The following is a 115,343-nucleotide window of genomic DNA, read 5'->3' as shown; positions in this document are numbered from 1 at the left end:
ATTGCGGACGCCTTGCTGGCCAAAGGCTGGCGCGTGGATGTCATTAGCTCAACCGCCGGGCAGAAGTTAGCGAGTGAAATCGCACGCCTGAGCGCGACAGGGCGTTTTACTGTCATCACCGAAAAGCAGGGGGCGCTGGAAACCTATTACAACGCCATCTGGATCTATCGCGGCTTCTTTAGCGAAAAGTTACTTGATGCCATCGAAGCCGGGAAACTCGACGGCGCGATGATTTTCCGCCATTTCAGCGATTACAACGATCTCTACTTGCCGTGGGGCGTGGCGCTGGAAAACCAGTTTGCCGCGCTGACGCTGGATCTCTCCGCCCGCACTTCGGCCATCTTGCTACAAACTGGTGTGGAGAGCGCGCAGCTCAAACATCTGCCGTGGTCAGTACCGGCCAGTTTTGGCGCATTTACCCGCACGCGCGACGCGCAAACCTTGTCCCGCGTACTTTATATGGCGGGCAAAATGTCGGCGGAAATGTATGAAGTTCAGCAGCAGGCGAGGGAGGCGGGCATCCAGATCGAGTGGTTCGATCTTAGCCAGCAGGTACAACGCCTCGAACCCGCATGGCTGGAACAGTATGACGTGATCATCGGTAATGACGAAAGCGTGGCGAAGGCGCTGACGCTTGGGATCCCGCTGTTCCTGGTTAACGAAGGTTACGTTGAAGGTTATCTGAATGCCGATAACCTGGCGCGTCATGAAGCCGATCATTTCTGCGCGGTGACGCTGCACAACTGCCCGGACGCCAATGAATGGGTGGAGCTGCTGCAAAGCGGTTATGCCAGCGCACGCGAGTGGGCGCTGGCGCAGCGTGCGACTTTTGTCAGTAAATGGACGCTGGATACCGCGCTGGAGGCAATTTTTTCGCTGCCGTTGGTGGAAAAATCCCGCCAGCTGGATAACAAAGCACGCTATACGCTGAACTTCCACAGTAAAGCGGTGCTGGCGCAGCAGCAGACCAGCGAGTACTCCTTCAGCCGCTGGCTCGAAGATCGCCAGATTAGCGATGCGCGCCGCGAAGCGCTGCTCTCTTTCGCTGGCGCAAACCCTGACAAAGCCAGTATCGGCGTGGTTATCCTTGGCGATAACGACCGCAGCGCGCAGACCAGAAGCTCCGTGGAAAGCCAGTCGCTGGCTGCCGCCAGCATTGATGTCATTGCCGACGATAACGCCTGGCCTGCGGCAGTAAATGCGCTGCTGAGCACGCGAGATGCCGATGCGCTGTTACTGATCCCCGCTGGTTTTACATTGCGGGATGATGCGTTGTTACGCTTTGCCGAACAACGGATGCAGCAACAAAATGCATGGCTGTTTTATTGCGATGAAATGACGCGCGCGGAAAACGGCGAACCACTCCTGACGCTGCGTCCTGATGTCAATATTGACCTGCTGCGCGGCGTGCAGTATGTCGGGCGCGTTCTGCTTTTTTCGCGTGATATTGCCCGCGAGCTCGGTGGCCTGAACAGCCACTATCCGCAGGCGGCAATGATCGACTTGCTGTGGCGCTTTGTTGAAGGGCAGGGAACACCGGCGTTGGGCCGCGTTGCCGAAGTGCTGGTAGAGAGCCCGGAAGCGGCGTCGTGCTGGAGCGAAAATCCGGCGGTGGTGGCCGAATGCGAACAGATTTTACTGGCGCACCTGCAACGGCTTGGCATTCAGGCCTCGCTGGAAGAGGGGTTAGCGGCGAACATCAAACGCCTGCGCTACCACTGGGACGCAAAGCCGCTGGTGTCGGTCATTATTCCAACCCGCGATCGCGTTGCCCTGCTCAAACGCTGTATTGAAAGTTTGATGGAGAAAACGCGTTATCAGCACTATGAGCTGTTAATTGTTGATAACCAGTCGGTGGAAGAGGATGCCTGCCGTTTTCTCAATGATCTGGCGGCGCTGGGTATCGATCAGGTGCGCATTTTGCGCTACGACGCGCCGTTTAATTTTGCTGAAATCAACAACGCTGCGGCGCAACAGGCGCGCGGTGAGGTGCTGGTTTTTCTCAATAATGATTGTGAAATTATTGATGGCGGCTGGCTGGATGCCTTGCTGGAGCAGACGCTACGCCCGGAAGTGGGGCTGGTTGGCGCGCGTCTGGAATATCAGGATGGTCGTATTCAGCACGGCGGCTTTTTGCTCGGCGTGCAGCATGGTGTTGAGGTGGCGTTTGACGGTGTCGACGGCGAAAGCAACGGTTTCCAGCACTATCTGAAAACGCCGCGTAACCTGGCGGCGGTAAGCGCTTCCTGCATGATGGTGCGCAAAGAGGTCTTTTTCGCCCTCAACGGTTTTAACCAGGAAACCTATCCGCTCTATTTTGCCGATGTCGATCTTGGGTTACGCGCGCAGCAGCAAGGCTATCTCAATGTCTGGACACCATATGCCCGCGTGAAACATATGGGCGGTGCCACTCGTTTACTGGGCGATAAGTTCCATGTGCAGGAGCGCCCGTTACTGACGGATTTTGCCACGCTGCGTAATGAATGGCGGCAAGGGCTGCTGGCAGAACCGTCATACCATCCGTTAATGCAAAAAGCAGGGCAGGCGTTCACGCTCAGCGCGAGCCTGGCGCGCCTGCATCAGCCGTTGCCGGGTCGGCCGCTGCCGGTGGTGCTGGCGCACCATGTTAACTGGGTCGGCGGCGGACACCACCGGGTGATGCAACCCTTCAAAGCGCTGGAACGTCACTTGATGATTGAAGGCGGCCTGACCAATACCATACCTGGCGTGATGGAAGCTGCCGCGCAGCAGCCGGATGTGATTTTGCTGGAGCTGATTACCGGCAGCCGTTTTCCGCAGATTATTGAGCAGTTACGCAGCACCAGTAATGCCAAAATCGTGCTCGAATATGATGACTACCTGCTTAATGTGCCGATCAAAAATGGTTCTCGTCAGCACTTCCCGCAGCAAATGGTGAAGAATTTTCGCAAAGTCGTCGACAGCGCCGACTGGCTGGTGGTTTCCACCGCGCCGCTGGCGGACGCCTACAGCCGTTTCCATAGCGACATCCGTATTGCGCAAAACCGTCTTGCGCCGAACCAGTGGGAACATCTGTTGAGCGAGCGTGGCACGGGCAAAAAAGTGCGCGTTGGCTGGGCTGGCGGCAGTTCTCATACCGGTGATCTGGAGATCTTATTGCCGCTGATTAAAGCGCTGGAAGGGAAGGTGGAATGGGTCTTTATGGGCATGAAACCACGCAATGTCCGCTGTGAATTCCACCCTGGGGTGCCGTTTGAAATGTACCCGGAAAAACTGGCCAGCCTCAATCTCGACCTGGCATTAGTGCCGCTGGAAATTAATCAGTTCAACGAATGTAAGAGCAACCTGCGTCTGCTGGAGATCGGCACCTGCGGTGTACCGATCATTGCCACCGACATCGTGCCTTACCGTTGCGATCTGCCGGTGACGCTGGTGGAAAACCGCTTCAAAGACTGGATGAATGCGGTTCAGGCCTATATCAACGATGCCGATTTACGTCACCGGCAGGGCGATGCGCTGCGTGAAGCGGTACTGAATAACTGGTATTTGCGCGGCGCAGGCCTGGATGACTGGCAGCAGGGCTGGTTACCGAAAGCATAATTTTCTCTGCCAGGCCGGCGGGCCTGGCAAACGTTCAAGGAATATCGATGAATAACCTCGCTCAGTACCCCTATCTGATTGTGGCACCCGATTACTCGGAGGCGTCGGCCGGAATACAAGTGCTGCACTATTTTTGCCAGACAATCAATAATTCAGGCGGAAAAGCGTGGATTGTGGGCGGGACGGTTAACCCAAAATGGAATACGCCGCGTCTTACGGAAGACGATTATGCGCAATTACAGAGCTCAGGTGAGCCGTGGATTGCGGTTTACCCGGAAGTGACGAGCGGCAACCCGCTGCGCGCGCCGGTGGTAGTGCGCTATATGCTCAACAGAGAAGGGGTGATGAATGGCAATCGCCTCGATTTTTCGCCTGACGATCTGTTTTTCTGGTATCGCGACGAATTCGCCGACAAAGAGTATCAACCAGCGCTGTTAAATATTGATAATTACGACCTTGAGCTGTTCCAGGATGATAATCCTCATAAAGATCTGGACTTACTCTATATTAACCGCCTACCTCCCAGCGTTATCGAATATGACAAACTGCCGAAAAATCTGACGGTATTGAGTATGCAAAACCCGCTGCCGCTCGAAGACCTGGCAAAAGTTCTCAAACGCGGGCGCGTATTATATAGCTATGAATCTTCCGGGACCTGTCTGCTGGCTAACTTATGTGGTTGCCCGGTCGTTGGGCTGATTGCCCCAGGTTACGAAAACTACGCAATAAGTGAACAAACGATACGCGACAACGGCAATGCCGGTTTTACGCTGGTGAATACCCCGGAAGCTATCGAACACGCGCGCGAAAACCTGCACAGGCCGCGCGAGCAATTATTGCTGAGACGCGAAATATCGCTGGTGCAATTCAGAAACTTCATAGAAAAAACACAACGTAAAGCACAAGAAAAAGCACAACAACTTTACCGCAATACGTTTCAGGGTTGGCTTGAAAATAGCGTGACGGGAAAACGCAGTGATACGCGCTCTTCACTGGCGTTGCTGTTCGTTATTCTCAATCCGCACGGCGACAGCGCCGCTGTCAATCTCACCGTGGATTCTTTACGTGGACAATTAGGCAATTTGCCGAATGCCCGCATTCTGCTCGTGCAGGATGGCGCGCATCACGACGCAACGGATAACACCCTCTCGGTTGTCGATTTTCAGCATTACCAGCACAATTTTGCCAGCCTGGTTCAGACCACTTCTGTCGACTGGTTACAGGTGGTTCCTGCCGGTGTGGCCTACAGGCATGACAGCGTGTATCGTTTAGCCCGAACACTGCAACAGCGCTCCGCTGCACAGGCTATTTATGCTGATGAAGCCGTGAAGCATGCGGATTCGGTGATGCATTTTTTCAAGCCAGAATTTAATCTTGATCTCTTTGTCAGTGCGCCATCCCGTTATTTGCAACGGGTTTTCTTTCGCGCATCGGCATGGCTGGAATGCGGTGGCTGGGACCCTCACGCCGGGCTGGCTTTTGAATTCGATCTCATCACAAAATTAATTGCCCGTTATGACACCGCCGCGATTGGTCATTATGCGGATATCGTCAATATTGTTGACGAGAAAATGCTCACTCCGGCAAGCATTGAGACAGAGGGCGGCATTGTCGGGACTTTCGCCGCGCAGCGTAATTTGCCGGTAGATCATGTGGAGTATTGCGACGGTGTCGCGTGGCGGATCCATTACCCACTGAATAATACGGGGCGGGTGAGTGTTGTCTTAACCCATAATCATGATGCTAATTTAATGACGCGCTGTATCGCGTCGCTGGTGGATAACACCGACTGGCATGATTACGACGTTATTATCCCCGTGATAAACACCACCGACCCAATTGTTTTGCAGACCGCGCGGGAAGTTGAAAAACTATTACCCGGCAAGGTTCAGGTGTTTGAGCTGAATAACTGCAGTGAGGTGCAGGCGGTAAATATTGCTGCGTCACACGCGGCGGGCGCGTCTTTATTGTTATTAGACGTAAGATCGGTTTTCGTCTTAAAAAGCTGGTTAAACACCTTACTCAATCCGATAGTGCGTCCGGAAGTGGCGTGTAGCGGGCCGAAGATCATTAGCTTTGATAAAAAGCTCATCAGCGCAGGGATGATTGTTGGCGCGGATAATGGCATCGCGAATGTCGGCGCTGGAGAAGACTGGCAATCTTTCGGTTATCAGGCTCGCTATCAGTGTGAACAAAATTACTCCGTGCTCAATAGCCTGTGTTTGCTTGTCAAAAAAGAGTGTTTCACGCAGGCAGGCGGGCTGGATGAAAAATACACGTCGCTTGAAGTGAGTTCGGCGGCGTTTTGTCTGGCTGTGCAAAAAATGGGTTACGTCTCTGTCTGGACGCCGTACAGCATCATTGCCTCGGACAATTATCACTTTATGCAGAGTGAGTACCGACAATCACTGCTACCGCAAATGACCGTGCTGATGGAAGACTTCAGCGCGGTATTTGCAGGCGATCCCGCGTATAGCAACTCTTTGTCGCTGAGTTCGCCACTCTTTACGCTGGACGCCAGCGTTATACAAAACCGCTGTTGTGCAAGCCTGGCGCACACGCCGGTGGTATTGCTGGTTTTGCGTTCGCAGACCATTTATACAAAACGCTTAACGCACTATTTCCGCGTGATGGAAGAAGCCGGCGAGATCGCGCTTGTTATCAACGATGCGTTGCCTGCGCTACCCGCGTTACTCAGAACGCGTCCCGCCATCACCATTTTGGATGCTCAGTTTAGTGAAAGTGATATCAGCACCGTTACGCAGTTTCGCGCGATGACGGGGCAGGTTGTGCATTGTCTTTTCGATGAAAATGCCGAGCCGCTGATTGCACGCCAGAATAGCCAACCTCTGCCATTTGATCGCTGGCTGGTATTAAATTCCGCGCTGGAAAAATGGGGGCGCGGCAAAGGGCTGGACGTTTTGCGAATCCCTGATTACCTCCCGCAGGAATGGTTTTCACAGGGGAATGCCGTTGCGGTGAATGCTCCGCGGCGCGTGTTATGCCCTGTCTTTTCTCTCACCGGGAAAGAGCGGGACTTTATCTTTCAGCTGATAGAAAAAACGCATCACATTGTTGACTGGTATATTTTTGGCGAGTGTCCAGCCAGCTGGTACCCGCTGGTGAAGGGCACCTTCAGATACCATGCTAATCCTGTCTCGGTGGAGACGCTGGATGCGCTGAGCCCGGATGCGGTGATTTTGTTCCGCGATAATAACCATGAGCATCGGTTTGCGGATAGTTATGCCGTGTTGCAGTACGCCGCACGAAATATCACCGTTATTTGCAGTGATTTCCCTTGTTTCAGCGAGTATGACTTCGTGACGAAACTGAAACCTAAAATGGCGCTGTGGACGCAGGCCATCGACGATTTTGCCGCCAAAGGCAATCCGCTCTGCGAGAATCAAGAGCAAATCAACAACTTGCTAACAGATCGCTATCTCTTTGATGAACCGCGCCAACAAGCGCTGCTCGCCATGCTGAAACAATAGGTAATTTTGCGGCAATGAAACCCGGTAGTGCGGCATTACCGGGTTTTTTGCTGACAGGGGATTACGTAAGCCCTGCCATTTTCCCGCCGCCTGCGCAGACCCGGCCAGTTTACCTTTAGCACCGGGGGGAAAAGCATAACAAAATGCCCCCTGTTTCACCGATAGCTCGCCAGGCGCGTCGTTATGATGAACAGATAATTCCTACGCGCGCAGGTTTGTCTATGGACAATAATATCTTTGTTACCAGCCCTCTTTTGCCACCGCTGGAAGAGTTTATTCCTTACCTTGAGAAGATCTGGAACAACCGGATCCTTACTAATGGCGGTGTTTTTCATCAGGAACTTGAAGAGGCGCTGGCAAGTTACCTGGGCGTGAAACATGTCTGCCTGTTCGCAAACGGCACGCTGGCGCTGCTCACCGCACTGCAGGCGCTCCGCGTTACCGGCGAGGTCATCACCACGCCTTACTCCTTTGTTGCCACCTCCCATACCCTGTTATGGAATGGTCTGACGCCGGTTTTCGCCGACATCGATCCGCAAACTTACAATATCAATCCTGAGCGTGTCGAAGAGCTGATCACCCCGCAGACCACGGCGATTATGCCGGTTCACTGCTACGGCATTCCCTGCGATGTGGACAAAATCCAGCAGGTCGCGGATATCTACGGCCTGAAAGTGATTTATGACGCGGCGCACGCGTTTGGCGTGAAGAAAAATGGCGTCAGTATTTTGAATCACGGGGATTTGTCGGTGCTGAGTTTCCACGCAACGAAAGTGTTTAACACCTTCGAAGGCGGCGCGATTATTTGCCACGATGCGCGGACCAAGCAGCGTATCGATTATTTGAAAAATTTCGGTTTTGCCGGGGAAACGCGCGTTGTTGCGCCTGGTATCAATGCCAAAATGAACGAAGTTGAAGCGGCATTTGGCTTGTTACAGCTTAAACATATCGATCAGGCGCTGGCCGATCGCCAGGCGCTTTACCAGCATTATGTGGAATTATTGCAGGGGATCGACGGCGTTCGTCTGCTGGATGTGCCTGCTGATGTGACCTGGAACCATGCTTACTTCCCGGTTTTGATTGAACCGGAGTTCGGCATCGATCGCGATTCGCTTTATGACGTGCTGAAAAATGCCGGCATTTTAACGCGTCGCTATTTCTACCCGCTGATTAGCTCTTTCAGTATGTATCGCGGGTTTGCTTCCTCGCAGAAAGAGAATTTGCCGTGCGCAAATGCTATCGCTGACAAAGTGCTGTGCTTACCGATTTATCCGGGGCTGACGCGCGAAGATCAACAGCGTATCACTGACATCATTCGCGGTGTCGCCGCAACCGTGACACCCGGTGCGGCGGTGATTTCGCTGGAGGGCGCATGACGGCTATGCGCACTGCGATGATCCTCGATGCGGGATTTGCCTCGTTGCCTTTACAACGGGCAATCAAAACGGCGGGCTTCACCACGCTGGTGTGTAGCGGTAAGCCGCACGATGCGGGAATGAAATCGGCGGATATTGCCAAAGTCCAGAATTACGCCGATTGCGATGCGGTGTTAGCGATTGCCCGCGAACACAATATTGCGGCCATTACGCCTGGTGTGACCGATGTCTCGTACCTGACGGGGAGCCGCGTTGCCGCCGAACTGGGCTTGCCTGGTTTTGACACGCCGGATGTCAGCGACACGCTTTTTCTTAAAGATCGCTTCCGCGCCTGGGCAGAGCAACAGGGCTATCCAATACCGCGTGCGGTAAGACGTGCTGAAGATGCGCGCCATCTCCCGTTTCCGTTGCTGGTAAAACCGATTGATGCCTATAGCGGCATCGGCATTACCCTGGTGCAGCAGGCCGCAGAACTCAACGATGCCGTGGCAAAAGCACGTAGCGCTTCGCAAAACGGCGAGTGCGTGATTGAAACCTTTTGCCAGGGCGCGCTGTACAGCCACTCTGCGTTTATCCGTGGCGGGGAGATTGTCTGCGAATTTTTCGTCGATGAGTTCTGCACCGTCTACCCCTGGCAGGTCAACAGTAGCAGCTTGAGTCTTTCCCTGACGGAAAGCATGCGAGACCGCGTTAGCGAATGTATGCAAACCCTGGTGCGCCAGCTTCAACTGGTCGACGGTTTGCTGCACACCCAGTTTATAGCCAATGACGATGATTTCTGGCTTATCGAACTTACCCGGCGCTGCCCGGGCGATCTCTATTCCCGTTTGATTGAGCTTTCAACCGGCGTTGATTACTCCAGCGAGTTTGTTGCCCCGTTCCTGGGTTACCAGCACGCCACGGCGTTTTCAGCGCGGCGACCTGCGCATCTTCGCGCTATTGCGCGGCACACTATTTCCAGCGATGTCGATACCCATTTTACCGGCTACCTTTTTGCGCCGCTGGCAGCACGCATTATCGAAACTATTCCGCTGAAATTGCCAGGCGATCGGCTGGAGCCCGCGCCGCGTGACAGGGCAGGGTTGGTATTCGCCGAATTTGATGATGTTGCTGAACTGGCGCGTCTGACGCCGCAGCTTAAAAACTATTTTTCTTTTAAAACGACGTAAGGACCGGATTATGGCTAAGCCCTTATCCCTGGCATTTATCGGCGGCGGCCTTAATTCCGCCATCGGTATGACCCATAAAATCGCCAGCCAGATGGATGGACATTTCCAGTTATCCGCCGGCTGTTTCAGCCGGGATGACGCCCTGAATCGGCAAACCGGCATGGCCTGGGGGCTTGATGAGAGCAAGATTTACCAGGATGCGTTGACACTGCTTGAGAAAGAGCACGCGCATCTGGATGCGGTGGTGGTGCTAACGCCCACGCCCGCGCACCGCGAAATTCTGATGGCGTGTCTGGAATATCCGCTGCCGATCATTTGCGAAAAAGCGTTAGTGGCGAGCGTCAAGGATGCTGAAGACATTCAGCAGCGCGTTGACGAGGTGAATAGCCAGCTCTACGTGACGTTCAACTATACCGGTTATCCGATGGTGCGCGAATTACGCCAGCGTTTGCAAAGCGGCGCGCTGGGCCGAATTCAGCACGTGATGGTTGAGATGCCGCAAGAGGGTTTCAGCCGCTGTCGCAGCGACGGTAGCATCGCGTTGCCGCAAACCTGGCGGCGCACGGATAACGCGATCCCGACGGTATCGCTGGATCTTGGCGTACATGTCCATCAGCTGGTGGAATTCCTCACCGAGAAACATGCGCTGGATGTCTATGCCGTTAACAGTACCTTTGCCCGTGTGCCGGGCGTCGTGGACACGGTCAATATCGTCTCACGTTATAGCGATGATGTGGTGTGCAACTACTGGTATGGCAAGGCAGCGCTGGGTTATCGCAACGGTTTGCGGATCAGGGTGTACGGCACAGAAGGCAGCGCGGAATGGCTGCAAATGGAGCCCGAGTATTTACGTATCGCGGATATCCACGGCAACGTTAGCATTATTGACCGCACGGCGAGTGACAACACGGTGGCGAACCAGGAGCGGTACTGCCGCTTTAAAGCAGGCCATCCCGCCGGGTTTATTGAAGCCTTCGCGAACTATTATTGTGATATTGCGGCAGCATTACGCGGCGAAGCGAATAGTTATGCTATTGGCTCGCAGGTGGCTTTAAAAGGATTAGCTTTCCTTGAAAACGCCAACAAAAGCGCATTAGCGCAACAAAAAATCATACTGTGATCGCCACTTAGTGTTCTGAATGAGTCTCGAGGTAGATATGTCTATCCTTGAAAAATTAGCGAGTCCAGAAACCATTTTCTCGATACGATCGACGAAATGCAGAACAATGGTCGTCCGTTGGTATTATGCGGTGCTGGTTATTTAGGGCAAACAACATGGATGTTTTTGACCAGCCAGAATGTGAAGGTGGGTATGTCGCGGTCAATGAGAAATATTTTACCGAAGGTTCAATCTTTTACGGTTACGATATCATCAATTTAGACCAACTGGCCCGACAAGACAGCACCTAAAATTACATTCTGGCTATCCAGTATGCGGGCGCTGAATTAGAAGCGATGCTCGTAAACAACGCCGAAAGCATATTGCTCTTCGGGCATGCTTTTATTGGCGTGAATACCGATACGCGCTATGTAGCCAAATTTTTGTCAGGAAAATGAAACCGTTTTGATCGAATTTTATAACTCCTTAGGCGATGAGCGCACAAAAGAAACGCTGGTGGCGTTTATTAATCAACGTATTTGCGCGCGCAGCTTGTACTACGGTAAATATTTCGATCTTAGCCACTATCTGGCATAAGATCTGGTGCGTTTACAGGATAACGAAGTGTATATCGATTGCGACGCTTACGACGGTGACAGCGTGGTAGCATTCCAGAAAGCTGCGCAGAAGCAGGGTGTGAACAAACCGGCAACAATCCTCGCTTTTGAAGCGGAAGAGAAACACTTCGCTTTATTACGGCGTGGTGATATTGAACTGAAAACCATCAACAAAGGTGCCTGGTTGGAAAATACCACTTCACGCTTTGATTCCGGAATGGATACCCCGTCTCGTTTAAGCGAAGGGGAAGATAACACCGCCATTGATGTGGTCAGCATTGATAATGCCCTTGAAGACTCGAATTACGCTACATTTATTAAAAGGAATATTGAGGGGGCGGAACTGGAAGTGCTAAAAGGTGAGCAACATACCATTTGTGCATCTTTGCCTGTTCTGACTATTAGCTTGTATCACAAGCCGGAAGATTTGCTGTCGATGCCGCAATACTTTCGTGAACTGTCAGATAATTATCGCTTTTATTTGTGCGGGTATCATCCGGCGCAGGCTTTTGAGCTCATGTTATATGCATTACCAGCCGGAAGAATGGTTCAATAAAGTCAAATAACCCCCATTTCACCCACTATTCATCCGATTAAAATCACTCCAGAATCGGATAATCGTGCCGATAACTCAATTAACGCAGGGCTGTTTATCGTGAATTCACTCTATACCGCTGAAGGTGTAATGGATAAACACTCGCTGTGGCAGCGTTATGTACCTCTTGTGCGTCACGAAGCATTGCGCCTGCAGGTGCGTTTGCCGGCGAGTGTGGAACTGGACGACCTGCTACAGGCGGGCGGTATCGGTTTACTGAATGCAGTAGACCGATATGACGCTCTGCAAGGAACGGCATTTACCACTTACGCAGTACAGCGTATTCGTGGGGCGATGCTGGACGAATTGCGCAGCCGCGATTGGGTGCCGCGCAGCGTTCGGCGTAATGCCCGCGAAGTGGCGCAGGCAATGGGGCAACTTGAGCAAGAACTGGGACGTAACGCGACGGAAACAGAAGTGTCGCAGCGTCTTGGAATTCCTGTAGAGGAATACCGTCAGATGCTGCTCGATACCAATAACAGCCAGCTTTTCTCCTATGATGAATGGCGGGAAGAGCATGGCGACAGTATCGAGCTGGTCACTGACGATCATCAACAGGAAAACCCGTTATTCCAGTTAATGGAAAGTAATTTACGTCACCGGGTCATGGAAGCGATTGAATCGCTGCCGGAACGTGAACAACTTGTCCTGACACTGTACTACCAGGAAGAACTCAATCTGAAAGAGATTGGCGCCGTTCTGGAAGTCGGGGAATCGCGAGTCAGCCAGCTCCATAGCCAGGCCATTAAGCGCTTACGTACCAAGCTGGGTAAGTTATAGGTCAGTGATTCTGCATCACTCCTGGTAAATGCCGTACAACGCATTGACAACCAGGAGTTATCATGACGGTGCAGCAACCTAAAAGACGGCCTCTAAGCCGCTACCTTAAAGACTTTAAACACAGCCAGACGCATTGCGCACACTGCCACAAGCTGCTTGATCGCATCACGCTGGTACGCCGGGGCGAAATCGTGAATAAAATCGCGATTTCGCGTCTGGATATGCTGTTGGATGAAGCGGCCTGGCAACAAGAGCAAAAAGAGTGGGTCGCACTCTGTCGTTTTTGCGGCGATCTGCACTGCAAAGAGCAGAGCGATTTCTTCGATATCATCGGTTTTAAACAATATCTCTTCGAACAAACCGAAATGAGCCACGGTACGGTGCGCGAGTATGTCGTGCGTTTGCGCCGCCTCGGCAACCATCTCACTGAACTTAATATTTCCCGACAGCTGCTTGAAGAAGGGTTCCTCGACGAAAATCTGGAACCGTGGTTACCTGCGACCAGCACCAATAATTATCGGATTGCCTTGCGCAAATATGCGCAGTTTAAAACCCAGATGCGTTTTGCCTCCGTGCAAAAAATCGCTGTAGGTGCAACATCTGATTTATATTAAAAAGGAATAAGATGTAGCCGAGTTGTGCTTGTACTTAGCGTCAGGCACCTTACACTACAGCCAATTTCTTTATCGGGGTAACTATGAAACTAGCACTTTTGGGACGTCAGGCGCTGATGGGTGTGATGGCCGTCGCGCTGGTAGCAGGTATGAGCGTGAAAACATTCGCGGCGGAAAACCTGCTCAATAAAGTCAAAGAGCGTGGCACGCTGTTGGTGGGTCTGGAAGGCACGTATCCGCCGTTTAGTTTCCAGGGCGACGACGGCAAGCTTACTGGTTTTGAAGTGGAGTTCGCCGAAGCGTTGGCGCAGCATCTTGGCGTAAAAGCATCCCTGAAACCCACCAAATGGGACGGCATGCTGGCATCGCTGGATTCTAAACGCATCGACGTGGTGATTAACCAGGTCACCATCTCCGATGAGCGCAAGAAAAAGTATGATTTCTCCACGCCCTATACCGTTTCTGGTATCCAGGCGCTGGTGAAAAAAGGGAACGAAGCGGGCATCAAATCCGCCGCGGACCTGAAAGGCAAGAAAGTGGGCGTGGGTCTCGGCACTAACTATGAAGAGTGGCTGCGTAAGAACGTGCAGGGCGTTGATATTCGCACCTATGATGATGACCCGACAAAATATCAGGATCTGCGCGTTGGCCGTATTGATGCCATCCTGGTCGATCGTCTGGCCGCGCTTGATCTGGTGAAGAAAACCAAAGATACGCTGGCGGTAGCGGGGGATGCGTTTTCACGTCAGGAATCCGGCGTTGCGCTGCGTAAAGGTAATGACGATTTGCTGAAAGCTATCGACGCAGCCATTGCCGAAATGCAAAAAGACGGCACCATGAAAACGCTGTCGGAAAAATGGTTTGGCGCGGATGTGACGAAGTAATCGTTGCCCGCTAAAAAAAGGCGCTTAATCAAGCGCCTTTTTTATTTGATCGCTTTTAGTGTGCATAATAAAAAGCAGTTGCTAACGTTACCCGGTCTTCGGAGGTTTTATGCCCTTGCACAATGTGACCCGCTTTCCGCGCCTGGAGTTGATTGGTGCGCCCACCCCGCTGGAATATTTGCCGCGGCTTTCCGATTACCTGGGGCGAGAAATTTTTATTAAACGCGATGATGTCACGCCGGTGGCGATGGGCGGCAATAAGCTGCGCAAACTCGAGTTTCTGGCAGCGGATGCGCTGCGCGAGGGCGCTGATACGCTGATTACCGCCGGGGCGATTCAGTCCAATCACGTTCGTCAGACGGCGGCCGTGGCGGCCAAATTAGGCCTGCACTGTGTTGCGCTATTAGAAAACCCTATTGGCACCACAGCAGAAAACTACCTCACCAATGGCAACCGCTTGCTGCTGGATCTGTTTAATGCGCAGATCGAAATGTGCGATGCGCTGACGGATCCCACTGCGCAACTGGAGGAACTGGCGACGCGTGTTGAAGCACAGGGTTTTCGCCCTTATGTGATCCCGGTTGGTGGCTCAAACGCGCTGGGCGCAATGGGGTATGTGGAAAGTGCGCTGGAAATCGCCCGGCAATGCGAAGGTGCGGTGGCCCTTTCGTCGGTGGTGGTGGCTTCCGGCAGTGCCGGTACGCACGCCGGGCTGGCGGTCGGGCTTGAGCAACTGATGCCGGAGGTGGAGCTGATTGGCGTGACGGTTTCGCGTAGCGTTGCGGATCAGAAACCGAAAGTGGTGACGCTGCAACAGGCGATTGCGCGAGAACTCGAATTGCAGGCCAATGCCGATATTCTGTTGTGGGATGATTACTTCGCGCCAGGCTACGGCACGCCGAATGATGAAGGAATGGAAGCGGTCAAATTGCTTGCCCGTCTGGAAGGCATTTTGCTCGATCCGGTTTATACCGGCAAAGCGATGGCCGGGTTACTGGATGGTATTGAACAGAATCGCTTTAAAGATAACGGGCCAATCCTGTTTATCCATACGGGCGGCGCACCGGCGCTGTTTGCCTATCATCCCCATATTTAATTCCCAGACAGAGCAAAAATAATGCAAGAGAGTCTACAACTGGTTATCGACTCCGCGCCTTACCTGTTAAAGGGCGCGGTATTTACACTACAACTCAGTATTGGCGGGATGTTTTTTGGTTTACTGCTGGGCTTTCTGCTGGCGCTGATGCGCATGTCGTCGTTCTTACCTGTGCGCTGGCTGGCGCGTTTTTACATTTCGATTTTTCGCGGTACGCCGCTTATCGCCCAGTTATTTATGATCTACTACGGTCTGCCGCAGTTTGGTATTGAGCTGGATCCTATTCCGTCGGCGATGATTGGTCTGTCACTTAATACGGCGGCCTACGCAGCGGAGACGTTGCGCGCGGCGATTTCGTCTATCGATAAAGGGCAGTGGGAGGCGGCGGCCAGTATAGGCATGACGCCGTGGCAAACGCTGCGTCGCGCGATTCTGCCGCAGGCCGCGCGTGTCGCGCTGCCACCGTTGAGCAACAGTTTTATTAGCCTGGTGAAAGATACGTCACTGGCAGCCACTATCCAGGTGCCGGAACTGTTCCGTCAGGCGCAGTTAATCACCTCCCGTACGCTGGAAGTATTCACTATGTACCTTGCGGCGTCGCTGATTTACTGGGTAATGGCGACGGTGCTTTCTTCGCTGCAAAACTATTTCGAAAACCAGCTTAATCGTCAGGAGCGTGATCCGAAATGAGTGCTATCGACGTGAAAAATCTGGTGAAAAAATTCCACGGCCAGACGGTGTTGCACGGCATCGATCTTGAGGTGCAACAGGGCGAAGTGGTGGCGATTATTGGCCCGAGCGGCTCCGGTAAAACCACCTTGTTGCGCAGTATTAACCTGCTTGAACAGCCGGAGAACGGCACAATCCGCGTGGGCGATATCACCATTGATACTGCGCGATCGCTGAGCCAGCAGAAAAGTGCTATCCGCCAGTTACGCCAGCATGTCGGGTTTGTCTTTCAGAACTTCAATCTGTTCCCGCACCGGACAGTGCTGGAGAACATTATTGAAGGGCCGGTGATCGTGAAAGGCGAGCCCAAAGACGAGGCGGTCGCGCTGGCGCGCGAACTGCTGGTAAAAGTGGGGCTGAGTGGCAAAGAGAATCGCTACCCGCGGCGCTTGTCGGGCGGGCAGCAGCAGCGTGTGGCGATAGCTCGCGCGCTGGCGATGCGTCCGGATGTGATCCTCTTCGACGAGCCGACGTCCGCGCTCGATCCTGAGCTGGTGGGTGAAGTGCTTAATGCCATTCGCCAGCTGGCGCAGGAAAAACGCACGATGGTGATTGTCACGCATGAGATGAGCTTTGCGCGTGACGTGGCGGACAGGGCAATATTTATGGATCAGGGGCGCATTGTGGAACAAGGACCCGCGAAAGCGCTGTTTGCCAACCCGCAGCAACCGCGTACGCGCCAGTTTCTGGAAAAATTCCTCATGCAGTAATGCCTTCGCGGTTCAGCGCCCATTGCGGCTGAATCGCGTTAATTTCACTTAAGTTAAAGTTCGCTGGTTTTATTACATACAAATTTTGCAGGGATATTTCCTGGCTTTCTGTTGTGCGCCTGAAACGCCAGGCCGTTATTCCCTCCTGAAGATACCGTTAACGTTGGCGTTAAACGCAACTTATTTCCGGCGGTATCGATATTTTATATTTATAATTAAGTTTTATGTGTTAGTTTATTGTATACAAAATAATGATTATTAAAACCAGGGGTATTACCGGTCGGTATGCAGGATACAGAATTCTTTACCTGGCGTCGTGACATGATGTCGCGGTTCCAGGAGATGACAACATCCCAGGATGTTTATTCCGAATTACAGCGGCAGACACAGCTGCTGGAATTTGATTATTTTTCGCTTTGCGTTCGTCACCCGGTGCCTTTTACCCGGCCGAAGTTGAGCGTTGAAACCTCTTATCCACAAGCGTGGATGCAGCATTATCAGGCAGAGAATTACTTTGCTATTGACCCGGTGCTGAAGGCTGAAAACTTCATTCAGGGACATCTTCCCTGGAATGACAAACTCTTTCGCGATGCCACGGTATTGTGGGATGCCGCACGGGATCACGGATTGCGTAAAGGTATTTCGCAGTGCCTGATGTTGCCCAATCATGCGATGGGTTTTTTGTCCGTGTCGCGTACCAGTCTGTTTGGCAAAATGATGTCGGATGATGAAATTGAATTGCGCCTGCAGACGTTGGTGCAGTTAAGCCTGCTGGCATTAACGCGTCTGGAAGATCAGATGGTGCTGGCGCCTGAAATGAAATTCAGTAAGCGTGAACGTGAAATTCTCAAGTGGACGGCGGAAGGTAAAACATCTGCAGAGATCGCGATGATTTTATCCATCTCCGAAAACACCGTTAATTTTCATCAAAAAAATATGCAGAAGAAATTTAACGCGCCGAACAAAACACAGATCGCATGCTACGCAGCGGCGACAGGGATGATTTAAATATCCCTTATGTTTTGCCCGGCAAAGATAGCCAGCTGACAAACTTATTTTGGCAGCCGGTTATTATTTACTGGCGATAGGCTTGTTTAATTTGCTTAACAGTACCGGAAAATACCGTCGCCTGAGCTTCGTCTTCCATTTGTTCGATTTGCTTTTCCATTTTAAGGATAACGCGTCCGGCGTCTGCCTGGCCCATGGCCTGCAGCATCAGCGTAATCATTGATTTCAGGCAGGAGACTTCCAGCGCCAGTTCCTTTGCATTATCAGCAGTGGAAAAATCAGGTGTGCTCAATTTATTTTCCTCGTTACGGTGTCGCGCAGGTGCGCGACGGACACTGTCAAAGCGGCGGAGTATACCATAATGATGGCAAAAGAAAGCAGTGGTTGTTTTTTGATCATTGTTTTCAGTTTATTAAATTAAACCTGACGGTAATTAACGGTACTGCGTTTAATTGTCGAAGAATATATGTTTAAGCAAGGTTTAGAGGCAGTTAATTGTTGTTACATGCAAAGCGTGCTAATAATCATACATGCAAAGACAATTTTCGAGTAACTTTTTGAAAAGCAGGGCTAAAACTTTTTTAGCACTGCGCTTTAAAAGATCGCGGGACTTTCCACACGCTGTATAACTTAATTTCCAAAAACGCGAACAAAATCGAAAGTTACTGGTTTTTTAACCTTTCACTGTTAGATGAAAAAAAGTTAATATACCTTGAATTAGGCTTTTGTCGCGTTATCCCTATTCCGGAGATACTCCATTGATCAACGTACTACTTGTTGATGACCATGAACTGGTGCGCGCAGGGATACGACGCATTCTTGAAGACATTAAGGGCATAAAAGTTATCGGTGAGGTCAACTGTGGGGAAGATGCCATTAAATGGTGTCGCGCCAATACGGTTGATGTCGTTCTGATGGATATGAACATGCCCGGTATCGGTGGCCTTGAAGCGACGCGGAAAATCGCGCGTGGTAATGCTGATACCAAAGTGATTATGCTTACTGTCCACACTGAAAACCCACTGCCCGCGAAAGTGATGCAGGCAGGCGCAGCGGGCTACCTCAGCAAAGGCGCTGCGCCGCAGGAAATGGTGAACGCTATCCGCTCTGTGCAGTCTGGTCAGCGCTATATCGCTTCCGACATTGCTCAGCAAATGGCGCTTAGCCAAATCGAACCCGAAAAAACGGACTCGCCGTTCGACAGTTTGTCTGAACGTGAATTGCAGATTATGCTGATGATCACCAAAGGCCAGAAGGTCAATGAGATCTCAGAACAGCTACATCTGAGCCCAAAAACGGTGAATAGCTACCGCTATCGTATGTTCAGCAAATTGAACATTCACGGCGACGTCGAACTGACGCACCTCGCTATTCGCCACGGGTTGTGCAATGCGGAGACGTTAATAAGTCAGTGACTGAAGTTTTTGATTCGAAAGCATTTCTCAAAACGGTTACCAGTAAACCCGGCGTCTATCGTATGTATGATGCCGGCGGCACTGTTATCTATGTCGGTAAAGCGAAAGACCTGAAAAAACGGCTTTCCAGCTATTTTCGCAGCAACCTTGCCTCGCGCAAAACGGAAGCGCTGGTTGCACAGATCAAACAGATTGATGTCACCGTTACCCATACGGAAACCGAAGCGCTGTTGCTTGAGCATAACTACATCAAGCTCTACCAGCCCCGGTATAACGTGCTGCTGCGTGACGATAAATCCTACCCGTTTATTTTTCTCAGCGGTGATACGCATCCTCGTCTTTCCATGCATCGCGGTGCGAAGCATGCCAAAGGGGAGTACTTTGGGCCTTTCCCGAACGGTTATGCTGTGCGCGAGACGCTGGCGTTGCTGCAGAAAATTTTCCCTGTTCGCCAGTGTGAGAACAGCGTTTATCGCAACCGCTCACGCCCCTGCCTGCAATACCAGATTGGTCGCTGCCTTGGGCCGTGTGTCGCCGGGTTGGTCAGCGAAGAGGAGTATGCGCAGCAGGTTGACTATGTGCGCCTCTTTCTTGCCGGTAAAGATGATCAGGTACTGACTCAGCTTATCGCACGTATGGAAAAAGCCAGCCAGGCGCTGGAGTTTGAAGAAGCGGCACGTATCCGCGATCAGATTCAAGCCGTACGCCGCGTGACGGAAAAACAGTTTGTTTCTAATACTGGCGATGATTTAGACGTTATTGGCGTGGCTTTTGATGCCGGAATGGCCTGCGTGCATGTGCTGTTTATCCGGCAGGGAAAAGTGCTCGGCAGTCGCAGTTATTTCCCGAAAGTGCCTGGCGGGACCGAGCTTGGCGAAGTAGTGGAGACCTTTGTTGGCCAGTTCTACTTGCAGGGTAGCCAGATGCGTACCTTGCCGGGTGAAATTTTGCTCGATTTCAATTTGAGCGATAAAACGCTGCTGAGCGACTCGCTTTCCGAACTCGCTGGCCGGCGGGTGAATGTGCAAACCAAACCGCGCGGTGACCGTGCGCGTTACCTTAAGTTGGCGCGTACCAACGCCGCCACGGCGCTGACAACCAAACTTTCTCAGCAATCCACGGTTCACCAGCGGCTTGCTGCGCTGGCCAGCGTGCTTAAGCTGCCGGAAGTGAAGCGCATGGAGTGTTTCGACATCAGCCATACGATGGGGGAGCAAACCGTGGCCTCATGCGTCGTATTTGATGCCAATGGGCCGTTGCGTGCGGAGTATCGACGCTACAACATCAGTGGTATCACGCCGGGTGATGACTACGCGGCGATGAATCAGGTGCTGCGTCGCCGCTATGGTAAAGCGATCGAGGAGAGCAAAATCCCCGATGTGATCCTCATCGATGGTGGTAAAGGGCAATTAGGGCAGGCGAAAGCCGTTTTTGCCGAACTGGATGTGGCGTGGAATAAAAATAAACCGTTGCTGCTGGGTGTGGCGAAAGGGGCCGATCGTAAAGCGGGTCTGGAAACGTTGTTCTTCGAGCCGGAAGGGGAGGGTTTTAGTCTGCCGCCTGACTCGCCAGCGTTGCACGTTATCCAGCATATTCGCGATGAGTCGCACGATCACGCGATCAGCGGACACCGCAAAAAACGCGCAAAGGTGAAAAACACAAGTTCACTGGAAACCATTGAAGGTGTCGGACCGAAGCGACGTCAGATGTTGTTAAAATATATGGGCGGTTTACAAGGTTTACTCAATGCAAGTATTGATGAAATCTCAAAAGTGCCGGGGATCTCGCAAGGACTGGCAGAAAAGATCTACTACTCGTTGAAACATTAAGGGCTCTGTAGCACCATAGAGCGAATATTTACGGACAACAGACAGTTAACGCCACTATGCGATTTAATATCCCTACGTTGCTTACCCTATTTCGCGTCATCCTGATCCCGTTTTTCGTGCTGGCGTTTTATCTTCCCTTTCCGTGGGCGCCGTTTGTTTGTGCGCTAATTTTCTGTTGTGCTGCGGTAACCGACTGGTTTGACGGTTTTCTGGCGCGTCGCTGGAATCAAAGTACCCGTTTTGGTGCCTTCCTCGATCCTGTTGCTGACAAAGTGCTGGTTGCGATTGCGATGGTGCTGGTCGCAGAACACTACCACAGCTGGTGGGTAACGCTGCCGGCGGCAACGATGATCGCGCGTGAGATCATTATCTCTGCGTTGCGTGAATGGATGGCGGAAATGGGTAAGCGCAGCCGTGTGGCCGTTTCGTGGATTGGTAAAGTCAAAACCACGTCGCAGATGGTCGCGCTGGTATGGCTCCTCTGGCGTCCGAATATCTGGGTTGAATATGCCGGCATTGCGCTGTTTTTCGTTGCCGCAGTATTAACGCTGTGGTCAATGCTGCAATACCTCAATGCTGCGCGTGGCGATCTGCTTGAACCGTGATCGTTTCGTCGCAATTTTCAGCAAACGATCCGGGTTTTGAAAAATATCGTTGACTCAGTGCGTCAGGTAAGTAGAATGCAACGCATCGGAAGGCAGCGTAGCTCGCCAGATGATTGTAAAATCAAGAGATTACAAGAAATCTTGATAATGCGGGAATAGCTCAGTTGGTAGAGCACGACCTTGCCAAGGTCGGGGTCGCGAGTTCGAGTCTCGTTTCCCGCTCCAGTTTAACGCATCGGCTATATTAGCGGGTGTGGGTTGCAAAACCTGTAGTATTCAGGCGCGTTAGCAAAGCGGTTATGTAGCGGATTGCAAATCCGTCTAGTCCGGTTCGACTCCGGAACGCGCCTCCAATTTCCTTCCCGAGCCCGGATGGTGGAATCGGTAGACACAAGGGATTTAAAATCCCTCGGCGTTCGCGCTGTGCGGGTTCAAGTCCCGCTCCGGGTACCATGGGAAAACAAGAATAAAATCAATGATAAGCAGTGTCGTGAAACCGCCCCTAAAGGCGGTTTTTTTATGCCTGTTTTTCATGTTCCATAATATCGCTTCGTAATATTTTTACCCGTTCAACGATGGGAGCGACAGCAACCTTGCGGCCATAATGCGCAGTTTGTACAACTCTTCTATGTCCTGAAATTTCCTTCTTTCATTTCACGTTCCCTGGTTCCCTGCATAGCGGTGTCATAACTCATGCATTTGCTGACGCGTATAAGCTTACCTGTGCTAGTGCGCTGGCAATCATCTGCCTGGAACGTTGTAGAGAGTGAACAAAATGCTGACCCCTTAACGAAGGGAAGAGCGGTGTGAGTATATGCATTGAACATGCCAGCACTCACACCTGATGGCGGTGATTAACCCACTTCCGGGAGCAACCCGGCGACGATAGAGAACTGAATAACAATAATCGCGACCCCGCAGGCAAAAATCAGACACAGCGCCGGTTTGCCGCCGGGTACGCGATAACCGCTTTGCGAATGATGCTTACGGCTTTGCCATGCCAGCATTGAAGGCAACAACAGCGCCAGCACGGAAAGAGCAACGCCGGCATAGCCCAACGCCATTACAAAGCCACGCGGGTAAAACAGCGCAAACGCCAGCGGTGGCAGAAACGTGATAGCGCCTGTCTGTAAACGTCCTGCGATATTGTTGCGGCGCTGGAACAAATCGGCAAGGTAATCAAAGAGACCGAGCGATACACCAAGGAAAGAGGTTGCAAGCGCCAGGTCGGCAAACAGATGTACCGCTAACTCAACGTGTGGTGATGCCACCACTTCGCGTAATGCCTGCAACAGACCATTAAGCCCGGCCTGGCTGGCCAGCAGCCCGGTGAAGGTCTGGGAATCAATACTGCCAAGCGTCGCCAGTTGCCAGAAAATATAGGCTACCAGCGGGATGGCGCTGCCGGTAATAAACACCCCGCGCAGTTTACGAATATTGCCGCCCATATAACTGACGATGCTGGGGACGCTGCCGTGAAAACCAAATGAGGTGAAAATGACCGGTATGGCGGACAGCGCCAGACCTTTTTCCAGCGGCATGGTCAGCAAATTAGCCTTATGAATATGCGGCATCAGCAGCGCCAGCATCACTACCAGGAACAACAGCTTGGCGCTGAACAGAAAACGGTTAAACAGATCGACCAGTGAGGTTCCTGCGCACACAACGCCGCCGGCAACAAAAGTGAACAGTAACACACCAGTCGTGGGCGAAAGCGAAATGTTAAGCCACGCGCTGATGCTTGCGGCCAGCAATTCACCTGCGCCACTGATATATGCCGCCGTCAGCGCATACATCAAAAACATCATGCTAAAGCCTGTCACCCACTGACCATATTTCCCCAGATAACGCCGGGCCAGCGATCCAAGTCCGGTATCTGCCGGGACATGCTGATAAACCTCCAGCAGAAGAAGGGCGGTGTAACACATCACGGCCCATAAAGTGAAAAGTAAAACAAAAGTGGTTGCAAAACCTACGCCTGCCGCTGCCAGCGGCATTGCCAGCATTCCCGCGCCGATGGTGGTTCCGGCGACGATAAAAACACTACCCAGTGTTCGATTCTTCACGCTTTCCTCTGTAATAAAACACACTGCCAGCTCAAGATGCGGCGCAGAGTAAGGCAATTCAGTGATTTCGTCAAACAACCGTTACATGAGCTGTATTTATTTCTTTACGACAACCTTCTTTCGGACACCAGCGAAGAAAAATTGCCAGATTTGCCTACTTCATAAGGAAGTCGTTTTTACGCGGCAATCCGGCGTAACCTAAAAGATATTATTAACCCTCAACATATTGAGGGTGGGCAATGCCGGGTAATAATCCCTTCACAACGCGATGGTCGCGCAGCGGAAACCTGCTTGCTCATGGTCACTGGCAAATTCACTGGTTTGGAGGCCTGAGATAGCATTGCCAGAATCTCGCCAGCAAAGGATAGGGGGACGAGGGAAATCTGTCCGATCATTGACCCGGCCTTTGCTCAAGGCTTGCCGGAAGATGAGTGGACTATTGCCAACGTCGACTGGCTGACCGGGTTGTTTTTTGAAAATGGCGTTCCGCTCGAAACGGCAATTATCGCTACTTTAAACCTACCGTGAATAAGCAGGACTGGCGCTGCACCAGCTGTGCCGGATGCATGTAAACCTGTTTTAGCGCAACATCCACAATAAATGTTGAGTTTATGATGCGTCTTTTTCGGGGAGGAGCTATGACATCCATTCACGGTCATGAAGTGTTGAATATGATGATTGAAACAGGCGAGCGTTATTCAAACGAGAGTCTGACGGCGGCAATTAATCAGCGGTTTGGCGAAACGGCGCGTTTTCATACCTGCTCAGCGGAAGGAATGACGGCGGCTGAACTGGTCGCATTTCTGGCATCACGCGGAAAGTTTATTCCGGCGGAAGAGGGATTTTCTACTCACGAAAGTAAAATCTGCAGGCATTAATAAAAAAGGCGGTAAAGAATATTCTTTACCGCCGGTAATATTAGTTTTGTGTGTCCAACGTCGCCAGTTCTTTATCGATGAAATAAAGACCCTCGCCGCTTTTACCTGCCAGTGTTAATTTATCAATCACTGATTTAAACAGTTTTTCTTCTTCATGCTGTTCCGCCACATACCATTGCAGGAAATTAAATGTTGGATAATCCTGAGTGGTCATCGCAACATGCGCCAGCTCGTTAATTTTCTGCGTGATCAGTTGTTCATGTTCGTACGTTGCGCGAAACAGAACATCGAGTGAAGCATAATCAGCTACCGGCGATTCAATGGCATTGATACGTGGCAGGCTGCCGGTATCAGTCAGGTAATCAAACAGGCGCTGCATATGCGTCATCTCTTCCTGCGCGTGGCGGCGCAGGAACGCGGCCGCACCCTCAAAACTATGGTAGCTGCACCATGCGCTCATCTGCTGATAGAGCAGGGAAGAAAACAGTTCCAGATTCATTTGTTCATTTAATTTTTCGATCATCTCTGCTTTTAACATGGCGCGGCTCCATAAATATAATTATCAGGCGAAAGGAGCGCTCACTATAATTTGTTATTTAATTATTTGCAAAAGGTAAAATAAAAAATAAATGCATTGAGAAGATAATGAGAATAACACGCATTGCTGGCAATTAATTAAATGAATGAGAATTGTTTTTATTTTTAATAAAAGATAAGCCAGTAGAATTATACTGGCTTAAGAATTTACCAGGTCGGTTTGGTTTGCGTAAAAGCCACACCACGGCACTGGTACTGAATAGTTACTTTCGTATTCATACAGACCGAGCCGCTAATCAGGCTACAGGTTTGCACCGGCTGACCGTAAGGCACTGCGGTGGCATACCCCATCTGTTGGCATTGTTTATTAGCAGTCCCCTGCGCGGTATAGGTGTCGTATTTTGCAGTTTGCATCATCGACTGGTTATAGCTCAGGCGTACCAGACCGCTAATGGTATCCACGCTACTGACTTCCGCTTCTTTCGTCATCGTGCATCCCGCGAGCAGGAGCAGCGAGGCGGCTACAACTATTCTCTTCATGAAATCACTCTGTTTCATTTTGGCATGATCTCATCTTATCGCGTTGATTTGCAGGCAATCGACAGAATAACCCGCCGAACAGCCTCTACTAATCGCGACGGCAATGCGCGAAGAGCAAAAACTGTGAGCCTGCTTCTGATTTTTAAAACCATTTTTCATTAAATTTGAAAGTCTGTTTGTCAGGTAGTAAGGTTTACCCAACCTTTGCTATCTGAAGCATGTTACAGGAGATCAAAAATGAAAATTGCACTGATGATGGAAAACAGCCAGGCGGCGAAAAACGCCATCATCCTCAAAGAGCTGAAGACGGTTGCCGATGAGAAAGATTTCCCGGTATTTAACGTCGGGATGAGCGATGAGAACGACCACCATCTGACCTATATCCACCTTGGTATTATGGCCAGTATTTTGTTGAATGCCAAAGCAGTGGATTTCGTAGTAACCGGCTGTGGCACAGGCCAGGGCGCGCTGATGTCACTGAATATTCACCCGGGTGTGGTGTGCGGTTACTGTATCGATCCGGCGGATGCTTTCCTGTTCGCACAGATCAACAACGGTAACGCACTGGCACTGCCGTTCGCCAAAGGTTTTGGCTGGGGCGCAGAACTGAACGTGCGCTTTATCTTTGAGAAAGCCTTTACTGGTCGTAAAGGGGAAGGTTACCCGCCGGAGCGCAAAGAACCGCAGGTGCGCAACGCGGGAATTCTGAACCAGGTGAAAGCGGCGGTGGTAAAAGAGAACTATCTCGATACGCTGCGCGCTATCGACCGTGAGCTGGTGAAAACCGCCGTTTCTGGTGAACGTTTCCAGAAATGTTTCTTTGAAAACTGCCAGAATAAAGAGATTGAAGCCTTCGTTCGCGAAGTCCTCGCCTGATAATAAAAAGCCGCAACAGATGTTGCGGCTTTTATCTTTTTCCTTTCCTGCATCAGGCTTTCTGTTTACGTGACACGGCGCTACCCGCATCCTTTGTTAGCCGCAGCGTATCAATCATGCCCACCAGACAAATCAGCGCAATAAACACAAACGCCAGCCGAAAGCTGATCCCCTCAATGGCGGTTATTTGTAACCACGTACTGACATGCTCACCAATGCGAATACCAATCGCCCCCAGTGTAATGCCTAAGCCCACCGCCAATTGTGTCGCCGTGCTGAATAACGTGTTGGCATAACTCATTTGCGGCGACGGTACATCGGCAAATGCCAGCGTACTGACGCCGGTGAACTGCACCGAACGGAACACGCCGCCGAGATAGAGGATCACAAATGTCAGCCACTCCGGAGTATGCGCAGTCAGTAATGCGCAGGCCAGCAGCGCCAGCACATTGAGCGCGCCATTGATTAGCAGTAGCTTTTTGAAACCCAGCCAGCGGATAAGCGGCGTAGTGGCAGGCTTGATGGAAAGATTACCGGCAAACACCCCCAGCACTAACAACCCGGCGTGGAACGGATCCATGCCGAATCCGACCTGAAACAGCAGCGGCAACAGAAACGGCACGGCGCTAATAGAGGCGCGAAACAGTGAACCGCCGTACATGGTTACGCGAAATGTCGGCACTTTCATGGCGTCGAGGCGGATCATCGGCCATTTTGCGCGCTGAAAATGGCGCAGGGTAACAGCAAGTGTTAACGCGCCGAGTGCCAGCAAACCCAACGTTAGCGTACCTTGCGGATGTTCAGAACCTAACGCCTCCATAGCGTACACCAGGCTGACCATCGCCACAGAAGTGGCAATAAAACCCGGCAAGTCGAATGGACGGCGCTCCTCCTCGCGGATATTGGGGATAATGCGTAACGCCAGCGCAATCGCCAGCAGGCCAAGCGGCACATTAATAAAGAAGATCCAGCGCCAGTTGGCATAGTGTGTAATAAAACCACCGAGCGGCGGGCCAATAATAGGCGCGACCAGCGCGGGCCAGGTCAGCGTGGCGATAGCGGTAATGAGCTGGTGTTTCGGCGTGGTACGCAACACCGCAAGACGGCCGACCGGCACCATTAACGCACCGCCGGTGCCTTGTAAAATCCGCATCGAAACAAACATCTCAACGCTGGTCGAAAGCCCGCAAAGCACCGAGGCGAGGGTAAAGATCGCCAGTGCCAGCGAGAAAACATTGCGCGCACCAAAGCGATCAGCAATCCAGCCACTGGCGGGGATCAGCACTGCAAGTGTGATCAAATAGGCACTGATGCCAATATTGAGCGAGACGGCTTCCACCCCGAAGGTTTTCGCCATATCTGGCAACGCCGTGGCGATCACTGTGCCGTCGATAAACTCCATAAAGAAAGCGCCGGCTACCAGTAGCGCAGCGGGATAAAGACCTCCTGTCTTTCGCGAAAGGGTGCTTTCACTCATTGTTGGGATGCCATTTGCAAAAATAATTGAAGATGCTAAAAATTTTTTTAGCGTGCTAACCGCAGGATTTATAATTGAATTTTTAACAAAGTTACTGCACTTTTGATTTTTGAAACGTGATTTCCATCACATTGAACTTGCTTTTTGTGATGTAGGTCATATTATATGCGCATTGAGACGTAACACCTGCATAACACATCGCCGGAGTAACAAATGAAACTGCGTAAAATCCTGAAGCATATGTTTGAAACCTATTGCAAAACTTTCAAAGACGTACCGCCAGGCGCTATGTTCTGATGATAAAAAAACCTGCTGCGAGCAGGTTTTTTTATGCCCGCCATTCGACGGCAGAAGGGGACAAAACTACTCTTGCCAGGCATTTCCCGCTACTATGACGCCCTTTAGTAAAGGAGCCTCATATGTCGCAAAATCTTTCTGCTGACCAGGAACTGGTCTCTGATGTCGTCGCCTGCCAGCTGGTCATTAAACAAATCCTTGATGTTATTGACGTCATCGCGCCGGTTGAAGTGCGCGAGAAAATGGCGAACCAGTTAAAAAGCATCGATTTTACTACCCATCCGGCAGCCGCCGATCCGGTGACCCGCCGCGCTATCCAGAAAGCCATTGCGTTGATCGAACTGAAATTCACCCCGCAGGGCGAAGCGCACTGATTTTATTCTTGCTGTGTTACGCCTGTCGGTCTGTGACACAGCGGGGATTTTGAAACGTTGTTTTGATCAACAATACCGCCACTGAATTCAACCAACCTTGTACAAAAGGAGTCGGGAATGAAAAAAGTGGCGGTGTTGTTGGCGCCCGGTTTTGAAGAAGCGGAAGCGATTATCACCATTGATATTTTGCGCCGCTTGCAGATTGAGGTCGAAACGCTGGCCAGTGCGGGGTCCCGCGCGGTGGTCAGTTATCACAATATTCCCATGGTGGCAGACAGCACGCTGGCCGAGCGCTCGCAGACACTGTATGACGCCATCGTGCTGCCCGGCGGTCCGCAGGGCAGTGTCAACCTCGCCGCCAACCCGGCGGTGCTGCAATTTATTGAACATCATGACGCGGCGGGCAAATTTATTTGCCCAATTTGTTCGGCCGCCGCGCGCGTGCTGGGGACAAACGGCTTACTGAAAGGTCGCCGCTATGTTTGCTCCGGTGATTTATATGAAAACGTGCGCGACGGCGAATATGTTGATGCACCAGTGGTCGAAGATGGCAACCTGATCAGCGGCAAAGGTCTGGGACGGGCTTTTGATTTTGCCTTAACCATAGCCGCGCGCCTGCAAGGGAACGAAATCGCGGCGCGAGATCACGCCGAGCATATCTACTATAGCTGGTGATTTTTCCGCCCGGATGCGTCCTGTATCCGGGCACAAGGATAAGCTGGCTGATGTTATGGATTATCCTGCTTTTACCCTTCTTATTTGTCAGACAAAAACGGCTGATTTTATGTGATAAATCGCTGAATTTATGTACGGAATTACTGTAATTCAGCCGTGTGATGCCGCTCTCCTATGGAGAATCAATTTCCCGCTAAAACTATTTCCAGCACAGAGCTCCAGTGTCGTATGGACTCTAATGCCTTGTTTTATGAACTTTTAAAAGACCTGATGAGTTGTTTTCCCTACATAAAAGAATGCTAAAGCTGGAGTTTACCATGCACAAATTCACTAAAGCGTTGGCGGCCATCGGCCTGGCTGCCGTTATGTCACAATCCGCTATCGCTGAAACCATGAAGCTCGGATTTCTGGTTAAACAACCAGAAGAGCCATGGTTCCAGACGGAGTGGAGATTCGCCGACAAGGCAGGCAAAGATTTAGGTTTCGAAGTGATCAAAATCGCCGTCCCCGATGGTGAAAAAACCCTGAACGCCATTGATAGCCTGGCGGCCAGCGGCGCGAAGGGGTTTGTTATCTGTACTCCCGATCCGAAACTGGGCTCCGCAATTGTTGCCAAAGCGCGCGGTTACGACATGAAAGTCATTACCGTCGATGACCAGTTCGTCAACGCCAAAGGTGAGCCGATGAAATCGGTGCCGTTAGTGATGATGGCGGCGAGTGAAATTGGCGCACGTCAGGGCGATGAGTTGTACAAAGAGATGCAAAAACGCGGCTGGGATGTGAAACAGACCGGCGTGATGGCGATTACGGCTAACGAACTGGATACCGCTCGCCGCCGTACCACTGGCTCCATGGATGCGCTGAAAAAAGCCGGTTTCCCGGAAAAACAGATCTACCAGGTGCCGACAAAATCGAACGATATCCCCGGTGCATTTGATGCCGGTAACTCCCTGCTGGTACAGCATCCGGAAGTGAAACACTGGCTGGTGCTGGGTATGAATGACAACACCGTGCTTGGCGGCGTGCGTGCTACGGAAGGGCAGGGCTTTAAAGCGGCTGACGTTATCGGTATCGGCATTAACGGCGTGGATGCGGTGAGCGAGCTGTCCAAAGCGCAGGCGACGGGCTTCTTTGGTTCCCTGCTGCCAAGCCCGGACGTTCACGGCTACAAAACCAGTGAGCTGCTGTACAACTGGGTGACCAAAGGCGTGGAACCGCCAAAATTCACCGCCGTTACGGATGTGGTGTTGATCACCCGCGATAACTTCAAAGAAGAGCTGGCGAAAAAAGGACTGTAATTCTCTGTTGGTTGCGCTCCCCGCATACGCGGGGAGCCAGACGTACAATGAACTGTTTTGCGGAGACGTTATGCAACAGTCTACTCCTTACCTCTCGTTTCGCGGCATCGGTAAGACATTCCCCGGTGTGAAAGCGCTCAGCGAGATCAGTTTTGATTGTTATGCCGGGCAGGTTCACGCCTTGATGGGCGAGAACGGCGCCGGTAAATCAACGCTACTTAAAATCCTCAGCGGCAACTACGCGCCGACGACCGGCACGCTGGCAATAAAAGGAGAAGAGGTCTCCTTTGCCGATACCACCGCCGCGCTCAACGCCGGGGTAGCCATTATTTACCAGGAGCTGCATCTGGTACCGGAAATGACCGTCGCGGAGAACATCTATCTGGGCCAGTTGCCGCATAAAAGCGGCATTGTGAACCGCTCCCTGCTCAACTATGAAGCGGGTTTGCAGCTTCAGCATCTGGGGCTGGATATCGACCCACAAACGCCGCTGAAATACCTCTCCATCGGCCAGTGGCAGATGGTGGAAATTGCCAAGGCGCTGGCGCGTAACGCCAAAATAATCGCCTTTGATGAGCCAACCAGTTCCCTTTCTGCGCGTGAGATAGACAACCTGTTTCGCGTGATCCGCGAGCTGCGTAAAGAGGGGCGTGTCATCCTTTATGTCTCGCATCGCATGGAGGAGATATTTGCCCTGAGCGACGCCATCACTGTGTTTAAAGATGGCCGCTATGTGCGCACCTTTACCGATATGCAGCAGGTCAATCATGACCAACTGGTGCAGGCGATGGTCGGACGCGAGCTGGGCGATATTTACGGCTGGCAGCCGCGCGAATATGGCGAGCAGCGCCTGCGTCTGGAGCAGGTGAAAGCGCCGGGCGTACGCACGCCGATTAGTCTGAGTGTGCGCAGCGGAGAAATCGTCGGCCTGTTTGGGCTGGTCGGTGCCGGGCGCAGCGAATTGATGAAAGGGCTGTTTGGCGGAACGCAGATCACCGAAGGGCAGGTGTTTATTGACGGCGAGCAGGTCAATATTCACAAACCTGCTCACGCCATCCGTGCCGGCATGATGTTGTGCCCGGAGGATCGCAAAGCCGAAGGCATTATTCCGGTGCACTCGGTACAGGAGAACATCAATATCAGCGCCCGGCGCAAATACATTCGCGCAGGGTGTCTCATCAACAGTGGCTGGGAGAGTGAAAACGCCGAGCACCATATTCGCTCGCTCAATATCAAAACCCCGAGTGCGGATCAGCTGATTATGAATCTGTCTGGTGGCAACCAGCAGAAAGCCATTCTTGGCCGCTGGTTGTCGGAAGAGATGAAGGTGATCCTGCTTGATGAGCCTACGCGTGGGATTGACGTCGGGGCGAAACATGAAATTTACAACGTGATTTATGCGCTGGCGGCACGTGGCGTGGCGGTGCTGTTTGCTTCCAGTGATTTGCCGGAAGTCCTCGGCGTCGCCGACCGCATTGTGGTCATGCGTGAAGGCGAAATAGCCGGTGAGTTGTTACACGGCCAGGGCGATGAACAGCAGGCGCTGAGCCTTGCGATGCCGAAAGTGAGTCAGGCTGTCGCCTGAGTGAGGAGAATACGATGTCATCTTTAACTACGTCCCGCGCGCCGAAGTCGGCGTTCAGCTTCGGGCGCATCTGGGATCAGTTCGGCATGCTGGTGGTGTTCGCCGTACTGTTCATTGGTTGCGCTGTTTTCGTGCCGAACTTTGCCTCTTTCGTCAATATGAAAGGGCTGGGGCTGGCGATTTCCATGTCCGGCATGGTGGCCTGCGGCATGCTTTTTTGCCTGGCCTCCGGTGATTTCGACCTTTCCGTCGCGTCTGTGATTGCCTGCGCCGGGGTGACCACGGCGGTGGTGATCAACCTAAGCGAAAGCCTGTGGATTGGGGTATTTGCCGGGTTGCTGCTCGGTGTGGTGAGCGGCTTTATTAACGGCTTTGTCATCGCACGTTTGAAAATCAACGCCCTGATAACCACACTTGCGACAATGCAGATTGTGCGCGGTTTGGCCTATATCATCTCTGATGGTAAAGCGGTCGGGATCGAAGATGAGCGCTTCTTTACGCTCGGTTATGCGAACTGGCTTGGCCTGCCTGCGCCTATCTGGCTGACGGTCGGCTGCCTGATTATTTTTGGCTTCCTGCTCAATAAAACCACCTTTGGTCGCAATACGCTGGCGATTGGTGGTAACGAAGAGGCGGCGCGGCTGGCGGGTGTGCCGGTAGTCAGAACCAAGATTATTATCTTTGTGCTCTCAGGCCTTGTGTCAGCGGCGGCGGGGATTATTCTTGCTTCACGTATGACCAGCGGACAGCCAATGACCTCGATCGGTTATGAGCTGATTGTCATTTCAGCCTGCGTGCTGGGTGGCGTATCGCTGAAAGGTGGCATCGGTAAAATTTCCTACGTTGTGGCCGGGATTTTGATTCTGGGGACCGTAGAAAACGCCATGAACCTGCTGAATATCTCTCCCTTCTCGCAATACGTTGTGCGCGGCTTGATCCTGCTGGCGGCAGTGATTTTCGACCGCTACAAACAAAAGGCCAAACGCACGGTTTGATGCTTATTGCTTAAATTTTGCACACAACCTTACAGTGTAACTCCAGACCTTACCAGCCGCTAATCCGGCTGGTAAATCATGTTTAAAATGGCGAGCAGCGTCACACTGTCTATACTTACATGGCTAATGATAATGAGACGTTAATGAAAAACGGCTCTCATCTGACACTGTAAGGAGGAAACCAGGGTGGAAGACGCACTAGCTATACCGCCTCTCATTTCCGGAAATTTTGCCTTTTTTTTCGATTTGGATGGCACCCTTGCGGATATCAAACCGCACCCGGATGATGTTTTTATCCCTGAAGATGTGCTGACCAGACTTTCATTGCTTGCTGAGCTAAATGACAGGGCGTTGGCATTGATTTCAGGGCGTTCAATTGCTGAGCTGGAACAGCTCGCCAAACCGTATCGTTTCCCGCTGGCCGGGGTACATGGGGCGGAGCGCCGCGATATCAATGGTCGAACCGAACGAATGACCTTACCGGAAGCGGTTTTGCAGCCGCTGGAACGTGAATTACGGCATGGTATTGCACCGCTAACCGGCGTTGAACTTGAAACTAAAGGGATGGCATTTGCACTGCATTATCGCCAGGCACCGCAGCATGAAGAGGCGGTCTTTGCCCTGGCAAAAACACTCATCGCGCACTACCCGCAGCTGGCAATGCAGCCGGGAAAATGTGTGGTCGAGCTGAAACCCTCTGGCATTCATAAAGGCGCCGCTATTGACGCGTTTATGCAAACGCCACCCTTTCTCGGCAAGAAACCGGTGTTTCTTGGCGACGATCTGACTGACGAACACGGGTTTAAAGCCGTTAACAAACTTGGCGGCATATCGATAAAAGTCGGCCCGGGCGCAACACAGGCAATGTGGCGTCTGGCTGGCGTGAATGATGTCTATAAATGGCTTGAACAACTTGTCGACCATCAACAACAAGAACAACGGGCGCTAACAAACAGGAGAGATGGCTATGAGTCGCTTAGTCGTAGTATCTAATCGTATTGCTCCGCCTGACGATAGAAAATCCAGCGCTGGCGGGCTGGCTGTGGGGATCCTTGGGGCGCTAAAAGCGACCGGTGGGCTGTGGTTTGGCTGGAGCGGGGAGATCGGTGACGAGGATCAACCGCTAAAAAAGGTCACGAAAGGGAATATTACCTGGGCCTCTTTTAACCTCAGCGAAGATCATTACGAGCAGTATTATTCGCAATTTTCCAACGCGGTGCTGTGGCCCGCTTTCCACTATCGTCTGGATTTGGTTAAGTTCCAGCGCGAGGCGTGGGAAGGCTACCAGGATGTCAACGCGCTGCTGGCTGACAAGCTGCTGCCGCTGATTAAAGACGACGACATTCTGTGGATCCATGATTACCACCTGTTGCCGTTCGCCAGCGAGCTGCGTAAGCGTGGCGTCAACAACCAGATCGGCTTCTTCCTGCATATTCCGTTCCCGACCCCGGAAATTTTCAACGCCTTGCCACCGCATGCCGAGTTGCTTGAGCAGCTGTGTGATTATGACCTGCTGGGCTTCCAGACCGAAAGCGATCGCCTGGCTTTCCTCGACAGCTTGTCGATGCAAACAAGGCTTACCACGCGTGGTGGTAAAGAGCATGTTGCCTGGGGCAAAAACTTCCGCACCGAAGTCTACCCCATCGGTATTGAGCCGCAAGAAATCGCGCAACAAGCCGCAGGGCCGCTGCCGCCCAAACTGGCACAACTGAAAAATGAACTGAAGAATGTGAAAAACATCTTCTCGGTAGAGCGTCTGGATTATTCCAAAGGCTTGCCGGAACGCTTCCTGGCGTATGAAACACTGCTGGAGAAGTTCCCTCAGCACCACGGTAAGATCCGTTATACGCAGATAGCGCCCACCTCGCGTGGCGAAGTGCAGGCCTATCAGGATATTCGTCATCAACTGGAAACCGAAGCCGGGCGCATCAACGGGAAATACGGTCAGCTTGGCTGGACGCCGCTCTATTACCTCAACCAGCATTTTGATCGCAAAGTGTTGATGAAGGTATTCCGCTATGCGGAAGTCGGGCTGGTGACGCCGCTGCGTGACGGGATGAACCTGGTGGCGAAAGAGTATGTGGCGGCTCAGGATCCTGAAAATCCGGGGGTGTTAATTCTTTCGCAGTTTGCCGGTGCGGCGAACGAGCTGACCTCGGCGCTGATCGTTAACCCTTACGATCGTGATGATGTCGCGGCGGCGATGGACAAGGCATTAAGGATGCCGCTGGCGGAGCGTATTTCGCGTCATGCGGAGATGCTCAAAGTCATCAAGGAGAATGATATCCATCACTGGCAGCAGAGGTTTATCAGCGATTTAAAGCGCATCACGCCACGTAGCGCACAAAGCCAGCTACAAAACAAAGTGGCGACCTTTCAGAAGCTAGCCTGAGGTAACAACGCTCCCGCTTATGCGGGGGCGTTCTACGCGCTTAACGGTACTAACAGCACATCAACTTCACTGGCCTGGACAATGCTTTTCGCAGAGCAGACGGCGCGCGAGAAGAACGTCTGATTGTGATTACCACACACCACTAAATCGACATCCTGGGTGCGACAAGTATGCAGAATGTGCTTGCTCAGCTCGCCGGAGGCAATTAGCGCCTGTTCGATAGGATAATTCGCGTTGCGCACCAGCTCATCCAGAAACTGCTGCGTCTCTTCCTGCAACACCTCACGGACGTTTTCCATCATCGGCGCTGCAAGCTGGTTATACAGTTCCGGGTCAGCGGCTAAGGTAATCAGTGTGATACGGGCACCGGAAGGGCGGGCAATATCGACCGCTTTTGCCAGCAATTGTTGGCTTTCTGGCGTAACGGCTACGGCGACCAAAAGATGTGCATAAGCCATTTTTACTCCCCGATTGAATCAAATTTTTCTCACCATTACTCCGATTCTTAAACCAGCGCAACCTGTGAATATGGCAGGGATGTGAAGGTTATCATAAATATTCATTAATTATTCTTACGTAACGGTATGGTCGCGCTTTAATCACCTTAACCGATTTTAAAAGCTTAACTAAAATTAAGAGAATTTAAGATCGAATTGTTAAATTATCAATCATAAAGATTAACAAAAATGCAATGGTTACTTCGGGTGATTAATTAAGATCGCTTAAAACATAATGTATTGTTTTATATAAGTTTTTATTTTTGTTTCTTAAGTAGACACATATTGTCAAATGTAAATAGGGCAGCATCCTAATCCTCCGACCAGTTAGCGTGGGTAAGAGAGCGTTTTGCATGCCTATTCGGACAATTGGAATAGAAAAGGGGGCTGATCGCGCAAAAAAACATCAATTCACAAGCGAGACTGATAGATTTCTTGTCCATATTCACGTAAATTATGTGACGTGGATCACAAAAATTTCAAATTTCCGCACTGGTCAGATTGTATGTGGCAGCACCTACGAGTACAGTTGCGTCGAATTAGGAAAAATCTTAGTTCTTTGTAAGAAATGATTAAGAACGTTGTAAGGCAATTAACATTTGAGCGAAGCGCCTTATCGCAAGATCCTAGTCAGTTATGCATTTAGCCTTTCTTTTTTATACCGGGTTTTTTCCCGGCGACATCACGGGGTGCGGCTTAGCCGCATAAGATACAAGTTGGTTATTCGGGATGGGAAAAATGCATACATCCGAGTTGCTGAAACATGTTTATGACATTAATTTGTCGTATTTACTTCTTGCTCAGCGTTTGATCAGCCAGGACAAAGCGTCCGCCATGTTCCGTCTTGGTATTAATGAAGAGATGGCGACCACACTGGTTGAGTTAACCCTTCCACAAATGGTGAAGTTGGCTGAAACCAATCAGCTGATTTGCCAGTTCCGTTTTGACAATCATCAGACCATCACTCGTCTGACCCAAGAGTCACGTGTGGACGATTTACAGCAAGTTCACACCGGGATTTTACTTTCAACCCGCCTGCTGAATGAGTCTTCACAGACTGGCGACGCGGCCCGGAAGAAAAGGGCATAACGATGAGCGAAAAAAGCATTGTTCAGGAAGCACGCGATATTCAGTTAGCAATGGAACTGATTACGCTGGGTGCGCGTTTACAAATGTTGGAGAGTGAGACGCAGCTTAGCCGCGGTCGTCTTATCAAACTCTACAAAGAGTTGCGTGGTAGCCCGCCGCCAAAAGGTATGCTGCCATTCTCCACCGACTGGTTTATGACCTGGGAACAAAACATCCACGCGTCTATGTTCTGCAACGCATGGCAATTTTTGTTAAAAACAGGCCTTTGCAGCGGCGTTGACGCAGTCATCAAAGCATACCGACTTTACCTCGAACAATGCCCTCATGCTGAGGAAGGACCGCTGCTGGCGCTGACCCGCGCCTGGACGCTGGTTCGTTTCGTGGAAAGCGGAATGCTGGAGTTGTCTCGCTGCAATTGCTGTGGTGGTAATTTTATTACTCACGCGCATCAGCCTGTTGGTAGCTTTGCCTGCAGTTTATGCCAGCCGCCGTCCCGCGCGGTAAAAAGACGTAAACTTTCCCAGGATGCTGCCGATATTATTCCACAACTGCTGGATGAACAGATCGATCAGGCTGTTTAACCGAATACAGGTGGAAACACTCCAGCAGCGGTGCAGTTATGCCGCTGCTTTTTTTTTACCTGCTACTCGCGTTAACCCTTTGAAATGTTTATCCCGAGCCTTAGTCATTAGCAGAAGGATGATGTCGTGCTTATCGTATTAGGTTACCTGGTTGTTCTTGGTGCAGTCTTTGGCGGTTATATGATGACCGGCGGAGAACTTGGGGCACTTTATCAACCGTCTGAACTGATCATCATCGGGGGCGCGGGGGTAGGTGCATTCATCGTTGGCAACAACGGTAAAGCCATCAAAGGAACGCTGAAAGCGATGCCTTTGCTGTTTCGCCGTTCGAAGTACACCAAAAGTATGTATATGGACTTGCTGGCGCTGCTGTATCGCCTGATGGCGAAATCACGTCAGCAAGGGATGTTCTCGCTGGAACGGGATATTGAAAACCCGAAAGAGAGCGAGATTTTCGCCAGCTACCCGCGCATTCTCGCGGATGCGACGATGCTTGAATTTATCGTGGATTATCTGCGACTTATCATTAGCGGCAATATGAATACCTTCGAAATTGAAGCGCTGATGGATGAAGAGATTGAGACCCATGAAAGTGAAGCCGAAGTCCCGGCGAACGCGCTGGCGATGGTCGGTGACTCACTTCCGGCGTTCGGTATCGTGGCGGCGGTAATGGGTGTAGTACATGCGCTGGCCTCGGCGGATCGTCCGGCGGCGGAGTTGGGGGCGCTGATTGCGCATGCGATGGTGGGAACTTTCCTCGGTATTTTGTTGGCATACGGTTTTATCTCTCCGCTGGCAAGCGTACTTCGCCAGAAGAGTGCGGAAACCGCCAAAATGATGCAGTGCGTGAAGATAACCCTGCTGTCGAACCTGAACGGTTATGCGCCGCCGATCGCGGTTGAGTTTGGTCGTAAAACACTTTACTCCAGCGAGCGCCCGTCGTTTATCGAACTGGACGAACATGTTCGTGCGGTCAGAAACCCTAACCAACAGACGACGACTGAGGACGCATGAAAAACCAGTCCCATCCGATCGTCGTAGTTAGACGAAAAAAACATAAAGGCCACGGTGGCGGCGGACACGGCTCCTGGAAAATTGCCTATGCCGACTTTATGACGGCGATGATGGCGTTTTTCCTGGTGATGTGGCTTATCTCCATCTCCAGCCCGAAAGAGCTTATCCAGATTGCGGAGTATTTCCGCACGCCGCTGGCAACTGCGGTCACGGGTGGGCCGAGAATTTCGAACAGCGACAGCCCGATCCCGGGCGGTGGCGATGACTACACACAGCAACAGGGCGAAGTACAAAAACAGCCCAATATTGACGACCTGAAAAAACGCATGGAGCAGTCGCGCTTGAGTAAATTGCGCGGCGATCTGGACCAGTTAATTGAAGCCGATCCCAAACTGCGCGCATTGCGTCCGCATTTGAAAATCGACCTGGTACAGGAAGGGTTGCGTATACAGATTATCGATAGCCAGAACCGGCCGATGTTTAAAACCGGTAGCGCGGAAGTCGAACCTTATATGCGCGATATTTTACGGGCGATTGCGCCAGTACTGAATGGGATCCCGAACAAAGTGAGCCTCTCCGGTCACACCGACGATGCCCCTTACGCTAACGGCGATAAAGGGTACAGCAACTGGGAGCTTTCCGCCGATCGCGCTAACGCGTCGCGCCGTGAGCTGGTTGCCGGTGGCCTGGATGATGGCAAAGTGATGCGCGTTGTTGGCATGGCGGCAACCATGCGCCTGGTCAACCGCGGCCCGGATGAAGCAATCAACCGCCGAATTAGTCTTTTGGTGCTGAATAAACAAGCAGAAGCGGCCATTCTGCATGAGAACGCCGAAAGTCAGAGTGCGCCAATAAGCGCGATTACACAGCCAGAGCCAGCGGCAGCGGCAGCACCCGCGCCAGCAGCCTCGTCTCCGGCAGCAGTTCCTACGTCGCCACAAGCCAATCCGAGGTGATAGCGTGAGCATGGATATTAGTGATTTTTACCAAACATTCTTTGATGAGGCCGACGAACTGTTGGCCGATATGGAACAACATTTATTGGACCTGGTGCCGGAAGCGCCGGATTCAGAACAGCTCAACGCCATCTTCCGTGCTGCTCACTCTATTAAAGGCGGTGCGGGTACATTTGGCTTTACCATCTTGCAGGAAACAACTCACCTGATGGAGAACCTGCTTGATGAGGCTCGGCGTGGCGAGATGCAGCTCAACACCGACATTATCAACCTGTTTTTGGAAACCAAAGATATTATGCAGGAACAGCTCGATGCCTATAAAAGCTCGTCAGAGCCAGATGCCGCAAGCTTCGAATACATCTGCAATGCCCTGCGCCAGCTGGCGCTGGAGGCAAAAGGAGAGGTCGTTCCTGCCGCTGCGAATGGTGCAAAACTCTCGGTTGTAGAGACCGCACTGGCATCTGATGCGACAGCGCCCGCCGCTGAAAACGACGGTAAATTACGAATCGTTCTTTCTCGCCTGAAAGAGAATGAAGTTGACTTACTCGAAGAGGAGTTGGGCAACCTCGGCACGCTAAGCGATGTGGTGAAGGGGAAAGATACCCTGAGCGTGACTATCGACGGTGGTGTGGGCGAAGACGACATTATCGCGGTGCTGTGCTTTGTTATCGAAGCGGATCAAATCGCTTTCGAAAAAGCGGCACCCGCGCCCGCGGCAGCAGAAATGGCTGTTGAAGCCCCGGCTGAAGTGGCCGAAGCGCCGGCAGCGGCGGCTGTTCCGGCGGTGCCGGCGGCTCCGGCTGCGGCACCTGCGCTGAAAGCGGTAGCGAAAGAGCAACCGGCAGGCCGTGAAAAACCGGCAGCCCGCGCCAGTGAATCGACCAGTATCCGTGTTGCGGTCGAAAAAGTTGACCAGTTGATCAACCTGGTAGGCGAACTGGTTATTACCCAGTCCATGCTGGCACAGCGTTCGAACGAGCTGGACCCGGTGACGCACGGTGATTTGATCACCAGCATGAGCCAGTTGCAACGCAACGCCCGCGACCTGCAGGAATCGGTGATGTCCATCCGTATGATGCCGATGGAATACGTCTTCAGCCGCTTCCCGCGCCTGGTTCGCGATCTGGCGAGCAAGCTTGATAAACAAGTGGAACTGACGCTGCAGGGCAGCTCAACTGAACTTGATAAGAGCTTGATTGAACGCATTATTGACCCGTTAACGCACCTGGTGCGTAACAGCCTCGACCACGGTATTGAAACGCCACAAAAACGTGTGGAAGCAGGGAAATCGCCTATCGGCAACCTGATCCTTTCGGCGGAACACCAGGGCGGGAACATCTGTATTGAAGTGACCGACGATGGCGCAGGTCTGAACCGTGAACGTATCCTGGCGAAAGCGATTTCGCAGGGGATGGCCGTACACGAGAACATGACCGATGAAGAAGTGGGCATGCTGATTTTCGCGCCGGGCTTCTCCACCGCTGAACAGGTAACTGACGTTTCCGGACGCGGCGTGGGCATGGACGTGGTGAAACGTAACATCCAGGAGATGGGCGGCCACGTTGAAATCAAATCGAAACAGGGCACCGGGACGACCATTCGTATCCTGCTGCCGCTGACGCTGGCGATCCTCGACGGCATGTCAGTAAAAGTGAACAACGAAGTCTTTATCCTGCCGTTGAACGCGGTAATGGAATCGCTGCAACCGCGTGAAGAGGATCTGCATCCGCTGGCCGGTGGTGAGCGCGTGCTGGAAGTGCGCGGCGAATACCTGCCGCTGGTTGAATTGTGGAAAGTCTTTGATGTTATGGGCGCGAAAACCGAGGCTACGCAGGGGATTGTCGTTATTCTGCAAAGCGCGGGTCGTCGCTATGCATTGCTGGTTGATCAACTGATTGGTCAGCATCAAGTGGTGGTGAAAAACCTGGAAAGCAACTATCGCAAAGTGCCGGGCATTTCTGCTGCCACTATCCTTGGGGATGGTAGCGTCGCGCTGATTGTTGACGTATCAGCGTTGCAGGGATTGAATCGTGAACATCGTATGGCGCACACAGCCGCCTGATTTAGTTAAGAAGGTATAAAACATGACCGGTATGAGTAATGTAGCAAAACTGGCGGGCGAGCCATCAGGTCAGGAGTTCCTGGTTTTCACTCTGGGCGATGAAGAATACGGAATCGATATTCTCAAAGTGCAGGAAATTCGTGGCTATGATCAGGTGACCCGAATCGCCAATACCCCCGACTTTATCAAAGGCGTCACCAACCTTCGCGGTGTGATTGTGCCGATTGTCGACCTGCGCGTGAAGTTCAGCCAGGGCGATGTCGAGTATGATGACAACACGGTTGTTATCGTGCTGAATCTCGGTCAGCGCGTGGTGGGGATTGTGGTTGATGGTGTTTCCGACGTCCTGTCGCTGGCATCTGACCAGATCCGCCCGGCACCGGAATTCGCGGTCACGCTGTCGACCGAATACCTGACCGGCCTCGGCGCGCTCGGCGACCGTATGCTGATTCTGGTAAACATTGAGAAACTGCTCAACAGCGAAGAAATGGCGCTGCTGGATATCGCAGCCACGCACGTAGCGTAATAATCACGCCAGTCGCGTAATAATAAAGGTGGATGAAGCTGCTTCATCCGCCTTTATTTTGTTCTTTTTCTGCCGCTATAATATATATCCTTCATCCCCGCTTAATTTCTATTTCATAAAGTTCTCTTACTTCTCGTTACGGCTGGTCATATATTGTGATATTTATCACAATTAAAGGTATATATCTTTCGGGAAATTAATGGATTAGCCATCAATTATTGGCTAACTCAATGATTTGAAGGCATAAAATCATCACCTGCTTATTGCTCTTACGCCGTTGCGTTTAAGTGGTTGAAGCGCGCAGCGTAAACTAAATTTCTGTTATTCCTGCTTTAATTGTTTGCGTGTTTTTCTTATTTCGGTGGCTAATTAATTGCGCGGTGAAATAAACAGCACGCGGTATTTTCGGAGGTGGAAACATGAACAGAAAATTACTTTATGTGCTGGCAAGTGGTGTTCTGGTAATGGCCGCGCAAAGCGCGCGTGCTGTCACCAGTAGCGGGACGATTGGCGCGACCCTGACGTTGACTAACGGCTGCCTGATTAATGGCTCGCCAAGCCAGAACGGGATCAACTTTGGTACGCTTGATTTTGGTACGCATCCGGCAACGTTTTCACAGCTCACCACCCAACTCACCAACGCAAGCGGCGGTAACAGTTTCGGTATTCAATGTACGACAACCGATTACACCGTGCAGGTAACCGGCAACACCAACTCTACCGCGCCGGGCACCGTGGTCGGCACACCGGGAACGCCTGCCCGTTATCTGGTCAATGCGGCCAATACCACGCAAGGCGTTGCCTACAGCCTTTATAGCGATAGCGGCTTCAGCAACGTCATCACTAACAACACCAACATTCCTCGCGCTTCAACGACCGGTGGTGTCGATAACTACACGCTCTATGGGCGGATCTCCGGCGGTGGTAACAGCGTTAGCGTCGTACCGGGTACCTATACCGATACGATCAATGTGAGCGTGACGTACTAAACCTCCCCAGATGATGCCAGGCGGCATGCGCGTTTCCCTGCGGGGGAACCGGGGATCTCTGCGCGTCATTTCTGGGCTGCTCTTGTTCGCGATGATGGCCCCGCAGGGTGCCTTTGCGGTGACGACGCAAACCTTCACCGTGGGCGCAACCATCGCGCCTGGCTGTTCAGTGGTGAGCGGCAGCGGCGGGGCACTCGGCTCACTCAATTTTGGCACCCGCAGCGGCGTGCAGAGCGGGCAGGTCACCGCCAGCTTCGTGCCTGGCGCGTCGTTCTCGCTGGGCTGCACGCCCGGCGTGGCGCTGAGTATGACTATCAACGGCGGGCAGAACTACGCAAACGTGCGCAACATGCAACGCAGCGGCGGTACAGATCGCGTGCCTTATCGCCTCTATACCAGCAGCACGCTGGCGGCAAATACCGAGATCGGCGTTAACCAGGCCGTCTCTGTCGCTTACAGCAATAGCAACACTATCTCGCTGGCGATTTTCGGTGCGGCGCAGCTAACCGGGTTCAGCCCGGCGGGAACCTATACCGATCAACTCACTGTGACATTGTCATGGTAACAAGGGAGAAGGCGATGAAGGTCATTTCGACGGGTCGCGCGGCGGGCGTGCTGTGTGCCTGTGCGCTGACGCTTAGCGCGGGCAACGTTTTTGCGGCGGCCACTATTCTGCTCTGGCCCATCGATCCGTGGCTCAGCGCCACCAGCAACGCGACCGAATTATGGATCCAGAACCAGGGTGAAGCGCCCACCACCATGCAGGTGCGCATTGTCCGCTGGCAGCAGGAAAGGGGGCTTGAACGCTACCAGCAACAAAACGAGATCGTTGCCAGCCCACCGATTGTGAGAATCGAAAAAGAGAGCAAACAGCTGATTCGCCTGATCAAGCAGGCGTCAATCCCGGCGGGTGTCGAACAGGCTTATCGCATCATCGTCGATGAGATCCCGCAGCCGGAAAACAGCGACAAACCGCAGATTGGCCTCAAGCTGCAAATGCGCTACTCGATTCCGCTCTTTGTTTATGGCACCGGCATCGAAACTCACACCAGCGGCGCGCATCATGCGCTGGTAGATACCAAAGATTTACGCTGGCGGGTGAGCCGGGAAAACGGCAAACCGGCCCTGGAAGTGCGTAACAATGGTGATGTCCATGTCCGCTTAAGCAAAGTCAGCGTACGGCAAGGCGGGCAAACGCGGCAGGTTGCCGAGGGACTACTCGGTTATGTGCTGCCGCACAGTGTGCGTAGCTGGCCGCTACCCGCGGGTATCAGTAATCCAGTGGAAATGAAGGCGACGATCAATGCCAGGGAAAGCGAATGGCAGTCGTCCGCCGGCAACTGATTTTACCGGTCACTTTTATGCTGCTGGCGAGTTCAGCACGGGCACAACAGGGCGATGATATGCTCCCGCCGCCGCCCGATGCGCACGCCATCAACGAGCACGCTGTATACCATTTAAGCCTGGTGATTAACCATTACGATACCCGGCGGGTGGTGCCCGTGACCCGGCGGCAGAACGCCTTTTTTGTCTCCAGCGCCGATCTCCTGCAGGCCGGGCTGCCTGCTGAGCATCTACCGCAAGGGGAGGTCAATGTGTCGGCACTGGCGAATGTGCGCGCCGATTATGACAGCGCGGGTCAGCGTCTGCTGCTCTCGGTGCCCGGTGAGTGGGTGCCGGAGCGTGCTACGGCGTTTAACTCGGGTCTGCGGCGCACGACACCGAAATATGGTCAGGGCGCGTTACTCAATTACGATGTCTACACCAGCACCACCGAACACATCGGCGGTCAGGCGGCGCTGTGGCATGAGTTTCGCTACTTCAACGGCAACGGCGTGCTCTCCTCAACCGGTGCACTGCGTAAGACACTTTCCGGCAGCCTCAGGCAGCAGGAAGGGTATATGCGTTATGACACCACCCTCACGTTTACCGATGAAGATGACGCCACGCAGTGGAGCGTGGGCGATGTTATTTCCGATGCATTAACCTGGAGCAGCAGTGTGCGTATCGGCGGCGTCAGTTACGGGCGCGACTTCTCCCTGCGCCCGGATCTGGTCACCTGGCCACTGCCCGCGTTTTCCGGCGAAGCGGCAGTACCGACCTCGGTGGATGTGTTTATTAACGGCTATCGCGCCGGGAACACGCAGTTACAACCGGGTCCCTTCACGCTGACCAATATGCCCTATATCAACGGCGCGGGGGATGCCGTGCTGGTTACCACGGATGCGCTGGGGCGCCAGGTCAGCACCACCTTGCCTTTTTATGTCGCCAGCGATTTGCTCAAACCCGGCTTGAGCGACGGAGCGATTACCGTGGGGGCGCTGCGGCGCAATTACGGCGTTGAGAATATTGATTACGGGACGCTGGTGGCCAGCGGATCGTATCGCTATGGAGTGAGTGATTATTTAACCCTCGAAGGGCATGGCGAAGCGGCGCAGTCTCTGACGCTGGGCGGCGCGGGCGCGGTGCTGAAACTCGGGCGGCTTGGCGTAGTGAACGGAGCATGGACGCAAAGCCGCATGTCTGGCGATAACGGCAGCCAGCGTGCCTGGGGGTATCAGTACAATACCCGCCTGTTTAGCGTTAATACGCAGCACAGCCGACGCGATCGCGGCTTTGGCAATCTGGCGCTCTACGACCAGCGCAACCTCTACAACAACGAGCAAAGCAACGGGCAGCGGCCTGTCGCCAGCCTGAGCCGCAACACGGATCAATATGCGCTGACGGTTAATATGGGCGATTTCGGCAACGTGGGCGCGGCATGGATCGGTGTACGCAGCTTTGATAATAAAAAGACGGAACTGCTCAACCTCTCCTGGAGCCGCAATCTGTGGGGCGGCAGTAGCCTTTATCTGGCGGCGAGCCGTGATAACCAGCAGGGCGACTGGACATTTGCCCTGTCGCTGCAAATACCGATTGGCGACATGGATAGCGCAGCGGTGAGTATGGAGCGAACCCCCGATAACGGCTCCACCGAGCGTATCAACTATAACCACGCCATGCCGACCGATGGCGGTTTTAGCTGGAACATGGCTTTTGCGCACCAGTCGCAGGCGAAAAATTACCAGCAAGGCACGCTGGGCTGGCGCAATAACAATGTCGAGTTGCAGGGCGGCGGTTACGGCGAAAGCGACATGCTGACATGGTGGGGCGAAGCGCTGGGGTCGCTGGTGTTGATGGATGGCCAGCTATTTGCCGCCAACCGCATCAATGACGCGTTTGTGGTGATCAGCACCGGCGGTCACGGCGGTGTGCCGGTGAACTATGAAAATCAGCCGGTGGGTGAAACCAACCGTGACGGCTATCTGCTGGTGAGCGGGGTATCTGCCTATTACCCGGCCAGTTACAGCATTAATACGCTGAACTTACCGGCGGATACGCAACTGAAAGATACCGAGCGCAAAATTTCGCTGCGTCGGCGCAGTGGCTATCTGGTGGAATTTCCGATGGTGCAGGAGCGCGTCGCCAGCGTGATCCTGCATGATGAAAACGGCGAAGCCATTCCGCTTGCCAGCGAAGTTGACCGGGCGGGTAAAGCCACGGCCATTGTCGGCTATGACGGCATTGCGTGGCTGGAAAACCTGGATGAGGCCAATGCGCTGCATGTCCGTTTGCCGGATGGCAAAACCTGCGACACCCGCTTCACGCTGCTCGCCAATCCTGACCATAAATTGCAAACCTACGGGCCACTGACCTGCCGGAGGAACCCCTGATGCGTCGGCTACTTCTTCTTTTATTACTCCTGTGCAGCGGGTCAGCGTGGTCGGCCTGTACGGTTAGCACGACCAGTGGTGCGTTCGGCACGGTGACCTCGTTTGTGCTTAACGCCTCGGCGCAAAATACCACCGCCAGCCTGATTGTGCGCTGCGACGCGGCGCTCAACCTGCTCACCAACGACTCGATTACCCTGACGCTGACCGGGGCGAGCGCCACCGCCTCGAACCGGGGCGTCATGAAACGGTCTGATAATGCCGCCGTGACGGATGTGATCCCGCTCCGTGTCTGCGGCCAGGCCAACTGCGCAAATAATAGCGAAGCGACTATCAGTGGCAACAGCTACACCTGGAACGGCTCAGCCTTGCTGGCGTTATTGGGCACACGAACCTACACCTTGCCGCTCTATTTCCTCACCGTACCGGGGCAAAACGTCAGCGCCGGGCCTTATACGGTGACGCTCAATTTTAGCGTCGCGTATAACGTCTGCTCGGTGGGGATTTTAGGGTTCTGTTCGACAGCACAAACGGGCACGGTGACCACCAGCCTGCTGGTCAACGGCACCATCACCAACGACTGCACCACCATCAGCGCACCGAACGTCAATTTTGGCAGCGCGCCGCTGGTGCGCAACTTCCCGACTATTTCGCAATCTGTTGCCATCACCTGTACGAAAGGCATGGTTTACACCGTCGGCATCAACAACGGCGGCTACTACAACGGCAGCGCGCGGAATATGGCCAGCGGCAGCAACCGGCTCAGTTATGAGATTTACAAAGGGGCAACCACCAACCGCTGGGGCAGCGCCGGCGCGGAGCGCTGGTCAAGCGGCGTCTCATCGCAGGTTAGCACCGATGGCCTGCTGCGAACCTACAATTACACCGCGCAAATTTTGACGTCGCAGACCACGCCGCCGGGGGGAACATATAGTGATACCTTAACTGTGGATATCGCGTTTTAAGTCATAATTTAATTCCCTTTCGCAAATGTAAAGTTCCGTGGCCGCATGCCGATAACACCGTTAAGAACTTATCAAGAAGGTGTTGCATGTTGAACCGTATCCGCGTCGTTACTCTGCTTATGAGCGTGCTGGTGGTCTTTGCCTTGTTGCAGCTTGTCTCTGGTGGCCTGTTTTTTTCGTCGCTTAAGCAAAACCAGCAAAGTTTTGCGGTCTCCAATGACCTGCGCATGCAACAGACGGAATTAGGTAAAGCCTGGGAGTTGATGCTGCAAACGCGTATCAACCTGAGCCGTTCCTCGGCGCGGATGTTGCTGGATCCGAGCAACCAGCAGAGCAGTGCGAAAACCGATTTGCTGAACAGCGCGAAAGCCTCGCTTGCCGATGCGGCAAAACATTACGATGCCTTCCGCGCGCTGCCATCGCTGCCGGAAACTGACGCCGCGCGCCAGACGCTGGATGAGAAATACCGCACCTACAATGCCGCGCTGGCGGAACTGGTGCAGTTCCTTGAAGCCGGCAATATTAACGGCTTTATGGCGCAGCCGACGCAGGGGATGCAAAACGCCCTTGGCGATGCGATGAAGAAATACGCGGATTTGAGTGAAGGCCTGTATCGCAATGCCTGGGAACAGAGTGTCAGTGATTACAATTTTGCCAAATGGCAGATGGCGATCCTGGCGCTGGCGCTGGTGATCGTACTGGCCGGGGTCTGGTATGGCATTCGCCGTATTCTGCTGTCGCCGTTGTCGTCGGTCATTGCCCATATCCGTGAAATCGCCGGTGGCAACCTGACACATTCGCTGACCATTGCTGGTCGCAGTGAAATGACCGAACTGGCGCAGAGCGTTGACCATATGCAGAACGCGCTGATCGAAACGGTGACCAACGTCCGCCAGGGTTCAGATGCCATTTATGCCGGTACCAGTGAAATCGCCGCCGGCAACAACGATCTCTCGTCCCGTACCGAAGAGCAGGCGTCCGCGCTCGAGCAGACCGCCGCCAGTATGGAAGAGTTGACCGCCACGGTGAAACAGAACGCCGATAACGCCCGTCAGGCTGCACTGCTGGCGCAGAGTGCGTCGGAAACGGCAGAGCGCGGCGGTAAAGTGGTCAACAGCGTGGTAAAAACCATGCACGACATTGCGGGCAGTTCGCAAAAAATTGCCGATATTATTAGTGTGATTGACGGCATTGCTTTCCAGACCAATATCCTGGCGCTGAACGCCGCGGTGGAAGCCGCGCGAGCGGGCGAGCAGGGGCGCGGTTTCGCCGTGGTCGCCGGAGAAGTGCGCAATCTTGCCAGCCGCAGTGCGCAGGCGGCGAAAGAAATTAAAGGCTTAATTGAAGATTCTGTCTCCCGTGTCGATACCGGTTCTGTGCTGGTGGAGAGCGCAGGGGAGACGATGTCGGACATCGTTAACGCGGTAACCCGGGTGAACGACATTATGGGTGAGATCGCTTCGGCTTCTGATGAACAGAGCCGCGGCATCGATCAGGTTGCGCTGGCGGTATCCGAAATGGATCGCGTCACGCAGCAAAACGCGTCACTGGTACAACAATCGGCAGCCGCAGCGGCCGCTTTAGAAGAACAAGCCAGTTTGTTGACGCAGGCGGTATCTGCTTTCCGCCTTTCTTCTGTATCCGGCAAACCGGCGTCGCGTGCTACAACTCCGGCAGCAGGCAGCGCTCAGACCCCGGCGCGGAGTCGCCAACTTGTAACCGGACAAGAGGATAACTGGGAAACATTTTAGCAGTTCTTAACCGCGGACTTTTTCCGCCAGATGGGGCGTTAATGTTAAATCGTATTCGCATCTCGACAACACTTTTTTTGATTTTGATCGTGTGTGGCATTTTACAGGTTGGCAGTAACGGGTTGTCTTTCTGGGCATTTAAAGAGAGCACTTCACACTTACAGGAAGTAGAAAACAGTAATCACCAGCGCAGCGCATTAATGCAGATGCGGGCCACGCTGCTTCAGGCCAGCACCGCGTTGAACAAAGCAGGGACGTTAACGGCGCTGAGTTATCCGCCGGATGACATCAAGGCGCTGATGACCCAGGCGAAAGCCAGCCTCAAGCAGTCGGCAGAGGTAGAAAAAGAGTTTCTTGGCCTGAAGGTGATGACACCGGAAGGCAAAAAATTACAGGAAATCACGCAGGCCAGTTACACCGCCTGGCGCGGTGACCTGGAGCACCAGGCGACCTGGCTTGAAAACAACCAGCTGTCGGACTTTATGACCGCGCCGGTGCAGGAGTCGCAGGATAAGTTTGATGCCAGTTTCAGTGCGTGGGAGAAACACATTAACCACTTTACTGAACAGGCGAGAGCGGATGGTGAAAGTAATTATCATCGCTCGGCGGTGATTTTTGTCGTGGTGGTTATTCTTGCCGCGTTATTGACCAGCGCCGCGTTGTTCTGGTCGCGCAAGATGATTGTCCAGCCGCTGGCGGTGGTCAGCAGCCACTTTGACAGCATCGCTGAAGGCAATCTGGCACGACCGATTGCCGTTGAGGGGCGTAACGAGATCTCGGCGATTTTTACCAGCCTGAAAAAGATGCAAACTGCGTTACGCACCACGGTGAGCGATGTCCGCCAGGGCAGCTACGCGATGCATACCGGTATCTCGGAAATCGCGGCGGGCAACAATGATTTATCGTCGCGAACGGAGCAGCAGGCGGCGTCGCTGGCGCAAACCGCGGCCAGCATGGAGCAGTTAACGTCGACGGTAAGCCAGAACGCCGATAACGCCCGTCAGGCTTCCGTACTTGCGCAGAGCGCGGCGGAAACGGCGAGAAAAGGCGGGCAGCAGACATCGAGCGTGGCAAGTACCATGCAGCAGATTGCCGGCAGCTCGCAGAAAATTGGCGACATCATCAGTGTGATTGATGGCATCGCGTTTCAGACCAATATTCTGGCGCTGAACGCCGCCGTGGAAGCGGCCCGCGCCGGTGAACAGGGGCGGGGTTTCGCGGTGGTCGCCGGTGAGGTGCGTAACCTGGCAAGCCGCAGCGCGCAGGCGGCAAAAGAGATTAAAGGCCTGATTGAAGAGTCGGTTTCCCGCGTTCAGCAGGGATCCACCCTGGTGGATACCGCCGCGCAGACGATGACGGAAATCGTCCGCTCTGTCACTCAGGTCAACGACATCATGGGCGAGATCGCCTCCGCGTCCGATGAACAACGGCGCGGGATAGAGCAGGTGGCTCAGGCAGTAACACAGATGGATCAGGTGACACAACAGAACGCTGCGCTGGTTGAAGAGGCAGCTTCCGCCACCGACCAACTGGCTAACCAGGCAGATAACCTTACCGCGCTGGTGGCCGTATTTAAGATTGAAGAGCATGTCGCAATACCCGAAGTGGCACCGCCTAAGGCAGTGCCCGTTGCATCCTGAACCTAGTTGAGAAGGCGCTATGACATCATCCATGCCTAACGGGCAAACGTCATCAATATTGCAACAGATGACACAGCGCCTGGCGCTGTCCGACGCGCACTTCCGTCGGATATGTCAATTGATCTACCAGCGTGCGGGGATTGTCCTCGCGGATCATAAACGCGACATGGTTTACAACCGCCTTGTCCGCCGTTTACGCACGCTTGGGCTAGATGATTTTGGCCGCTATCTGAGCATGCTGGAAGCGAACCAGAACAGCGCCGAGTGGCAAGCGTTTATTAACTCGCTGACCACCAATCTCACCGCGTTTTTCCGGGAAGCTCATCACTTCCCGGTTCTCGCGGACCATGCGCGCAAACGCACGGGGGAATACCGGGTCTGGAGCGCGGCGGCGTCGACAGGCGAAGAGCCGTACTCGCTTGCCATTACCCTCGCTGATGCGCTGGGTATGGCACCGGGTCGCTGGAAAGTTTTCGCCAGCGATATTGATACAGAAGTGCTGGAAAAAGCGCGTAGCGGCATCTACCGCCAGGACGAGTTGAAAACCCTCTCGCCCCAGCAGATGCAACGCTACTTTATGCGCGGCACAGGCCCGCATGCCGGGCTGGTGCGCGTACGGCAGGAACTGGCGAACTACGTCGATTTCACCACGGTCAATCTGCTGGATAAGCAGTACAACGTTCCGGGGCCTTTCGACGCAATTTTTTGCCGTAACGTAATGATTTATTTTGATAAAACGACGCAACAGGACATTCTGCATCGTTTCGCTCCGCTGCTTAAGCCGGACGGATTATTGTTTGCCGGGCATTCGGAGAACTTCAGCAACCTCGTGCGTGAGTTTACCCTTCGTGGGCAAACAGTTTATGCGCTGAGTAAGGATAAAGCATGAGTAAAATCAGGGTGTTGTCCGTCGATGATTCCGCATTGATGCGCCAGATCATGACAGAAATTATCAATAGCCACAGCGATATGGAAATGGTGGCGACGGCGCCAGACCCATTGGTTGCCCGGGATTTAATTAAAAAATTCAACCCGGACGTGTTAACGCTGGATGTGGAAATGCCGCGCATGGACGGGCTGGATTTCCTTGAAAAATTAATGCGTTTGCGTCCAATGCCGGTGGTAATGGTCTCTTCACTGACCGGAAAAGGCTCGGAAGTGACGCTGCGGGCGCTGGAACTGGGGGCAATTGATTTTGTCACCAAACCGCAGATTGGCATTCGCGAAGGCATGCTGGCTTACAGCGAGATGATTGCCGACAAGGTACGCACCGCGTCACGCGCGCGTATCGCGGCGCATAAACCGATGGAAGCGCCGACCATGCTGAAAGCCGGGCCGTTACTCAGCTCGGAAAAACTGCTGGTAATCGGCGCGTCAACCGGAGGAACAGAGGCAATTAGGCATGTACTCCAGCCATTGCCGCTCTCAAGTCCGGGTATTCTTATCACTCAGCATATGCCACCGGGCTTTACCCGCTCATTTGCTGAGCGTTTGAATAAGCTCTGTCAGATCAGCGTCAAAGAAGCGGAAGATGGTGAGCGCGTATTACCCGGACACGCGTATATTGCACCTGGCGATCGGCATATGGAGCTGGCGCGTAGCGGGGCGAACTATCAAATTAAGATCCATGACGGCCCGCCGGTTAACCGGCACCGACCGTCGGTGGACGTGCTGTTTAATTCGGTGGCGAAACACGCGGGGCGTAACGCCGTGGGAGTGATTCTCACGGGGATGGGCAACGATGGCGCGGCCGGAATGTTAGCAATGCACCAGGCGGGCGCCTGGACGATTGCGCAAAATGAAGCAAGTTGTGTGGTGTTCGGCATGCCGCGTGAGGCCATCAATATGGGTGGCGTCAGCGAAGTGGTCGATCTTAGCCAGGTAAGCCAGCAGATGCTGGCGAAAATCAGTGCCGGACAGGCGATACGTATTTGAACCAGGAGTAATTTTTTATGGCGGATAAAGAGCTTAAGTTTTTGGTCGTGGATGACTTTTCCACCATGCGTCGAATTGTACGTAACCTGCTAAAAGAGCTGGGATTTAACAACGTTGAAGAAGCAGAAGACGGTGTTGATGCGTTAAACAAATTGCAGACGGGTGGCTTCGGTTTTGTTATCTCTGACTGGAACATGCCAAACATGGACGGTCTGGAACTGCTGAAAACGATTCGTGCCGACAGCAATATGGCTTCCATGCCGGTGCTGATGGTTACAGCAGAAGCGAAAAAAGAGAACATCATCGCGGCGGCGCAGGCCGGCGCGAGCGGCTACGTGGTGAAACCGTTTACCGCTGCAACCCTGGAAGAGAAACTCGGTAAGATCTTCGAGAAACTTGGCATGTGAGGACTGGCTAATGATTCAACCTTCAATTAAACCAGCGGACGAACATTCACCCAGCGACATCATTGCCCGGATTGGCAGCCTGACGCGTATGTTGCGTGATAGCCTGCGCGAATTAGGTCTCGACCAGGCGATTGCCGAAGCTGCGGAAGCGATTCCGGACGCGCGTGACCGTCTGGATTATGTTGTGCAGATGACCGCGCAAGCGGCAGAACGCGCGCTTAACAGCGTTGAAGCCTCTCAGCCGCACCAGGATGAGATGGAAAAAGGCTCGAAAGCGCTGAGCAAACGTTGGGACGAGTGGTTTGAAAACCCGATCGAACTGGCGGATGCGCGTGAACTGGTGACCGATACGCGCAAATTCCTTGGCGAAATTCCGGGGCACACCAGCTTCACCAACGCCCAGTTGCTGGACATCATGATGGCGCAGGATTTCCAGGACCTCACCGGTCAGGTTATCAAACGCATGATGGATGTTATCCAGGAGATCGAACGTCAGCTGTTGATGGTGCTGCTGGAGAACATCCCGGAACAGTCCGCACGGCCGAAGCGTGAAAACGACAGCCTGCTCAATGGCCCACAACTCGACGCGACCAAAGCGGGCGTGGTGGCAAGCCAGGATCAGGTCGACGACTTGCTCGACAGTCTGGGCTTCTGATGTCTCTGTACACGCGCCTTCAGCCAGCCTGAAGGCGCGTGTCTGACAAGGAAAAGGGAAGGGGAAACCTTCCCTTTTTTTATTGCAGGAAAATATCCCCCATTGAGAAGGTGTTCGCCAGCGCATGCAGTACCATCGGGACAATCAAGCCGCCCGTACCGAGCCTGACCACACATAACACCGCAGAAAAAATAAAGAGCTGAATAAAGGTGATGGGCGCGTGATATTGCATATGGATGACGGCGAATAGCAGTGAGGTCAGCACAATTCCCACTTGCTGCGGCGCTTTTCCCCATCCCAGGCTGGCATTGAGTAAAAAGCCGCGGAAGATAATCTCTTCACTTACGGGTGCCACCAGGCACGCCGTTAAAATCCACGCCCAGCGGGTCAACCCGGTGTAACCACGCAGCGAATCAAGCCAGGGTTCGGGCTGCTGAAACAATTTCTCCATCACCAGCATCACCGCCAGCGCCAGCAGTGGCACCGTTAGGTTACGCAGTGCCAGTGTGCCAACGGGTAATAGCCCCTCAAAATGGCGCGCGTAATAGCGCCAGAGTAGCAGTGAACAAGGCAATAACAGCGCGGTGCAGAGAAACGGCACGGCAAGGCCATTTCGATAAAGCGTCATAAAACCGGGGATGAAAAAAGCCAGATAAAAGAGGCTGTAATAGCTAACAAACGCCGCGATGCAAATTGCCGTATGCGAAATTCTGTCCAGATGTCGTGGCATAAAAAAACGTCCGTGCCGATAAGTACGCGAAGCTGACCATTATAAAGGAGAGCGCTGGCATTTCTGTTCTGCGGTTAATAATCAGGATATGTCGATAAAAAATGGGCTTTAGGCAGGATTTTCCCACTGGCGTTGCCGTTTGGTCTGCGTTTCAGCTGGCGGGGTTGAACATCAGGCGACACCTCAAATGGCGAAAACCCTCTGTTTTTATGCCTTACTCTGCCCATTGGACAGGCTTGACTCTGGCAATATGTCATCAAACCTGTAACCCGTGGATGTGTTGGCCGTGGCCTCTGAAGACAACGACGACAAAACAGAAGCCCCCACAGCGCACCGACTAGAGAAGGCGCGCGAAGAAGGGCAAGTCCCCCGATCCAAAGAACTGACATCGCTACTGATCATGTTGGTCGGTATCGGCATTCTGTGGTTTGGCGGTGAAGCGTTTGGTCGCAGGTTATCGATGGCGCTTTCATCCGGGCTGCGTTTTGACCACAAGATTATCAGTGACCAGAACCTGATCCTCGGGCAGATCATCGTGATGTTAAAAAACGTGCTGCTCGGTATGTTGCCGCTGTTGACGGGCGTGGTGATCATCGCGCTGGTCGCGCCGGTGATGCTGGGCGGACTGGTGTTCAGCACCAAATCGCTGGAGTTTAAGTTTTCCAAGCTCAACCCGCTCAGCGGGTTGGGGCGTTTGTTCTCTGCGCAAGTGGGTGCGGAGCTGGTGAAAGCGTTGATGAAAGCGCTGCTGATGGGCAGCGTCGCGGGCTTTTTTTTATGGCACCACTGGCCGGATATGATGCGCCTGATGAGCGAATCGCCGCTGACCGCTATGGCGAGCGCCCTCAATCTGGCCGGGCTGTGCGCGATGCTGGTGGCGCTGAGCATTATCCCGATGGTGGGGTTTGACGTTTTCTGGCAGATCTACAGCCATCTGAAAAAACTGCGCATGTCCCGCCAGGACATCCGTGACGAATTTAAACAGAGCGAAGGCGACCCGCACATTAAAGGCCGCATCCGTCAGATGCAGCGTGCAGCGGCGCGCCGTCGCATGATGGCCGATGTGCCAAAAGCAGATGTCATTGTCACCAACCCGACGCACTACTCCGTCGCACTGCAATACGACGAGAATAAGATGAGTGCGCCGAAAGTGGTGGCCAAAGGCGCGGGAATGATTGCGCTGCGTATTCGTGAGCTGGGGACGGAGAACCGTGTGCCGATCCTCGAAGCGCCACCGCTGGCGCGTGCGCTCTATCGCCATTCTGAAATTGGTCAGCAAATCCCGGGCCAGCTGTATGCGGCAGTTGCCGAAGTGCTGGCGTGGGTATGGCAGTTGAAACGCTGGCGTCTGTCCGGCGGGCAACGACCTGTTAAACCTGAGAATCTCCCGGTGCCTGAGGCGCTGGACTTTTTGAACGAGAAGGACACTGATGGCTAATCTGGTAGCAATGCTGCGTCTACCCAGCAATCTGAAATCGACCCAATGGCAGGTTCTCGCCGGGCCGGTGCTCATTTTGCTTATTTTGTCGATGATGGTGCTGCCGCTACCGGCGTTTATCCTCGACCTGTTGTTTACCTTTAACATCGCACTCTCCATCATGGTGCTGTTGGTGGCGATGTTCACCCAGCGCACGCTGGAATTCGCCGCATTCCCGACCATTCTGCTGTTTACCACCTTGTTGCGCCTGGCGCTGAACGTCGCTTCGACGCGTATTATCCTGATGGAAGGGCATACGGGATCGGCGGCGGCAGGGCGGGTAGTTGAAGCCTTCGGTCACTTCCTCGTTGGCGGTAACTTCGCCATCGGTATCGTGGTGTTCGTCATCCTCGTTATCATCAACTTTATGGTTATCACCAAAGGTGCGGGGCGTATCGCCGAAGTGGGCGCGCGTTTCGTACTTGATGGGATGCCCGGTAAACAGATGGCGATTGACGCCGATCTCAACGCCGGGATTATCGGTGAAGATGAAGCGAAACGCCGCCGTTCTGAAGTGACGCAAGAAGCGGACTTCTACGGTTCGATGGACGGTGCGAGTAAGTTCGTTCGCGGCGACGCCATTGCCGGTATTCTGATCATGGTTATTAACGTCATCGGCGGTTTGCTGGTGGGCGTTCTGCAACATGGTCTGTCGATGGGTGATGCGGCCTCAAGTTACACCCTACTGACCATCGGTGACGGTCTGGTTGCGCAGATCCCGGCGCTGGTTATCTCTACCGCGGCGGGTGTTATCGTCACCCGCGTCAGCACCGATCAGGATGTTGGCCAGCAGATGGTTGGCCAGTTGTTCAGCAATCCGCGCGTGATGATGCTCAGCGCCGGCGTACTCGGCCTGCTGGGGCTGGTGCCGGGGATGCCGAACTTTGTGTTCCTGCTGTTTACCGCCGCGCTGCTCGGTCTTGCCTGGTGGCTGCGTGGTAAAGACCAGGCCGCGCCTGCTGAAGCCGCGCCGATGAAGCTGCCGGAAAACACCCAGGCGGTGGAAGCCACCTGGAACGATGTGCAGCTTGAAGATTCCCTCGGTATGGAAGTGGGCTATCGCCTGATCCCGATGGTGGACTTCCAGCAGGATGGCGAACTGTTAGGCCGTATCCGCAGTATTCGTAAGAAATTCGCGCAGGATATGGGCTTCCTGCCGCCTGTTGTCCACATCCGCGACAATATGGATCTGCCGCCTGCCCGTTACCGCATCCTGATGAAAGGGGTGGAAATTGGTAGCGGCGAGGCTTACCCCGGTCGCTGGCTGGCGATTAACCCAGGCACGGCGGCGGGCACGCTGCCGGGTGAGCAAACCGTGGACCCGGCTTTTGGCCTGGCCGCTATCTGGATTGAGAGCGCGTTGAAAGAACAGGCGCAGATCCAGGGCTACACCGTTGTGGAAGCCAGTACCGTGGTGGCAACACACCTTAACCACCTGATTGGTCAATTCTCGGCGGAGCTGTTTGGTCGCCAGGAAGCGCAGCAACTGCTTGACCGGGTGAGCCAGGAGATGCCGAAGCTGACCGAAGATTTGGTGCCGGGCGTCGTCACGCTGACCACGCTGCACAAAGTGCTGCAAAACCTGCTGGCCGAAAAAGTGCCAATCCGCGATATGCGCACCATTCTCGAAACGCTGGCCGAGCATGCGCCGCTGCAAACCGATCCGCACGAACTCACGGCGGTAGTGCGCGTGGCATTGGGCCGCGCCATTACCCAGCAGTGGTTCCCGGGTAATGATGAAGTGCAGGTGATTGGTCTTGATACGCCGCTTGAACGTTTGCTGTTGCAGGCATTGCAGGGCGGTGGCGGTCTGGAACCGGGTCTTGCCGATCGCTTACTGGAACAAACTCAGGAGGCGTTAACGCGCCAGGAAATGTTGGGGGCGCCGCCGGTGTTGCTGGTGAACCACGCGCTGCGTCCACTGTTGGCGCGCTTCCTGCGCCGCAGCCTGCCGCAACTGGTGGTGTTGTCGAACATGGAAATGTCGGATAACCGCAGCATCCGTATGACTGCGACTATCGGAGGCAAATAATGCGTTATCTGGCCTGGTTGGTGGCTTTGCCGCTGTTTGCCCACGCGGCCGGAAACGGCATTGGCGAAGGCATGTGGCAGGCCAGCAGTATCGGTATCCGGCTGGATAACCGCGGCGTGGTCTCTTCATCACGACCGCTGGGCCCTTCGCAGCCAGTAAACGGGCTGATGACGGATGTCTCGTGGCGCTATGAATTAAATGGCCCGACGCCTGCTGGGTTAATTGTTCGGCTCTGTTCTCAGGCGCGCTGTGTCGAGCTGGATGGGCAGAGTGGCACCACGCGCGGCTTTACCGATGTTCCGGCACTCGAATTGCTGCGTTTTGTCTGGGAAGTGCCCGGCGGTGGACGGTTATGGCCGCCGCTGGACGTTCGTAGTAACAAAGTGCTGGTCAATTACCGTCAACCCACTCAGCAAAACTAACCGCTTCGCTTCAATGAGTTAGCTTGTTTTTTGCCCGAAAATCCCGCCGCACTGGCGGGATTTTGCTATCCGCCCCGCATTTTTGACCGCTCCTTTTGATGCAACAGAAACGCTGTTTTATAAATCAGTGAAGCGCGTATCGGCACTCTTTGCATTTTTGCCAGCCACGTAATTTTGATGGCAGAAACAGAAAGGTTTCCCGTTGCACATCCTCTTACTTTAGCCGTGTAAGAAATTCCTTTGGCTAAGCCGGATCGTCAAAGGTCCCCCAAAATAAACAGGGTTGACGGCAATGAAAACACGAAAAATTGGATTGGCTAATTATCTCGCCTATGGCTCGGGCGATTTTCTGGGTGCGGGCACAACCGCGTTAACCGCAGCATGGTTACTCTATTTCTATACGACCTTTTGCGGCCTGACGCCGATTGAAGCGACATTTATCTTCGCGACAGCAAGGGTGCTGGATGCGGTGGTCAGTCCGCTGATGGGCTTTTTAACCGATAATTTCGGTTCGACCTGGCTTGGTAAACGCTTCGGTCGACGTAAGTTCTTTATTTTGTTAGGTATCCCTTGCGTGTTCAGCTACTCAATAATGTGGGTAGGGGACATGAGTTTCTGGTATTACCTGCTGACGTATCTGCTGTTCGATGTGGTCTACACCATGATTCTGGTGCCGTACGAAACGCTGGTGCCGGAAATGACTGACGACTTTAAACAGAAAACCAAATTCTCCGGCGCGCGTATCTCCATGGCGCAGATGTCGGCGATTCTGGCCTCGTTCCTGCCGGGCGTCCTGCTGTCACACTTTGGTAAAGACAACCCGGTTTCCTTTTTCTACGCAAGCCTGGTGTTCTCGGTGCTCTGTGCGCTGATGCTGACGTTTGTCTGGTGCTTTACCTGGGAACGACCGCGCGAAGAGTGGACCGAAGCGGCGTTGCGCGCGGAAGAAGAGAAAAAGAGCCTCACGCTTGGGCAAAGTTTGCGCCGCCTGTTTGTTGAACTCAGCTCCACGCTGCGTATCAAGATTTTCCGCCAGCACCTGGGGATGTACCTCGGCGGTTATATCGCGCAGGACGTATTTAACGCGGTGTTCACCTATTACGTGGTGTTCGTGTTGATGCAGGAAGCATCGCTGGCCTCCAACTTGCTGGGCACGATGGCGATTTTCCAGTTCATCGCGGTGATTGCCATGATACCGCTGTGCATCCGCTTCGGACCTGCACCGTCATACCGCATGGTGGTGGTGCTGTTCGGTCTGAGCGCCGCCTCTTATGCCGTGCTCTACTACGCCGGTTTAAGCGATGTTTATTCGCTGCTGTTGCTGGTGTCCGCCGTTGCCGGTCTGGGACGCGGTGGTATCAACTACGTACCGTGGAACACCTACACCTACATTGCGGATATCGACGAAGTGGTCACCGGCCAGCGCCGTGAAGGGATCTTCGCCGGGATCATGACGCTGACCCGTAAAGCCTCGCAGGCCGGTGCGGTGATGCTGGTGGGGATTGTGATGCAAGCGTCTGGCTTTGTCTCCGGGCAGAAAACCCAGGTGCCAGAAGTGAGCCACACCATTTTGATGATCATGTGCTTTGGCACCATTGCGGTATTGTGCTGCGGCTTCCTCGTCTCCTTACGCTTCAAGCTGAACCTGAAAACCCACAGCGTGCTGCGTGAAGAAACGGCCAAAATGCGCCAGAGCGGCCGCGCGATGCCAGAAAGTATCACGCCGCAAGCGCGTGAAACCGTCGAAATGCTGGCGGGCATGCCTTACGAATCCTTGTGGGGCAACAACAACATTGGCTATCTGAATCGCAATAAACCTGCCGCGCCATCGCTGAAAGACGCGTCACTGAAATCGACTTATAACTGAGGTTAAGAATATGAAGGTTTGGCCTGTCAAACACAGCCCGTTACTGCGTCAGCCAGAGCGTTTTATCGCCCGTGATGAACTGAAAGCGTTGATCCGCAAGGTGACGCATAACCTGGTCAATATTCACGACAACACCGGTGAGTTTTTACTCCGTCTCGACGATGGGCGCGTGATTGATACTAAAGGCTGGGCTGGCTGGGAGTGGACGCACGGCGTGGGTCTGTACGGGATGTATCAGTATTACCGTCAGACCGGCGAAGAGGGCGTGCGCGAGGTGATTGACAACTGGTTCGCCGACCGTTTTGCAGAAGGCGCAACCACTAAAAACGTCAACACCATGGCGCCGTTCCTGACGCTGGCGTACCGCTATGAAGAGACCGGTAACCCGACTTATCTCCCGTGGCTGGAAAGCTGGGCCGAATGGGCGATGAACGAGATGCCGCGCACCGACTGCGGCGGCATGCAGCACATCACGCTGGCGGAGGAGAACCACCAGCAGATGTGGGACGACACGCTGATGATGACCGTGCTGCCGCTGGCGAAAATCGGCAAATTGCTCAACCGGCCAGACTATGTGGAAGAGGCGGTGTATCAGTTTCTGCTGCATGTGCAGAACCTGATGGACAGGGAAACCGGACTGTGGTTCCACGGCTGGAATTACGACGGTCACCACAATTTTGCCAACGCCCGCTGGGCGCGCGGGAATAGCTGGCTGACCATCGTTATCCCGGATTTCCTTGAGCTTGTCGATCTGCCGGAAAACAATGCGGTGCGCCGTTATCTGGTTCAGGTGCTGAATGCGCAAATCGCCGCGCTGGCGAAGTGCCAGCATGAAAGTGGGTTGTGGCATACGCTGCTCGACGATCCAGATTCTTATCTGGAAGCCTCGGCAACCGCCGGATTTGCCTATGGCATTCTGAAAGCGCTGCGTAAGCGTTATATCAGCGCCGATTACACGGATGTGGCGGAAAAAGCGGTGAAAGCGATTGTGGAAAATATTTCGCCGGAAGGAGAGTTGTTGCAGGTATCTTTTGGCACCGGGATGGGCAGTAATCTGGCGTTTTATCGCCAGATCCCGCTGACCTCAATGCCATACGGCCAGGCGATGGCGATGCTCTGTTTGACGGAGTATCTGCGCAAATATTTCTGAAAGGCGATAAATGAAAAACCCCGGCTGGCCGGGGTTTTTTTATGGCTAAAAACGGAAGGGATTACATACGCTCTACGGTTTCGATACCCAGCGTATCCAGACCGAGTTTCAGCGTTTTTGCCGTCAGCAGGGCCAGTTTCAGGCGGCTTAAACGGGTTTCTTCGTTTTCCGCGCTGAGGATCGGGCAGTGCTCGTAGAAGCCGGAGAACAGACCCGCCAGATCGTACAGATAGGCGCACATCACATGCGGCGTACCTTCACGGGCAACGACGGACAGGGTTTCTTCGAACTGCAACAGACGCGCTGCCAGTTGGGATTCACGCTCTTCGCCAATCACCACCGGTGCGTTTTCCAGTACGCTCTCTTCAATACCCGCTTTACGGAATACGGAGAGCACGCGGGTGTAAGCGTACTGCATGTACGGTGCGGTGTTGCCTTCAAAGGCCAGCATGTTGTCCCAGTCGAAAACGTAATCGGTGGTGCGGTTTTTCGACAGATCCGCATATTTCACCGCGCCGATACCGACTGCGTTGGCCAATTTTTCCAGCTCGTCGGCAGGCATATCCGGGTTCTTTTCAGCCACCAGACGGCGCGCGCGTTCCAGCGCTTCATCCAGCAGATCGGAAAGTTTCACCGTACCGCCCGCGCGGGTTTTGAACGGCTTGCCGTCTTTGCCGAGCATCATGCCGAACATGTGGTGTTCCAGCGGCACGGAATCCGGCACATAACCGGCTTTACGCACGATGGTCCAGGCCTGCATCAGGTGCTGATGCTGACGGGAATCGATGTAGTAGAGCACGCGATCGGCATGCAGCGTTTCATAACGGTATTTCGCGCAGGCGATGTCCGTGGTGGTGTACAGATAGCCGCCATCCTTTTTCTGGATGATGACGCCCATCGGTTCGCCTTCTTTGTTTTTGTACTCATCCAGGAATACCACGGTCGCGCCTTCGCTCTCGACCGCCAGACCTTTGGCTTTCAGATCCGCAACGATGCCCGGTAACATCGGGTTATACAGGCTTTCACCCATTACATCTTTACGGGTCAGCGTCACGTTCAGGCGTTCGTAGGTTTTCTGGTTCTGACTCATAGTGATATCGACCAGCTTGCGCCACATCTCGCGGCAATATTCATCGCCGCCTTGCAGTTTCACCACGTAAGCGCGTGCGCGTTCAGCGAATGCCGCGTCTTCGTCATAATGTTTTTTGGCTTCACGGTAAAAACCTTCCAGATCCGCCAGCGCCATTTCACCGGCGTTCTCCTGCTGTTGCAGCTCAAGATAGGCAATCAGCATGCCGAACTGGGTGCCCCAGTCGCCAACGTGGTTGGCGCGAATCACGTTATGGCCGAGGAATTCCAGCGTACGGACTGATGCATCGCCAATGATGGTGGAACGTAGATGGCCGACATGCATCTCTTTCGCCACGTTCGGCGCGGAGTAATCGATAACCACGGTTTGCGGCTGCGGTTTTGTTACGCCCAGGCGATCGGATTTCAGCGCCGCATCTACCTGCGAGGCGAGAAACTCAGGCGCGAGGAAAATATTGATAAAGCCAGGACCGGCGATTTCAACTTTATTGGCAATCCCGTCGAGAGAAAGGTGAGACAGAACCTGCTCGGCCAGTTGTCGCGGCGCCATGCCCAGTTTTTTCGCTACTGCCATCACGCCATTAGCCTGATAGTCGCCAAACTGAATTTTTGCTGACTGACGAACCTGCGCTTCACAATCGACTGGCGCGCCTGCTGCAATCATGGCCTGACTGACTTTTTCTGAGAGAAGAGCCTGAATATTCACCGGGATACCTTACTTTTAGGACACCGCGTCGCTGAGGCGGCGTCCGGGTGTTTAATAAAGGCGGGAGTATACTGCAAATGCCCGGTGGCGTCAGCACTGCATAACACGGTAGATTATGCGCTTTGTTATGACTTGCGAGCACTGTTATGCGTACCTGGCAAACTGTCGAAGAGTTGCAGGATATCGTGGAAGATTTGCCACGGTTTACCCAAGATTTGCAAAATTTAGCTACTCGTCTGGGGCTGGGTATCGCCCCCTTAAATGCCGATCACATCTCGTTGCGCTGCCACCAGAACACCACGGCGGAGCGCTGGCGGCGTGGTTTTGAACACTGTGGCGAACTGCTGTCGGAAAACATCATTAATGGTCGGCCGATTTGCCTGTTCAAACTGCGTGAACCCGTGTGCGTCGCCCACTGGCAGTTTACGGTGATTGAGTTGCCGTGGCCGGGTGAAAAGCGCTATCCGCGCGAAGGGTGGGAGCATGTAGAAATCGTGCTGCCGGGCGATATCGCCACGCTCAACGCGCGTGCGCTGGCGCTGCTGGCTGATGAGGGCTTAAGCCAGCCGGGTATTTCGGTGAAAACCAGTTCACCAAAAGGCGAGCGCGAACGGCTGCCCAATCCAACGCTGGCGGTGACGGATGGCAAAGTCACCGTGAAATTTCATCCGTGGACCATTGAAGAGATTGTCGCGAGCGAGCAGGGGTGAAAGCGCTTGCGAAAGCGAGCCATGCTGAACCGGGGGAGAGGAAATGACCTTACTGGAAATCTGTTGTTATGGTGTCGATGACGCGGTGATTGCTGAGCAACGTGGCGCCGATCGCATTGAATTTTGCGCCGCGCCGAAAGAGGGCGGTTTAACCCCTTCCTTTGGCGCGTTAAAAGCGATTCGACAGGCGGTGACCATTCCCGTACATCCGATCGTGCGCCCGCGCGGTGGGGATTTTTGCTACCGGGCCGATGAGTTTGCCACCATGTTGAGCGATATTGAGATGCTGCGTGAGTTGGGTTTCCCCGGGCTGGTCACCGGTGTGCTGACGGAAGAGGGAGATGTCGATATTGTGCGCATGCGGGAAATTATGCAGGCCGCACAGGGGATGGCGGTAACTTTTCATCGCGCGTTCGATATGTGTGCTAATCCGCTTCAGGTATTTGATAACTTAGCGGAATTAGGCATTGCGCGTATTCTCACGTCTGGTCAGCAGCCCTCGGCAGCAAAAGGACTTTCATTAATCAGGGAACTAAATGCCAGGTCTGGTGTTCCAATCATTATGGCCGGCGCAGGTGTGCGTCCGGATAACCTCGAAACCTTTCTCCATGCGGGTATTAAAGAGGTGCATAGCTCGGCAGGCCGCTGGACAGCATCGCCGATGCGCTATCGCAATCCAGGATTATCGATGTCGTCAGATGCCAGTGCGGATGAATATGCCCGCTACGGCGTGGATGGCGATGCGGTAGCGCTAATGAAAGAGATGATGTTGCACCATCGCCCGTAACAGTTTTTACCGCGCATCATGTCGCCCAATATGATGCTTGCTTGTACCAGGCCCCTGCCATTAACAGGGGCCTTTTTTTATCTTACGGTTTACGGGCAATCAACACCGCGCGAACCGGGGCCGGGTAGCCTTCAACGGTTTTACTGTTATCCGCCGGGTTAAGAAAATCGGCCAGTGATTCCGTAACCATCCACGGCGTGCGACGTTGCTCGTCGGTACTGGTAACGCTGGTATCCGCAATGCGTACATCAACAAAACCACACTTCTCCAGCCAGTTTTTCAGCGCCAGCGCGGAAGGGATAAAATAGACGTTTCGCATTTGCGCATAGCGGTCACCGGGCACCAGCACGGTATTTTCATCGCCTTCCACCACCAGTGTTTCCAGTACCAGCTCGCCATCTTTCACCAGTTGATCTTTCAACTGCCATAGATGTTCAAGCGGTGAACGGCGGTGATAGAGCACGCCCATGGAAAACACAGTATCGAAAGCGTTCAGCGCCGGAAGCTGCTCAATGCCAAGCGGCAAAAGATGCGCGCGACGATCGTCGCCCAACAGCTTACGCACGGCTTCAAACTGGCATAAAAACAACTGCGTTGGATCGATACCAACGGCAATCTGCACACCCGCGCCGACCATGCGCCACAGGTGGTAACCGCTGCCGCAGCCGACATCCAGAATGGTGCGGCCTTTCAGGTCAGAAAGGTGCGGCAGGACGCGCTCCCATTTCCAGTCGGAACGCCATTCGGTGTCGATATCAATGCCATACAGTGAAAATGGCCCTTTGCGCCACGGCATCAGATTACGCAGCAGCGTTTCCATACCTTTAAGCTGCCCGGCGCTGAGCGGTTCGGCGCTTTGCGCGCTGACGCTGTGCAGCAGATCCAGCTTTGCGGGGGTGATGGTCGGCAGAAATTCTACCGCGTTGTTCCACTGCTTAAACTGCCCGTGCAATGCTTCACGCTGCCAGGCGGCGATCTGGGCGGGTAACGTTTCCAGCCAGTGCGCGAGCGTACCGGTGGCTATTTGCTGATAAAAACGGCCGAACTCAATCATGCTGCAACCGCCTTCAGAGCCACCAGCGAACCAAAATTAAAACACTGGAACCACAGTTCGCTGTGCTCAAAACCGGCAGTGCGCAGGCGGGTTTTATGCGCTTCAACAGAATCCGTCAGCATGACATTTTCCAGCATGCTGCGCTTCTGGCTGATCTCCAGTTCGCTGTAGCCGTTAGCACGTTTAAAATCGTGGTGCATATTGAACAGCAATTCGCCGACGGTGTGGTCTTCAAAACTGAATTTTTCCGATAACACTAACGCGCCGCCAGGGTTCAGCCCCTGGTAAACTTTCTGCAGCAGTTTCAGGCGGTCGTCCGGCTGCAGAAATTGCAAGGTGAAGTTGAGTACCACCATCGAAGCGTTTTCAATCAGAATATCGCGAATATCGCCTTCAATCACTTCAACGGGCGTAGGCGCTTTATAGGCATCGATATGACGACGGCAGCGCTCCACCATGGCGGGTGAATTGTCGACGGCGATAATTTTGCAATCAGCATGGTGAATGTTGCGACGCACTGAGAGCGTGGCCGCGCCCAGTGAGCAGCCGAGATCGTAAACCTGCGTGGCAGGCTGGACAAAGCGCTCCGCCAGCATGCCGATCATCGAGATAATATTGGAGTAACCCGGTACGGAACGCTGGATCATGTCCGGGAAGACTTCGGCTACCCGTTCGTCAAAAGTCCAGTCGCCCAGGCTGGCGATAGGCGCAGAAAAAAGCGTGTCGCGGTGAGACATAGTGTAAATATCCGGGAAAACAAAGGGGCGTATTGTGCGCTAATGCAGGGAGAAAACCAACTCCCAGGGCATGTACCACAGATTTGCCAGCACCATCAACAGCAGCGAGCAAAAGGTTGCGCCCATGCCGGAACGACGCCAGCGGATCAGGCGGTGGTGAAAGCCGTAATAATGCATCAGGCGACCGGCGATCAGCAGCAGCCCACAAACATGCACTAACCAGGTTTGCGCGCCGTCCATCTCCATAAAAAGAAGCAGGATCAGGGCGACGGGAATGTATTCCACCGCATTGCCATGAATGCGTATCGCACTTTGCAGCTCGCTAAACCCGCCGTCGCCATAGCTAACACGGTATTGCGTGCGCAGGCGAATAACGTCAAAAGAAAATTTTATGAGTAACAATGCACCCAGCACGGCGTAAAGCGCGCTAACCATACTAACTCCCTTTAAGGCTCTGGTGACCGCTAGACAATGATAGGTGGTTCGTTCAGAAAAGAGAAGATTGCAGCGGAAGAGAAGGGGCGTCGCCAACGCTCGGGACGGCGGCCTGCAACCGCTGCCACAGGGTTTCCACCAGTTCCGGCGCTTGCGCGATATCGGGCGTATGCAAAAACAAATAGGGGGTGGTGGTCTGTTCCCACAACGGGAGTTTTTGCAGCCATACGGCAAACAGCTGGCGATTTTGCTCCATATTATCGCTGCCGATAAAACGCACCATCGGATGGCTGGCGGTTATCAGCGCATGCACCGGGACTTTCGGCTTTTTGCGCTGCGCTTCAATGATCGCTTCACTGTGCGGAATAGCGCTGTGCACCGGTCGGCTATCAAGGATCACGCGATTCACCCCGCGCGCATGTAAGCCCTGATTGAGCGCTTTTTCCTCTTCGCCTTTGGCGAAAAAGCCTGGATGACGCACTTCAACGCCATAGGTGAAATCAGCCGGCAACGCGTCCAGAAATGCCCACAACGCGGGGAGATCGCGCGGGCCAAAGGTTGCCGGAAGCTGTAACCAGTACTGGCCTATCCGGTTGGCAAGCGGCGACATTCGTTGAAAAAACTCGTCTGTCAGATCGCGGCAGTTACGCAGCGCCGCCTGGTGCGAAATGGTGGCGGGGAATTTAAAGCAAAAGCGGAAATCATCGGTGGTTTGTTCGCGCCAGCGCGCCACGATCTCAGCTTTTGGCAGCGCGTAAAGCGTGGTGTTGCCTTCGACGCAGTTAAAGTGACGGGCGTACTCTTCGAGGCTGGTGATGCCAAGGCGCACCCATTTGGGGTGCGACCATTGCGGCAGGCCGACATACATCATAACGCGCTGAGGATCTCGTCCGTGCTGCGAACACGGCTAATGCGCGGGAAGATATACTTCAGGCTGCTCTGATGTTGCTCGTTGCTGCCTGCGCTGCAAGCATCTTCAGCAATCACCAGCGAAAAACCTAATTCCCATGCGTTGCGCGCGGTGGATTCCACGCCAATATTGGTGGAAATGCCGCACAGCACAATGGTGTCGATGCCACGGCGGCGCAGTTGCAGCTCAAGATCGGTGCCGTAAAACGCGCCCCACTGGCGTTTGGTCACTTCAATATCGCTCTCTTTTTTACCCAGGGCCTGCGGGTAAACCCACCAGTTTTCCGGTAGAGTATGACCGCCTGTTGGCGCGTCAACCGGCTGTTTCAGCGCTTCGGCGAAATCCGCAGACCAGCCAACGCGCACTAATACGACCGGCGAACCGTTGGCACGGAATTTTTCCGCGAGCGTTGCGGCACGTTGAACCACGTCCTGCGCTGTGTGCGGGCCACCGGCGAAAGGTAAAATACCCTCCTGTAAATCGATCACCACCAGTGCGGTTTTCTCAGCATTGAGTTCCAGCATAATAACTCCTGAAAAATGAATGACGTCGGCGGATACCTTACGCGTTATGCAGGTGCGGACGGTTTACAAATTTTGTTAAATTTTGTGAGAATGCGCAATAAGCGCGCAGCAAACGCGCGTACAGTCGGTCGCGGGCTTATCGTCAGTCAGAATTTCCAGTATAATAGCCCCCTTTTTTCATCCAGTTGTGACATACGAAAATAGCTGCCACCAGAGTGCCTGCCCCGCAGGCGGCGGGTCGCGCGCAGCTAATTAAGGGATATCTCATGCGTACAGTATATTGCGGGCAGCTCAATCAGTCCCATGTGGGACAGCAAGTAACGCTTTGTGGGTGGGTCAATCGTCGTCGTGACCTCGGTAGCCTTATCTTTATTGATATGCGCGATCGCGAAGGCATCGTGCAGGTGTTTTTCGACCCGGACCGTCAGGATGCGTTCCAGCTCGCCTCTGAACTGCGTAATGAGTTCTGCATTCAGGTTACCGGTACCGTGCGTGCGCGCGACGGCAAAAACGTCAACAAAGATATGGCAACCGGTGAAGTGGAAGTGTTCGCCACCGGGCTGAATATTATCAACCGTTCTGACGTGCTGCCGCTGGACTCCAACCACGTTAATACCGAAGAAGCGCGTCTGAAATACCGCTACCTCGATCTGCGCCGCCCGGAAATGGCTCAGCGCCTGAAAACCCGCGCCCGGATCACCAGCTTCGTGCGTCGCTTTATGGATGACCACGGTTTCCTCGATATTGAAACCCCGATGCTGACCAAAGCGACGCCGGAAGGCGCGCGTGACTATCTCGTGCCGTCGCGCGTGCATAAAGGCAAATTCTACGCGCTGCCGCAATCCCCACAGCTGTTTAAACAACTGCTGATGATGTCCGGCTTCGACCGTTACTATCAGATCGTCAAATGTTTCCGTGATGAAGACCTGCGTGCTGACCGCCAGCCGGAATTCACCCAGATCGATGTGGAAACGTCCTTTATGACCGCGCCGCAGGTGCGTGAAGTGATGGAAGCGCTGGTTCGCGAGCTGTGGCAGGAAATTCGTGGTGTGGATCTGGGCGAGTTCCCGATTATGACCTTCGCTGAAGCCGAGCGTCGTTACGGTTCCGATAAACCCGATTTGCGTAACCCGATGGAGCTGGTGGACGTGGCCGACTTGCTGAAAGCGGTCGAGTTTAAAGTCTTCTCCGGCCCGGCAAACGATCCGAAAGGCCGTGTTGCCGCGCTGCGTGTGCCAGGTGGCGCACAACTTAGCCGTAAACAGATTGACGACTACGGCAAGTTTATCGAAATCTACGGGGCGAAAGGCCTTGCTTACATTAAGGTCAACGAAGCGGCAAAAGGACTGGAGGGGATCACCAGCCCGGTCGCGAAGTTCCTGAACGCTGAAATCGTTAGCGCGATCCTTGAGCGCACTGGCGCACAAGATGGCGACATGATTTTCTTCGGCGCGGACCACAAAAAAGTGGTGGCTGATGCGCTGGGCGCGCTGCGTCTGAAGCTGGGTAAAGACCTGAATCTGACCGACGAAACCAAATGGGCGCCGCTGTGGGTGATCGACTTCCCGATGTTTGAAGATGACGGCGAAGGCGGTCTGACCGCGATGCATCACCCGTTCACCTCGCCGAAAGATATGACCGCGGCTGAGCTGAAAGCGGCACCGGAAGAGGCCGTAGCGAATGCTTACGATATGGTTATCAACGGTTATGAAGTGGGTGGCGGTTCGGTGCGTATCCATAACGGCGAAATGCAGCAGACTGTATTCGGCATTCTGGGCATCAATGAGCAGGAACAGCGTGAGAAGTTCGGCTTCCTGCTGGATGCGCTGAAGTATGGTACGCCGCCGCACGCGGGTCTGGCGTTTGGTCTGGATCGTCTGACCATGTTACTGACCGGCACTGATAACATCCGTGACGTGATTGCGTTCCCGAAAACCACGGCGGCGGCCTGTCTGCTGACCGAAGCGCCAAGTTTCGCCAACCCGGCATCGCTGGCTGAGCTGGGTATTTCCGTCGTCAAAAAAGAGACGACGGAGAATAAATAAGATGGCCTTTAAGCACCCTGTTTCTGTGCTGGTGGTGATTTACGCCGAGGACACGAAACGGGTGCTGATGTTGCAGCGACGCGACGATCCTGATTTCTGGCAGTCGGTTACCGGCAGTCTCGAAGCAGGAGAGGTAGCGTCGCAAGCCGCCATGCGTGAAGTAAAGGAAGAGGTCGACATCGATATTGCTTGCGAGCAACTGACCTTAGTCGACTGTCAGCGCACGGTGGAATTTGAAATATTTAGTCATTTACGTCATCGCTATGCGCCGGGCGTTACGCACAATACCGAATCCTGGTTTTGTCTTGCGCTGCCCCATGAACGCCAGATCGTTTTTAGTGAACATCTGGCGTACCGCTGGCTTGATGCCCCGGCAGCGGCGGCATTAACCAAGTCGTGGAGCAACCGGCAGGCGATTGAAGAATTTGTTATTAACGCCGACTAATTTCCCCTGGAATTTCAGTTCTCAGGAAGGTGGCAATCCCCGGCGTCGCCAGGTGTTTACTGTGGTAAGCAACGGGTGCGAACGGGGGCAGCCAACGCGCCAGAGGACTGAAAGCCGCCGGGAAAAGGCTTTATTGGAGAGTTTTTTATGGCAGGTCATAGTAAATGGGCCAACACCAAACACCGCAAAGCGGCACAGGATGCTAAACGCGGTAAGATCTTTACCAAAATCATCCGTGAACTGGTAACGGCTGCGCGTCTGGGCGGCGGTGATATCGGTTCTAACCCGCGCCTGCGTGCGGCGGTTGATAAAGCGCTGTCTAACAACATGACCCGCGACACCTTAAACCGTGCTATCGCGCGTGGTGTGGGTGGTGATGATGACGCGAACATGGAAACCATCATTTATGAAGGTTATGGTCCTGGCGGTACGGCGGTGATGGTGGAGTGTCTGAGTGACAACCGCAACCGTACCGTGGCGGAAGTGCGTCATGCTTTCAGCAAATGCGGTGGTAACCTCGGTACTGACGGTTCTGTCGCCTATCTGTTCAGCAAAAAAGGGGTTATCTCCTTCGACGCAGGCGACGAAGACACCATTATGGAAGCGGCGCTGGAAGCCGGTGCTGAAGACGTAGTGACGTTTGATGATGGCGCAATTGACGTTTATACCGCGTGGGAAGAGATGGGCGCAGTGCGTGACGCACTGGAAGCCGCGGGTCTGAAAGCGGACAATGCTGAAGTCTCCATGATCCCGTCGACCAAAGCCGACATGGATGCGGAAACCGCGCCGAAACTGCTGCGTCTGATCGATATGCTCGAAGATTGCGACGACGTGCAGGAGGTTTACCACAACGGTGAGATCTCTGATGAGGTTGCGGCGACACTCTAATGTCGCTGATTAACTCGCCTGTCACCGGAGACGCATAATGGCGATCATTCTCGGTATCGATCCGGGTTCGCGCGTCACCGGTTACGGCGTGATCCGCCAGACGGGACGACAACTGACCTATCTCGGCAGCGGTTGTATCCGTACCAAAGTGGATGATTTACCGTCGCGTCTGAAGCTGATTTATGCGGGCGTGACGGAGATCATTACCCAGTTCCAACCGGATTTTTTCGCTATTGAACAAGTATTTATGGCGAAAAACGCCGATTCGGCACTCAAGCTGGGGCAGGCGCGCGGTGTGGCGATTGTCGCCGCCGTCAATCAGGACTTGCCGGTGTTTGAATATGCCGCACGGCAGGTAAAGCAGACGGTGGTGGGGATTGGCAGCGCGGAAAAAAGCCAGGTGCAACATATGGTGCGCACGCTGCTGAAACTGCCCGCTAACCCGCAGGCGGATGCGGCAGATGCGCTGGCTATCGCCATCACGCATTGCCATGTCAGCCAGAATGCGTTGCAGGTGAGCAGCACAAGGCTCAATCTGGCTCGCGGACGATTACGCTAAAAAGCGCCGGTTTACCGGCGCTTTTTTTATAACAGCGAACTTATCTTGCGTGCGTCCTCGTCGGTCGACGGGTTATAGACCACCATTGTCAGGTCCGGTTGCCCTTCCACCGAAAAACTCGAATACTCCAGCGATAACCGACCGACCGCACCATGCAGCAGGATTTTGGTGCCTTCTTCCATGACCGCAATATCGTTATTCTGCCAGAGCTCGGCGAACTCAGCAGAAGCTGCACTGAGTTCTTCCACCAGCGGACGAATTTCAACCGACGCACCCGCGCGGGTTGCATCAGCACGAAAAGCGGCCACCAGAAAGCGGGCGAGCGAGTGCCAGTCCACCTGCGCGGCGCGTGCCTGGGGATTAAGAAAAATACGCCGCAGAATGTTACGTTCATGTGCAGGCTGGCTGGCGTAATCGGATAACACCACCGTGGCGGCTTTGTTCCAGGCGAGCACATCCCAAGTTGCATTGCGGATCATCGCCGGGCTCAGGTGCATACAGTCCAGCACCTTTTGCAGCCTTTCTGTCACGGTTCCTCTGGCCGGGTAATGCATGCCCGGAGCACGGCCTAATGCCAGATGAAAAACGTGTTCGCGTTCGCGCTCAGAAAGGCGCAGCGCCTGGCAAATGCGCTCCAGCACTTCCGCCGAAGGCGTTCCCCCGCGACCTTGCTCAAGCCAGGTGTACCAGGTAGCACTAATACAGGCCAGATGCGCCACCTCTTCACGGCGTAGCCCCGGCGTACGCCGCCGTGCGGTATGAAAACCCAGCGCCACAGGGTCAAGCTGCGCCCGGCGCGACTTCAGGTAACTGCCCAGATCTTTAGGCTGAGTAACGCTTTGCATCCTGTTAGTCCTTATACCCCGATAACGTCACTACTTTTCACTACAGAGGATATTTATAAGGATAACGGCGCGAGTCAACATCAGGAGACACACACATGCATGTTTTTCTAACGGGCGCGACCGGTTGGGTCGGCGCAAAAGTGGCGGCAGAGCTGATTGCTGCCGGGCACCAGGTGAGCGGCCTGGCAAGAAATGCGGATAAAGCACAGGCGCTGCTGGCTGCGGGAGGGCAGGTTGTTTCCGGAACGCTGGATGACCATTCTCTCTTGTTTGACGCGGCTTCGCGTGCGGATGCGGTGATCCATACCGCCTTTAATCACGACTTTTCCCGTTTTGCGGAAAATAGCGAACAGGACCGTCGCGCCATTGAAGTGATGGGGGAGGCGCTGATCGGTAGTGACCGTCCGTTGCTGGTGACCTCGGGGCTGGCAAGGTTGGTTCAGGGACGGCCAGCAACTGAAAAGGATCATCCTGTCAGCGCGCCGGACTATCTGCGCCGTTCCGAACAGGCGGCACAGGCTCTGGTCGAAAAAGGTGTACGGGCTGCCAGTGTGCGTCTGGCTCCAACTGTTCATGGTGTAGGCGATCACGGTTTTATCCCGATTTTGATCGCGCTGGCGAAGAAAACCGGTGTATCCGCCTGGCCGGGCGAGGGTAATAATCGTTGGGCGGCGGTGCATCGCCTTGATGCGGCGAAGCTCTACCGGTTGGCGCTGGAAAGTGGCGTCACGGAAACGGTATACCATGCGGTAGCGGAGCAGGGGATCGCGATGCGGGAGATTGCTATCGCCATCGGCAACATGCTGGGCCTGCCCGCTGAATCACGCAGTGCTGACCATTTTGGCTGGTTTGCCACCTTTGCCGCAGCGGATATGTCAGCGTCCAGCGAGCGAACCCGCGAGGTCTTAGGCTGGCACCCTGAGCAACGCGATTTGCTCACCGATCTTGCGGATGCGGCCTATTACGCGAATTCCTGAACCGCGCTCGCGTTTTCCTGTATATTCGGCTGGATATCTATCCAGCCTTTTTTTATCATACGGCATTACACTTTCAGCCGTTAACGCAGGAGCGTCACGTGATAGGCAGACTCAGAGGCATTATTGTAGAAAAACAACCCCCGTTGGTTCTGCTGGAAGTGGGGGGCGTGGGATATGAAGTCCATATGCCGATGACCTGCTTTTATGAGCTCCCGGACGCCGGAAAAGAGGCGGTTGTTTTTACACAGTTTGTGGTTCGTGAAGACGCTCAGCTGTTGTACGGCTTTAATAACAAGCAGGAACGGACGCTGTTTCGTGAGCTCATCAAAACCAATGGCGTTGGGCCGAAGCTGGCGCTGGCGATTTTGTCCGGTATGTCGGCGCAGCAGTTTGTTAACGCCGTTGAACGCGAAGATCCTGCGGCGTTGGTCAAATTGCCGGGAATAGGGAAGAAAACCGCTGAGCGTTTGATTGTCGAGATGAAAGATCGCTTTAAAGGTCTGCATGGCGATCTCTTCACCCCAGCGGCAGATTTGGTGCTGGCCTCTCCGGCGAGCCCGGCGACGGATGATGCGGAACAAGAAGCCGTTGCTGCGCTGGTGGCGTTGGGCTATAAACCTCAGGAAGCCAGCCGGATGGTAAGCAAGATTGCGCGTCCGGACGCCAACAGTGAAACCCTGATCCGCGAAGCACTGCGCGCGGCGTTGTGAGGTAGAGGATGATTGAAGCAGACCGTCTGGTAACGCCCGCCAGCACCAATATAGAGGAAGTTGCAGACCGCGCTATTCGTCCGAAAATGCTCGACGAGTATATCGGTCAGCCGCAGGTGCGCTCGCAAATGGAGATCTTTATCCAGGCGGCAAAGCTGCGCGGCGACGCGCTGGACCATCTGCTTATCTTCGGCCCACCGGGCTTAGGTAAAACGACGCTGGCGAATATCGTGGCAAACGAGATGGGTGTCAATCTGCGCACGACCTCAGGGCCAGTGCTGGAAAAAGCGGGCGATCTTGCCGCGATGCTCACTAACCTCGAGCCGCATGATGTGCTGTTTATCGATGAAATTCACCGCCTCTCGCCGGTTGTTGAAGAGGTGCTTTATCCGGCGATGGAAGATTACCAGCTGGATATCATGATCGGTGAAGGGCCAGCGGCGCGCTCGATAAAAATCGATTTACCGCCGTTTACCTTGATCGGCGCGACGACGCGTGCGGGTTCGCTTACGTCGCCGTTGCGCGATCGTTTCGGTATCGTGCAGCGTCTGGAGTTCTATCAGGTTGCGGATTTACAGCACATTGTCGGGCGCAGCGCGCGCTATATGGGGCTGGCGATGAGCGACGAGGGTGCGCTGGAAGTGGCGCGCCGCTCACGCGGTACGCCGCGTATTGCGAATCGTCTGCTGCGGCGTGTGCGCGATTTCGCCGAAGTGAAACACGATGGTGATATTACCGCTGATATCGCGGCCCAGGCGCTCGACATGCTGAATGTCGATGCCGAAGGTTTCGACTATATGGATCGTAAGCTGCTGTTAGCCGTTATCGATAAGTTCTTCGGTGGCCCGGTCGGGCTGGACAACCTGGCGGCAGCTATTGGCGAAGAGCGCGAAACGATTGAGGATGTGCTGGAGCCGTATCTTATCCAGCAGGGTTTTTTGCAGCGTACGCCGCGTGGTCGGATGGCAACCGTCAGAGCGTGGAACCACTTCGGCATTACGCCACCGCAAATGCCATGACATTAAAGGCCGGAGAGCATTTGCTTCCGGCCTTTCGCTTTAGCTGGCGGGTTTCTTCATCATGCTGAAGATAAACAGCAGCGCCGCGCACAACACCACGGAGGGGCCCGCGGGCGTGTCATAAAAGGCTGAAAATGTCAGCCCGCCGGTGACGGCGATTATCCCGATCCCGACCGCGATGCCCGCCATTTGCTCCGGCGTACGTGCGAAGCGTCGCGATGTCGCGGCAGGGATAATCAACAGGGAGGTGATGATCAGTGCGCCGACGAATTTCATGGCAACGCCAATCGTTAATGCAGTGACCAGCATCAGTAACAGCTTCACACGCTGCAGCTTCACGCCATCGACAAAGGCCAGCTCGGGGCTGATGGTCATCGACAGCAGATTGCGCCATTGCCAGAACAAAATCCCCAGCACCACGACAACACCCAGAGCGATCGCCAGCAGGTCGCCTGGCGTCACTGCCAGCAAATCCCCGAATAGATAGGCCATTAAATCGACACGGATATTTGACATCAGGCTGACAACAACCAGACCCAGCGACAGTGCGCTGTGTGCCATGATCCCCAGCAGGGTATCAATGGCCAGATGAGGCCGTTTTTCCAGCCATACCAGCCCGGCGGCCAGCAGCAGCGTAACCGCGATCACCGCATAAAAGGGATTGACGTCCAGTAACAAACCGAAAGCGACCCCCAAAAGAGAAGCATGCGCGAGCGTATCGCCGAAATAGGACATTCTGCGCCAGACAACAAATGAGCCCAACGGACCTGCCGCGCAGGCGAGCATAACCCCGGCAAGCCAGCCGGGTAGTAATAATTCAATCATGAGTGTCCATTACCCTGGCGCAGCACAATGCGGCCCTGTAAATCGTGGCGGTGGTTGTGATTGTGGCGATAAATTCCCAGCTGTTCCGCGCCACGCTGGCCGAACATGGAGATAAATTCCGGGTGCATCGAAACCACTTCCGGCGTGCCAGAACAGCAAATATGGTGATTCAGGCAGAGCACTTCATCGGTTTTTGCCATAACCAGATGCAGATCGTGAGAAACCATCAATACAGCGCAGTCCAGCTCTTTACGCAACTGGTCGATCAGGTTGTACAGCGCTACCTGGCCATTCACATCAACGCCCTGGGTTGGCTCATCAAGAACCAGTAATTGGGGGCGATTAAGCAGCGCTCGCGCGAGCAATACACGCTGGGTTTCGCCACCAGAAAGTTTTTGCATTGGCGCATCGACCAGGTGTGCGGCCTGAACACGTTTCAGTGCCGGAACAATATCATCTTTACTGGTGCCAGGACGCAGGCGCATAAAGCGGCCAACGGTGAGCGGCAGAGTCGCGTCAAGGTGTAATTTCTGCGGCACGTATCCGATGCGCAGTGTTTTGTCACGCTTGATTAACCCGGAGTCGGGTGCTACCAGCCCAAGCACAACGCGCACCAGCGTTGATTTGCCCGCGCCATTAGGGCCCAGCAGGGTTAAAATTTTACCAGCGCGTAAATTCAGCGAAATATCAGACAGGACGCGACGTTGGCCGAATGCGACGGTGATTTTTTCGAGCGTTACAAGATTCGTCATAGCATTTATGGGGTTGCACAAGTTGTTGAATGTTATAATATCACATTCCACTCATTCATTACGATTAATAGTCGCATTATGTTACATAAAAATACGCTTCTTTGCGCAGCGTTATCCGCTGCGCTTCTCGGTGGAGCAGCACAAACTGCTAACGCCGCCGTTGTAACGTCATTAAAGCCGCTGGGGTTTATCGCGTCAGCAATAGCCGATGGGGTGACACCGACGGAAGTATTACTGCCGGACGGTGCATCAGAGCACGATTATTCCCTGCGTCCTTCGGATGTAAAACGCTTACAGAACGCGGACTTAGTATTTTGGGTCGGGCCTGAAATGGAAGCATTTATGGTGCGTTCCGCGCAGCAAATCCCGGCGAAAAAATTAGTGACGATGGCGGATCTGGAAGGCGTGAAAACGCTACTCATGAAAGGGTCGGATGACGATGAGCACGACCATGATGATGGACATCATCAGGACGAAAAAAGTGATGAACATCACCATCACGGTGAGTACAACATGCATCTGTGGCTTTCCCCGGAGATTGCGCGGCTGTCAGCGGTTGCAATCCACGATAAATTAGTGGAAGTTATGCCGCAAAGTCGAGCCAAGCTGGACGCCAACCTGCAAGCATTTGAGGCATCATTAGCCCAGTCCGATAAGCAGGTCGGTAACGAGCTGGCACCGCTGAAAGGGAAAGGGTATTTCGTTTTTCATGACGCCTATGGCTACTTTGAAAAACACTACGGACTGACTCCTCTGGGTCACTTTACCGTCAACCCCGAAATTCAGCCTGGTGCGCAGCGTTTACATGAAATCAGAACACAGTTGGTTGAGCAAAAAGCAACCTGCGTTTTTGCTGAGCCACAGTTCAGGCCAGCGGTCGTAGAAGCTGTTGCCAGAGGGACATCCGTTCGAATGGGAACGTTGGATCCGCTCGGTATCGGCATCAAGTTAGGCAAAGAGAGCTATCCGCAGTTCCTTGCCCAACTTTCACATCAGTATGCGAGCTGCCTGAAAGGAGAATAACGAGGAAGTGAATACGTGCAACAGATAGCCCGCTCTGTCGCCCTGGCATTTAATAATCTGCCCCGACCCCACCGCGTTATGCTGGGGTCGCTTACAGTTCTCACTCTCACAGTCGCCGTTTGGCGTCCGTACGTTTACCACCCCGAATCCGTTACCCCCATTGTTAAAGCTATCGAGCTGCCGAAGAGCGAAATTCGTTCTTTGTTGCCGGAAGCCAGCGAACCTATCGACCAGACTGCCTCGGATGACGATGTTGACGCTATTCCTCAGGATGAACTCGATGAGAAAACATCCAGTGAAGCTGGCGTACATGAATATGTCGTATCGACGGGCGATACGCTGAGCAGCATTCTTAATCAGTACGGCATCGATATGGGTGATATCAGCCAGCTTGCCGCTGCGGATAAAGAGCTGCGTAACCTGAAAATTGGCCAACAGATCTCCTGGACTCTGACCGCGGATGGCGATTTGCAGCGGTTGACCTGGGAGATGTCCCGCCGCGAGACTCGTACTTATGACCGCATTGATGGCGGCTTCAAAATGAGTAGCGAAACGCAGCAGGGCGATTGGGTAAACTCGGTGATGAAAGGGACTGTCGGTGGGAGTTTTGTTTCCAGCGCGCGCGACGCCGGGTTAACCAGCGGTGAAATCAGCGCGGTGATCAAAGCCATGCAGTGGCAGATGGATTTCCGCAAACTGAAAAAAGGCGATGAATTCTCCGTACTGATGTCCCGCGAAATGCTGGAAGGTAAGCAAGAGCAAAGCCAGTTGCTTGGTGTGCGTTTGCGTTCCGATGGCAAAGATTATTATGCAATCCGCGCAGAAGACGGCAAATTTTACGATCGCAACGGTACAGGCCTGGCAAAAGGATTTTTGCGTTTCCCGACATCCAAGCAGTTCCGCGTATCTTCAAATTTTGACCCTCGTCGTCTGAACCCGGTTACTGGTCGGGTTGCGCCGCATAAAGGCGTTGATTTCGCGTTGCCGCAGGGAACGCCTGTGCTGGCGGTAGGGGATGGAGAAGTCGTCGTGGCGAAACGCAGCGGAGCGGCAGGTAACTATGTCGCTATCCGTCACGGGCGCACCTATACCACGCGATATATGCACCTGCGCAAACTGTTGGTAAAACCAGGGCAGAAAGTGAAACGCGGCGATCGTATTGCGCTCTCCGGGAACACCGGGCGTTCTACCGGGCCGCATTTGCACTATGAAGTGTGGATCAACCAGCAAGCAGTTAATCCGTTAACGGCGAAGCTGCCGAGAACCGAAGGATTAAGCGGGTCGGATCGCAAAGATTATCTGGCACAGGTTAAAGAGATTCTGCCTCAGTTAAAAGTAGACTGATTCGTTTAACAAATGTGCGTCCGAAGCCGATGCCTCAACCGCGTCGGCTTTTTCTTTTGTGCGATGGATGGCGCCTCGCTACACTATCTCATTATTTTATGTGAACTGATTTCTCGTCTGCGGAAGATGCATGGAAACGAAAAAAAATACCGCTGAATACATTCCTGAGTTTGAAAACGAATTTCGCCACCCGCGTAACTGGGGCGCGTGGCTGGGAGTGCTGGCTTTTGCGGGCGTTGCATTGATCCCGCCGTCGGTGCGCGATCCTGTACTCGGCAAACTTGGGCGTCTGGCCGGAAAGTTCGGCAAAAGCGCGCGCCGCCGTGCGCAGATCAATCTCTACTATTGCTTCCCTGAAAAAAGCGATGCGGAAAGAGAGGCCATTATTGATGAGATGTTCGCCACTGCGCCACAAGCCATGGTTCTGATGGCGGAACTGGCGTTACGTGGCCCGGAAAAGGTTCTTCCGCGTGTGGAATGGCAGGGCCGGGAAATTATTGATGAAATGCACCGCAACGAAGAGAAGGTGATTTTCCTTGTTCCGCACGGTTGGGGCGTTGATATCCCGGCGATGTTAATGGCATCGCAAGGCCAAAAAATGGCGGCGATGTTCCACAATCAGGGCAACAAAGTGTTCGATTATGTATGGAACACCGTGCGTCGTCGTTTTGGCGGGCGTTTACATGCGCGTAATGATGGGATCAAACCCTTTATCCAGTCGGTTCGCCAGGGCTACTGGGGGTACTACCTTCCGGACCAGGATCACGGTGCGGAGCACAGCGAATTTGTTGATTTCTTTGCAACTTATAAAGCGACCCTGCCTGCTATTGGCCGTCTGATGAAAGTGTGCCGTGCGCGCGTGGTGCCGCTGTTCCCGGTTTATGATGCGAAAACACACCGGCTCATTATTCAGGTGCGTCCGCCGATGGACGACCTGCTCACCGCCGATGACAACACGATTGCCCGCCGTATGAACGAAGAAGTTGAACAGTTTGTCGGTCCGCGTCCTGAGCAATACACCTGGATCCTCAAATTGCTAAAAACGCGAAAACCAGGTGAAACCGAGCCTTACCAGCGCAAAGATTTATTTCCGAAAAAATAGCCCATAAAAAAGGCCTCTCATAGAGAGGCCTTTTTGCTTTCTGTTACCGCTTATTCAACGGTGAGAATGCGCGTGGTGTTCGTCGTGCCGATGGTGCTCATCACATCGCCCTGAGTCACGATAACCAGGTCACCGGAGAGCAAATAGCCTTTATCGCGCAGCAGGTTTACTGCGTCGTGAGCTGCCGTCACGCCATCATTTACACTGTCGAAATAGACCGGGGTGACGCCGCGATACAGAGCTGTCAGATTTAGGGTACGTTCATGACGAGAGAGAGCGAAAATCGGCAGCCCGGAACTGATGCGCGAGGTCATCAGCGCGGTGCGACCCGATTCTGTCATCGAAATGATAGCGGTTACACCTTTCAGGTGGTTTGCCGCATACATCGCCGACATGGCAATCGCTTCTTCCACGTTATCGAATTGGATATCCAGGCGGTGTTTGGAGACGTTGATGCTTGGAATCTTCTCAGCACCCAGACATACACGCGCCATTGCAGCAACGGTTTCGGACGGATACTGGCCAGCGGCCGTTTCGGCAGAGAGCATGACCGCATCGGTGCCATCGAGCACGGCGTTGGCTACGTCCATCACTTCCGCACGCGTTGGCATTGGGTTGGTGATCATCGACTCCATCATCTGCGTCGCAGTGATTACTGCCCGGTTCAGCTGGCGCGCACGGCGGATCAGCGCTTTCTGGATACCAACCAGCTCCGGGTCACCGATTTCAACACCGAGATCGCCGCGTGCGACCATTACCACGTCGGAGGCGAGGATCACATCATCCATCGCATCCTGATTGCATACCGCTTCTGCACGCTCAACTTTTGCCACGATTTTGGCATCGCAACCGGCATCGCGCGCCAGACGGCGAGCGTAGTTAAGATCTTCGCCGCAGCGCGGGAAGGAGACGGCCAGATAGTCAACGCCGATCAATGCTGCTGTTACGATGTCCGCTTTGTCTTTTTCAGTCAGCGCTTCAGCAGAGAGGCCGCCGCCCAGCTTGTTGATGCCTTTATTGTTCGACAGCGGGCCGCCGACGGTCACTTCCGTAAACACTTTCATGCCCTGAACTTCCAGCACTTTTAGCTGTACGCGACCGTCGTCCAGCAGCAGGATATCACCCGGAACCACATCGGCAGGCAAACCTTTATAATCGATGCCCACTTTTTCTTTGTCACCTTCACCTTTACCGAGGTTGGCGTCGAGCAGGAATTTATCCCCGATGTTCAGGAAAACTTTGCCTTCCTTGAAGGTGGAAACACGAATTTTTGGCCCCTGTAAATCGCCAAGGATAGCAACATGACGTCCCAGTTTTGCCGCAATCTCACGCACTTTATCCGCACGTAATTTATGATCTTCAGGTGTTCCGTGTGAGAAGTTCATACGTACCACGTTAGCACCGGCAGCGATCACCTTCTCAAGGTTGTTATCGCGGTCAGTAGCCGGGCCTAAGGTGGTTACGATTTTGGTTCTGCGAAGCCTTCTGGACATGTAATACTCCGTTGACTGAAACAACTTGGTGTTGCGTGAACATAAATCCGGTCATTTGGCGCCCTGCTGTGAAGGGCGATGCGTCAGATCGGACAGCGTAAGAGGTTACCGCTTTTATATTTACTATTAGTGGTTATCGCTTTTAATAAGCAGCTCTTTATCAAAGCGCGATTCTTTCAGTGCTTCTTTGACTCGCTTCAAGTTATCCCTGAATTTTGCTCCCCGACGCAATGTGAACCCTGTTGCCAGCACATCAATCACCGTGAGTTGCGCAAGACGAGAAACCATTGGCATATAAATATCTGTATCTTCCGGAACATCCAGGGTGATAGCAAGTGTTGCCTCACGCGCCAGCGGCGTGCCTGCGGACGTGAGGGCTATCACCATGGCATCGTTTTCACGCGCCAGTTGCGCAAGTTCCACTAAATTCTTGGTTCTTCCGGTATGCGAAATCAACACAACCACGTCATCGTCGCTACAATTCATACAACTCATGCGTTGCAAGACAATGTCGTCGGAGTAGACCACCGGCACATTGAAGCGGAAAAATTTGTTCATGGCATCGTGTGCAACGGCGGCAGAGGAACCAAGGCCAAAGAAGGCAATTTTTTTCGCCTGCGTCAGTAAATCTACGGCGCGGTTTACCGCGGCCATATCCAGTGACTGGCGCACATGGTCGAGACTGGCCATCGCGGATTCGAAGATTTTGCCGGTATAGGCTTCAACACTGTCATCTTCATCAACATTTCGATTAACATAGGGCGTGCCATTGGCGAGGCTTTGCGCCAGATGCAGTTTGAAATCGGGAAAGCCCCGGGTATCGAGGCTGCGGCAGAAGCGGTTCACTGTGGGTTCGCTGACATCCGCTTCTTGCGCAAGTGCGGCAATGCTTGAGTGGATGGCCTGGTCCGGCGCGGCGAGGATCACTTCCGCCACTTTACGCTCGGATTTGCTAAGGTGTTCCAGCCGTGACTGGATTTTTTCCAGCATATTCATGGGTGATAAACGCTCATGGTAAAACGATTACACCGATAGATGGAATCGTGATGCAATTTAATTAGATATTACCCCTGCGGCGCGCAGAAAGGTAAGTCGTGATGAGAAATGTTGTTGTTTTTTTTCATTACATGATCAGAGTCGGATTTTACCCAACGCGTATTGGGCAAATATCCCGCTTTATCAGGGCGAAAGAACAGTTTTTTCGTCACAACAGAATAACGCACGTCCTGACAAGGCTTAACAGTTTCGGGAATTACGTAAAAGCAGTACAGTGCACTGTAATAAAATTACAACTGAGGCCTGGCTGAAGCTCCAGGATAGCCAACTGAGGAGAAAGACATGGCGGTAATACAAACAGCCCAGGCGTGTGACCTGGTCATTTTCGGCGCCAAGGGCGACCTCGCCCGCCGGAAATTGCTGCCTTCCCTGTACCAACTGGAAAAAGCGGGCCAGATTCACCCGGAGACACGAATCCTGGGCGTGGGCCGCGCTGATTGGGATAAGGAAGCGTATACCAAGGTTGTTCGCGAAGCGCTTGAAACCTTCATGAAGGAGAAGATCGACGAGAGCCTGTGGGACAAGCTGAGTGGTCGTCTGGATTTTTGCAATCTGGACGTCAACGATACGTCGGCATTCAAACGTCTCGGCGAGATGCTGGATCAAAAAAATCGCACCACCATCAATTACTTCGCCATGCCGCCGAGCACCTTTGGCGCAATCTGCAAAGGCCTGGGTGAAGCGAAGCTGAACGCTAAACCGGCGCGCGTGGTAATGGAAAAACCGCTGGGCACCTCGCTTGCCACGTCGCGGGAAATCAATGACCAGGTGGGTGAGTTTTTCGAAGAGTGCCAGGTGTATCGTATCGACCACTACCTCGGTAAAGAGACGGTACTCAACCTGCTAGCGCTGCGTTTTGCGAACTCTCTTTTCGTCAATAACTGGGACAATCGCACCATCGACCACGTGGAAATCACCGTGGCGGAAGAGGTAGGCATTGAAGGGCGCTGGGGCTATTTCGACCAGGCCGGGCAGATGCGCGATATGATCCAGAACCACCTGCTGCAAATTCTGTGCATGATAGCCATGTCGCCGCCGTCCGATCTGAGCGCTGACAGCATTCGTGACGAGAAAGTAAAAGTACTGAAGTCGCTGCGCCGTATTGATCGCACCAACGTGCGTGAAAAAACCGTCCGCGGCCAGTACAGCGCCGGTTTTGCCCAGGGCAAAAAAGTGCCGGGTTACCTGGAAGAAGAGGGCGCGAATAAGACCAGCAACACCGAAACGTTCGTTGCGATCCGTGTCGACATTGATAACTGGCGTTGGGCTGGCGTGCCGTTCTACCTGCGCACCGGTAAGCGTCTGCCGACCAAGTGCTCTGAAGTGGTTGTTTACTTTAAAACACCGGAACTGAATCTGTTCAAAGAGTCCTGGCAGGATCTGCCGCAGAACAAATTGACCATTCGCCTGCAGCCGGACGAAGGGGTGGATATCCAGGTGCTGAACAAAGTGCCGGGTCTCGATCACAAACACAATCTGCAAATCACCAAGCTCGATCTGAGTTATTCCGAAACGTTCAATCAGACGCATCTGGCCGATGCCTATGAGCGTCTGTTGCTGGAAACGATGCGCGGCATTCAGGCGCTGTTTGTGCGCCGGGACGAAGTGGAAGAAGCCTGGAAATGGGTGGATTCCATTACGGAAGCCTGGGCGGCGGATAACGACTCGCCGAAACCTTACCAGGCGGGAACCTGGGGGCCTGTGGCCTCGGTAGCGATGATCACCCGTGACGGCCGTTCCTGGAACGAGTTTGAGTGATTCGCTGCAGGTTAATGTTGCGCAATTTTACCGGTAACATGATCTAACTCAGCTATCCGAACAATTTTTCATCTTTCAGGCCCCGACTGGATTCACCAGCGGGGCTTTTTTTATTACACTGGCTGAAGCGATTTTGCCTTTGGGGCGCGGCGCTCTGGTGTTTTCAGCTTGTTACGTAAAGCTCATCGCACTGTTAACGCGGCTTCCCCGGACAGATAAATTTCAGGAGCCTCTATGAACCCGACAATGTTACGCGTAACAAATCGTATTATCGAACGTTCGCGCGAAACCCGCTCAGCCTATCTGGCGCGTATTGAACAAGCGAAAAGCGATACCGTACGCCGCTCAACACTCGCTTGCGGTAACCTGGCGCACGGTTTTGCTGCTTGCCAGCCCGACGATAAAGCCTCCCTCAAAAGCATGTTGCGCAACAACATCGCGATCATCACCTCTTATAACGACATGCTCTCTGCGCACCAGCCTTACGAGGTCTATCCGGATATCATCCGTAAAGCGCTGCATACCGTGAATGCAGTGGGGCAGGTGGCTGGTGGTGTTCCGGCCATGTGCGATGGCGTAACGCAAGGTCAGGACGGGATGGAGTTATCCTTACTGAGCCGCGAAGTGATTGCCATGTCTGCTGCGGTCGGCCTGTCGCATAACATGTTCGATGGCGCGCTGTATCTGGGCGTGTGCGATAAAATCGTCCCGGGGCTGGCAATGGCAGCATTGTCGTTTGGCCACCTGCCGGCTGTGTTTGTACCATCAGGCCCGATGGCGAGCGGTCTGGCCAACAAAGAGAAAGTGCGTATCCGCCAGCTTTATGCTGAGGGCAAAGTCGATCGGATGGCACTGCTGGAATCTGAAGCCGCGTCCTATCACGCACCAGGCACCTGTACGTTCTACGGTACCGCCAACACCAACCAGATGGTGATTGAGTTTATGGGCATGCAATTGCCGGGTTCCTCGTTTGTACACCCGGATGCGCCGCTGCGCAAAGCGTTGACAGAAGCGGCGGCTCGCCAGGTCACTCGTCTGACGGGCAACGGCAACGAATGGATGCCACTTGGCAAAATGATCGATGAAAAAGTGGTGGTTAACGGTATCGTTTCGCTGCTGGCGACCGGCGGTTCCACAAACCACACCATGCATCTGGTGGCGATGGCGCGTGCAGCGGGCATTATCATTAACTGGGATGATTTCTCCGATCTCTCTGATGTTGTTCCTTTACTGGCGCGTCTCTACCCGAATGGCCCGGCGGATATTAACCACTTCCAGGCGGCGGGCGGTGTGCCGGTATTACTGCGTGAGCTGCTGAAAGGCGGTTTGCTGCATGAAGATGTTAATACTGTCGCAGGCTTTGGTCTGGCGCGTTATACCCACGAGCCGTGGCTCAATAATGGCGAACTGGACTGGCGTGAAGGCGCGGCCGCGTCGCTGGATGACAACGTGATCGCCAGCATTGATAAACCGTTCTCTCAACATGGCGGCACCAAAGTGCTGAGCGGCAACCTCGGGCGTGCGGTAATGAAAACCTCCGCCGTTCCGGTAGAAAACCAGGTCATTGAAGCGCCGGCAGTGGTTTTTGAAAGCCAGCATGACGTGCTGCCCGCATTTGAGGCTGGGCTGCTGGATCGCGATTGTGTGGTCGTTGTTCGTCATCAGGGGCCAAAAGCGAACGGTATGCCAGAATTACATAAACTCATGCCGCCACTTGGTGTATTATTGGACCGCCGTTTCAAAATTGCATTAGTTACTGATGGACGGCTGTCAGGGGCATCAGGTAAAGTGCCTTCGGCAATCCATGTTACACCAGAAGCATATGATGGCGGGTTGCTGGCAAAAGTGCATGATGGCGACATGATTCGGGTTAACGGGCAGACTGGAGAATTAACGCTGCTGGTTGATGACAACGTTCTTGCCGCACGTCAGCCACATATTCCTGACCTTAGCGCGATGCGCATGGGCACAGGGCGCGAAATGTTTGGTGCGCTGCGGGAAAAACTTTCCGGTGCGGAACAGGGCGCGACCTGTATCACTTTTTAAGACGACAAGATTTTAGTTCTGGCGAGAGAAAAACACTGATGAAAAACTGGAAAACGAGTGCAGAAGCAATCCTGAAAACGGGTCCGGTAGTGCCGGTAATCGTAGTGAACAAACTGGAGCACGCCGTACCGATGGCGAAAGCGCTGGTGGCAGGTGGTGTTCGCGTTCTGGAAGTGACTCTGCGTACGGCTTGCGCTATCGACGCTATTCGCGCTATCGCGAAGGAAGTGCCGGACGCGATTATCGGCGCTGGTACCGTACTGAATCCGCAGCAACTGGCAGAAGTGACCGCCGCTGGCGCACAGTTCGCCATCAGCCCTGGCCTGACTGAGCCGCTGATGAAAGCCGCGACCGAAGGCACTATCCCGTTGATCCCGGGCATCAGCACCGTTTCTGAATTGATGCTGGGTATGGACTACGGTCTGAAAGAGTTTAAATTCTTCCCTGCGGAAGCTAATGGCGGCACCAAAGCGCTGCAGGCGATTGCGGGTCCGTTCTCGCAGGTTCGTTTCTGCCCGACTGGCGGCATTTCTCCGGCTAACTACCGTGATTATCTGGCGCTGAAAAGCGTGCTGTGCATCGGTGGTTCCTGGCTGGTGCCTGCTGATGCGCTGGAAGCAGGTGATTACGATCGCATCACTAAACTGGCTCGCGAAGCCGTTGAAGGCGCGAAGCTGTAATTTTCAGCGGGGTTAAAGCCCGCCTGATAAAAGCCCGGTCGCATAAATGCCGACCGGGCTTTTTTTATTTCTCTCACTCGTTCAGGGTGACGGCCGCTAAGAAGCTGATTCTGCTTTATTGCCCCCCGATTTAACTCTCAGGGGTCCGGCAGATGCAGATGCGGCTGTGAGGGATTTGTTCGCCTTCAGGAAGCAATCAATGCAACCTGTCGGGAAGTCTGTTTACCCGCTGACCTTCACCGCCGCCGCCGCCGCAATGGCATATTCCACCGCTTTTTCAACGTTATCTGCCACGGCCAGCGCGACGCCCATACGACGGGAGCCCGCAATTTCCGGCTTACCAAACAGGCGCAACTGCACGCCAGCACCTACGGCGCTGTCCACCTTATCAAAGGTGACATTCTGACTGGTCAGGCGCGGCAGGATCACCGCCGAAGCGGAAGGACCATACTGACGAATAGCGCCAATGGGCATGCCGAGAAACGCGCGGACATGCAGGGCAAACTCGGAAAGGTCCTGCGAAATCAAGGTCACCATGCCGGTATCGTGCGGGCGCGGGGAAACTTCGCTGAAGATAACGTCATCGCCGCAAACAAAAAGCTCAACGCCAAACAGGCCGTAGCCGCCAAGCGCCAGCACCACTTTGCTGGCGATAGCTTGCGCGCGCTCCAGCGCCAGGGGCGACATTTGCTGCGGTTGCCAGGATTCGCGGTAGTCGCCATCTTCCTGGCGATGCCCGACCGGCGCGCAGAAATGAACGCCGTCGACGGCGCTGATGGTCAGTAATGTGATTTCAAAATCAAAATTGACCACACCTTCAACAATGACACGCCCGGCACCGGCGCGGCCGCCTTGTTGGGCATATTCCCAGGCGCTTGCTAATTGTTCGGCGCTTTTAATAAAGCTCTGGCCTTTACCGGAAGAGCTCATCACCGGTTTTACAATACAAGGCAAACCTATCTCCGCGACGGCTTGCTGAAATACAGCTTCACTGTCGGCAAAGCGGTAACTGGAGGTGGGTAGCTGTAACTCTTCAGCCGCCAGGCGGCGGATGCCTTCACGGTTCATCGTTAGCTTGGTGGCGCGTGCGCAGGGGACGACATGCTGACCTTGCGCTTCCAGCTCAATCAGCGTATCGGTGGCGATAGCTTCGATTTCCGGCACGATAAAGTGAGGTCTTTCCTGTTCAACCAGTGCCTTCAACGCCGCGCCATCAAGCATATTGATCACATGCGAACGATGCGCAACATGCATCGCAGGTGCATCGGGATAGCGATCCACGGCAATCACTTCAATGCCCAGACGCTGACATTCGATGGCAACTTCCTTGCCCAGTTCACCAGAGCCTAATAACATCACGCGTGTTGCTGCGGGGCGCAGCGCAGTTCCTAAAAGAGTCATAGCATTGTACCGTTAGAAAAAATTTGCGCGCAGTATAAACGAAAACGTTTGCGTCTGTCTTTTATCACTTGCGGTGGTTTTTTCATCGCGCTACTATACTGTATAAATACACAGTTAAATGAGGCTGCATCATGGCGGTAGAAGTTAAATACGTAGTCATTCGTGAAGGTGAGGAAAAAATGTCTTTTGCCAGTAAAAAGGAAGCCGATGCTTACGATAAGATGCTCGATCTGGCCGAAGTCCTTGGTGACTGGCTTGCAACAGGGCCGGTAGATCTGGAAGACAACGCGCGCGATCAGATGGCGCTGTGGCTTGCTGAGCAAAAAGAGGCGCTTAACGGCATCCTGAAATCAGGCAAATTACCGGGCACGGAAGCTGAAGAAGCGGTAGCGCCGGTCGACTCTTCTGATTCGGAAGCGACTGACGCTGTGGATATCAAAACTGCAACGAAGCGCGTGAAAGTCGCCTGACCTTGCACTGCCAGCAATTTGTACCATGCTTTGAAGGGGTAAAAACCAGGAGATAAGCATGAAAATAGCAGGAGTTTTCGCCGGGTTACTTTTGCTGGCAGGCAGTATGGCGGCGCATGCTGTCACGGATAAGTCGGTGAAATTTCCCTCGTGCGAGGGACTCAAGGCAGACGGCATTGCCGCCAGTGTTAAGCGGGATTATCTGCAGAATCGCATTGTCCGATGGGCTGATGATCAAAAGAAACTGGGTCAGGCCGATCCAGTCGCCTGGGTCAATCCGAAGGAAATTACCGGCAAGAATGATAAATGGGTTGTGCCGTTAACCGTACGCGGGAAAAGCGCGGACCTTCACTATCGAGTGACTATCGATTGTAAAGGCGGAACCGCAGAGTATCAGCCGCGATCGTAACACCGCATTTTCCCATTCTTTTCAGATATAGACACTTCCTGACATCCCCCTCGCTTACTCTGTGCGCACAACTGTCATGATAAGCGAGGGTTCTATGAGCTGGTTAAATCAACTGCAGTCATTGCTTGGTCAAAAAGGTGATACGCAGACGCCGTCTCCCGGTGGCCAGGGGCTCAACAATTTGTTGGTGCCGGGTGCATTAGGTGGCCTGGCGGGTCTGCTGGTCGCCAGTAAATCATCGCGCAAACTGCTTGCGAAATATGGCACCGGTGCTTTGCTGGTGGGTGGGGGAGCCGTTGCGGGCAGCGTGTTGTGGAATAAGTACAAGGATCGCATCCGGGATGCGCATCAAGGTGAGCCGCAATTTGGTCAGCACAATACGCCTCTGGATGTCCGCACTGAGCGGCTTATCCTGGCGCTGGTTTTCGCCGCTAAAAGCGACGGACACATTGATGATAAAGAACGTGCGGCGATAGAACAGCAGTGGCGTGAAGCAGGTGTGGAAGCGCAAGGGCAGCAACTGGTAGCGAATGCTATAGACCAGCCGCTGGACCCCGCGCGTCTGGCGCAGGGAGTGCAAAACGAAGAAGAAGCGCTGGAAGTTTACTTCCTGAGCTGTGCCGTTATCGATATCGATCATTTTATGGAACGCAGCTATCTGAACGCGCTGGGCGATGCGTTAAAAATTCCGCAAGATGTGCGAGAAGATATCGAGGCGGATCTCAAAAAGCAGAAATTAGCGCTTAGCTCATGATTTAAATTACGTTTCGCTTGCATCGCGCGTGGGTTTTGCCACCCTTATAGGTATGTAAAACCAAATAAGAATTGTGCTATGTCGCCAAAAGCAAAAAAAATCCCGCACACCATGACAATGCATGGTGATACGCGTATCGACAACTATTACTGGCTGCGGGACGATACGCGCTCGCAGCCAGATGTTCTGGATTACCTCCATCAGGAAAATGATTACGGGCGAGAAGTGATGGCTTCCCAGCAAGCGTTACAGGACGACGTGCTGGCAGAAATTATCTCGCGAATACCGCAGCGCGAAGTCTCCGCGCCTTATATCAAAAATGGCTATCGTTACCGGCACATCTACGAGCCGGGAAGCGAATATGCGATTTATCAACGACAGTCAGTTCTCAGTTCCGAGTGGGATGAGTGGTCGGTCTTACTGGACGCCAACCAGCGTGCCTCACACAGTGAGTTCTATACCCTTGGCGGCATGGAAGTCTCACCCGACAACACCATTATGGCGATTGCTGAAGATTATCTTTCCCGCAGACAGTATGGTCTGCGTTTTCGCAATCTTGAGACGGGCAACTGGTATCCGGAAATGCTGGATAATGTCTCGCCGGAATTTGTCTGGGTTAACGATTCAGAAACGCTCTACTATGTGCGCAAACATGCCACAACATTACTGCCGTACCAGGTCTGGCGACACACCGTTGGCACGCCTTCGCAACAGGATGAACTGGTGTATGAAGAGCAGGACGAGACCTTTTATGTTGGCCTGAGTAAAACCACCTCCCAGCACTACATTACTATTCATCTCGCCAGCGCGACCACCAGTGAAGTACTCCTGCTGGATGCCGAACTGCCGGACGCGCAACCGCTGCGTTTTCTGCCAAGGCGCAAAGATCACGAATATAGCCTTGATCACTACCAGCACACCTTTTATTTGCGATCCAATCGTGATGGTAAAAACTTTGGTCTGTATCGCACCAAAGTGCGTGATGAACGGCGCTGGGAAGTGCTGATTCCGGCGCGCGAGCATGTGATGCTTGAAGGGTTTACGCTGTTTACTGATTGGCTGGTTGTGGAAGAACGCCAGCGCGGCCTGACCAGTTTGCGCCAGATTAACCGCAAAACCCGGGAAGTTATCGGCATCGCGTTTGATGATCCCGCCTATGTCACCTGGCTTGCTTACAACCCGGAACCGGAAACATCACGCCTGCGTTATGGCTATTCATCAATGACCATGCCAGACACGCTGTTTGAACTGGATATGGATACCGGAGAACGGCGTGTTCTGAAACAAATGGAAGTGGCAGGGTTTGATGCCAGCGATTATCGCAGCGAGCACCTGTGGATCCACGCCAGAGATGGTGTCGAAGTACCGGTGTCGCTGGTTTATAACCATAAACATTTCCGCAAAGGTGAGAATCCGTTACTGGTGTATGGTTACGGTTCTTACGGCGCCAGTATGGACGCAGATTTTAGCAGCAGCCGGCTTAGCTTGCTGGATCGTGGATTTGTCTGCGCTATCGCGCATATTCGCGGTGGCGGTGAATTGGGCCATTCATGGTATGAGGACGGGAAGTTCCTCAACAAGAAAAACAGCTTTAATGATTTTATCGATGTCACTGACAGCCTGCTGGCGCAGGGCTATGGCTCGCCCCTGTTTTGTTACGGCATGGGGGGGAGCGCAGGTGGATTACTGATGGGCGCGGTGATTAATCAACGTCCAACGCTATTCCATGGTGTCATTGCCCAGGTGCCGTTTGTCGATGCCCTGACCACCATGCTTGATGAGTCGATCCCGTTGACCACCGGGGAATTTGAAGAGTGGGGCAATCCGCAGGATGAAACCTATTATCACTACATTAAAAGTTATAGCCCGTACGACAATATTGCCGCGCACGCCTATCCGCATATGCTGGTAACGACCGGACTTCACGATTCGCAGGTGCAATACTGGGAACCTGCAAAATGGGTCGCGAAACTGCGTGAATATAAAACCGATGATAATTTGCTGTTGCTGTGCACGGATATGGATTCCGGGCACGGTGGGAAATCAGGCCGGTTTAAATCCTACGAAGGTGTTGCGCTGGAATATGCGTTCTTAATCGCCCTGGCGCAGGGAACATTGCCCGGAAAAGGGAACGGTTACTCTTCGCCCAGGTAGTGTTTTAAGGTTAAGCGTAGTTCCGGGCTCATGCGCTCCAGGTTGTTAAACAGCCAGCGCAGGTAGCCCGGATCGCGATCGGCAATTTCAGAGACGGCTTTCCCCCGGTATTTACCAAACGTAAATGTTGTCAGCAAAGCAGGGCGTCCGGTTACTGTGGCCATCTGATCGGGTGTCCAGCCAGACACCTGCATAATGTCGATCAACAGCGCAGCGGTGATGTAGCAATCATATAACGCCCGGTGGTGATGCAATCCGGCAGGGGTCTGAACACTCAGCTTGCGGGATTTATACAGCGCCATATTGCTGTATTTGATGCCGGGCCACAGGCGGCGCGCCAGCTTCATGGTACAAATCCACTCCCCTGGCATTTCAGGCAGCACCCGGCGATCAAAACTGGCGTTGTGCGCCACATACCAGTCGCTCCCGTAATAGTGCGGTACGATCTCCTCAATCCACGGCTGATGAGCGACCATCGCTTCGGTGATATGGTGTATCGCCATGGCCTGCGGACTGATTGGCCTGTCGGGGCGTACCAGATGGCTCATCGGGTTGACGATCTGCCCGTCGACGACATCAACGGAGGCAATTTCAACAATCCCCCCCTGTAAATCGCAGGTTTCGGTATCGATAACGCGTAACATGCCCGGCTCCATTATTTCACTTTGGGCTCGTAAGGCAGGCGGGAGAGCGACACGGAGGCCAGACGGTGGGCTATCAACCGCTCTCTAAACCAGTTCCGCAAATGTTCCGGCTGCTCGCGTTCAACGGCTTCGGCAATTACCGGCATGTTGTAACGCTCTTTAAACGCGACACCAGCCGCAGCAAGGTCGACGTTGATCTTGTCCATCTCTTGTTGTTCGAGCTGCGCTAGATTGGTAATCATGATGTTCTCCTGGGTTCACGCGGCAAAAGTTACTAAGCCTGTTGCAGAAAGACAAGCGCGCCGACGATGATACTCGACGCGATTATTGTACAGCGTTATTCTTTGTGCCATATGCATAACTAAAAGGAATGAACAATATGCCTGTTGCATCCTGTCGCCACTGGCGAGCCATCGCATTAATAGTCAGCCTGTTCGCTACGCCTGCTGTTCTGGCGCATGCCCATCTTAAAGGGCAGTATCCTGCCGCCAACGCCGCTGTTACCGCCGCACCACAAGCATTGACGCTGAATTTCTCTGAAGGCATTGAGCCTAAATTTAGCGGCATCGCGGTGACCAACACACAGCAGCAAATTATCAAGACTGGCGCGGTAAAGCGCAATGAGAATGACAACAAGCAGATGATTGTTCCGCTGGAGGAGTCGCTGCCGCCGGGCAACTATACCGTTAACTGGCATGTCGTTTCGGTTGACGGCCACAAAACCAGTGGCCAATACGCATTTTCCGTGAAGTGAATGATGTTAGCAGCCGTGTTGGTGGGATTGCGCTTTGTGCATTTTGCGGCCCTGATGTTGGTATTTGGCTGCACGTTATTTAGCGTGTGGTTCGCGCCGGGCAGTCTGCAACGCCTTCTCGCGCAACGCTTTCTTTTTTGGCAACGGGGCTGTTTATGGCTTGCCGCAGTAAGTGCAGCTGCGATGTTTGCCGCGCAGGGCGGTGTAATGGGCGATGGCTGGCCTGATGTAGTGCGTACTGAAATCTGGCTGGCAGTCGCTGGCACGCAAACCGGAGCCGTGCTGGCGTGGCAAGTTGTTGCTGCGTGTCTGGCGCTTGTTGTCGTGCTTATGCAACCGCTACAGCAACGTAAAATACTGCTACTGGTGATCCTGCAGTTTGTCCTGGCCGCCGGCACTGGGCATGCCGCGATGCGGGAAGGCGCGATGGGCGTGGTGCAGCGGGGTAATCATGCCTTACATTTATTATGTGCCGCAATGTGGCTGGGCGGGTTATTGCCCGTATTATTCTGCATGAAACTGGCCCATGGTCGCTGGCGTGCGGCAGCAATTGCCACCATGATGCGCTTTTCCTGGTACGGTCATTTCGCCGTCGCAGGGGTGATCCTCACTGGCGTTATCAATACACTCTTAATCCAGGGTTTGGTCTGGCCATGGCAGAGCCACTGGGGGCAGGGGTTATTGTTGAAATGTGCGCTTGTGGCGCTGATGGTAGTAATTGCTGTGATGAATCGGTATGTTCTGGTGCCGCGGCTGAATCAGCAAAGCGACACCGCGCGGCAACGTTTTATCGCGTTGACCTGGGTCGAAGTCGGGCTGGGCGCACTGGTGCTGGCAGCGGTAAGTTTGTTTGCAACATGGGAACCTTTTTGAATGAACCTGGCGGGAAAAATGAAGAAGAGTTTATTAGTTCTGGTAATGCTGGCATGTTCAGGTACGGCACTGGCTTCGCCGCAGGTCATTACCGTAAGCCGCTTTGAGATTGGCAAAGACAAATGGGCATTTAACCGTGAGGAAGTCATGCTGACCTGCCGGCCAGGTCATGCATTGTATGCCATCAACCCCAGCACGCTGGTGCAATACCCGTTGAATGACGTTGCTGAAAAAGAGGTGGCCAGCGGTAAGACTATTGCTCAGCCGATTAGCATTATTCAGATCGATAATCCCGCCAAACCTGGTGAAAAAATGAGCCTTGCGCCTTTTATTACGCGAGCTGAGACACTTTGTTAAAAGCCTGCGTTAATACGCTGATCCACAATAAAAAACCGCAAGCCTGAATACACAAGCTTTGCGGTTTTTACTTTTCATAAGCGTGACGGTAACCCAATTTTTCTGACCACTTTTGTCGCGGACTGGAAAACCTGACGCCGTCATCTATTCTTAAAGTGCAAGGCGACTTAGCCTGCATTAATGCCAACTTTTAGCGCACGGCTCTCTCCCAAGAGCCATTTCCCTGGACCGAATACAGGAATCGTGTTCGGTCTTTTTTTATCTCTACGTCATGCAGGTTTCTTAATCTCGTCATGAAAATTCCCAAAACCGTGCATCGCCACAAACCATAACATATTCTGCACCGCGTACGTCCAGGTATTTTTTTGTCATTACGAAGTTTTTATGACCAGAATAATGTGTCCTCCATGCGCGGCATCACATAGCCTGCCAGTAAGCCAGGGTAAACCGTCACGTGCCTCGGGCTTACGGTTTTCCAAGGCACAGAAGATAAATCGCCTACTCAGCAGAGGTTCTGAACCAGGGGGCCGTTAATGGTTTCACTCGATGCACTTTCGTTTTGGCGAAAGCTTTTGACTTGCTTGCCCTGGTCCAGCAATAAGCTGCACTTCCAGAACATCATTACTTCCCTGATGTGCCGGCAACCCGCGTAAGTCAAAGTGAATAGCGCTCGCTATATCTTTCGCATGACGGCTGCAACATACCGAAAGTAGTTATAAAAAACTCAATATCACGACGATATAACCGATAAGATGATCCGACTTTTCATTCAAGGGAGTGCACATGTTGTGAAAATAAAGATGGCATTAGCCATGTTATTCGCTTGCGTGGCTTATGGTCAGGGCGATATACAGCGCAATGAGCTGGAGAAGGCTGTCATCGATTTTTTAAGAAAAGTGACCTGGTCCCGGGATGGTGTCAGCCCGTAAAGGAAATTCTGGCAAAAGACCCAAACAATCAACAGCCAAAGGAAATGTTGATAGGGTTTTGAGATAACAATATTGATTTTACAAAACCAGTATCTTTCCCTGACATTTCATAACACGAATATGCGGGAGATTCTTATAACTGCGGTGTCATCTCAGGAGAGACTGAACTTGGCCGTAGAATTGGCATCTGATTTATTTCCGCAGAACCCAATCATCTGATTATCGGTTTCAAGTTCTCGCGACGACCGAGTGTCTATATTGCTAAAAAACCGTTTACGATTGCAGAATACCGTCGGGAGATTGATTCGTTTAATAAACTTAATAGCGATATTTGCCTTTAGGCTTGCAGGTATTAGCGCTCGATAATTGCCAGATATTCTGCGCGGATCTTGCATCCGGGCACGGTGATGTGTCACGGCTCAGAAATAGTCCTTGGTGCGAGCGTCAATATTAAACAGCGACATTTGGGTGGACTCCTCCGGGGAGGTCAGTAGCGCAAAGCATCAGAAAAGTGCTTCGGGTGCCCGGAGGGGGATGTAAAAAAGCACAAGAATTGGCACCAACGAATTTCAACCGTCCAGCCCGGTCTGCAAATCACGTTAGCTGGACGGTTACAGGCGAATGCTGTTATGCCGAAAATAAGTCGTTAATTTTTGCAATCACATCGTCCAGTAATTCGAAACGGCGGCGGTATTCAGCACGTTTTTTACTAGCGATCGCCTCCAGCGGTTTACGGGCGAATTGCAGCGGTAAACGCCAGCGCCATGCACTCTCTTTTTCGCCTTCAATTGACGCCCAAAACTCATCATAGCTGGCATGGAAATGGCGGCCTTTGCTCAGGCGATAACGCAACGCACGGAAGACGTGCCCGTTATCACTGACGCCATAAATTGCCGAAACGCCGGAAAGCAGGGAAATCTGGCTGATGACTTCAAGCAGCATCTTTTTCGGGAAGATGCCGTGGCAGGCGCGGGTTGCGATTTTAATCACTTCATGGCTGACGTTTCGGCGCGGGCCTTGCAAACCACCAATCACCAGCGCGCGATGGCCTTCTTCACCCACCACACTAAAGGTCACGCTTGCAAGCAAGGTTTGCTCGCCATCATACATCCACAGGGTGGTTTCTCCCTCGCGCTCAGCTTTGCTGGCACAAGAGGCATAGACGCTAAAACGCGCATCATCTTTGCCAGTAAATTCAATTACCTGCACCTGTACGGGTGAGCTCAGCGCTTCAGCCAGTTTTGGCGATACTTTTTCATCAAGCCAGGCGTAGTGGCTAATAATGGCATTCGCACGTTGCGAAGCATTTAACCCGAGCGTTAAATATTGGCGATGCGATTTACTCGGCAGCGTTATTTGCGCATCAAGTAAGCGGCTAAAATTCGGGCGCTGCGAAAGCGCGGTAAGCATCCGGTTTGTGGACGACCAGAACAGCAGCGAACGTAACAAAAACTTAAAGCGGTAATTACGTTTTTTCCAGATAGGACCAGGCACAAGACGTCCGCTTATCAGGTCGGAAATAATATGCGTATTATGATTTGAGTTAAGTTCTGTTTGCAGGCTGGGATTCGACACGGAGAAAGACCTCTAAAAGTTGAGCGCTTAGTTTAGAGGCCTGGAAAATACAAATTAACCTTGCTGCCAGCTTTATTTCCGTTCTGTTTAAGTTCTATTTATAAATAGATACAAAAACAATTCTCTCTTATTTAAGTAGGATTTTCCTATACTGGTGAGAGGGGGGGATGAATATGTATCAGCGTATTGAAGGCATTCACTGGCGACATATTTGGATTGTCGGCGATCTACACGGTTGCCACCAGCGTTTAATGCAAGCCTTACGGGAACGCCACTTTGATCCCTATCAGGATTTACTCATCTGCGTCGGTGATCTAATCGATCGTGGTCCGCAAAGCCTGCAATGCCTTGAATTACTCAATAAACCCTGGTTTCGTACCGTGCGTGGCAATCATGAACAGATGGCTATCGACGCGCTGCGTTACGGCGAGATGGCGATGTGGCAGCTTAATGGCGGCACCTGGTTTAGCACGCTTGATGAAGCGCAGCAGCAACAGGCGCTCGAAGCACTGCGTACCTGCGCTGAATTGCCATACATTATGGAGTTGCGCTGCAGGGAGGAGGTGAATGTGATTGCCCATGCAGACTATCCGGCAGAGGAGTATCTGTGGGAACAGGAGGTGGACAGTGAATCCGTGCTCTGGCGGCGCGACCGGCTTAACCAGCTTTTAGCCGGTAAAGGCAATCGCATCGCGGGGGCCGATCATTTCTGGTTTGGCCATACTCCGCTTAAGCAGCGTTTTGATGGGCACAATCAGCACTATATTGATACCGGGGCGGTTTTTGGCGGCGAACTGACGCTGGTACAGCTTCAGTGATCAGAAATCGCTGAACTCGTTAGCCGGGTGCCAGAAACCATCGATAAACTCTTCTACCGGAAAACAGCCGCCGTGGCGCATTCGCTGATCGTTCATTGCGATGAGACACTGCTGTTCCGTGTTATAGACATCAACCACGATGTCATCGCATCCACCGTCCAGGTAGCAAACAAATAAAACCAGAGCGAACATTCCATCCTCAGCGCTGTACAACGTAACGATAAGTGTAGGGGATGAATGAGGGCAGGGGAAATCAGGCAGGTAAATAACCCGTCTTGCGGACGGGTTCCCTTTGGGTCAGGCAAGACGCATAACCCAGGTATCAGATTTCTGATCGTAATGTTCGCGATAAAGCACCGAGTGTTCGCCATTCAGGATCGCGGGAATGCTGGTATCCGCGTCCCAGGCATCAAGCTGCATACATAAATCCGGGTCAGAACTGCAGGGAATGCGTAACGTTCGCTCGCCCTGATTATCTCCCTGCAACTCGGCATCATCGATTTCAAATGCGCCAATACGCACGCTGGTTTTCGTCATAATGCTCTCCGTTGATCGTCAAAAAATGTGGTATGACCAGTAAGGTCACCCACATTTCAGCCTGGTACAACAATGAGCAAGTCGCCAGTCAAAAAATGCGTTTTTTTAGCGCACTGTCACGCATTACCGGCGAACAATCGCCCATCACGTACCAGTTCACGGGGATAACTGTTTTTCAGACGTGAACCAATTTTTTTGGCAAGCCCCAGAGGCTGGCCCTGGAAAGTGACAATCACTTCATCATTTTTGGGAGGATTTTGCGGGTAAATATCGCGCCCGCGATACCACTCTTCCGCCTCCGCGAGCGTCAGCGCAAACGCCAGCGGATTATTAAGACCGGCGAGAGCAATAACGGCCTCATGCTGCCAGCGATACCCTTTGTTATAGGTCTCAGCAAGACGAATACCAATACGCGAAAAACGGACTTTGCCAATCAGTGGCTCGATCTGCGCCGGGAACAGCCAAATCTCTTTATCCCGCTGCCATAAATGCAGCTCGTCGCTCCATTGAAGACCAACCTGCGCAGCTGCTGCTGCCACCTGCGCGGCGTCTTTGGGTTTCAGCGGGGTAAAGGGAAAATTACCGACCTTGTAAGTCGGCGCGGGCAACGGCGCTATCGCGGCGGTTTTGCGCAGGCGGGCAACAAAAAAACCTTCACAGTCGTAAATCTGCGGGAACACATGCAGAAAACCTTCTGCGGTGAGCGCCTGGCTGGCTTGCGGGAACAGTTCACCGAGCGGCAAAAATTGTACAGCATGCGGGTACTTAGCCTGCAGCCAGTGGCAGATCGCTTCGTTTTCGTCACGATTAAGGGTGCAGGTTGAGTAGACCAGGGTTCCCCCGGGTTTTAAGGCGTGGAATGCGCTGTCGATCAACTCGCGCTGGATGGCGGCAATCTCAAGGTTACTGGCAACAGACCAGTTTTTTAGCGCGTCAGCATCTTTACGTACCACGCCTTCGCCTGAGCAGGGCGCATCAAGCAAAACAGCATCGAACATTTCTGGTAATGCCGGACCGAATACGCGTCCGTCAAAATGGGTCAGCGCCACGTTGCTGATGCCGTTGCGACTGATGTTGGCATGCAATACTTTTACGCGGCTGGCGGAAAACTCATTTGCGAGGATCGCGCCCTTGTTGCCCATCCGTGCGGCAATCTGCGTGGTTTTAGAACCTGGGGCTGCGGCGACATCTATCACCCGCTGCGGCATTTCCCCGTCGGCAAACAGCGCTGCTACGGGCAACATTGAACTGGCTTCCTGAATATAAAACAGGCCGCTCAGGTGCTCTGCGGTGCTGCCCAGTGGCAATGTGTCTTCATCATCGCGCTCGATCCAGAAACCTTCCGCACACCACGGTACCGGCGTTAATTGCCAGCCATAAGGCGCGACCAGTTCCAGAAAGTCGTTAACGGCAATTTTCAGCGTATTGACGCGGATACTGCGCCGCAGTGGGCGTTGACAGGCAGCAATAAATTCATCGAACGAGAGATGTTCCGGCATGGCTTGACGCATTTGCGCCAGAAATTCATCCGGAAGATAGACAGCGTTTTGAGCCACGGGGCGTACCACAGGAGTAAAAACAGGCGTGCAGTGTAACACAAAGGCTCCGGCGCAAGCACGCCGGAGCCTGCTGGCTTAACGCGGCAGGGCGGTGCCCCACTGGCGCCACTCTTTGGGTTCGCTTTCGAGCAGCAGGAAGTGTTTACCCGGTTGCGCTTTCGGCGCCAGCGGTGTTTCGGGCGGCGTAGCGAAGGCGATACCACCGCGAATAAACTGGTTGAAAGTCCCTGTTTTCACCACACCGCCAACCAGACCAAAGTCCAGCGAGTAACCGGAAGCGAGCCAGAACACCGAGTTATTCCGTACCAGGTGCTGATAGCGTTTACTGATCCGCATGCCAATCATCACGCGATCGGAAAGCGTTCCCAGCATCATGCCGGTAACGGTGCCAACTTCGATACCGCGGAATAACACCGGGGTGCCGATGTTGATCGAACCCGCTTCCGGCGCTTCGACAACGATATTCAGACCATCGAGGTAGCGGGAATCGGTAATGGTGGCTTCTGAAATTTCAAAGTCGCGCCGCGCGTCGCCGCGGCCCGGCTCCACATTGATATAGGGCTGCAACAAGGTATCAAGGTGTTCGACACCCGCAGCGGAGATTTGCGGAGTGATCACCGAGAAGCGTGACCCGGCGCGGGCAAACGTCTGGACATATTCCGGATACAGCACGGCGCTCGCCTGGACTTCGTTCTTATCGGTAATCAGTTGCAGGTCCTGAATTTGCCCGATATCGATTCCCAGATAACGAATAGGCATGCCCGCCGCCATTTTTCCGGCGTCAAATGCATGTAATGTAATCTGCCCACCGACCGCGCGAGCCGCGGTTTCTGAAGCATAAAGTACGCGTTTATCGCCTTTGCGCACACGTCCACTGGCACCGCTAAGGTTATCGAAACTGATAGCGCCCTTGATGGCGCGCGAGAGCGGGGCGGCCTGCACGGTGAGGCCGCTACCGTTCAGTTGTACTTTCGCGCCACCTTCAGCCCAGAAAACGCTATTGCTGGTCAGTAAGTTGCGGTATTCCGGTTTGATATGCAGTTCAATATCAAACGCATTCGCGCGCGGACGCACGGTAATCACTTCGCCGACTTCAAACTTGCGGTACAGCACCACTGAACCGGCCTGAACGTCCGGTAGCGTGTCCGCCGTCAGCGTCAGCGTGGTGGTTGGCAGGTCGCTCAGGCTGTTTTCGAGAGCCTTATCGAGATTGGCGAACAGAGGGTAACTGTTTTTCATCTCGCCTTTGGCACCAGGCAGAATGCGGATGCCGCCGCTGAGCCACTCATTAGCGCTGGCGGCGAGGAACTCAACGCCATCCAGTCCTACTTTGACATCAACACGGCTGTTGACGACGAACTTACTGTCCCCGTGCACTAAATCGCGATACTGCGGATCAATAGCGACAGCAAACGTAACGCCCTGGCTCGTCAGGTTGCGCTCCAGCACCTGGCCGACCTGCACGCCATGGAGCACCAGCGGTTGTCCGGCGTCAATACCGTAGCTTTCCGGTGCGGTGAGTGTCAGGGTTACCACACCCGGTTCCTGCAACAGGTTTTTGTCCGCCGGCAGGACAACAAACTGATTACGCGGTTGACCTTCACCCGGCACCAGCTCCAGCGTGCTGCCGGTCAGCAGGGAGCTGAGATTGGTATTGCTCAGTGAAATTTTGGGATTGTGCATTTCGATGCGCGTGTTATCGCGCAACAGGTTCACCACACTCGGATCAACAGTTAACTCGCCGCTGACAGCGCCGCCAGGGTTGAGGTTAATTTTAGTCAGTTGCCCCACTTCCAGCCCCTGATACATCAGCGGTGTTGAACCGGCTTTTAATCCCTGGCCGCCCGGCAAATCGAGTTTCACCAGTACGCCGCGCTGGCTGTGCGCCAGGTCTTCGTATAAGCCATATTCGTCGTCCTGGGCGGCGGGTTGCGAGGCTTCAGGCGAGTCAAAAGCGATTGCACCGTTGACCAGTGCCGCCAGACTTTCAAGTTCGACTTTGGCACCGCTCAAGCCGACATCGGCTTTCACGCCGGAAACGTTCCAGAAACGGCTGCCTTTTTTCACCAGATTGGTGAAACGGCGCTCGATCAATACATCAATGGTGACGCCCTGTTTATTGGTGTTGATCGAATAGTCATACACGCGCCCGACCGGGATTTTACGGAAGTAGACCAGTGAACCGCTGTTCAGCGCCCCTAAGTCCGGAGCATGAAGATGGATCATTAATTCGCCGTTGTTCAGGCGATATTTCGGTTGCGTATCCAGCGCGGTGAAGTGCTCCTGCGGTTCGCCTTTGCCTGGCATCATGCCAATATAGTTACCGCCTACCAGCGCATCGAGCCCTGAAACGCCCGCCAGCGACGCTTTCGGCGTAACCAGCCAGAACTGAGTTTCACTGCGCAAGGCGTCTTTCATATTGGATTTGATACTGGCGCGGACTTCGATTTTCTTCAGATCTTCGCTCAGGCGGATGTCCTGCACCGTGCCGACTTCAACGCCCTGATAGCGGACAGGGGTACGCCCTGCAACAATGCCATCGGCGGACATAAAATCAATCGTGATGGTGTTGCCGCGATCTTTATAACTGCTCCAGATAAGCCAGCCCGCAATGAGCAGGGCGATGACCGGGAGCAACCAGAAAGGCGAAATGCGCCGTTTTGTTTTAATACGCGCTTCAGTCGGCGAAGCGGGGGTTTCCTGACTCATGTGCATCCCAAAGTAAGCGGCTGTCCAGCCATTCCACAGCAAGAATAGTCAAAATTACCGCTGCACCGAAATAAAACGCAGCGGGTCCCATAGTAAAAGCGAGGAGTTGGTCGCGGTTAATCAGTGACATCATTAATGAAATGACAAACAGATCGAGCATCGACCAACGCCCAATCCAGGTCACAAAGCGCAAAAGTAAAATACGAGTGCGTAACCCCTGTTCAAATTTGAAATGGATGCTAAGAAGCAGTGTAAACAGCACGATCACTTTGGTAAACGGCACCAGAATACTGGCGATAAACACCACACCCGCCACGGCAACATTGCTGTGCGCCAGCGAAATTATCCCCGACATAATCGTATCTTCTTGTCGTGTGCCGTTGACGTAAATAACGGAGATTGGGAGCAGGTTCGCTGGAAACAGAAAGATCAATGATGCGAGAAGTGATGCCCAGCATTTCTGCAAACTCTGTTTACGACGATGCGTTAATGGAATGTGGCAGCGAGGGCAGCGACCGCGAACGTCCGGATAACCGGTAAAATGGCAACCCAGACAGATCAGTAACTTGGGATCGGGGCGTCTCGCCGGGCGTTGCGGATAAAAGCGCTCCCACAGCTGTTCAACGTTCAAATGGATTAGCGTCATTATGCTTAAAATCACGAGTGCGACAAACGCAAACAACCCGATACCCGGTTGGATGTAGGCATAGTCCTGCACTTTAATCGAGGCGACGCCAACACCAACCAGATAGATATCCAGCATCACCCACTCTTTGAGTTTTTCCAGCATTAACAACACCGGGCGCAGATTCATGCCGAGGATGTTGCCAAGCCATAAATAGGCGATAGCTGTAACCAGCACCAGCGGCGCGCCAACGGTGCAAAACAGCACCATCGCGCCGGTGATCGGCGAGCCTTGGGCGGTCATTTGCCAGATACCCTGCAACAAATTGGCGTCAATACGTACACCGAGTAAATAGAGATGTAGCAGCGGTTCACCCCAGGCGAAGGGCATCAAGAGGATCATAGTCACCGCCATCGCACCGAGGCGCGTTAATGACCAGTCCCGTCCGTCACGAACTTTCGCATCACAACTGGGGCAAAATGCACTTTGGTGCGATTTCATAACCGGTAACGCAAAAAGCGTATCGCACTGGGGGCAGCGCTGGTAATGTGCGCGTGGCAGCGCTTCACCCACGCGATGAACGGCGATTTTTTTCCCCGGCGTAATTTGTTGTATCTTTAGTGCCATTGCGGGTATCAGAAAATGTTTAGATGCATCTATCTTAACTCATGAATGGAACATCTTGAGCATCAACGCATTTAATGCTTATTTTAATAGGCTAAGCAGTTTTTCGAAGTAAGACACCAAAGTGGTTGGATAATGAACAAAACAGAATTTTACGCGGATTTAAACCGCGATTTTCAGGCGTTAATGGCAGGTGAAACCAGTTTTTTAGCGACGCTCGCGAATACTAGCGCGCTGTTATTTGAACGCCTTGATGGGGTGAACTGGGCCGGTTTTTATCTTCTGGAAGCGGATACGCTGGTGTTAGGGCCGTTCCAGGGCAAAATTGCCTGTGTGCGCATTCCGGTTGGGCGAGGAGTTTGCGGCACTGCGGTTGCGCAAAATCGCGTTCAGCGTGTGGAAGATGTGCATCAGTTCGATGGTCATATTGCCTGTGATGCGGCAAGTAATTCTGAAATCGTACTGCCGATAACGGTAAATAATCAGATTATTGGCGTGCTGGATATCGACAGCGTCGTCTTTTCTCGCTTCACCGCCGAGGATGAACAGGGGCTGCGCGAACTGGTTTCGCATCTTGAAAACGTTCTTGCGGCGACCGATTATCAAAAAATCTTTGCACCCGTCGCAGGATAATCAACGGATAACGTAGCATTTACCGATAGCGTCATTATAATGACGCCTGTTCATGCCTGCGCTTGTTGGCAACGTCCGTTGTAATCAGGAAATTTCATGGAAAATCAACCTAAGTTGAATAGCAGTAAAGAAGTTATCGCTTTTTTGGCCGAACGTTTCCCACACTGTTTCAGTGCTGAAGGCGAAGCACGCCCCCTGAAAATCGGTATTTTTCAGGATCTCGTCGAGCGTGTTGAGGGTGAGATGAATCTCAGCAAAACCCAACTTCGTTCCGCTTTACGTCTTTATACTTCAAGCTGGCGTTACCTCTACGGTATCAAAGCGGGTGCGGCGCGTGTGGATCTCGATGGCAACGCGTGTGGCGTGCTGGATGAGCAACACGTAGAACATGCCCGCAAACAGCTTGAAGAAGCCAAAGCGCGCGTTCAGGCACAACGTGCTGAACAGCAAGCTAAAAAACGAGAAGCCGCTGCTGCCGCAGGTCAAGAAGAGACGCCGCGCCGTGAGCGTAAAGCTCGCCCGGCTCCGCGTCGTAAAGAGGGTGCTGAACGCAAACCTCGTACTGACAAACCTGTCGCGAAAACCCAGCGTGCACCTCAGCAGGAAGAGCGCCATACACCGGTTTCAGATTTATCTGTGCTGAGCGTTGGTCAAAACCTGAAGGTGAAAGCAGGGAATAATGCGATGGACGCCACGGTGCTGGAAATCACTAAAGATGGCGTTCGCGTACAGCTTAGCTCGGGTATGTCGATGATTGTACGCGCAGAACATTTAATGTTCTGAAACGGAGGCCTGGCCTGGCATGAACACTTTGTTTAAGCGCACAGCATTGGCTGGTCTGTTATTCGTAACAGGCCACGCTCTGGCTGTGGAAGATATTACCCGTGCCGATCAAATTCCGGTATTAAAGGAAGAGACCCAGCACGCGACGGTGAGCGAACGCGTTACCTCGCGTTTCACCCGCTCTCACTACCGTCAGTTTGATTTAGACGCCGCTTTTTCGGCGAAGATTTTCAATCGTTATCTCAATCTGCTCGACTACAGCCACAATGTGCTGTTGGCGAGCGATGTCGAACAGTTCTCCCAGAAAAAAAGCCTGATTGGCGACGAACTGCGCAGCGGTAAACTGGACGTATTTTACGACCTGTACAACCTGGCGCAGAAACGTCGTTTTGAGCGCTACCAGTACGCGCTGAAGGTGCTTGAGCGCCCAATGGATTTTTCCGGCAATGACACCTTTAACCTTGACCGTAGCAAAGCGCCATGGCCAAAAGATGAAGCGGAACTGAATGCGCTGTGGGACGGCAAAGTTAAGTACGATGAGCTTAGCCTGAAGCTGACCGGAAAAGACGAGAAAGAGATCCGCGACACGCTGACGCGTCGTTATAAGTTTGCGATTCGCCGTTTGGCGCAAACCAATAGCGAAGACGTGTTCTCGTTAGCCATGACCTCTTTTGCGCGTGAAATTGACCCGCATACCAACTACCTTTCTCCACGTAATACCGAGCAATTTAACACCGAAATGAGCCTGTCTCTTGAGGGGATTGGCGCGGTGTTGCAGGGAGATGACGACTATACCGTGATCAACTCTATGGTCGCGGGCGGCCCGGCGGCGAAAAGCAAAGCTATCAGCGTTGGCGATCGCATCGTAGGTGTAGGTCAAACTGGCCAGAACATGGTTGATGTTATCGGCTGGCGTCTTGACGATGTGGTTGCGCTGATTAAAGGACCAAAAGGCAGTAAAGTGCGCCTCGAAATCCTGCCGGCGGGTAAGGGCACCAAAACGCGTATTGTTACCCTGACGCGTGAACGGATTCGTCTCGAAGATCGCGCTGTGAAAATGTCAGTGAAGAGCGTCGGCAAAGAAAAAGTTGGCGTTCTCGACATCCCGGGCTTCTACGTTGGTCTGACTGACGATGTCAAAGTCCAGTTGCAAAAACTTGAAAAACAAAACGTTAGCAGCGTGGTTATCGACCTGCGTACTAACGGCGGCGGCGCGCTGACGGAAGCGGTATCGCTCTCCGGTCTGTTTATTCCGTCCGGCCCGGTAGTACAGGTTCGTGATAACAACGGTAAAGTGCGTGAAGACAGTGATACCGACGGCGTGGTCTATTATAAAGGCCCGCTGGTGGTGCTGGTTGACCGCTTTAGCGCCTCTGCATCAGAAATCTTTGCGGCTGCAATGCAGGACTATGGTCGCGCGCTGATCGTCGGCGAACCGACGTTTGGTAAAGGTACTGTTCAGCAATATCGCTCGCTCAACCGTATTTACGATCAGATGCTTCGTCCTGAGTGGCCGGCGCTGGGATCGGTGCAGTACACCATTCAGAAATTCTATCGTGTTAACGGTGGGAGCACGCAGCGTAAAGGTGTAACGCCGGACATTATTATGCCAACGGGCACGCAGGTTACTGAAACCGGTGAAAAATTTGAAGACAACGCACTGCCGTGGGACAGCATTAACGCGGCTACGTTCGTCAAGTCTGGCGATTTAAAACCGTTTGGCGCGGAGCTGCTCAAAGATCATGAGGAACGGATCGCCAAAGATCCTGAGTTCCAGTACATCATGAAAGACATTGCGCGTTTCGATGCGTTGAAAGATAAACGTAACATCGTTTCTCTTAACCTGGCGCAGCGTGAGAAAGAGAATGCGGAAGATGATGCCATTCGTCTCTCTCGTCTCAACGATCGCTTCAAACGCGAAGGCAAACCGTTACTGAAAAAACTGGATGATTTGCCAAAGGATTATCAGGAGCCCGATCCGTATCTTGATGAAACGGTTCATATTGCCCTGGATCTGGCGCATCTGGAAAAAGATCAACCAGCGGAACAGCCCGCTCCCGCCAAGTAAAATAAAACAGGCACAAGAAATTGTGCCTGTTTTTTTAACAACTCCTCTCTGGCGTAAGCAATGTACTACAAAATGTAAAGTTGTGTTTTTCTCGTGACTTACGCCGCTCGGATGCTTGAAAATAACCGCTATGCCCATACGATGTGGGTAATCGCATAGTGCGTTTTGTTAAGTCGAGGTTAAAAGAAAATTATGATGCGAATCGCGCTCTTCCTGTTGACTAACCTGGCCGTCATGTTGGTGTTCGGTCTGGTACTTAGCCTGACGGGCATTCAGTCGAGCAGCGTTCAGGGCTTGTTAATTATGGCGCTGCTGTTTGGTTTTGGCGGCTCGTTCATTTCGCTGTTGATGTCGAAATGGATGGCGCTGAAATCTGTCGGTGGTGAAGTGATTGAACAGCCACGTAACGATATGGAGCGCTGGCTGATTGACACCGTTGCCCGGCAGTCTCGCCAGGCGGGTATCGCGATGCCGCAGGTGGCTATTTACCATGCGCCGGATATCAATGCCTTCGCAACCGGTGCGCGCCGTGATGCTTCGCTGGTTGCTGTCAGCACCGGCCTGCTGCAAAACATGAGCCGCGATGAGGCCGAAGCCGTTATCGCCCATGAAATCAGCCACATCGCAAATGGCGACATGGTCACCATGACGCTGATTCAGGGTATCGTGAACACCTTTGTTATCTTCATTTCACGTATCATTGCGCAAATAGCGTCAGGTTTCCTCAGTGGCAACCGTGATGATGGCGAAGAAACTAACGGCAACCCGCTGATCTACTTCGCTGTTGCAACCGTGCTGGAGCTGGTGTTTGGTATTCTGGCGAGCATTATCACCATGTGGTTCTCGCGTTACCGCGAATTCCATGCCGATGCCGGATCTGCAAAATTGGTTGGCCGTGAGAAGATGATTGCTGCCCTCCAGCGTTTGAAAACCAGTTATGAACCGCAGGAAGCAAGCAGCATGATGGCTTTCTGTATCAACGGTAAGTCAAAATCGCTGAGTGAACTGTTCATGACTCACCCGCCGCTGGATAAACGTATTGAAGCATTGCGTTCCGGCGAATATCTGAAATAACAGGTTACCTGGAATAAAAAAACGCGTCGAATGACGCGTTTTTTATTGCCCAGCTAAAACCAAGTTCTGTGGATGCGGTAAGCAACAGATTTGTTTTGCCCTACGGCATCCGGATTTAAAGCTTACCGAACGGGCAGGACGTTAATTACTTCGATGGTGTGCTATACAAGCGCTTTCTCACTCACTGGCGCGCGGCTGTGTAATTCGTAGACTGCTGATTACGGCGGCGATCGTGGCGAGTGTTCCTGCCAGTAGCAACGAGATATGCGTCCCATGTGTTTCAAAAAGATTAAACATCAGCGCTACCAGCGCAGCACCGGCGCTTTGTCCCAGTAACCTCGCCGTACCCAGCATGCCGCTGGCACCACCGCTGCGCTGTCGTGGCGCTGCAGTGATAATAGTGTGGTTGTTGGGCGACTGAAACAGACCGAAACCTGCACCGCATAATGCCATTCGCCAGATGATATCAGTATCAGCCGGTGCCGATGGTAGCAACGCCAGTGCAAATAACCCGCCCGCCATCATGATCATTCCTAACCCACCCAGAAGCCCGGCATGAACGCGCTCAATCAGATATCCTGCCAGCGGAGCCATCACCATTGTCGCCAGCGGCCAGGGCGTTAACAGCAAACCTGTTTCCACCTCACTGCGCCCAAGCACCGTCTGCAAAAAGAAGGGCAGCGAAACCAGCGCCAGCATCTGTGCGCAAAATGAACAGACCGAAGTGCCAATCGACAAAGAAAAAAGCGGGATCCGCAGCAAATCTACTGGTAATAAGGGCACGGGTAATTTCAACTGTCGGCGAATAAAAAGTGAGCCAATCAGCAACAATGCGGCCAACTCCACCAACACTAACACCGTGGATTGCCCCTGTGCGAAGCTGCTAAGAGCAGTGATTAACAAGCCGAATGTCAGTGCGTTCATCACTGCGCTGGGCAGGTCGAATTGAGGTTTTGCACTGCGTGTCGCATTGGGAGGTAAATATTTTATTGCCAGTAGCAAGGCGAGAATACCCAGCGGTACATTGATCAGGAATAACCATTGCCAGGAAGCAACAGAAAGAATGGCCGCTGCAATGGTCGGCCCTGCTGCAGATGATACGGCGACAACGAACGAGTTAATGCCCATGCCGCGTCCCAGGCTTCGATAGGGGTAAATCAGCCGAATGAGCGCAGTATTAACGCTCATCAGCGCGGCACCGCCAAATCCCTGCGCAACACGCGCTAGTGTTAAGGTCAATAACGAGTCGGAAAGCGCGCAAAATAGTGAGGTAAGCGTAAAGAGCACCAGGCCGCATTGATAAACCCGGCGATAACCAAACATATCGCCAAGGAATGAAAGGGTCAGTAGTGAAACGACGATCGCAATTTGATAGGCATTCACAATCCAGATTGAACTGGCAGCGGAAGCATTGAGATCCCGGGCAATGGTCGGTAGAGCAACGTTTGCAATTGCACCGTCCAGCACGGCCATGGCGATGCCAATAATAATTGTCAGAATTGCGCCGTAACGCTGTGGAATGGGCAAGCCATCAAGGGAAGTTTTATCCATGGAAATTTCAGGGCTAATGTCACAAAGTTATTTGTATAATAATTCTATCATTGGCATTCCGGTTTTATGTCGCAGATTTGTAACGAAGTTGACAAACGCGCATTGCGGTGACCGGATGACGAATTTATAATAAAAACCGATTCTGAATTTTATAAAACACAGGCGATGAGGTGATTAATGGCAATCGCAGATTTGGACAAGCAGCCAGATTCTGTCTCTTCTGTATTGAAGGTATTTGGCATTCTGCAGGCGCTCGGAGAAGAGCGTGAAATCGGCATCACCGAGCTTTCGCAACGTGTCATGATGTCGAAAAGCACCGTTTATCGCTTTTTGCAAACCATGAAATCGTTAGGTTATGTCGCGCAGGAAGGGGAGTCTGAAAAATATTCCCTGACGCTGAAGCTTTTTGAGCTCGGCGCGCGCGCATTGCAAAACGTTGATTTGATCCGCAGCGCAGATATCCAAATGCGTGAGCTTTCTCGTCTGACGAAAGAGACCATCCACCTGGGCGCGCTGGATGAAGATAGCATCGTCTACATCCATAAAATTGATTCAATGTACAATCTGCGCATGTATTCGCGCATTGGTCGCCGTAACCCGCTGTACAGTACCGCGATTGGTAAAGTCCTGCTGGCATGGCGCGATCGTGAAGAAGTGAAGCAGATTCTTGAAGGTGTTGAGTATAAGCGCAGCACTGAGCGCACTATCACCAGCACCGAAGATCTGTTGCCGATGCTGGATATTGTGCGTCAGCAGGGTTATGGCGAAGACAACGAAGAGCAGGAAGAAGGCTTACGCTGTATTGGCGTACCGGTTTTTGACCGTTTCGGCGTTGTGATTGCTGGTTTAAGTATTTCTTTCCCGACATTGCGCTTTTCGGAAGAACGCCTGCATGAGTACGTAGAAATGCTGCACAATGCCGCGCGCAAAATTTCCGAACAAATGGGTTATAACGACTATCCGTTCTGAATGAAGATAAAAAAAGCCGCCTGAAGAGGCGGCTTTTTTTGTGTAAAGGATTAGCCGTTATCGACTACGGTATCGCTTTTACGCAACAGCGGGCAGTTTGCCAGACCCAAAAAACCATTACTGGAATGCACATATTGTGCGGTACTGGTGCCTCGTGCAGTAGCATATTTACATTGCAATCCCAGCCCAGCAGCGTTTTCCGTACTGTTAATCAACACCCCGTAACCGCTCAGCAAGAGCCCAATCCACAGCAGCGCCAGAATAATAACGCTTCGTATGAGTGTACGCATATTTGCTCCTTGCACATCGGTAGACTGTATCACAAGGCTACGGTATTTACCTGGTGAAACAAGTCCAGCATTCCTAAAAATACCGAAAGGAGATACAGTTAGTCGCGGTTTAAGGAAGCCATGATAACCTGGTTACACCTTGCAACGTATCGGAGAGTGGAGTGAGAAAATATAGATGGCTGATTCTGGCTGCCGTATTGGTAGTCTGCCTGCTGCTCTGGACTCAAATGCTTAACGTAATGTGTGATCAAGATGTACAATTCTTTAGCGGCATCTGCGTCATCAATAAATTCATCCCCTGGTAATGGCATTTTTTCAGTGAGAGATTTCCTTCCTTGACGTCAGTGGTAGAATGCCGCGTCTATATAGAGGTGGTGAAATGAACGAAGTATTAAATTCAGGCGCGATCAACCTTGCGTCCATAGTCCTTTCTTTGGTGGTTCTGCTTGTCGGTCTGGTTTTGTGGTTCTTTATCAATCGTGCCAGTTCACGTACGAATGAACAAATCGAGTTACTCGAAGCTCTGCTGGATCAGCAAAAACGACAAAATGCCTTGCTGCGCCGGCTGTGCGAGTCAAATGAACCTGAAAAAGAAGAAGCGGTTGAGCCAGTAAAAGCGCAACAAAAAGGCGATGATGATTTCATTCGCCTGGTCGCAGAGCGCTAGCCAGACCGGGAGTGCGAGATGGCGTGGAGAAACCCCTGGTATAACCCTGCAATCTCGCACCACACGCTGGAAGGTTTTAGCAATTCGACCTCTGTCGCCCATCAAGCCGGAGATGTTAAGCGCTGGCGGAAAGAGCGCAAAGCCGCCGGGCTTCCCAGACCACCCTCCAGTGGTTACCCGGGGTTTATCGAACAGTGGTGGCAAAAAGCCAATATTACTGGTGATGCTGATGGCCTCTGGTGGTTAGGCCATGCCAGTATGCTCTTGCGCCTGCAGGGCCAATATCTCCTCACCGATCCCGTCTTTTCCCACCGTGCTTCACCTGTTAGTTTTGCGGGTCCTCAGCGGCATACACCGCCAGCACTCGCGATTGCCGACATTCCGCAACTGGACGCGATCTTAATTTCCCACAACCACTACGATCACCTGGACGCGTGGACGGTGCGTGCGCTGCTGTGTCGCTTTCCGGATGTGCATTTCTTTGTGCCTCTGGGGGTGGGCGATTGGCTTCGTCGTCGCGGTGCGCAGCATGTTACTGAGTTAGACTGGTGGCAAAGTTTTACATTTCAGGGAATGACCTACACCGCGGTGCCTGCACAACATTGGAGCATGCGCACTTTGTGGGATCGCAATCGCTCGCTGTGGTGCGGCTGGGTCATTGAATCATCCACGCAGCGTTTTTGGTTTGCTGGTGATACAGGTTACACGCCAGAATTGCTCACTATTCCTCAACGATTAGGTCAACTGGATACTATCGCGCTGCCGATTGGGGCTTATGCGCCACGCTGGTTTATGGCAATGAATCATATGGATCCACAAAGCGCTGTCGCGCTTTGGCAACAACTGGGGGCACCACTTGCGATTCCCATTCATTGGGGTGTATTTGAGCTGGCGGACGAATCGCTTGATGAGCCTGTAACAGAGTTACAGCAAGCATTAACCGAAACGGCAGCAGAGAATGACAATTTTAGGATCTTAAAAATTGGGCAGTATTTGCCCTTTTGTTAATTCAGACTCTCCTCCAAAAAGATGAGATCTTTTATAATCATGTTGTTTTATTTATATCGAAACGTTTTCTTTGCCTTTTTATGAGGCAGTGTCATCATAATTTCATTATTTTGGTGCACAACTTTGCTTATTTGCACAAGAAATATCCATACCGGTTTAAGGTAATAGTTTCTCCGATGCGTATATTTGTTTAAGAATCTTCCTAGTCTTAGAAAAAAGCATAAGTATGCGCAAAAAGTTCTTACGATATACGCTATATGCATAGCGGGGAGGGAGCTGACATGGAGCAACGGAACTTATTGAGCTATAGTAATAAATTGGCTGCTTTGAGTATTGGTATTGGTGTTCAGAGCGTCTGTTATAGCGTTCAATGTTATGCATAAACGTGCACAACAAGTCTCGGTTCCTGTTGAATTTGTGCGACGGATCCAGACATGTTTAAAAATGGCTTGCCATAATTTACGTATTATGTGATAACACGTTTTGGGTCAATCGAGGTACAGTTCTGTTTATGTGTGGCATTTTCAGTAAAGAAGTCCTGAGTAAAC

The 115,343-nt window shown here is 53.1% G+C and carries 110 protein-coding genes, 3 tRNA genes and 1 pseudogene (1 of these 114 running past the window's edge); 85 read left to right on the top strand and 29 right to left on the bottom strand.

Annotated elements, in window-relative coordinates; genetic code table 11:
- The 15 genes from RT644_RS06685 to sdiA form a co-directional block, all read left to right on the top strand.
- Positions 1–3,579 carry the 3' portion of a glycosyltransferase gene (locus RT644_RS06685; RefSeq protein WP_313626206.1) on the top strand. Its footprint begins 69 nt before the window's first position, so the window shows 3,579 of its 3,648 coding nt (coding positions 70–3,648); its start codon lies off the left edge, out of view; its stop codon occupies positions 3,577–3,579.
- A 47-nt stretch (positions 3,580–3,626) separates the two neighbouring features.
- The gene (locus RT644_RS06680; protein WP_313626205.1) at positions 3,627–7,070 is read left to right on the top strand and encodes a glycosyltransferase family 2 protein; all 3,444 of its coding nucleotides are present in this window, start codon (positions 3,627–3,629) and stop codon (positions 7,068–7,070) included.
- A gap of 221 nt (positions 7,071–7,291) precedes the next feature.
- The gene (locus tag RT644_RS06675) at positions 7,292–8,446 is read left to right on the top strand and encodes a DegT/DnrJ/EryC1/StrS family aminotransferase (protein WP_313626204.1); all 1,155 of its coding nucleotides are present in this window, start codon (positions 7,292–7,294) and stop codon (positions 8,444–8,446) included.
- Positions 8,443–9,615, top strand: a complete 1,173-nt coding sequence (locus RT644_RS06670) for an ATP-grasp domain-containing protein (RefSeq protein WP_313626203.1) — start codon at positions 8,443–8,445, stop codon at positions 9,613–9,615. The genes RT644_RS06675 and RT644_RS06670 overlap by 4 nt, the downstream gene beginning before the upstream one ends.
- A 10-nt stretch (positions 9,616–9,625) precedes the next feature.
- Positions 9,626–10,735 (top strand): Gfo/Idh/MocA family oxidoreductase, encoded by a 1,110-nt coding sequence (locus tag RT644_RS06665; RefSeq protein ID WP_313626202.1) that lies wholly within the window; start codon positions 9,626–9,628, stop codon positions 10,733–10,735.
- A gap of 155 nt (positions 10,736–10,890) precedes the next feature.
- Entirely contained in the window at positions 10,891–11,025 is a 135-nt protein-coding gene (locus RT644_RS06660; RefSeq protein WP_313626201.1) for a hypothetical protein, read from the top strand.
- 154 nt (positions 11,026–11,179) lie between these two features.
- Positions 11,180–11,311: a hypothetical protein gene (locus tag RT644_RS06655; RefSeq protein ID WP_313626200.1), complete on the top strand. Its 132-nt coding sequence runs from the start codon at positions 11,180–11,182 to the stop codon at positions 11,309–11,311.
- 27 nt (positions 11,312–11,338) lie between these two features.
- Entirely contained in the window at positions 11,339–11,887 is a 549-nt protein-coding gene (locus RT644_RS06650; protein WP_313626199.1) for an FkbM family methyltransferase, read from the top strand.
- A gap of 99 nt (positions 11,888–11,986) precedes the next feature.
- The gene (locus RT644_RS06645; protein WP_007371523.1) at positions 11,987–12,706 is read left to right on the top strand and encodes an RNA polymerase sigma factor FliA; all 720 of its coding nucleotides are present in this window, start codon (positions 11,987–11,989) and stop codon (positions 12,704–12,706) included.
- Positions 12,707–12,768: 62 nt separating this feature from the next.
- Positions 12,769–13,320, top strand: coding sequence for a flagella biosynthesis regulatory protein FliZ (gene fliZ, locus RT644_RS06640; protein WP_017458347.1), 552 nt, complete (start codon positions 12,769–12,771; stop codon positions 13,318–13,320).
- An 83-nt stretch (positions 13,321–13,403) separates the two neighbouring features.
- Positions 13,404–14,204 (top strand): cystine ABC transporter substrate-binding protein, encoded by an 801-nt coding sequence (gene tcyJ / locus RT644_RS06635; protein ID WP_017458346.1) that lies wholly within the window; start codon positions 13,404–13,406, stop codon positions 14,202–14,204.
- Positions 14,205–14,313: 109 nt separating this feature from the next.
- Positions 14,314–15,300 (top strand): D-cysteine desulfhydrase, encoded by a 987-nt coding sequence (gene dcyD, locus RT644_RS06630; RefSeq protein WP_269230772.1) that lies wholly within the window; start codon positions 14,314–14,316, stop codon positions 15,298–15,300.
- Between the two features lie 21 nt (positions 15,301–15,321).
- Positions 15,322–15,990, top strand: coding sequence for a cystine ABC transporter permease (tcyL, locus tag RT644_RS06625; RefSeq protein WP_020454172.1), 669 nt, complete (start codon positions 15,322–15,324; stop codon positions 15,988–15,990).
- The gene (gene tcyN, locus RT644_RS06620) at positions 15,987–16,739 is read left to right on the top strand and encodes an L-cystine ABC transporter ATP-binding protein TcyN (RefSeq protein WP_313626198.1); all 753 of its coding nucleotides are present in this window, start codon (positions 15,987–15,989) and stop codon (positions 16,737–16,739) included. Before tcyL ends, tcyN begins: the two co-directional genes overlap by 4 nt.
- 285 nt (positions 16,740–17,024) lie before the next feature.
- On the top strand, positions 17,025–17,747 hold the full coding sequence (gene sdiA, locus RT644_RS06615; RefSeq protein ID WP_020454170.1) for a transcriptional regulator SdiA: 723 nt from the start codon (positions 17,025–17,027) through the stop codon (positions 17,745–17,747).
- A 67-nt stretch (positions 17,748–17,814) separates the two neighbouring features.
- On the opposite strand, the gene RT644_RS06610 is transcribed toward sdiA, so the two are convergent.
- The gene (locus RT644_RS06610) at positions 17,815–18,039 is read right to left on the bottom strand and encodes a DUF2594 family protein (RefSeq protein WP_020454169.1); all 225 of its coding nucleotides are present in this window, start codon (positions 18,037–18,039) and stop codon (positions 17,815–17,817) included.
- 466 nt (positions 18,040–18,505) lie between these two features.
- Between RT644_RS06610 and uvrY the strand changes: the two genes are divergently transcribed.
- From uvrY to RT644_RS06580, 6 genes are all read left to right on the top strand, one after another.
- Positions 18,506–19,162 (top strand): UvrY/SirA/GacA family response regulator transcription factor, encoded by a 657-nt coding sequence (gene uvrY / locus RT644_RS06605; RefSeq protein ID WP_020454168.1) that lies wholly within the window; start codon positions 18,506–18,508, stop codon positions 19,160–19,162.
- Positions 19,159–20,991, top strand: a complete 1,833-nt coding sequence (gene uvrC, locus RT644_RS06600) for an excinuclease ABC subunit UvrC (protein WP_313626197.1) — start codon at positions 19,159–19,161, stop codon at positions 20,989–20,991. The genes uvrY and uvrC overlap by 4 nt, the downstream gene beginning before the upstream one ends.
- A 56-nt stretch (positions 20,992–21,047) precedes the next feature.
- Complete coding sequence (gene pgsA, locus RT644_RS06595; RefSeq protein ID WP_017458337.1) at positions 21,048–21,596, top strand: CDP-diacylglycerol--glycerol-3-phosphate 3-phosphatidyltransferase; 549 nt, start codon at positions 21,048–21,050, stop codon at positions 21,594–21,596.
- A 149-nt stretch (positions 21,597–21,745) separates the two neighbouring features.
- A tRNA-Gly gene (locus tag RT644_RS06590) sits at positions 21,746–21,821 on the top strand.
- Positions 21,822–21,875: 54 nt separating this feature from the next.
- A tRNA-Cys gene (locus tag RT644_RS06585) sits at positions 21,876–21,949 on the top strand.
- Positions 21,950–21,962: 13 nt separating this feature from the next.
- Positions 21,963–22,049 (top strand) — tRNA-Leu (locus tag RT644_RS06580).
- 401 nt (positions 22,050–22,450) lie between these two features.
- Here the strand turns inward: RT644_RS06580 and tyrP are convergent.
- Positions 22,451–23,662, bottom strand: coding sequence for a tyrosine transporter TyrP (gene tyrP, locus RT644_RS06575; protein WP_313626196.1), 1,212 nt, complete (start codon positions 23,660–23,662; stop codon positions 22,451–22,453).
- Positions 23,663–23,901: 239 nt separating this feature from the next.
- Here tyrP and RT644_RS23620 point away from each other — a divergent pair.
- Both RT644_RS23620 and RT644_RS06570 read left to right on the top strand, forming a co-directional pair.
- Positions 23,902–24,234: pseudogene (locus RT644_RS23620) on the top strand (hypothetical protein).
- 66 nt (positions 24,235–24,300) lie between these two features.
- Complete coding sequence (locus RT644_RS06570; RefSeq protein WP_313626195.1) at positions 24,301–24,540, top strand: YecH family metal-binding protein; 240 nt, start codon at positions 24,301–24,303, stop codon at positions 24,538–24,540.
- Between the two features lie 40 nt (positions 24,541–24,580).
- Here RT644_RS06570 and ftnA read toward each other — a convergent pair whose 3' ends face one another.
- Positions 24,581–25,078 (bottom strand): non-heme ferritin, encoded by a 498-nt coding sequence (gene ftnA / locus RT644_RS06565; protein ID WP_313626194.1) that lies wholly within the window; start codon positions 25,076–25,078, stop codon positions 24,581–24,583.
- Between the two features lie 206 nt (positions 25,079–25,284).
- Positions 25,285–25,617: a YecR family lipoprotein gene (gene yecR, locus RT644_RS06560; protein WP_044489679.1), complete on the bottom strand. Its 333-nt coding sequence runs from the start codon at positions 25,615–25,617 to the stop codon at positions 25,285–25,287.
- A 237-nt stretch (positions 25,618–25,854) separates the two neighbouring features.
- Here yecR and RT644_RS06555 point away from each other — a divergent pair, with 237 nt between their 5' ends.
- Positions 25,855–26,493 (top strand): RpiB/LacA/LacB family sugar-phosphate isomerase, encoded by a 639-nt coding sequence (locus RT644_RS06555; protein WP_017458331.1) that lies wholly within the window; start codon positions 25,855–25,857, stop codon positions 26,491–26,493.
- 52 nt (positions 26,494–26,545) lie between these two features.
- Here the strand turns inward: RT644_RS06555 and RT644_RS06550 are convergent, their stop codons facing one another.
- Positions 26,546–27,970: an MFS transporter gene (locus RT644_RS06550; RefSeq protein WP_313626193.1), complete on the bottom strand. Its 1,425-nt coding sequence runs from the start codon at positions 27,968–27,970 to the stop codon at positions 26,546–26,548.
- Between the two features lie 213 nt (positions 27,971–28,183).
- Here RT644_RS06550 and azuC point away from each other — a divergent pair, with 213 nt between their 5' ends.
- From azuC to otsA, 8 genes are all read left to right on the top strand, one after another.
- Positions 28,184–28,267: a stress response protein AzuC gene (azuC, locus tag RT644_RS06545; RefSeq protein WP_017458329.1), complete on the top strand. Its 84-nt coding sequence runs from the start codon at positions 28,184–28,186 to the stop codon at positions 28,265–28,267.
- 122 nt (positions 28,268–28,389) lie between these two features.
- Positions 28,390–28,641: a DUF2766 family protein gene (locus tag RT644_RS06540; protein ID WP_020454160.1), complete on the top strand. Its 252-nt coding sequence runs from the start codon at positions 28,390–28,392 to the stop codon at positions 28,639–28,641.
- Between the two features lie 117 nt (positions 28,642–28,758).
- Positions 28,759–29,316 carry a DJ-1 family glyoxalase III gene (locus tag RT644_RS06535; protein ID WP_313626192.1) on the top strand — a complete coding sequence of 186 codons (558 nt, stop codon included), beginning with the start codon at positions 28,759–28,761 and terminating at the stop codon, positions 29,314–29,316.
- Between the two features lie 317 nt (positions 29,317–29,633).
- Positions 29,634–30,614, top strand: a complete 981-nt coding sequence (locus RT644_RS06530) for an arabinose ABC transporter substrate-binding protein (protein WP_020454158.1) — start codon at positions 29,634–29,636, stop codon at positions 30,612–30,614.
- Between the two features lie 70 nt (positions 30,615–30,684).
- A complete protein-coding gene (gene araG / locus RT644_RS06525; protein WP_097405749.1) occupies positions 30,685–32,199 on the top strand; it encodes an L-arabinose ABC transporter ATP-binding protein AraG in 1,515 nt (504 codons plus the stop codon).
- 14 nt (positions 32,200–32,213) lie between these two features.
- Entirely contained in the window at positions 32,214–33,194 is a 981-nt protein-coding gene (araH, locus tag RT644_RS06520) for an L-arabinose ABC transporter permease AraH (RefSeq protein WP_017458324.1), read from the top strand.
- Between the two features lie 186 nt (positions 33,195–33,380).
- Entirely contained in the window at positions 33,381–34,187 is an 807-nt protein-coding gene (gene otsB, locus RT644_RS06515) for a trehalose-phosphatase (RefSeq protein ID WP_313626191.1), read from the top strand.
- Positions 34,162–35,586: an alpha,alpha-trehalose-phosphate synthase gene (gene otsA, locus RT644_RS06510; protein ID WP_313626190.1), complete on the top strand. Its 1,425-nt coding sequence runs from the start codon at positions 34,162–34,164 to the stop codon at positions 35,584–35,586. The genes otsB and otsA overlap by 26 nt, the downstream gene beginning before the upstream one ends.
- 32 nt (positions 35,587–35,618) lie before the next feature.
- Here the strand turns inward: otsA and uspC are convergent, their stop codons facing one another.
- A complete protein-coding gene (uspC, locus tag RT644_RS06505; protein ID WP_160269654.1) occupies positions 35,619–36,044 on the bottom strand; it encodes a universal stress protein UspC in 426 nt (141 codons plus the stop codon).
- A 777-nt stretch (positions 36,045–36,821) separates the two neighbouring features.
- Here uspC and flhD point away from each other — a divergent pair.
- From flhD to cheZ, 17 genes are all read left to right on the top strand, one after another.
- Positions 36,822–37,172 carry a flagellar transcriptional regulator FlhD gene (gene flhD, locus RT644_RS06500; protein ID WP_017458320.1) on the top strand — a complete coding sequence of 117 codons (351 nt, stop codon included), beginning with the start codon at positions 36,822–36,824 and terminating at the stop codon, positions 37,170–37,172.
- A gap of 2 nt (positions 37,173–37,174) precedes the next feature.
- On the top strand, positions 37,175–37,753 hold the full coding sequence (gene flhC, locus RT644_RS06495; protein WP_017458319.1) for a flagellar transcriptional regulator FlhC: 579 nt from the start codon (positions 37,175–37,177) through the stop codon (positions 37,751–37,753).
- 126 nt (positions 37,754–37,879) lie between these two features.
- Positions 37,880–38,767 carry a flagellar motor stator protein MotA gene (motA, locus tag RT644_RS06490; protein ID WP_017458318.1) on the top strand — a complete coding sequence of 296 codons (888 nt, stop codon included), beginning with the start codon at positions 37,880–37,882 and terminating at the stop codon, positions 38,765–38,767.
- Positions 38,764–39,723, top strand: coding sequence for a flagellar motor protein MotB (motB, locus tag RT644_RS06485; protein ID WP_017458317.1), 960 nt, complete (start codon positions 38,764–38,766; stop codon positions 39,721–39,723). Before motA ends, motB begins: the two co-directional genes overlap by 4 nt.
- A 10-nt stretch (positions 39,724–39,733) precedes the next feature.
- Complete coding sequence (cheA, locus tag RT644_RS06480) at positions 39,734–41,785, top strand: chemotaxis protein CheA (protein ID WP_313626423.1); 2,052 nt, start codon at positions 39,734–39,736, stop codon at positions 41,783–41,785.
- A 22-nt stretch (positions 41,786–41,807) separates the two neighbouring features.
- Positions 41,808–42,311 carry a chemotaxis protein CheW gene (gene cheW / locus RT644_RS06475; RefSeq protein WP_007371553.1) on the top strand — a complete coding sequence of 168 codons (504 nt, stop codon included), beginning with the start codon at positions 41,808–41,810 and terminating at the stop codon, positions 42,309–42,311.
- A 419-nt stretch (positions 42,312–42,730) separates the two neighbouring features.
- Positions 42,731–43,300, top strand: a complete 570-nt coding sequence (locus RT644_RS06470; protein ID WP_269230776.1) for a spore coat protein U domain-containing protein — start codon at positions 42,731–42,733, stop codon at positions 43,298–43,300.
- A 91-nt stretch (positions 43,301–43,391) separates the two neighbouring features.
- On the top strand, positions 43,392–43,865 hold the full coding sequence (locus tag RT644_RS06465; protein WP_313626189.1) for a spore coat U domain-containing protein: 474 nt from the start codon (positions 43,392–43,394) through the stop codon (positions 43,863–43,865).
- A 14-nt stretch (positions 43,866–43,879) separates the two neighbouring features.
- Positions 43,880–44,644: a molecular chaperone gene (locus RT644_RS06460; RefSeq protein ID WP_313626188.1), complete on the top strand. Its 765-nt coding sequence runs from the start codon at positions 43,880–43,882 to the stop codon at positions 44,642–44,644.
- Positions 44,620–47,013, top strand: coding sequence for a fimbria/pilus outer membrane usher protein (locus tag RT644_RS06455; protein WP_313626187.1), 2,394 nt, complete (start codon positions 44,620–44,622; stop codon positions 47,011–47,013). The genes RT644_RS06460 and RT644_RS06455 overlap by 25 nt, the downstream gene beginning before the upstream one ends.
- Positions 47,013–47,975 carry a spore coat U domain-containing protein gene (locus RT644_RS06450; protein ID WP_313626186.1) on the top strand — a complete coding sequence of 321 codons (963 nt, stop codon included), beginning with the start codon at positions 47,013–47,015 and terminating at the stop codon, positions 47,973–47,975. Before RT644_RS06455 ends, RT644_RS06450 begins: the two co-directional genes overlap by 1 nt.
- 86 nt (positions 47,976–48,061) lie before the next feature.
- The gene (tar, locus tag RT644_RS06445; protein ID WP_020454146.1) at positions 48,062–49,726 is read left to right on the top strand and encodes a methyl-accepting chemotaxis protein II; all 1,665 of its coding nucleotides are present in this window, start codon (positions 48,062–48,064) and stop codon (positions 49,724–49,726) included.
- Positions 49,727–49,767: 41 nt separating this feature from the next.
- The gene (tap, locus tag RT644_RS06440) at positions 49,768–51,366 is read left to right on the top strand and encodes a methyl-accepting chemotaxis protein IV (protein ID WP_020454145.1); all 1,599 of its coding nucleotides are present in this window, start codon (positions 49,768–49,770) and stop codon (positions 51,364–51,366) included.
- 19 nt (positions 51,367–51,385) lie between these two features.
- Positions 51,386–52,255 carry a protein-glutamate O-methyltransferase CheR gene (gene cheR, locus RT644_RS06435; RefSeq protein ID WP_017458307.1) on the top strand — a complete coding sequence of 290 codons (870 nt, stop codon included), beginning with the start codon at positions 51,386–51,388 and terminating at the stop codon, positions 52,253–52,255.
- Entirely contained in the window at positions 52,252–53,301 is a 1,050-nt protein-coding gene (locus RT644_RS06430; RefSeq protein WP_020454143.1) for a chemotaxis response regulator protein-glutamate methylesterase, read from the top strand. The genes cheR and RT644_RS06430 overlap by 4 nt, the downstream gene beginning before the upstream one ends.
- A 17-nt stretch (positions 53,302–53,318) precedes the next feature.
- On the top strand, positions 53,319–53,708 hold the full coding sequence (cheY, locus tag RT644_RS06425; protein ID WP_007371559.1) for a chemotaxis response regulator CheY: 390 nt from the start codon (positions 53,319–53,321) through the stop codon (positions 53,706–53,708).
- Positions 53,709–53,718: 10 nt separating this feature from the next.
- Entirely contained in the window at positions 53,719–54,363 is a 645-nt protein-coding gene (gene cheZ, locus RT644_RS06420) for a protein phosphatase CheZ (protein ID WP_020454142.1), read from the top strand.
- Positions 54,364–54,442: 79 nt separating this feature from the next.
- Here cheZ and RT644_RS06415 read toward each other — a convergent pair whose 3' ends face one another.
- The gene (locus RT644_RS06415; RefSeq protein ID WP_313626185.1) at positions 54,443–55,093 is read right to left on the bottom strand and encodes a type II CAAX endopeptidase family protein; all 651 of its coding nucleotides are present in this window, start codon (positions 55,091–55,093) and stop codon (positions 54,443–54,445) included.
- 286 nt (positions 55,094–55,379) lie between these two features.
- Between RT644_RS06415 and flhB the strand changes: the two genes are divergently transcribed.
- The 5 genes from flhB (at position 55,380) to RT644_RS06390 (ending at position 62,041) form a co-directional block, all read left to right on the top strand.
- Positions 55,380–56,531: a flagellar biosynthesis protein FlhB gene (gene flhB, locus RT644_RS06410; protein ID WP_044489677.1), complete on the top strand. Its 1,152-nt coding sequence runs from the start codon at positions 55,380–55,382 to the stop codon at positions 56,529–56,531.
- Complete coding sequence (gene flhA, locus RT644_RS06405) at positions 56,524–58,602, top strand: flagellar biosynthesis protein FlhA (RefSeq protein WP_045511290.1); 2,079 nt, start codon at positions 56,524–56,526, stop codon at positions 58,600–58,602. The genes flhB and flhA overlap by 8 nt, the downstream gene beginning before the upstream one ends.
- On the top strand, positions 58,602–59,024 hold the full coding sequence (locus tag RT644_RS06400; RefSeq protein ID WP_409521833.1) for a flagellar protein FlhE: 423 nt from the start codon (positions 58,602–58,604) through the stop codon (positions 59,022–59,024). The genes flhA and RT644_RS06400 overlap by 1 nt, the downstream gene beginning before the upstream one ends.
- Positions 59,025–59,316: 292 nt before the next feature.
- Entirely contained in the window at positions 59,317–60,891 is a 1,575-nt protein-coding gene (locus RT644_RS06395) for an MFS transporter (protein WP_020454137.1), read from the top strand.
- Positions 60,892–60,901: 10 nt separating this feature from the next.
- Complete coding sequence (locus RT644_RS06390; protein WP_269230784.1) at positions 60,902–62,041, top strand: glycoside hydrolase family 105 protein; 1,140 nt, start codon at positions 60,902–60,904, stop codon at positions 62,039–62,041.
- A 61-nt stretch (positions 62,042–62,102) separates the two neighbouring features.
- Here the strand turns inward: RT644_RS06390 and argS are convergent, their stop codons facing one another.
- Positions 62,103–63,836 carry an arginine--tRNA ligase gene (gene argS, locus RT644_RS06385; RefSeq protein ID WP_313626184.1) on the bottom strand — a complete coding sequence of 578 codons (1,734 nt, stop codon included), beginning with the start codon at positions 63,834–63,836 and terminating at the stop codon, positions 62,103–62,105.
- Positions 63,837–63,982: 146 nt separating this feature from the next.
- On the opposite strand from argS, the gene RT644_RS06380 reads away from it, so the two are divergent.
- Entirely contained in the window at positions 63,983–64,546 is a 564-nt protein-coding gene (locus RT644_RS06380) for a VOC family protein (protein ID WP_313626183.1), read from the top strand.
- Between the two features lie 43 nt (positions 64,547–64,589).
- Positions 64,590–65,333 carry a copper homeostasis protein CutC gene (cutC, locus tag RT644_RS06375; RefSeq protein WP_313626182.1) on the top strand — a complete coding sequence of 248 codons (744 nt, stop codon included), beginning with the start codon at positions 64,590–64,592 and terminating at the stop codon, positions 65,331–65,333.
- A gap of 82 nt (positions 65,334–65,415) precedes the next feature.
- Here cutC and cmoB read toward each other — a convergent pair whose 3' ends face one another.
- The 5 genes from cmoB to RT644_RS06350 are packed head-to-tail and all read right to left on the bottom strand — an operon-like array spanning position 65,416 to position 68,993.
- Positions 65,416–66,387 (bottom strand): tRNA 5-methoxyuridine(34)/uridine 5-oxyacetic acid(34) synthase CmoB, encoded by a 972-nt coding sequence (cmoB, locus tag RT644_RS06370; RefSeq protein WP_313626181.1) that lies wholly within the window; start codon positions 66,385–66,387, stop codon positions 65,416–65,418.
- Positions 66,384–67,124 carry a carboxy-S-adenosyl-L-methionine synthase CmoA gene (cmoA, locus tag RT644_RS06365; protein WP_313626180.1) on the bottom strand — a complete coding sequence of 247 codons (741 nt, stop codon included), beginning with the start codon at positions 67,122–67,124 and terminating at the stop codon, positions 66,384–66,386. Before cmoA ends, cmoB begins: the two co-directional genes overlap by 4 nt.
- 39 nt (positions 67,125–67,163) lie before the next feature.
- Positions 67,164–67,559, bottom strand: a complete 396-nt coding sequence (locus RT644_RS06360; RefSeq protein ID WP_017456923.1) for an MAPEG family protein — start codon at positions 67,557–67,559, stop codon at positions 67,164–67,166.
- 52 nt (positions 67,560–67,611) lie between these two features.
- The gene (locus tag RT644_RS06355; RefSeq protein ID WP_313626179.1) at positions 67,612–68,430 is read right to left on the bottom strand and encodes a DUF72 domain-containing protein; all 819 of its coding nucleotides are present in this window, start codon (positions 68,428–68,430) and stop codon (positions 67,612–67,614) included.
- Positions 68,427–68,993: a hydrolase gene (locus RT644_RS06350; RefSeq protein ID WP_313626178.1), complete on the bottom strand. Its 567-nt coding sequence runs from the start codon at positions 68,991–68,993 to the stop codon at positions 68,427–68,429. Before RT644_RS06350 ends, RT644_RS06355 begins: the two co-directional genes overlap by 4 nt.
- A gap of 266 nt (positions 68,994–69,259) precedes the next feature.
- Here RT644_RS06350 and aspS point away from each other — a divergent pair, with 266 nt between their 5' ends.
- The 4 genes from aspS to ruvC all read left to right on the top strand — a co-directional run bounded on the left by aspS (position 69,260) and on the right by ruvC (position 72,930).
- A complete protein-coding gene (gene aspS / locus RT644_RS06345; protein WP_313626177.1) occupies positions 69,260–71,038 on the top strand; it encodes an aspartate--tRNA ligase in 1,779 nt (592 codons plus the stop codon).
- Between the two features lies 1 nt (position 71,039).
- On the top strand, positions 71,040–71,483 hold the full coding sequence (gene nudB / locus RT644_RS06340; RefSeq protein WP_020454127.1) for a dihydroneopterin triphosphate diphosphatase: 444 nt from the start codon (positions 71,040–71,042) through the stop codon (positions 71,481–71,483).
- 147 nt (positions 71,484–71,630) lie between these two features.
- Complete coding sequence (locus tag RT644_RS06335) at positions 71,631–72,371, top strand: YebC/PmpR family DNA-binding transcriptional regulator (protein WP_045511314.1); 741 nt, start codon at positions 71,631–71,633, stop codon at positions 72,369–72,371.
- A gap of 37 nt (positions 72,372–72,408) precedes the next feature.
- Positions 72,409–72,930, top strand: a complete 522-nt coding sequence (gene ruvC / locus RT644_RS06330) for a crossover junction endodeoxyribonuclease RuvC (RefSeq protein WP_020454125.1) — start codon at positions 72,409–72,411, stop codon at positions 72,928–72,930.
- A gap of 26 nt (positions 72,931–72,956) precedes the next feature.
- Here the strand turns inward: ruvC and RT644_RS06325 are convergent, their stop codons facing one another.
- On the bottom strand, positions 72,957–73,775 hold the full coding sequence (locus tag RT644_RS06325) for a helix-turn-helix transcriptional regulator (protein ID WP_045511317.1): 819 nt from the start codon (positions 73,773–73,775) through the stop codon (positions 72,957–72,959).
- Between the two features lie 95 nt (positions 73,776–73,870).
- Here RT644_RS06325 and RT644_RS06320 point away from each other — a divergent pair, with 95 nt between their 5' ends.
- The 3 genes from RT644_RS06320 to ruvB all read left to right on the top strand — a co-directional run bounded on the left by RT644_RS06320 (position 73,871) and on the right by ruvB (position 76,481).
- Entirely contained in the window at positions 73,871–74,752 is an 882-nt protein-coding gene (locus tag RT644_RS06320; RefSeq protein ID WP_313626176.1) for an SDR family oxidoreductase, read from the top strand.
- 98 nt (positions 74,753–74,850) lie between these two features.
- Complete coding sequence (ruvA, locus tag RT644_RS06315) at positions 74,851–75,462, top strand: Holliday junction branch migration protein RuvA (RefSeq protein ID WP_020454122.1); 612 nt, start codon at positions 74,851–74,853, stop codon at positions 75,460–75,462.
- An 8-nt stretch (positions 75,463–75,470) separates the two neighbouring features.
- The gene (gene ruvB / locus RT644_RS06310; protein WP_045511323.1) at positions 75,471–76,481 is read left to right on the top strand and encodes a Holliday junction branch migration DNA helicase RuvB; all 1,011 of its coding nucleotides are present in this window, start codon (positions 75,471–75,473) and stop codon (positions 76,479–76,481) included.
- Between the two features lie 39 nt (positions 76,482–76,520).
- Here ruvB and znuB read toward each other — a convergent pair whose 3' ends face one another.
- A complete protein-coding gene (gene znuB / locus RT644_RS06305; RefSeq protein WP_313626175.1) occupies positions 76,521–77,306 on the bottom strand; it encodes a zinc ABC transporter permease subunit ZnuB in 786 nt (261 codons plus the stop codon).
- Positions 77,303–78,058 (bottom strand): zinc ABC transporter ATP-binding protein ZnuC, encoded by a 756-nt coding sequence (znuC, locus tag RT644_RS06300; RefSeq protein ID WP_313626174.1) that lies wholly within the window; start codon positions 78,056–78,058, stop codon positions 77,303–77,305. Before znuC ends, znuB begins: the two co-directional genes overlap by 4 nt.
- A gap of 78 nt (positions 78,059–78,136) precedes the next feature.
- Here znuC and znuA point away from each other — a divergent pair, with 78 nt between their 5' ends.
- From znuA to lpxM, 3 genes are all read left to right on the top strand, one after another.
- A complete protein-coding gene (znuA, locus tag RT644_RS06295; protein ID WP_313626421.1) occupies positions 78,137–79,081 on the top strand; it encodes a zinc ABC transporter substrate-binding protein ZnuA in 945 nt (314 codons plus the stop codon).
- Between the two features lie 15 nt (positions 79,082–79,096).
- The gene (gene mepM / locus RT644_RS06290) at positions 79,097–80,425 is read left to right on the top strand and encodes a murein DD-endopeptidase MepM (protein ID WP_044489393.1); all 1,329 of its coding nucleotides are present in this window, start codon (positions 79,097–79,099) and stop codon (positions 80,423–80,425) included.
- A 130-nt stretch (positions 80,426–80,555) separates the two neighbouring features.
- The gene (gene lpxM, locus RT644_RS06285; protein WP_045511332.1) at positions 80,556–81,527 is read left to right on the top strand and encodes a lauroyl-Kdo(2)-lipid IV(A) myristoyltransferase; all 972 of its coding nucleotides are present in this window, start codon (positions 80,556–80,558) and stop codon (positions 81,525–81,527) included.
- 50 nt (positions 81,528–81,577) lie between these two features.
- On the opposite strand, the gene pyk is transcribed toward lpxM, so the two are convergent.
- Both pyk and RT644_RS06275 read right to left on the bottom strand, forming a co-directional pair.
- Entirely contained in the window at positions 81,578–83,020 is a 1,443-nt protein-coding gene (pyk, locus tag RT644_RS06280; RefSeq protein ID WP_017456939.1) for a pyruvate kinase, read from the bottom strand.
- A gap of 126 nt (positions 83,021–83,146) precedes the next feature.
- On the bottom strand, positions 83,147–84,016 hold the full coding sequence (locus tag RT644_RS06275) for a MurR/RpiR family transcriptional regulator (protein ID WP_017456940.1): 870 nt from the start codon (positions 84,014–84,016) through the stop codon (positions 83,147–83,149).
- 342 nt (positions 84,017–84,358) lie between these two features.
- Between RT644_RS06275 and zwf the strand changes: the two genes are divergently transcribed.
- From zwf to kdgA, 3 genes are all read left to right on the top strand, one after another.
- Entirely contained in the window at positions 84,359–85,834 is a 1,476-nt protein-coding gene (gene zwf / locus RT644_RS06270; protein ID WP_020454115.1) for a glucose-6-phosphate dehydrogenase, read from the top strand.
- 234 nt (positions 85,835–86,068) lie between these two features.
- Positions 86,069–87,880 (top strand): phosphogluconate dehydratase, encoded by a 1,812-nt coding sequence (gene edd, locus RT644_RS06265; RefSeq protein WP_313626173.1) that lies wholly within the window; start codon positions 86,069–86,071, stop codon positions 87,878–87,880.
- 38 nt (positions 87,881–87,918) lie between these two features.
- The gene (gene kdgA, locus RT644_RS06260) at positions 87,919–88,560 is read left to right on the top strand and encodes a bifunctional 4-hydroxy-2-oxoglutarate aldolase/2-dehydro-3-deoxy-phosphogluconate aldolase (RefSeq protein ID WP_313626172.1); all 642 of its coding nucleotides are present in this window, start codon (positions 87,919–87,921) and stop codon (positions 88,558–88,560) included.
- Positions 88,561–88,782: 222 nt separating this feature from the next.
- Here kdgA and purT read toward each other — a convergent pair whose 3' ends face one another.
- Complete coding sequence (gene purT, locus RT644_RS06255) at positions 88,783–89,961, bottom strand: formate-dependent phosphoribosylglycinamide formyltransferase (RefSeq protein WP_313626171.1); 1,179 nt, start codon at positions 89,959–89,961, stop codon at positions 88,783–88,785.
- Between the two features lie 131 nt (positions 89,962–90,092).
- On the opposite strand from purT, the gene RT644_RS06250 reads away from it, so the two are divergent.
- From RT644_RS06250 to ptrB, 4 genes are all read left to right on the top strand, one after another.
- A complete protein-coding gene (locus tag RT644_RS06250) occupies positions 90,093–90,431 on the top strand; it encodes a YebG family protein (protein ID WP_313626170.1) in 339 nt (112 codons plus the stop codon).
- 58 nt (positions 90,432–90,489) lie between these two features.
- A complete protein-coding gene (gene yebF, locus RT644_RS06245) occupies positions 90,490–90,840 on the top strand; it encodes a protein YebF (RefSeq protein ID WP_020454110.1) in 351 nt (116 codons plus the stop codon).
- 94 nt (positions 90,841–90,934) lie between these two features.
- Positions 90,935–91,594 (top strand): tellurite resistance TerB family protein, encoded by a 660-nt coding sequence (locus tag RT644_RS06240; RefSeq protein ID WP_313626169.1) that lies wholly within the window; start codon positions 90,935–90,937, stop codon positions 91,592–91,594.
- 78 nt (positions 91,595–91,672) lie between these two features.
- A complete protein-coding gene (gene ptrB / locus RT644_RS06235) occupies positions 91,673–93,748 on the top strand; it encodes an oligopeptidase B (RefSeq protein WP_313626168.1) in 2,076 nt (691 codons plus the stop codon).
- Here the strand turns inward: ptrB and exoX are convergent.
- Positions 93,730–94,392 carry an exodeoxyribonuclease X gene (gene exoX / locus RT644_RS06230; protein WP_020454107.1) on the bottom strand — a complete coding sequence of 221 codons (663 nt, stop codon included), beginning with the start codon at positions 94,390–94,392 and terminating at the stop codon, positions 93,730–93,732. The genes ptrB and exoX overlap by 19 nt on opposite strands.
- A gap of 11 nt (positions 94,393–94,403) precedes the next feature.
- Positions 94,404–94,634 (bottom strand): DNA polymerase III subunit theta, encoded by a 231-nt coding sequence (locus RT644_RS06225; protein ID WP_020454106.1) that lies wholly within the window; start codon positions 94,632–94,634, stop codon positions 94,404–94,406.
- A gap of 137 nt (positions 94,635–94,771) precedes the next feature.
- Here RT644_RS06225 and yobA point away from each other — a divergent pair, with 137 nt between their 5' ends.
- Genes yobA through RT644_RS06210 form a run of 3 tightly spaced genes read left to right on the top strand, consistent with a single transcriptional unit; the run spans position 94,772 to position 96,376 of the window.
- Positions 94,772–95,146: a CopC domain-containing protein YobA gene (gene yobA, locus RT644_RS06220; RefSeq protein ID WP_313626167.1), complete on the top strand. Its 375-nt coding sequence runs from the start codon at positions 94,772–94,774 to the stop codon at positions 95,144–95,146.
- Positions 95,147–96,019 carry a copper homeostasis membrane protein CopD gene (gene copD, locus RT644_RS06215; RefSeq protein WP_313626166.1) on the top strand — a complete coding sequence of 291 codons (873 nt, stop codon included), beginning with the start codon at positions 95,147–95,149 and terminating at the stop codon, positions 96,017–96,019. It abuts the gene before it with no gap.
- Between the two features lie 18 nt (positions 96,020–96,037).
- A complete protein-coding gene (locus RT644_RS06210; RefSeq protein WP_044489676.1) occupies positions 96,038–96,376 on the top strand; it encodes a YebY family protein in 339 nt (112 codons plus the stop codon).
- Positions 96,377–97,932: 1,556 nt separating this feature from the next.
- Here RT644_RS06210 and RT644_RS06205 read toward each other — a convergent pair.
- On the bottom strand, positions 97,933–98,880 hold the full coding sequence (locus RT644_RS06205; protein ID WP_313626165.1) for a VirK/YbjX family protein: 948 nt from the start codon (positions 98,878–98,880) through the stop codon (positions 97,933–97,935).
- Positions 98,881–99,053: 173 nt separating this feature from the next.
- Here RT644_RS06205 and pphA point away from each other — a divergent pair, with 173 nt between their 5' ends.
- Complete coding sequence (gene pphA / locus RT644_RS06200) at positions 99,054–99,698, top strand: protein-serine/threonine phosphatase (RefSeq protein WP_045511355.1); 645 nt, start codon at positions 99,054–99,056, stop codon at positions 99,696–99,698.
- On the opposite strand, the gene RT644_RS06195 is transcribed toward pphA, so the two are convergent.
- The 5 genes from RT644_RS06195 to yebS all read right to left on the bottom strand — a co-directional run bounded on the left by RT644_RS06195 (position 99,699) and on the right by yebS (position 105,755).
- Entirely contained in the window at positions 99,699–99,890 is a 192-nt protein-coding gene (locus tag RT644_RS06195) for a YebW family protein (RefSeq protein ID WP_017456957.1), read from the bottom strand. It lies immediately after the preceding gene.
- Positions 99,891–99,995: 105 nt separating this feature from the next.
- Positions 99,996–100,235: a YebV family protein gene (locus tag RT644_RS06190; protein ID WP_017456958.1), complete on the bottom strand. Its 240-nt coding sequence runs from the start codon at positions 100,233–100,235 to the stop codon at positions 99,996–99,998.
- A 116-nt stretch (positions 100,236–100,351) separates the two neighbouring features.
- Complete coding sequence (rsmF, locus tag RT644_RS06185; RefSeq protein WP_313626164.1) at positions 100,352–101,791, bottom strand: 16S rRNA (cytosine(1407)-C(5))-methyltransferase RsmF; 1,440 nt, start codon at positions 101,789–101,791, stop codon at positions 100,352–100,354.
- A 78-nt stretch (positions 101,792–101,869) separates the two neighbouring features.
- A complete protein-coding gene (locus tag RT644_RS06180; protein WP_313626163.1) occupies positions 101,870–104,503 on the bottom strand; it encodes a PqiB family protein in 2,634 nt (877 codons plus the stop codon).
- Entirely contained in the window at positions 104,472–105,755 is a 1,284-nt protein-coding gene (yebS, locus tag RT644_RS06175; protein ID WP_313626162.1) for a membrane integrity lipid transport subunit YebS, read from the bottom strand. The genes RT644_RS06180 and yebS overlap by 32 nt, the downstream gene beginning before the upstream one ends.
- 132 nt (positions 105,756–105,887) lie before the next feature.
- On the opposite strand from yebS, the gene RT644_RS06170 reads away from it, so the two are divergent.
- From RT644_RS06170 to htpX, 4 genes are all read left to right on the top strand, one after another.
- Entirely contained in the window at positions 105,888–106,385 is a 498-nt protein-coding gene (locus RT644_RS06170; protein WP_313626161.1) for a GAF domain-containing protein, read from the top strand.
- Between the two features lie 96 nt (positions 106,386–106,481).
- On the top strand, positions 106,482–107,168 hold the full coding sequence (gene proQ, locus RT644_RS06165) for an RNA chaperone ProQ (RefSeq protein WP_020454095.1): 687 nt from the start codon (positions 106,482–106,484) through the stop codon (positions 107,166–107,168).
- 19 nt (positions 107,169–107,187) lie between these two features.
- Positions 107,188–109,236 (top strand): carboxy terminal-processing peptidase, encoded by a 2,049-nt coding sequence (gene prc / locus RT644_RS06160; protein ID WP_045511371.1) that lies wholly within the window; start codon positions 107,188–107,190, stop codon positions 109,234–109,236.
- A 192-nt stretch (positions 109,237–109,428) separates the two neighbouring features.
- A complete protein-coding gene (gene htpX / locus RT644_RS06155) occupies positions 109,429–110,310 on the top strand; it encodes a protease HtpX (RefSeq protein WP_044489388.1) in 882 nt (293 codons plus the stop codon).
- Between the two features lie 177 nt (positions 110,311–110,487).
- Here the strand turns inward: htpX and RT644_RS06150 are convergent, their stop codons facing one another.
- The gene (locus tag RT644_RS06150; RefSeq protein WP_313626160.1) at positions 110,488–111,861 is read right to left on the bottom strand and encodes an MFS transporter; all 1,374 of its coding nucleotides are present in this window, start codon (positions 111,859–111,861) and stop codon (positions 110,488–110,490) included.
- A gap of 177 nt (positions 111,862–112,038) precedes the next feature.
- On the opposite strand from RT644_RS06150, the gene kdgR reads away from it, so the two are divergent.
- Positions 112,039–112,830, top strand: coding sequence for a DNA-binding transcriptional regulator KdgR (kdgR, locus tag RT644_RS06145; protein ID WP_017456967.1), 792 nt, complete (start codon positions 112,039–112,041; stop codon positions 112,828–112,830).
- Between the two features lie 50 nt (positions 112,831–112,880).
- Here kdgR and RT644_RS06140 read toward each other — a convergent pair whose 3' ends face one another.
- On the bottom strand, positions 112,881–113,120 hold the full coding sequence (locus tag RT644_RS06140; RefSeq protein ID WP_020454091.1) for a YobH family protein: 240 nt from the start codon (positions 113,118–113,120) through the stop codon (positions 112,881–112,883).
- 161 nt (positions 113,121–113,281) lie between these two features.
- Between RT644_RS06140 and mgrB the strand changes: the two genes are divergently transcribed.
- The 3 genes from mgrB to RT644_RS06125 all read left to right on the top strand — a co-directional run bounded on the left by mgrB (position 113,282) and on the right by RT644_RS06125 (position 114,795).
- Positions 113,282–113,425, top strand: coding sequence for a PhoP/PhoQ regulator MgrB (gene mgrB / locus RT644_RS06135; protein ID WP_017456969.1), 144 nt, complete (start codon positions 113,282–113,284; stop codon positions 113,423–113,425).
- 74 nt (positions 113,426–113,499) lie between these two features.
- Positions 113,500–113,787 carry a YebO family protein gene (locus tag RT644_RS06130; RefSeq protein ID WP_020454089.1) on the top strand — a complete coding sequence of 96 codons (288 nt, stop codon included), beginning with the start codon at positions 113,500–113,502 and terminating at the stop codon, positions 113,785–113,787.
- A gap of 18 nt (positions 113,788–113,805) precedes the next feature.
- Positions 113,806–114,795 (top strand): MBL fold metallo-hydrolase, encoded by a 990-nt coding sequence (locus RT644_RS06125; RefSeq protein WP_313626159.1) that lies wholly within the window; start codon positions 113,806–113,808, stop codon positions 114,793–114,795.
- Positions 114,796–115,343: the final 548 nt, after the last annotated feature.

Origin of the sequence: Kosakonia sp. (assembly GCF_032104925.1) — a bacterium.
Taxonomy (GTDB): domain Bacteria; phylum Pseudomonadota; class Gammaproteobacteria; order Enterobacterales; family Enterobacteriaceae; genus Kosakonia.
The sequence above is the reverse complement of the archived record's forward strand: the minus strand, read 5'-3'. Positions and strand labels throughout refer to the sequence as shown.

Excerpts from the sequence above, each read along its gene's own strand:
- RT644_RS06680 (WP_313626205.1), top strand. The coding sequence starts at position 3,627 with ATGAATAACCTCGCTCAGTACCCCTATCTGATTGTGGCACCCGATTAC.
- RT644_RS06675 (WP_313626204.1), top strand. The coding sequence starts at position 7,292 with ATGGACAATAATATCTTTGTTACCAGCCCTCTTTTGCCACCGCTGGAA.
- RT644_RS06670 (WP_313626203.1), top strand. The coding sequence starts at position 8,443 with ATGACGGCTATGCGCACTGCGATGATCCTCGATGCGGGATTTGCCTCG.
- RT644_RS06665 (WP_313626202.1), top strand. The coding sequence starts at position 9,626 with ATGGCTAAGCCCTTATCCCTGGCATTTATCGGCGGCGGCCTTAATTCC.
- RT644_RS06660 (WP_313626201.1), top strand. The coding sequence starts at position 10,891 with ATGGATGTTTTTGACCAGCCAGAATGTGAAGGTGGGTATGTCGCGGTC.
- fliZ (WP_017458347.1), top strand. The coding sequence starts at position 12,769 with ATGACGGTGCAGCAACCTAAAAGACGGCCTCTAAGCCGCTACCTTAAA.
- tcyJ (WP_017458346.1), top strand. The coding sequence starts at position 13,404 with ATGAAACTAGCACTTTTGGGACGTCAGGCGCTGATGGGTGTGATGGCC.
- dcyD (WP_269230772.1), top strand. The coding sequence starts at position 14,314 with ATGCCCTTGCACAATGTGACCCGCTTTCCGCGCCTGGAGTTGATTGGT.
- tcyL (WP_020454172.1), top strand. The coding sequence starts at position 15,322 with ATGCAAGAGAGTCTACAACTGGTTATCGACTCCGCGCCTTACCTGTTA.
- tcyN (WP_313626198.1), top strand. The coding sequence starts at position 15,987 with ATGAGTGCTATCGACGTGAAAAATCTGGTGAAAAAATTCCACGGCCAG.
- sdiA (WP_020454170.1), top strand. The coding sequence starts at position 17,025 with ATGCAGGATACAGAATTCTTTACCTGGCGTCGTGACATGATGTCGCGG.
- pgsA (WP_017458337.1), top strand. The coding sequence starts at position 21,048 with ATGCGATTTAATATCCCTACGTTGCTTACCCTATTTCGCGTCATCCTG.
- RT644_RS06570 (WP_313626195.1), top strand. The coding sequence starts at position 24,301 with ATGACATCCATTCACGGTCATGAAGTGTTGAATATGATGATTGAAACA.
- ftnA (WP_313626194.1), bottom strand. The coding sequence starts at position 25,078 with ATGTTAAAAGCAGAGATGATCGAAAAATTAAATGAACAAATGAATCTG.
- yecR (WP_044489679.1), bottom strand. The coding sequence starts at position 25,617 with ATGAAGAGAATAGTTGTAGCCGCCTCGCTGCTCCTGCTCGCGGGATGC.
- RT644_RS06555 (WP_017458331.1), top strand. The coding sequence starts at position 25,855 with ATGAAAATTGCACTGATGATGGAAAACAGCCAGGCGGCGAAAAACGCC.
- RT644_RS06550 (WP_313626193.1), bottom strand. The coding sequence starts at position 27,970 with ATGAGTGAAAGCACCCTTTCGCGAAAGACAGGAGGTCTTTATCCCGCT.
- azuC (WP_017458329.1), top strand. The coding sequence starts at position 28,184 with ATGAAACTGCGTAAAATCCTGAAGCATATGTTTGAAACCTATTGCAAA.
- RT644_RS06540 (WP_020454160.1), top strand. The coding sequence starts at position 28,390 with ATGTCGCAAAATCTTTCTGCTGACCAGGAACTGGTCTCTGATGTCGTC.
- RT644_RS06535 (WP_313626192.1), top strand. The coding sequence starts at position 28,759 with ATGAAAAAAGTGGCGGTGTTGTTGGCGCCCGGTTTTGAAGAAGCGGAA.
- RT644_RS06530 (WP_020454158.1), top strand. The coding sequence starts at position 29,634 with ATGCACAAATTCACTAAAGCGTTGGCGGCCATCGGCCTGGCTGCCGTT.
- araG (WP_097405749.1), top strand. The coding sequence starts at position 30,685 with ATGCAACAGTCTACTCCTTACCTCTCGTTTCGCGGCATCGGTAAGACA.
- araH (WP_017458324.1), top strand. The coding sequence starts at position 32,214 with ATGTCATCTTTAACTACGTCCCGCGCGCCGAAGTCGGCGTTCAGCTTC.
- otsA (WP_313626190.1), top strand. The coding sequence starts at position 34,162 with ATGAGTCGCTTAGTCGTAGTATCTAATCGTATTGCTCCGCCTGACGAT.
- uspC (WP_160269654.1), bottom strand. The coding sequence starts at position 36,044 with ATGGCTTATGCACATCTTTTGGTCGCCGTAGCCGTTACGCCAGAAAGC.
- flhD (WP_017458320.1), top strand. The coding sequence starts at position 36,822 with ATGCATACATCCGAGTTGCTGAAACATGTTTATGACATTAATTTGTCG.
- flhC (WP_017458319.1), top strand. The coding sequence starts at position 37,175 with ATGAGCGAAAAAAGCATTGTTCAGGAAGCACGCGATATTCAGTTAGCA.
- motB (WP_017458317.1), top strand. The coding sequence starts at position 38,764 with ATGAAAAACCAGTCCCATCCGATCGTCGTAGTTAGACGAAAAAAACAT.
- cheA (WP_313626423.1), top strand. The coding sequence starts at position 39,734 with ATGGATATTAGTGATTTTTACCAAACATTCTTTGATGAGGCCGACGAA.
- cheW (WP_007371553.1), top strand. The coding sequence starts at position 41,808 with ATGACCGGTATGAGTAATGTAGCAAAACTGGCGGGCGAGCCATCAGGT.
- RT644_RS06470 (WP_269230776.1), top strand. The coding sequence starts at position 42,731 with ATGAACAGAAAATTACTTTATGTGCTGGCAAGTGGTGTTCTGGTAATG.
- RT644_RS06465 (WP_313626189.1), top strand. The coding sequence starts at position 43,392 with ATGATGGCCCCGCAGGGTGCCTTTGCGGTGACGACGCAAACCTTCACC.
- RT644_RS06460 (WP_313626188.1), top strand. The coding sequence starts at position 43,880 with ATGAAGGTCATTTCGACGGGTCGCGCGGCGGGCGTGCTGTGTGCCTGT.
- RT644_RS06455 (WP_313626187.1), top strand. The coding sequence starts at position 44,620 with ATGGCAGTCGTCCGCCGGCAACTGATTTTACCGGTCACTTTTATGCTG.
- RT644_RS06450 (WP_313626186.1), top strand. The coding sequence starts at position 47,013 with ATGCGTCGGCTACTTCTTCTTTTATTACTCCTGTGCAGCGGGTCAGCG.
- tar (WP_020454146.1), top strand. The coding sequence starts at position 48,062 with ATGTTGAACCGTATCCGCGTCGTTACTCTGCTTATGAGCGTGCTGGTG.
- tap (WP_020454145.1), top strand. The coding sequence starts at position 49,768 with ATGTTAAATCGTATTCGCATCTCGACAACACTTTTTTTGATTTTGATC.
- cheR (WP_017458307.1), top strand. The coding sequence starts at position 51,386 with ATGACATCATCCATGCCTAACGGGCAAACGTCATCAATATTGCAACAG.
- RT644_RS06430 (WP_020454143.1), top strand. The coding sequence starts at position 52,252 with ATGAGTAAAATCAGGGTGTTGTCCGTCGATGATTCCGCATTGATGCGC.
- cheY (WP_007371559.1), top strand. The coding sequence starts at position 53,319 with ATGGCGGATAAAGAGCTTAAGTTTTTGGTCGTGGATGACTTTTCCACC.
- cheZ (WP_020454142.1), top strand. The coding sequence starts at position 53,719 with ATGATTCAACCTTCAATTAAACCAGCGGACGAACATTCACCCAGCGAC.
- RT644_RS06415 (WP_313626185.1), bottom strand. The coding sequence starts at position 55,093 with ATGCCACGACATCTGGACAGAATTTCGCATACGGCAATTTGCATCGCG.
- flhA (WP_045511290.1), top strand. The coding sequence starts at position 56,524 with ATGGCTAATCTGGTAGCAATGCTGCGTCTACCCAGCAATCTGAAATCG.
- RT644_RS06400 (WP_409521833.1), top strand. The coding sequence starts at position 58,602 with ATGCGTTATCTGGCCTGGTTGGTGGCTTTGCCGCTGTTTGCCCACGCG.
- RT644_RS06395 (WP_020454137.1), top strand. The coding sequence starts at position 59,317 with ATGAAAACACGAAAAATTGGATTGGCTAATTATCTCGCCTATGGCTCG.
- RT644_RS06390 (WP_269230784.1), top strand. The coding sequence starts at position 60,902 with ATGAAGGTTTGGCCTGTCAAACACAGCCCGTTACTGCGTCAGCCAGAG.
- RT644_RS06380 (WP_313626183.1), top strand. The coding sequence starts at position 63,983 with ATGCGTACCTGGCAAACTGTCGAAGAGTTGCAGGATATCGTGGAAGAT.
- cutC (WP_313626182.1), top strand. The coding sequence starts at position 64,590 with ATGACCTTACTGGAAATCTGTTGTTATGGTGTCGATGACGCGGTGATT.
- cmoB (WP_313626181.1), bottom strand. The coding sequence starts at position 66,387 with ATGATTGAGTTCGGCCGTTTTTATCAGCAAATAGCCACCGGTACGCTC.
- cmoA (WP_313626180.1), bottom strand. The coding sequence starts at position 67,124 with ATGTCTCACCGCGACACGCTTTTTTCTGCGCCTATCGCCAGCCTGGGC.
- RT644_RS06360 (WP_017456923.1), bottom strand. The coding sequence starts at position 67,559 with ATGGTTAGCGCGCTTTACGCCGTGCTGGGTGCATTGTTACTCATAAAA.
- RT644_RS06355 (WP_313626179.1), bottom strand. The coding sequence starts at position 68,430 with ATGATGTATGTCGGCCTGCCGCAATGGTCGCACCCCAAATGGGTGCGC.
- RT644_RS06350 (WP_313626178.1), bottom strand. The coding sequence starts at position 68,993 with ATGCTGGAACTCAATGCTGAGAAAACCGCACTGGTGGTGATCGATTTA.
- aspS (WP_313626177.1), top strand. The coding sequence starts at position 69,260 with ATGCGTACAGTATATTGCGGGCAGCTCAATCAGTCCCATGTGGGACAG.
- nudB (WP_020454127.1), top strand. The coding sequence starts at position 71,040 with ATGGCCTTTAAGCACCCTGTTTCTGTGCTGGTGGTGATTTACGCCGAG.
- RT644_RS06335 (WP_045511314.1), top strand. The coding sequence starts at position 71,631 with ATGGCAGGTCATAGTAAATGGGCCAACACCAAACACCGCAAAGCGGCA.
- ruvC (WP_020454125.1), top strand. The coding sequence starts at position 72,409 with ATGGCGATCATTCTCGGTATCGATCCGGGTTCGCGCGTCACCGGTTAC.
- RT644_RS06325 (WP_045511317.1), bottom strand. The coding sequence starts at position 73,775 with ATGCAAAGCGTTACTCAGCCTAAAGATCTGGGCAGTTACCTGAAGTCG.
- RT644_RS06320 (WP_313626176.1), top strand. The coding sequence starts at position 73,871 with ATGCATGTTTTTCTAACGGGCGCGACCGGTTGGGTCGGCGCAAAAGTG.
- ruvB (WP_045511323.1), top strand. The coding sequence starts at position 75,471 with ATGATTGAAGCAGACCGTCTGGTAACGCCCGCCAGCACCAATATAGAG.
- znuB (WP_313626175.1), bottom strand. The coding sequence starts at position 77,306 with ATGATTGAATTATTACTACCCGGCTGGCTTGCCGGGGTTATGCTCGCC.
- znuC (WP_313626174.1), bottom strand. The coding sequence starts at position 78,058 with ATGACGAATCTTGTAACGCTCGAAAAAATCACCGTCGCATTCGGCCAA.
- znuA (WP_313626421.1), top strand. The coding sequence starts at position 78,137 with ATGTTACATAAAAATACGCTTCTTTGCGCAGCGTTATCCGCTGCGCTT.
- lpxM (WP_045511332.1), top strand. The coding sequence starts at position 80,556 with ATGGAAACGAAAAAAAATACCGCTGAATACATTCCTGAGTTTGAAAAC.
- pyk (WP_017456939.1), bottom strand. The coding sequence starts at position 83,020 with ATGTCCAGAAGGCTTCGCAGAACCAAAATCGTAACCACCTTAGGCCCG.
- RT644_RS06275 (WP_017456940.1), bottom strand. The coding sequence starts at position 84,016 with ATGAATATGCTGGAAAAAATCCAGTCACGGCTGGAACACCTTAGCAAA.
- zwf (WP_020454115.1), top strand. The coding sequence starts at position 84,359 with ATGGCGGTAATACAAACAGCCCAGGCGTGTGACCTGGTCATTTTCGGC.
- edd (WP_313626173.1), top strand. The coding sequence starts at position 86,069 with ATGAACCCGACAATGTTACGCGTAACAAATCGTATTATCGAACGTTCG.
- kdgA (WP_313626172.1), top strand. The coding sequence starts at position 87,919 with ATGAAAAACTGGAAAACGAGTGCAGAAGCAATCCTGAAAACGGGTCCG.
- purT (WP_313626171.1), bottom strand. The coding sequence starts at position 89,961 with ATGACTCTTTTAGGAACTGCGCTGCGCCCCGCAGCAACACGCGTGATG.
- RT644_RS06250 (WP_313626170.1), top strand. The coding sequence starts at position 90,093 with ATGGCGGTAGAAGTTAAATACGTAGTCATTCGTGAAGGTGAGGAAAAA.
- yebF (WP_020454110.1), top strand. The coding sequence starts at position 90,490 with ATGAAAATAGCAGGAGTTTTCGCCGGGTTACTTTTGCTGGCAGGCAGT.
- RT644_RS06240 (WP_313626169.1), top strand. The coding sequence starts at position 90,935 with ATGAGCTGGTTAAATCAACTGCAGTCATTGCTTGGTCAAAAAGGTGAT.
- ptrB (WP_313626168.1), top strand. The coding sequence starts at position 91,673 with ATGTCGCCAAAAGCAAAAAAAATCCCGCACACCATGACAATGCATGGT.
- exoX (WP_020454107.1), bottom strand. The coding sequence starts at position 94,392 with ATGTTACGCGTTATCGATACCGAAACCTGCGATTTACAGGGGGGGATT.
- RT644_RS06225 (WP_020454106.1), bottom strand. The coding sequence starts at position 94,634 with ATGATTACCAATCTAGCGCAGCTCGAACAACAAGAGATGGACAAGATC.
- yobA (WP_313626167.1), top strand. The coding sequence starts at position 94,772 with ATGCCTGTTGCATCCTGTCGCCACTGGCGAGCCATCGCATTAATAGTC.
- copD (WP_313626166.1), top strand. The coding sequence starts at position 95,147 with ATGATGTTAGCAGCCGTGTTGGTGGGATTGCGCTTTGTGCATTTTGCG.
- RT644_RS06210 (WP_044489676.1), top strand. The coding sequence starts at position 96,038 with ATGAAGAAGAGTTTATTAGTTCTGGTAATGCTGGCATGTTCAGGTACG.
- pphA (WP_045511355.1), top strand. The coding sequence starts at position 99,054 with ATGTATCAGCGTATTGAAGGCATTCACTGGCGACATATTTGGATTGTC.
- RT644_RS06195 (WP_017456957.1), bottom strand. The coding sequence starts at position 99,890 with ATGTTCGCTCTGGTTTTATTTGTTTGCTACCTGGACGGTGGATGCGAT.
- RT644_RS06190 (WP_017456958.1), bottom strand. The coding sequence starts at position 100,235 with ATGACGAAAACCAGCGTGCGTATTGGCGCATTTGAAATCGATGATGCC.
- RT644_RS06180 (WP_313626163.1), bottom strand. The coding sequence starts at position 104,503 with ATGAGTCAGGAAACCCCCGCTTCGCCGACTGAAGCGCGTATTAAAACA.
- yebS (WP_313626162.1), bottom strand. The coding sequence starts at position 105,755 with ATGGCACTAAAGATACAACAAATTACGCCGGGGAAAAAAATCGCCGTT.
- RT644_RS06170 (WP_313626161.1), top strand. The coding sequence starts at position 105,888 with ATGAACAAAACAGAATTTTACGCGGATTTAAACCGCGATTTTCAGGCG.
- proQ (WP_020454095.1), top strand. The coding sequence starts at position 106,482 with ATGGAAAATCAACCTAAGTTGAATAGCAGTAAAGAAGTTATCGCTTTT.
- prc (WP_045511371.1), top strand. The coding sequence starts at position 107,188 with ATGAACACTTTGTTTAAGCGCACAGCATTGGCTGGTCTGTTATTCGTA.
- htpX (WP_044489388.1), top strand. The coding sequence starts at position 109,429 with ATGATGCGAATCGCGCTCTTCCTGTTGACTAACCTGGCCGTCATGTTG.
- RT644_RS06150 (WP_313626160.1), bottom strand. The coding sequence starts at position 111,861 with ATGGATAAAACTTCCCTTGATGGCTTGCCCATTCCACAGCGTTACGGC.
- kdgR (WP_017456967.1), top strand. The coding sequence starts at position 112,039 with ATGGCAATCGCAGATTTGGACAAGCAGCCAGATTCTGTCTCTTCTGTA.
- RT644_RS06140 (WP_020454091.1), bottom strand. The coding sequence starts at position 113,120 with ATGCGTACACTCATACGAAGCGTTATTATTCTGGCGCTGCTGTGGATT.
- RT644_RS06130 (WP_020454089.1), top strand. The coding sequence starts at position 113,500 with ATGAACGAAGTATTAAATTCAGGCGCGATCAACCTTGCGTCCATAGTC.
- RT644_RS06125 (WP_313626159.1), top strand. The coding sequence starts at position 113,806 with ATGGCGTGGAGAAACCCCTGGTATAACCCTGCAATCTCGCACCACACG.